We start from the raw sequence: 87386 nt of genomic DNA on the forward strand, positions 1-87386 counted from the left end.
GCTGGAGCTGACGACAAGGCTGAACGGTAATGAAATGAAGCTTGGCATCAAAAGCCAGGATGCCGAATTCAAAGGCGGGCTTCGCGCCTCGGTAACCGATGAAGCGCTGCAAACGAAAACGCTGCAGGTAACGCCGACCGCCCCGGGAGAATATGAGGCCGGCATGGATATCTCCAAGCCGGGCGTCTTTCTGACGAGGATTGACTTATTGGACGAGAGCGATCCGGACCGCACTTTAGGCAGCTTTACTACAGGCTTCGTGCTGTCTTACTCACCGGAATACCGTATCGGCTCCGGTGATCCGACGGCCAAACTGAAACAGCTGGCCGACATGACCGGCGGCAGAATGCTCAGCATGGAACGCCCCGAGGAAGTGTTCCAGGGGGATGTCACGGCGAAGAAGCAGCTGCACGATCTGACGCGTTGGCTGCTGACTTTGGCCGTGCTCCTGTGGGTGCTCGACATCGCCGTACGCCGTCTGTCGCTGCCTTGGGGGCGTCTGGCCGCACTGCCGGGTGCGCTGCTGCGCCGCGGACGCGGAACCGCAGCGCCGAAGGCGCCTGATGCGGAAGCCGCGATGGAGCGGCTGCGGGAACGCAAGCGCAAGGTCGGCGCATTCTATCGTGGGGCAGACGCGATTCAGGATGCTGCCGACAGGTCCAGGGACAGTTCCTCGCTGCTGGAGCGTGGAACTGAGGCTGCGCCTGCTGAAGTGCCGCAGCAGACCTCGACCGAACAACGGTCCAAACCAGGGACGACCGTTTCTAAACCCGCCGTTTCAGAGGCGACGGACAAAAGCGCGGAAACCATGAACCGGCTGCTCGCGGCCAAGAACCGCCGCCGAAGGTAAAACCCCTAAGGGAGCGGCAGAGACCGGTTATTCTCTTATGGTGACGCGCGTCCCGATTGGAACGAGCCTGGATAAAGCGAGAACGTCGGCATTATGCATGCGGATGCATCCTTTTGAGACGGATTGGCCGATGGACGCAGGATTGTCGGTGCCGTGAATGCCGTAATGGGGCCTTGATAAGCCCATCCAGAACGCGCCAAACGGACCGCCCGGGTTTGGGGCTTTGTTTACGATCGTATATTCTCCGACAGGAGTTTGCGTCAGCATTTTCCCGATTGCGATAGGATAGGAATGAATGACGGTATTGTCTTCCAACAGGTGCAGCCGACGGTCAGACAGGTCGACGATGATCCGGTAGGCCATAATCAAATTTCTCCTTTATCAAGCGGATGGAAACTGTATTACCTTATGCGTATCGGCCTTCTGATGCATTGGTCAAACACCTGAAAGCATACTGCCTTTTTACATGTAAATTCCTTATTTTGCTTTTAACTTTCCATAAACATCAACTATAATGTGTATGGAGGTAACTAGAGACAGGAGAGAGGGAGAGCATTGAGTGACATACTGATCGCCATCATTATGGGAATTGTGGAGGGCCTGACGGAATTTTTGCCTGTATCGTCTACCGGACATATGATTCTTACGGCACATTTGCTAGGATTTGAGGGTGAGAAGGCCAAAACGTTTGAAATCGTCATACAGCTTGGAGCGGTATTGGCCGTGTTTGTATTATACTGGCGCCGTTTTTTGGGTATGCTGCACTTCAAGCCGGGCTACATGCAGGAACGCCGTGCCAATATTGTTCATGTTGCCCTTGCGATGGCTCCGGCGGTTGTGATTGGTCTTGCTTTGCATAGCTTGATCAAGACATACTTGTTCGGACCGGAAACGGTATTGGTCGGTTTGGTGGCCGGAGGCATTCTGATGATTGTGGCTGAAAAATCCAGGAGAAAGGTAACGGCCGAAACCATGGACGACATTTCGTATAAACAAGCGTTCGGTATCGGAGTATTTCAATGCCTTGCCTTGTGGCCCGGATTCTCAAGGTCAGGCTCGACCATATCCGGAGGGATGCTGCTGGGTACGAGCCAGAAAGCCGCGGCGGAATTTACCTTTATCGTTTCTGTGCCGATCATGTTCGCGGCGACGATTCTTGACTTATACAAGAGCCGTGAGTACTTATCTGTGGAAGACATGGGATTGTTTATTACAGGTTTGGTATCCGCATTCGTCGTCGCTATGATTGCGGTAGTAACCTTTCTGAATCTGATCAAACGCCTTAAGCTGTCGTGGTTTGCTTATTATCGTTTTGTGTTAGCCGCTATTTTCATTTATGTCTTGTTTATGTAGAAAAAACAAACAAGCCGTAAGCTTTTGGGGCCGTGGATGAGCGGGGCCGGAAAGCTTGCGGCTTTTCTTTTAACTTACGATTGCAGATTCTGCAGGAATAAGGTAGCGTTCAAGAAGCGCCTGGCCAGCGATTGAAAATAGGTGGTTTGTACGGAAACCATGGCAATAAAGATCGTATTGCTCACGGCTTCCTTTTGTTCTTCGCTTAGCCCATCAAGCGAGTCCGTGAAATCGTCCGCCCTTTGCTTAATAAGCTGTTCCAGCATATGATCGTGGTTGCGTCTGCCGATGTCATGTCCGGAGAGATCCAATACCTGATCGTTGTTCTGATCCATTTCCTCAAAGATTGAGGAATACAAAGCATATAATTGGAGCGGGCTGATCAAATCGTCGGAGTCTTCATCCGGGCTTTGAAACAGCAGCGTCAACAGCTTGCGGATGGATTCGAAATCCAGAGTCGCTTTCAAATCATCAATAATGAACAGAACGGCGGTTTGCTTGATCGAATACTTTTTTCCTACCTGCGGAGAACCGATTAAATCTTTAAAATCCCGTTTCACCCAATTTTGTACCGTGGTGATAGAAAAATGAGTATATTCGATCTGATTGCCCAGCGAAACGATTTCCGTCAGAGAAAATCCGTCATTTTGAACTTTTGTTTTGATGATTTTTTCAAAAATCGGGGGGAGTGACGTGGAAATAAAGGCGCCGAACGATTTGCCGCCTTGAATTTCGGCCCTATGCGATTTGACCCATGCTTCCTGCAGGACGGCCAGAGGCGTCTTGCAGCTTATTCCTTGCAATGACATTAAGAGAGCGGCCATTTGTTTTCTCGTCAAATAGAACAGTTCCATCGGATTTCTTCCTTCTCGATTTTGAAGTTCATATGAACTCATCATATGATTATTTCGTAAAAAAGTCAAAGCCCCCAAGAAGAAAAGAATACCACATGCACAGGTGTCAATTAAGCATAAATTGCTTTAATTTAAGCAAAAATGATCAAATACGGACTTTGCAGTTTTCTTACGAAAAGGTCTATGATAAGTTCATAAGAACTTTATATGTTGGTGTTCATAAATCACAAAATCCTAATAAATAAGGAGAATCAGATGTACGCCTTAAATTTGTTTATGGTCGCAGTGCTCATTGTGGCTACGGCATTTTTTGTAGCTACGGAATTCGCCATCGTTAAACTCCGGCCCAGCCGGGTAGATCAGATGGTGATGGAGGGCCGCAAAAATGCGCTTGCTGTGAAACAGGTCACCAGCAATCTGGACGGCTATTTGTCCGCCTGTCAGCTGGGGATTACCATTACAGCTTTAGGACTGGGCTGGTTAGGAGAGCCGACAGTGGAGGAAATACTCCATCCGGTGTTTGAGCGGTTCCAGCTGCCGGGTGAGCTTGTCACTATTCTTTCTTTCGGAATTGCCTTCATATCCATCACTTATCTTCATGTGGTGCTCGGTGAGCTAGCCCCGAAATCGGTAGCCATTCAGAAGGCCGAATGGATTAGCATCATCACGGCAAAACCGATTATTTTCTTTTATAAAGTAATGTATCCGTTTATCTGGGTTTTAAATGGCTCGGCGAACGCATTGGTAAGACTTTTTGGTATGCGGCCCGCTAAAGAGCATGAGGAAGCACATACGGAAGAAGAACTGCGCATCATTTTGGCCGAAAGCTACACGAGCGGCAATATCAATATGACCGAGTACGGTTATGTGAACCGGATCTTTGCTTTTGATGAGCTGCTGGCCAAAGAAATTATGGTTCCCCGGACGGATATGGTATGTCTGTATCTAAACAACACGCCGGAAGAGAACCTCCGCATCATTAAAGAAGAAAAATACACCCGTTTTCCGGTAGTCAAAGAAAGCAAGGACCACGTGGTCGGGATGATCAACACAAAAGAATATTTTCTGCGTCGAGATGACGAACCTGGAATCGAGCTATCCGAACTGATTCATCCGGTGATGACGGTCTCGGAAGTGATGCCGGTCAAAACACTTTTGAAAAAGATGCAGCAGGAGCGCGCGCATATCGCCATCCTGGTAGACGAATTCGGCGGCACATCCGGCATGGTCACCATCGAAGACGTATTGGAGGAAATCGTCGGGGAGATCCGGGACGAGTTCGATGCAGAAGAGCAGTTGGAAGTGGAGAAGCTTGGCGAAGGCCACCTGATCGTAGACGGCAAGGTGACATTGACTCACCTGAACGATCTACTGAATACGGATATTACCAGCGAAGAACTGGATACGATCGGCGGTTGGTTATACCGGCAAAATCCGGATTTGGAAAAAGGCCGGGAGTGGAAATACGAGAATCTGACCTTTATCATTCGTGAAAAAGAAGAGCACCGGATTCGTAAATTGGAGGTTGTGAAGCACGGGCCGCAGGATGCGGAGGCAGATCCCAACGAAGGCCGTGAAGAACCGGTAAACATGTAAAGAAAGCTTTGGGCGAGAGGAGAAATCCAACCTTGTCCAAAGCTTTTTTATTCCATAGGTGCGGTGCTTTGCTTTGCTTTGTCGGACGGTTCTCTTGTTCCGTATGTTTAATAACTCCTTATGGCCACTATCCCCTCGGCTCAGATGATATTTCCGCCAGCCCAATTGCCGAATCGAAATGGATGGATTATCGACCTAATAGACGTACGGGGTGTGAATAGGAGGGAACTGCAGACGTGCTGCTCTCGAATCAAGAGTTTTCAACACCAAAGATACGACGTATCAACCCTGAGTTGGAAGGATGATCAGCATATAAGATGTACAAGATGCGGCAGCAGCATAGCTTCAGCCAAATATTATGTGCAAGGTGCCGGCAGCAGCATAGCTTCAGCCAAATTTGATTTCATGTCTGTCATTGCACACGAAGAATCCGGATTCACCGAATGAGAAATAATATAGCTATGGGGTTAATGGGTTGGTTCCAGTACGAGCCTTTGTGAAAAGTGCGGCAGACGTAAAGGATAAAGTTCATCTGGTTACGGTACCCTTTAACATCGAATAGGTAACTTTCTCTGATTTGGCGCATAGGTGCGTCAGGTGGTGGAATATCGGCGTTCTTTGAAGGGAGAGATTCAGACGATAACAAAATTCGTCCAGATAAGCTTGAAGATGTTTGGAGCCAAGTCCATGAAAGGTGGAGTTGATCCATTTGCTAGCCGCGGCGGAGACGCGCAGCAGCCGTTGGAAGCGTTTGTGACTCCAGCGGCTTGTGACGGTTTGGACATCTTTTGTCCGAGGTTCTATATGCTGTTCAATAAAATTCTGTTCAGCGGAACGAAGGATCAGCCGCTCCCTTCTGTATTCCTCGGAGACAAGCTTCATTTTGATGCAGATAGGCTCTCCTTGCTCGTCCATCGATGCGCCGATCAGCAGCGGATGTTCTTGTGGATGGTGATACCAGCTGGGATTGTGAGGTCGTCCGTAAACGGATCCGTTAACCCGAACGATGCCTGATAGAAGGGAGCGGCCATCGGCCTCACTGATGACATGACGGATCTTTCTTAGGATTAACCAGGCTGTTTTGTAAGTAACACCGATCACACGGCTTAGCTCGACGGCATTCGTGCCGGACTCGGTCTGTGAGATAAGAAAGAAGGCCATAAACCATTTGCGCAGATGAGTGCGGCTTCCTTCCATAATCGTTCCCGAGGTAAGAGATGATTGGTAGTGACAATGGAGGCACTCATAGAGCGGCAGCCTGCGGGTGACGATTGTAGAGGCAAGGTGATGTCCACAGCGGGCGCAGGAGAACCCGTTGGGCCACTTGAATTGATACAAGGCATCGGCGCAAGCCTCCTCCGTATTGAAATATTGACAAAATTCTTCCCAAGTCATGGCCCTATACTCCAAACGAAACCCACCCTTAACAGAAACGTATGTTCGTAATATAATATTACCAAACATATGTTCTGATTTCAAGTGTGAATTTTGCCGTTTCGATCCGAAATGTCATTTGAATACCATACTGAGCTTTGGGGATAGTGGCTATAAGCGTTCAAAAGGGACCACATATTTCCCAAAAAAGTTGACAATAAGACTGAGAACAATTATCATTAATAACATAGATGATATTGAGAATCATTATCATAAAACAACTTTGGTATACATAGAACAGCTAAGTTCATCCCCTAAAACTATTTGGTAAAGGAGAACGTTAACATGGCATCGATTTTGGTCGTAGGAGCCGATCATTTGGGCAATATGCCCGAGCATTTGGCCGGTCTTGGGTTTGATGAAGTCATGCATATGTCGGGTCGCAAGTGTCAAATGGTACGAAAGGGCATACCGGACAAGGTTGATGCAGTGCTGGTGCTCACCGATTACGTCAATCATAATTTGACAAAAGCGATTAAACAGCAGGCTAAAGAGCAGGAAGTGCCGATCTATTATGCCAAGCGGTCGTGGTGTTCGGTCAAAAAAGCATTGTGTGCATGTGCGGATACCTGCGAATGGTTGAATGACAGGAAGGACGTGCTTTCGTAAACATCCGGAATATACTCCGCTGGTGAAAGCGGCGGAGGATAGGAAGAGAAACGGAGACTTTCCCGTCTGGGGAGTCTTTTTTTGCCTTTGGTGATAAAACTTTCTATGATTCTCGGGCTCTAAACCTAGTATGATAGAGGAAGAGGATGAGGAGGATAGCACCCGAGGAGGTTTTTTTATGAAGAAATTTATCATGGGACTGGTTTGCGGGGCCGCTCTGGCTACTTCTGCTACCATTAACGCATCCAGTGAAATTCAGGCGCTGCTGTTTCCTGTCAAATTTCAATTTAACGGCGCGAGCAAGGAATTAGGCTCCCGTTTCTCTGCATTGAACTATGAAGGACATACGTATGTGCCGCTTAGGTTCGTAGCTGAAAATCTCGGCGCAGGGGCTGTCTATGATGCGAAAGCAGGTATGGTTTCTGTTGTTTCGGAGCCGAAGGACGCGGATGAAGCACAGCATAAAATCTGGGCGGTCAAGTATCGCCTGGAACGCGGAATGGATCAAAAAGAAGTAAAAGCGGTGCTTGGCGATCCGTCTTTTATGACTTTGATCGAAAGCTCGAAGCAGAGTGTGGCGTTATGATTTTGGAGCTCAAGCGGACTACCTGTACGGAGGATTGAACGCCGATGTAGAGGGAATACGCCGGGGGGACCTCGAAGCACAGCTGTTTATCAATTGGAATTCCAGCGGTCAAGTCGACCGGTATGAACTGTGGAGCATTGCTGTATCCGGCAACGGAACCGGCAGCGTGTCAAGCTATATCGTTTATCCTGACGGCTCTATTGGAGGCTCAGCGGCAGACTAAATAGTTTCCCCTGAAAAAGTCAGGGTGTTTTGAGCATAATTAAAAGGAATTCAGCACCTCAAAATGGAAATTGTTATTGTCGAGATAACAAAGTTCCACACCCCGAGGGAAGAATTCCTTTGCTATAGGAGTTCAACAGAAGCCCTCGGGAATCCTTCCAAGAGGTGAAGAAAATGTTGAAACTTCGAGACGAGCAATTGACCATCTGGGATGCCATTCTCCCGGAATCTGTTAGAAAGTTGCCGGTCGAGCTTGCAATCATAGATCAATTACTGGACGACGACCGTTTTCTTCAACCGTTTACTGAGTTGCACCCGAAAGGCAAGAAAAGCGGCCGTCCTACGCTTGCAATTGAAAAGTACATCCGTCTTATGGTCCTGAAGCATAAATACAATTTGGGCTACGAGTCACTCGTGAAGGAAGTCGGTGACAGCATCACATGGCGAATGTTCTGCCGGTTTGCCATCGACGAACCGATGCCCGACCCGTCTACGCTCATCTATGCCCGCAAACGCTACGGCGACAAGATCGTCGAAGACATCAATGCCGCACTCGTAAAGCAGTGTGAGGAAAAAGCCGTTCTGAAAACCCGCAAATTGCGCACGGATACGACGGTTGTGGAATCCGATATCCATCACCCGACAGACGCTACGCTGTTGCAAGATGGCGTAAAAGTCATCACTCGAACGATTCAGAAAATCCGGAAAGTCGCCTCCCACACTGTTCAAGGCTTTGAAGATCGTACGGCAGAAATCAAGGAAAAGATTCTGTCCATCGCGAAAGTTCTACGTCGCCGCACCCGTGAATCTTGGGAAGAAGTTGACCGGATCACTGGGAGCGTAATCGAAGTAGCCGAGAACGTTGTGAACAAGGCGCAAACCGTTATCGAGAAACTGCAAGACAAGGGCAAAGCTGCTCTTCGACAAAGTAAAACCAAACTGACCGAGGCGGTCACGCTAACCGGCAAGTTGTTGGAACAAGCCAAACAGGTCGTTTCCGGCAATCGAATCATCGCAGATCGGATCGTCAGTTTCTTTGACCCGGAAGCAAGACCGATTAAGAAAGGTAAGCTGGCCAAAGGAACTGAGTTCGGCTACAAGGTGCGAATCGACGAGACGGAAAGCGGCTTTGTGACCGGCTACGCTGTCTACGAGGGGAACCCCTCGGATGATGAACTGCTCGTTCCCGCTGTACAGGCGCATATCAAGCAATTCGGCAAAGCGCCGCAAGCTGTAGCGACCGACCGCGGTTTCTCAAGCAAGAAGAACGAAACGGCCATTACCGAACTTGGTGTGAAGCGAGCTAGCTTGCCGCGAAAGGGCAAAAAAGGCATTGCCCGATCCGAGTACGAAAACGAATTATGGTTCAAAGACTTGCAGCGTTACCGTGCAGCTGGAGAAGCGAAGATTAGTCTTCTCAAGCGGAAGTACGGTTTGAACCGCAGCAGGTATCGGGGCTTTGTCGGCTCAAAATGCTGGGTCGGCTTCGGGATTCTGACCCACAACCTGCAAAGAGCGGCAAAAATGCTCCAAAACTAACATGGAAACCGATCATTAGGGAAAGTTCCCCCTCACAACCCAGCCAGCAACCCGAAACTATTTTTGAAAATCGACTTTTTCAGGAGCAACTAAATAAACAGCCGGTATCCCTTCAAGGAGCCGGCCATTGTTTTATGAATTCCGGATATCGAAAATTTGGATATTCTGTGTATATTAAGTTCAAACCGCAACTTGTAAGCGCTTTTTTCGTATAAAAAGGTATTATTTTCTTTTTTTAGAAATGTAGGTGATGAGTTGAACTCCATATTTTTTCCCAAACCTCTTTTTATTGCCGTCGTTGTAACGCTAACTTTGTTTCTTATAGTCATTGGAGTAGGGTTCAGGAAGGACAGTACCCGAATCATGCATGCGGTCAGCTGGGATCGGGTCAAGGCTTATCAGTATGAAAAAACGCCCGGGCTTAAAAGGGCAGAGGAACTGGGTTTGACCAGAAGCTATCAGATTGAGATGCCTGTACCTGAAACGGACCTGATTTTATCCATTTACGAGGTTTGGTACAACAAAGAACACGTTTATTTTTTCTACAGCTTTGAGCGGACTAAAGGAAGCTTCGCCAAACATTTGAAGGACCGTGAAGCGCCTGTTTTGTCGTTTCGGGCGTTTTTACCCGACAGCACGGAGGATACCGATACCGCTGGCAATGCGTCTTACCCTTTGAACTGGCCATCATGGGAAGGAGCGCAGCATCAAGGGAAGTTCCATCAAAGGCTGGCGGTGGCCCCCTTTATTGAAGAGGATCAGGTTCTCGTATCCAGAATTGAGGAGATTGTGCTGAAGCAAGTCTTGGTTCAGTGGGGAGACCATACGTACCCGCTTGAAGATATACGGCTGCCGTTGCATATTGACCTTACCACCGGGCAGAACGAGACGGTACCGCTCTGGCATAGTGAATGAATTTGCTGAATGTGTATAACTTCCCCAAGCCCTGGAAAGGATAAATGCGATTTATCTCAGGACAATACCAAAAGGGGTTGGCCCACATGCCTTATGCCGACATCAACGGAACCAGGCTGTACTACCAGGTCAAAGGACAGGGTGTGCCTATTCTGTTCTTGCATCCGCCCTTGATGACGGGACTCACGTTTGCTTATCAACAACATCAGCTTGCGGATCAATTTTAGGTGATCACTTTCGACATCCGCGGCCACGGCAAAAGCCCTTATTCCAGGCAGTCCGTTACATACTCGCTTATAGCCGAGGATATACGGCAGCTGATGGATGAATTGGGGATTCCAAAAGCGCACCTTTGCGGATACTCCACCGGCGGTTCGATAGCGCTGGAGGCGATGCTGAACTACCCTGATCGCTTCCTTGGAGCCATTCTTGTCAGTACTATGTCAGAGGTTAGCACCCCTGTTCTCAAAATGCAAATTTGGCTGGCCTCCGCTCTTACGGCGGCAAGAGCTAAACGTTTGCTTGCGGCCGCCATTTCAGCCGGCAATGCCGACAGCCTGCAAACGTATAAACAGCTGTACGGATCCTCCATGCAAGGGGATATCCGGAACATGTATCAATATTACCGCTTCAGTGCGAAATACAATTGCACGAAACGCCTGAAAGAGGTCCGCGCACCCATCCTGCTCTTATTCGGGCAAAAGGACAAGAGATTCAAGCGTTATGTCCGCATTCTCCATAGGCAATTGCCGGTGAGCTCGCTTTATATGCTGGAAAATGCCAGGCATCAGCTCCCGACGAAAGAAGCGCAGCGCATGAATGACATCATTCGTACATGGGTTGCGCGCCAGCAGGAAGAAGCCAGCCAAAGCCGTGCTCTCTTCCCGGACGGGGGACTGCCGCACTTGGCAGAAGAGATGATGACGGTAACTGAACCGGAGGAAACACATATTTAGCCAAACGAGCGCGCTATGTGACTCTTCCTGTGGAATAAATGGCCATCGGACCGTTCGGAGACTGCCGAATGGTCTTTTTAGCTTTTCGTCCGTTTTTTCCTGAGTCCTCTTACCAAAATCGACTTCATAAGCTACAATACTTTGTACAAGCCCTTGTCAAGGAAGCTGCGAAGGCGAGGAGGTTAACAAGACGGTTATGAACCGACATCGCATAATCGAAGAGGCAAGAAGTTATGTAAAAAAAGAATTGGAGCGCGACAGCAGCGGCCACGACTGGTGGCATATCGTAAGGGTAGCTGGAACGGCCAAGCGGCTTGCCGCTTTGGAACAGGCGGATGTCTTTATCTGTGAGCTGTCAGCACTGCTGCATGATATTGCTGATGAGAAGCTGAATCCGGACAAGGAAGCGGGGCTTAGCAAGGTTGAGCAGTGGCTGGAAGAAGCCGGGGTGGATGTCCGTCATCGTCAACATGTGATGGAAATTATCTCCACGATGTCCTTCAGGGGAGGCCGTGGTCAGCCGATGTCCACGCTGGAAGGACGCATTGTTCAGGATGCCGACCGGCTCGATGCCATCGGCGCGATCGGGATTGCGAGGACGTTCGCCTACGCCGGATGGAAAGGTCATGCCTTGCATCACCCGGAGCTTCCTCCGCGGGAGCATATGACCAAAGAGCAGTACAGGAACGAACCAGGAACCGCAATCAACCATTTTCATGAAAAGCTGCTGAAGCTGAAATCGTTGATGAACACAGAGGCCGCACGCGCGTTGGCGGAAGAAAGGCACAGCTTCATGAATCTGTTTTTGGAGCGATTCGATCAGGAATGGTACCTGGGAGACGATGTATCTTCCCGGTTTTCGCCGTCCGTACAAGCTGGGGATTGGAGCGGATATAGGACACATGTGGTTTTCGGACCGTCAGCACGCGGGACGGTGAAGCTGGCGCTCCGCAGCCGCCCGCAGGAGTCGGTCATCAGCCTGGATGATGATTTGATGCATGGACCTCTGGAAGGCGTTGGAGGACCGTCACGTTTGGCATGGTGGAAGCAGTTTCTGAATGAAGAAGATCGAGCTGATATGATCCCGGCACTGCTCAAACATTTCATGTTGTGGCAGGGATGGCCGCGCCAGATCAAAGGCTCCGTCGTTTTGTGGGCGGGAAACTCGGCGACCGAGCAAATAGGGCTTCGCTATGCGCTGGCCGCTTTGCCTGAGGATATCCCCGTATCCGTCATCGATGTCACTTCCGAGCTGCATCGGCTCTACCCCGACAGGGATTATCGCAGCGCAGCTCAGGCTTCACCGGGTCAGCTGGCCGGGCTGGCGGACAACGCCGTCTCTTTATCCGGCCGGGATAGAGCGGATCTGATCGAGGATTGGAACTGGCTTGTCGCCGACGGAGGGCTGCTTCGCATCGTGGAGAATGGATCGGTACGTACTGTGGACGAGGGTTACTTTGATGCGCTGATCTTGGAAACTGCGCACCGGCTCCTTTCGAACAGAGACAGCGAGCTGAAAGCGGCCCGTCTGGTCGGTGAAATCATCGGCGTCTTGGATCAGCCCGTATCCGACACGTACATCGAATACCGCCTGCGGAAGCTGTTGGACCAGGGGCAGCTGGAGTATACCGGCTCTTTGCAAGCGATGAGGTATTACAGCGTAAAGCTGGCCACGTAACGGCATGCTGCAAGCCTTCCGGCCGGATGTACCGGAAGGCTTATTCCAAACGGAAGACGGATACCCGTATGTGAATCAGCCGGCTATCGCGCGGCCCGATTATTTCGGCGGTTGATCTCCGGAGGTCTTCTCATTGTTTCCGTTGAACAGGGTTTCCGTCAAAACCTTCAATTTATCCATCAGCTTGCCGTAGCCGAAGCCGACCAAAAAAGCGATGCCGATTTTCGCTTCCATCGAGGTGCCGGTTTGCAGCAGCATGATGCCGCTTTGGAACAGCACGATCGTCATTACCGCCGCTCCCGCGCATTTAATCGGCCTCAGCAAATACCATAAAATCCAACGATCCGATATTTGATCATAAAACGCGTGAAACAGTCTCATGGCGTACAGGGTGCCCCCGATCGCTCCGGCAAGCGCGTAGTATACGTATTCTTCCACCGCCCGCAGCTCGACGCCGAGCCAGTGGACGATTGCGCCGCTTTTTATCATTCCGCCCATCCAGAAGCTCCCCATAAACCAAACCAGCATATACAGAAGCAGGCCAAGCTTGAACCATTGATCTCTGGGAAACATCTTATCGCCCTCCCGCATAGATGTATATCAGCTTATTCCCAAATAAGCGAAAAGGTGCAGGCCGTTGTACATAGGCATTATTTTAAGCGTTATCCCATAGATCTAGAGAACTACAAGAGAGTAAAGTCAAGTTTTAACCATTATTTTATGTTTTTTTTTGCAGGAATTGCTCAGGTATTTGTGGAAGAGTAGGTAGCGCTCACTCTCATAAATTGCCTATTTTCGTTCTTATTTTACAAAAGGGATGTTGATTATTATGCTGGACAGTCAAAGTAACGAAGAAGCGGGAGGCTTGGGAAAAAGCGTAAAAAGGGAGAGGGACCAAAAACCGTCCAAGGCGCAATATATCATGGCATCCAAGCAAAGAAGCCGGGAGGCTCGCCTCAACCCTGACACCATTCCCGTTTTTAAAGAAAAGTTGTCGACGTCCGAGCTGAACCGCAAATTGAGCGAGTATGAGAACGTGCTGGCCGTCGTTCGATTCTTTGTGAAGAAACTGCTGCTGTCTTCCAAAGGAAATCCGATTTTAATCGTCATATCCGATGAAACGGGAGTCATTCTGGACATGGATGGGGATGAGACGATTAAACAGACGGTCAATCAGCTCGGGATTCAAATCGGTGTTCGGTTTACCGAGGAATCATGCGGGACGAATGTGATTAATCTGAGCCTCAAAGAACGCCACCCGGTAGAACTGATCGGCCAAGATCATTACCACACTTATTTTTTCACCCACGCTTGCTATGCGGTTCCTTTTCATTATAGAGATCGCAATGACCTGCTCGGAACGATCTCCATCATGACCTCGATTGATCTGGCCAACCCTTTTTATTTGACTCTGCTTGATTTGGCTGTCGATTCGATTGAACGCGAGCTGCTTCTGATTAAGCAGAACCAAAGGCTGAACATGTTGAACCAAATCATGATCAATTCCACCCGCAACGGCATCATCATGACGGACAAAGAAGGCACCATTGTGGAAATGAACGAAATCGCCGAACAATTAACGGGCTTAAGGAAAGGCTTGAACCGACATCAAGTTGTGCGTATGTTCAGTCCTATGGGACAATACATATCGGATGTTATCGAAAAAGGAAGCAAATACGAGAACATTCAGCTCATCCTCGAAAGAAACAGGACCAAATCGAAATTTGTCTGCTTGTTTGATGCGATCCCGATATATGACGAACATTACCAGATTATCGGAGCCATCGGCCAGTTCAGAGATGTGACAAGGCTATACGAAGCCGAAGAAAAATATAATCATTTGGCTTATCACGATGACTTGACGGGATTGCCGAACCGCAGAAATTTTTACAAGCAGCTTGGTGAAATGTTTGAGACGGCCAGACACAACGACAGCCGGTTCGCTGTCCTGTATATTGATCTCGACCGGTTCAAAATGGTCAATGATACGTTTGGCCATCAAAACGGAGATATGCTGTTGTGCGAAGCCGCCGACCGTCTGAAGAACGGACTCCGCACCGGCAGCTTCCTCTCTCGGATGGGCGGAGACGAATTTACGATTATCGTACCGCTAGGCTCCGAACCGGAGGCGGCCGTCCTTACGGCAAAGACCATCTTATGCAACTTTGAACGCAGCTTTATGATCCAGGGGCAGGAATTCCATATTTCTGCGAGCGTCGGCATTGCTTATTACCCGGATGACGGACAAGATGCGGAAACCTTAATGATTCACGCCGATACGGCTCTTTATAAAGCCAAGGAAGCAGGACGAAATACGTATGTGCTGTACGCACCTTCTATGGACCAGTCGTCCCATGAGAGATTGGCGCTGGAGAATGCATTGCGCAAAGCAGTGGAGAGGGAGGAATGGGTTCTTCACTACCAGCCGCAAATCGATATGAATACCGGCCAAATCGTCGGCGTGGAAGCGCTGATTCGTTGGAAGCATCCCGTGTATAAGCTGATTCCCCCAAGCGAATTTATACCTCTGGCCGAAGAAACGGGGTTGATTGTTCCGATCGGCGAGTGGGTCTTAAAGGAAGCTTGTTTGCAAAACAAGCGCTGGCAGGATTCGGGCTTTCCTAAGATACGGATCGCCGTCAACTTATCGACAGCACAATTTATGAAGAAAAATTTGTACAAAACAGTAGAAAAAGTACTTGAGGAAACCGGACTGGAGCCGCAGTATTTGGAACTGGAAATCACCGAAACGATGACCATGGATGTGGAAAAAGCGAGTGCGATATTGGATGAGCTAAGCGGGCTCGGCATCCAAATCAGCATCGACGATTTCGGTACGGGCTACAGCTCCCTGAATTATTTGAAGCAATTTTCGATCCACCGCCTGAAAATTGACAAATCTTTCATCAGGGATATCATAAGCGATGAGAGCAATGCGAGGATCGTAGGGGCCATTATTGCCATGGCCCATCACTTGGGCTTGCATGTGATCGCCGAGGGTGTCGAGACGCGGGAGCAGATGTCTTTTTTGAAAGAGCAGAAGTGTGATGAGATCCAGGGCTATTATTACAGTCCTCCCCTGCCTGCTGAGGAATTGAAGACAAAATACTTTAAAAGCGTCACAGTCTGATATAGGAAGGTGTAACCATGCGATTGTCGCAAGTATTGGCGAACAATGTGAAGGAATGGGGGATCAATCACGTATTTGGCATACCCGGAAAATCCATTTCCCCCTTGATGCTCGATTTTGACAGCGCGGGTGTGGAATTCGTACTGACCCGACACGAAGCGGGAGCGGGCTTTGCAGCGGCGGGCTACGCGTTGGGCAACAAAAAACTGGGAGTGGCCATAGGAACGTCCGGGCCGGGAGGGACCAATCTGCTGACTGCGGCCGGCCAAGCGAAGGCTTATAACCTGCCGCTGCTGATTATTACAGGTCAGCCTTCGGCCGCGGAATCGGGCAAAGCATTAGGACAGGATTCCAGCAGCTTCGGTACCGACTTGGTCAAGATGTTTGAACCGGTTACGCTGTTCAGTGCCAGAATCGAACGGCCGGACCTCGTCCCCCTTTATGTTCAACATGCTCTAGAGAAAGCCAAAACCGGCGTTAAAGGACCGGTGCACCTTTGCATTCCTTTTGATGTTCTGATGGCGCAGGTCGAGCCGTTCACGATTCATCTGCCCGATCATATTCCTCAGATGATCTCGGCTAATGTGGAAGAAGCCATCCCGCTGCTGAATGCCGCCAAAAGGCCTGTGCTGTTCATCGGCAAAGGCGTGATGGCTGCGGAAGCCTACGATGAAATCCGCATATTGGCCGAACACTGGAACATCCCGGTCATTATGACACCCGGCGGCAAAGGGGCCTTTCCTACAAATCATCCGCTCAGCCTTGGAAATTTTGGGCTTGGAGGTACGATACAGGCAAACGACTACATGAAATCAGGCGTTGATCTGTTAATTGCGGTAGGGACGAAGCTGAGCGATATGACCTTGTCCGGGTTTACGCCCCAAATGATGCCGAAGCAGGTTATTCATTTTGATTATGACGTGACCTTTGTATCCAAAGCGCTTCCGGTTCCAACCTGCGTCATTCTCGGGGACGCCAAGACGAATCTGGCCAGGCTGATTGATCTGGCTGCTGCAGAGGTACAGGTCTATGAAGCGGCCGCGACAGCGGAGCTGGATGTGCTGCCCAAGGAATTGGGGGAGACACACGTTCTCTCTGCGGAAACGGCGATTCTGGCCCTTCGCTCTTCTTTGCCGGACGATGCGATTATATTCGGAGATGACGGCAGTCATACCTTCTACGCGATTCGCCATTATGATATTCGCATCCCGGGCACATTTTATTTCGACGATGTCTTCGGCGCCATGGGTCACGCCATCGGCTACGCCGTCGGAGCCAAAGCGGCTCTGCCGGATCGTACGATCGTGTGCCTGACCGGGGACGGGTGCGCCATGATGCACGGAATGGAAATTGCCACTGCCGTTAACCACCGGCTCCCGGTCGTGTTTGTTGTCATGAATAACGGTAGACTGGACATGGTCGACAAAGGTATGTCCTATAATACCGGACGCAGTGTAGGCGCGGTATACGAAACGCCTCTGGATGCCGCCATGTTCGCCCGTTCCTTAGGGGCAACGGGCATATGCTGCCGAACCGCCCAGGAGATCCGGGATGCCGTAAGAACAGCGCTGCATTCGCATGGTCCTACCGTCATTGAGATCATAGTTGACCCCAATGAAATCCCGCCCATTTTAACCAGACTGTTAACCTTGGAATAACCTTGGCAAGAATCTTTTTACGGTTGAAAGGAGTATGATTATGGCAGACGAAAGGTATGAGCAAGGGTTGGAGGTTTTAAAAGAAATGACGGGGGGAAAGGAGTTCCCTCCGTTAGAGGCGATTCATAGCTTCTATCCGGGATTCGCTGAATTTATCGTCAGCAACGGCTTTGCGGATATTTACAGCCGTCCCGGACTGGATATCAAGCAGCGCGAGCTCATTACCCTGTCTTCGTTGATCACGCAAGGGGCCGTGGATCAGCTCGACTTTCATATTCACGCCGCTCTGAATGTGGGACTCAGTCCTAAGGAAATAGTGGAATTGGTCCTGCACTGCTCGGCATACGCGGGCTTTCCCAAAGCGATAGCCGCATTGGGCGTAGTGATGCGTATTTTCAAAGAAAGAGAAGTTCAAATCTAAAACCTCCCCAAGCAGTGCCTGCGGGAGGCTCGAGCCGGAGGACGCTCGAAGAAGCGTCCTCTTTATTGTTGTCAGGACTGCAGCAAGGGTAACGTAATCGTCATGGTGGTTCCCGCATATTTATCCGAGGTAATGTCAATCGTTCCCCCGTGATTCTCAATAATCCGATAGCTGACCGACAGCCCCAGCCCCAGCCCGTTTTCTTTGGTAGTGAAAAAAGGATTCAGAATTTGGCCAAGCTCGTCCTCATCCAGGCCGATGCCGTTATCCTCGATCCGGATTTTCACATAATTCAAATCGGATTCCAACGAAACCAGAATCATCCCTTTCTCATCAACGGCTTCTAACGCATTCTGCAGGATATTAATCAGCACTTGCTTGATTTGGAGAGGATCGGCATGCAGCATAATGGGGTTGTTCTCGTGGAGAAATTGTGCAGAAACATTCTTGATAATAAATTGGCTTTCCATAAAAAGCAGTGTTTCTTGAACCAGCTCCTGGATGTTGAATAGCTTACGGTCGGGAAAGCTTGGCTTGGCCATCAACACAAACTGGGAAACCAGCTTGTCCAACTGCAGCAGCTCATTATAAACGATTTCAATATATTTTTTTCCTTGGTGGCCGGGTTTTCACTGGTTTTGAGTATTTTGATAAAGCCGATTATGGAAGTCAACGGATTGCGGATTTCATGTGCCAGACCGGCAGCCAGCTTGCCGATCACGGAGAACTTCTCTGCCGTGATGACCTGCCGCTCCAACAGGAAGCGCTCCGTGATGTCACGAAACTGGGCGTAGGCGCCGATGACCCTGTTTTTATCGTCGTAGATCGCATAGCTGTCAAACTGGCATACGATGCCTCCGTTTTGAATATTACCAAAGGTTAATTCCACGTTCTCGTAAGATTGGCCGTATTCGAGCACTTTGTACATGTATTTTCCGAACGGTTGTATGTCAAATATAGAGCTTCCGATCAGGTCCTGTTTTTTGCAATTGGCAATTTGCTCGGCAAAGGGATTGCATTCGGAAACTCTTCCGTAAGGATCGGTGATAATGATTCCGTGCCGCATATTTTTAATGAGAATCCGGTTCAACAGATCGAGCTTTTGGTTGTTTCTTGAAAGCAGAAGCTCTCGTTCAATGGAGTCCACGATATTGGAAAGCAGGGCGATAAAAACCGGGTTTTGGTGGTCGATTGTCGTCAGCAGGGATATGGTGCCCGACAAATGATGGCTTCTGGTGAAGTGAAACGGGACGCTGTAGCAAGCCAAATGATGCAAAGCCTCGTGATAATGCTCTTGACCGACCAGAGAAACGGGTGATCGTTCCGTCAAGGCCATATGGACCGAATTGGTTCCCATGGATTCTTCCGTGTACTGGATGCCTTTGACGATTCCAAGGTCGGTTACGGTCTTCTTGATTAATTGATCGCCGTACATCTCCAATATATAACCACTTTCATCCGTAAGGACCAACAAAAGAGGCGTGTTGTTCAGCAGATGCATGATTCGACCGGCAAACAAGCTCATGACGGATAGGAGTTCGTCAAACCTGATCCTTCTGTTTGCAGCTCGGCCGGCGTCAATTTGCCGGAAGGCTTTGGAATCATGACGGGGTTCAATCCGAAGGTTTGGCATCTTTTTTTGGATGCCGATATACGTTCCGAAAGGTTAATCATAAGTTACCCTGGCTCCTAAAATTTGGAATTCTTTACAGATTGGAATCAACTCTTACATGATATATCAGGGAGTCTAAAAATGTTGTCTATTATTGTCGGCTGTATAACTTTTTTTGCTCCGCACCAAGGTCCATTTTTATGCTGCTAACAGCCTATAAAAGGGAATATCGGCATGCGAAAATGTTACTTGCTTCGGTAATATTTGAACGCTTGCTCCGCCTAGAGGCATGGTACCGTCCTATAAGGCGGTTTTCTTTATGTGGAAAAAATTTGGTGCCGCGGTGAGAAAAGGTTATACTGTAGAGAAAACAACTTTAATGATGGAGGATGCTCTATGGTTCCTACAAAAGAACAGTTGGAGAAGTACGCGGCGCTGGCTGTGCATGTGGGTGTGAACGTGCAGAAAGGGCAGACGCTGGTTGTGAACGCACCGCTTCAAGCGGTCGAACTGGTAAGGCTCATTGCCGTCAAAGCTTATGAAGCCGGAGCCAAACATGTGCATGTAGAGTGGAACGACGAGCAGCTCGCGCATATCAAATATAAGCTGGCTCCTGTGGAGGCTTTTCAGGAATATCCGATGTGGAAGGCTCAGGGATTGACGGAGATGGCGGAGAACGGAGCGGCGTTCCTTTCGATTTATTCACCCAGCCCGGATCTGATGAAGGATGTGGATCCCGACCGGATCTCAGCCGCCACGAAAACGAATGCTTCGGCCTTGAAAACGTACAAAAGTTATATCATGGCGCATAAGGTTGCGTGGTCGCTCATCTCGATCGCTACCGATCAATGGGCGCAAAAGGTATTTCCGGATCTGCCTACGGATGCCGCTGTGGAAGCGTTGTGGAACCGCATATTTGAGGCGACCCGTGTGAATTTGGAGGATCCGATCGAGGCGTGGAAAAAGCACAATGCGCACCTGGCACAAACCGTCGAGCTGTTAAATAACAAACGGTATAAGCAGTTGATCTACGAAGCGCCGGGCACGAATCTGACCGTCGATCTGCCGGAGAAACATGTATGGCTGGGGGGAGCCAAAGAGAATGCCAAGGGCGTTTGGTTCAACCCCAATATGCCGACGGAGGAAGTGTTTACCATGCCTCATAAGGATGGCGTAAACGGGGTGGTGCGCAGCACTAAGCCGCTGAATTACGCCGGACAAATCATCGACGGATTTTCCCTTACTTTTAAAGACGGCAAGGTCGTGGATTTTTCGGCCGAAACGGGTTACGATGCGCTAAAACGGCTTCTGGACACGGACGACGGAGCAGGCCGTTTGGGTGAAATTGCGCTGGTGCCGCATCAATCGCCCATCTTGAATGCCAATCTGATTTTCTATAATACGTTGTTTGATGAGAATGCCTCCAGCCATTTGGCTTTAGGGCAAGCCTACCAGGTGAATCTTCAAGGAGGCACCGGGATGTCCGAAAAGGAGCTCTCAGACAACGGCGCCAACACCAGCTTAGTCCATGTGGATTTTATGATCGGTTCCGGGGATATGAATGTAGACGGATTGACCCCGGACGGCCGCCGGGAACCCCTGATCCGAAACGGGAATTGGGCAGTGTAGGTTTAGCCCGCCGTTGATCAACCGCAAATGAAAAGGACGAAGCAAAGCCGCATGCGCTTCGCTTTCGTCCTTTGGTTAAGGGATATCCCTTATTACAGGATATGAGCTTGTTTCTTTTTTGATGAATAGCATTTGCGGCAGACCGGCAGATAGCTTTCGTTGCCGCCGATTTGAATTTGTTCGCCCTCGAATACCGGACGCCCGTCCTCAAGGCGCATATTCATGGTTGCCTTCCTGTCGCAGTACCAGCAGACCGTCTTGATCTCCTCAATTTTATCCGCCCACGCGAGCAAATGATAGCTGCCCTCGAACAGCTGGGCCATGAAATCCGCCCGAAGCCCGTAAGCAATTACGGGAATGCCCAGCGTATCGGTAATTTCCGTTAACTGGAGCACCTGCTGCTTGTTCAGAAACTGCGCTTCGTCAATCAGGATGCATTTGGGTCTTTCTTTGGCTGCCAGTGCCACCATGTCGAGTTGATCGTCAATCACAATCCCTTCTTTGCGCATGCCGATGCGGGAAGCTACGGTGCCCACGCCATCGCGGTAATCCACCGCTGGAGTAAAAAGCAGCACTTTCTTTCCCTGTTCCTCGTAATTATGCGCTACACGCAGCACTTCAATCGATTTTCCGCTGTTCATGGTCCCGTATCGAAAATATAGCTTGGCCACGTTGAACGCTCGTCCTCTCCACAAAAAATAACGAAGACTTATCATAGCACAAGATGACAGAGAGGTACAGGGCGACTCATAGAATTGTACGCGGGCATGGACGGGCACTTCGAAACCAATGCGGGGAAGGAAGGTTGGGAGCGGCCCGTGAGGCGGACCGCGATCTGATGGGTTCCACTTGCGATTTTTTTTCAGTACGGAGGCGCCGGCCTGCGCCCGCATGGGCGTTTGACCGGTGGTAAGGGGTTATTTCCGCTTGATGCGTTTGTGAATGCGACAGGAGCATACTTTGCTCAGGAGATAAGGGGTCGATGTCATCGTAACCGCATGGCCAAAGAAGCGCAGCGACTGTACAATCCGCGGTACATCCTGGTTGACCATTCTTTTGAGCAGCTCAATGGCGGCCCGGTATTTTTTGTAATCATAGTCTCCGGTTTTATTGTCGTAAAAAGCATGCGGCAGTTCTTCCGGCGTCAAATAGGCGAACACTCGGCCGTCCACTTCCGCAATAAACGAAAGCGGCGACTCCGCGTATCCCTGCTTTATCCATTCCTCCCGCGTCATTCGATACACCAGAATCGTAAAGATATCTTCGTATAATTTCCCCTTATACTTAAAGCGAAAATGCAGCTCATACTCGGAATCGCGATCCTGTCTTCTTGCACCGACAACGCAGTAATTTCTCCACCATGTGGGAAAACGCAGGGTAAATCCGTATCGGTCGTTACGGTATACGAATTGGTTCGGCTTCCTCACGTCTTACCGATCTCCTTTCGCTCTCTCCTTCCTTATACTTTATTCACAAGAAAGGCTGCTTATGGCTTGAACCAAATGTTTTTGAACTGCACCCAATCCAGAGAATCGAGCGCAATGCCCTGGACGGAGGAGTGGTAGAGCGTTTTGAGCCTTTTAAAATAAAGAAAGCAAAGCATTTGCCTGGCGGTCAAATGAGATTCGATGGCCTGCAGCCATTCAGCGCGCCGCCAAGCGGCCGGCTCCCGGAGAATCTTATCGGTCAATTTGGCGACATGCGCTTTGACGGAGGGCTCGAGATGTCGCTGCATGCTTTTGTATAAATCGATGATCCTCAGTTCCGCATCGTTGTCGAGCATGATGGAAAAAAGCAGCAGATCGGCGTGCAGCCGCTGCTCGCTCTTGAACTCCTGAGCCGTCAGGAGGTTGATTTCCACAGCAAATCCTGCCTCCCGCAGCAGTGCCTGGACATGCAGAGCGTCCCGTTCGTAATTGGTGATTGTGCACAGAGTAAGCGGCTGCCCTGCGTAGCCCGAGCGCTTGACCAGCATCCTCAGCTTTTCAGGAGAGTAAGGAACCGGTTCCGCATCGTGCGGAAGACCGTTCCGGTGCCGGATAAAGCTGTCCCCCGCGAAAATGGCGTCGCCGCCGAGCCTCTCGAGCAGCCTTCCGCGATGAAGGGCGGAACACACGAGGCCGCGCAATTCCGGATCGTTCATCGGTCCTTGTTTCAATAGATTGAAGGTGAGAAAGCGGCACGTTGTACCCTGCTGCTGCACCTGTTCCCACCGATGTTCCGCCTCGTCCGCCAGCCTGTAGTTATGAATGATCTGGAAGCTCTCCAGTGTCCGATCGCGATCCTGCTTCTCCATATCCGGGATATGCCATAGCTCGACACGGTCCAGATGCGCCTCGGCCGTATAGTGAATCGTGGCCGGATCCAGCGATTGCAGCGGCTGCGCAAGCGGAAAGCGAAGCGTATCCAGCCGCCGGCTGCCCTTGACCTCGCTGCGGTGACCGAAGTAGCTGTTCAGCCAATGATGAAAGCTGTCTTTGAACGTATCGGGTAAGGTCGATACGTTGATTTGCGCCAGTGCGCCCCGCAGATCCTTGCGCTCCACGAGCTCTTTGGCGGCGGAAAGAATCATATCGTCCGCATTCTGAATAAACAAGAGCCGGGAGCGGCGGCCGCGTCCCCGTTCGGCGGTCCAGGTCAGCCAACCCTCATCCTGCATTTTTCTCAGCAGCAGCTGGACGTTGCGGTGTGTGCAATCGAGCTGAACCGCCAGCTCGTCCAAGGTAACAAAAAACTCCTGATGTTCGGTGATATGCGGATATTGACGGCGAAGACGGATGTAGTGGCCCGATAATTTCATAACCGGCTTTCCTCCCGTAAAATACAAATCCAATATGATAAAATACGAAATTTTCAATTTAAAAGTTGCGCTTTTTGTTCGTATTTTTCAAGCTACACTATAAAGTAACGACGAAGAACATTTGAAGGAGGAATGATTGATGCAGTCCAATGTGCTGCCGGAAATGGAGTGCCGCCGCAGCGGCGGAGCGGCAATGCCGCTTACCGTAGGGTGGGAGGAACAGATCCTGCGGGAGGTTGAAAGGTCTGTGCAGCAGGCCCAGACGGAGGAACGGCTGCTGCAAGTCTTTGGGAGTATAGCCAAGCTTGCCTATGGCCGCCTGCATGGAATGGGCTGGGTGGAGACGCTTGTACTCGAGGAGGCCGAACTGTTCGTCTATTGGGCGGATAAGCTGCCGGATCACCGAAGCACTTTAGTGATGCTGAAGGACAGGCTTCCTTTTGGAGAAAGGATCAAAAGCCCGTCCGGTGAAGGGACAACAAAGGAAATGCGCAAGCTGATCCTGGACATGCTCCGATATATGCGCCGTCCGCGGGAAGAGGCTGCGATTCATTAAAGATCTAAGGAGGGGCCTTCATATGATCAAGTCTTCGGAGAGACTGCGAAGCGATGTTATGCTGCTGGCTGCCGCTTTCGGCTGCGGAGTGCTGCATCATTATTTATTTTACGCTAAAGCTTGGGGAGTATCGTATCCTTTATTCGTACTGGTGTTCTATCTGTATTTTTATCTCTACGTCCCGAGAACCGAATCGTTCCGATCCAGGCTTTCCGCTGTCTTGCTCGTGCCAGTGCTGTTTCTGTCGTTCACTTATGTATGGTATACGAACGTTCTGTTGCACGTTCTCAACTCCCTCGCCGTACCGCTGCTGATCATCGTACATACCGTGTGGGGCATAAGAGGAGAGCAGCGCAGCACTTCCGTCGTGCTCCTGCTGGAGCAAGTGATCCTTGGGACGTTAAAACGGCTGCCGCAGCCTGTAGTGATCCTGATCCAATCATTGACCGGGCAGATGAAAGCGGATAAGGCTAAAGGGATGCTCAAGGTGATGTTGGGGATCGCTCTGTCCGTTCCGCTGCTGATCGCTGTCATCGGGCTTCTGGCATCGGCCGATTCCGTGTTTGAACGAACCTTAGCCCAGCTACCTGACTTGATGGGGGACCTTTCTGTGGGCTTGCTTCGCTTCGCTTGGATTGCGGCTGTTACCTTCGTTCTCTTTGCCTATGTTCAGGCGGGTAGGGAAGTGAAGCGTTCGGGTCCGATTCCCGTTGAAGCCCAGGATCAAACGGCCTTATGGGAGCCATCCGACTCAGGGTCTGAATCGAACCGCCTGCTTTCCGTCTTACCACAGCTGGATGCGACAGTAGCCGCTACCATTCTGATGCTGCTGAATGCCGTTTATGTATGGTTTGCCGTTTTTCAGTTTTCCTATTTGTTCGGAGGAGGCGCCGCCGCCCTTCCGGAGGGTATCACTTATGCCTCCTATGCGAGAAAAGGCTTTGCCGAGCTGGTTCTGGTCACCCTGATCAATTTCTCCGTGCTGCTAACCGCTCTATACGGCGTAAAGCGTCCCGGCCGGAAGGCATGGCGCTTTCTTCGCATCCTTCTAGCGGTGCTCATCGGCTGTACCGGCGTGGTGCTCAGCTCCGCGTTTTTGCGCCTGACCATGTATGAGGAAGCATACGGTTATACGGTGACCAGGCTGCTGGTACACGCATTTATGATTTTGCTGCTGGTGCTGTTCATTATTGCTCTGCTTAAGCTGTGGAAAGAGAATTTGCCTCTGTTTCAATGGTATACGGCTGCTGTAATCACAGCTTATGTCGTCTTGAATTATATGAACATCGATGCGATGATCGCCTGCAATAACATTCAAAGGTATGAAGTTACAGGGGAGATCGATGCGGCTTATCTCGGCAGTCTAAGCTATGAGGCCGTACCCTATCTGCTAGAGCTGAAACGCCTGCATCCCGAAGTGCAAGGGGTAGATGACGCGTTGGAGCGCTTTCGGGTAAGACTTGAACACCGTCAACCGGAATCGTGGACGGAGTTCAACCTATCCGTCCGGAGGGCTGGCAAGGCGCTGAATGTAACACAGGCGGATTAATCCGGGCCCGTTTCTCTCACCCGCCATACTTCTTTTTGTAATTTGCGAGGGTCAGTAAGGGCCAAATGTAATTGTAGCTGTGGTAGCGGGTATAAAAATCACCGGGCAGTCCTGCGCCCGTCGGGTATTCGGCAGTCCATCCGGCATTGCCATGTAATACCATTTCAGACAAAGTAAGGATTCCTTTTTGGATGGAATCGGCAGGTACCTGATGGACGGCCACGAGCGCATCAAGCGCCCAAGCCGTTTGCGAAGGGGTGCTGGCATGCAGCGGGACATAGGCTTTCACCTGGTCGCTGCGGCACGATTCGCCCCAGCCGCCATCGGGATTTTGGATCGAGTCCAGCCATTGCACCGCTTTCAGGACAGAGACATGCTGCTTCGGCGCTCTGACGGCCATAAGTCCGGTTATAGCGGCCCATGTCCCGTATATATAGCAGATCCCCCAGCGGCCGTACCAGGAGCCATCCGGCTTCTGATGCCGGATCAGCCAGTCAGCGCCGCGGCGAACGAATGGATGAGCGATATCGAATCCCGCTTCACTGCCCAGATATTCCAGCGTGCGTCCTGTAAGGTCGGCGCTGGACGGATCGATGGCCGCTGCTTCGGCGCCGTCGACGGGCAGAAGCCGGGTAAGAAGGGCAGAGTCCTTGCCCTTCTCGAAAGCGGGCCAGCCGCCGTCCCTGTTTTGCATGGACAGCACCCAGTGCAGGCCGCGATCCCGCGCCTCCCGAAACTGCGGGCCAAAGCGGGCGGGGGTTGCGCGCAAAGCCCTCAGCGCTGCGGTCGTATCATCCACATCCGGTATGATCGTGTTCACATCGGAAAAACCCCAGCCGCCCGGCAGCGGATGATCCAATCCCAGGCTCCAGTCACCGAGCTTTGTGTGCTGGCGGGAGAGCAGGTATGCGTCCGCCCGCGCTATAGCCGGGTGCTCTGCGGAGTAACCGGCTGCCTGCAGAGCGTGGCTGATCAACGCGGTATCCCAAACCGTTGAAGAGGAATTCTGGATATGCTGCTGTCCGTCCGTCTCACCGGCCAACGATTTCAAGCCCTGGAGGGCATTGCGGATGACGGGATGATTAGCATCGTATCGAAGCGCGAGCAAGGCATAGATCATCAAAAAAGTGCTGGAGGCATAGCTGTACAGGGTCCCGTTCGGCTCAATCCGATCCAGCATGTAGGATTCCGCTCGCCGCAAGGCCTGCTGATGAAGCTCTTCGGGGAGCAGTGCGAGCTTCTGGATGCCCGCTTTGATTTGTTCGGCGAAGGGAAACCACCGCGACTCCTGCTCATGCTCTCGCAGCGCCGGATCCGGGTCAGCCGTCAACAGCTCGGACAGGTCGGGCGTTGCCTCGGTTCGTATTACAAATTTGAGGTCGGCGAGGATCAGAACGGGGGCAAGGTGTACCCTAGCATAGCTGGATAAATCATGGAAGCTGATCGGAAGGGAAGAAGGGAGCAGCATCATTTCAATCGGGATTTGGCGGAAACGGGGCCAGGGAACCTGTCCGGTGACAGCCAATATCACTTTGGTAAGCAATCCGCTGACGTTGTGAAGCCCGCCTTTGGCTATAATAAAACGTTTGGCTTTCTGTAGAGCCTCATCCGTTTGATCGACTGTACCTGAGTACAGAAGCGCGTAATAGGCCTCCACCGTAGCCGACAAATGCCCCTCATCGTCGTCATGGTACCATGTCCACGATCCCCCGGGCCTTTGTTTGTCCAGTATCCGGGAAGCCAAACGCCGTATAAGACGCTCGTCGCCGAGCTTTAATAACCTTAAGATAATGATCATATAGGCATCGGTCATTATTCCGCTCTCAAAGCAAAAACGCCATGATCCGTCCGGGGATTGCCGCTCCAGCAATCCCTCTGCCAAACGATTCATGGCGGCTTCAACCGTTCCGGTATTCCGATTCATTCGCCCATCTCCTCTCCCCAATCATTGTATGGGAGAGAACGGGGAATCATTCAAAGTACTTAAGAGCCCGATGCATACTTCGAGAGCGTGTACCCGTGGATCGTTTTCGGAATTTGGATTAATGATGTCAAGGTAAAATAAGCTCCGGACGGCTTGACGTCTACCTCCACCTGATTATACGCCCACTCCCGCTCCGCAGGCATGAATATGGCGTGAATCCCATTCTTCAGTGCAGGCAGAATATCGGTGCGCAAGGAATTGCCGATCATCCAAGTGTTCCTGCGGTCCAATCCGTATCCCCGGATCAACCCGTTCAGAAATTCGGCATTCTTGTGCCGGGTAATATGAATCCGGTCGCCAAAATAACGGTCAAGACCGGCCTCCGTAACTTTGCGCATCTGAATCGCCGGATCGCCCCCCGTGTACAGGTGGAGAGTGTGCCCGTTTTCCTGGAGCTCATTCAGCGTTTCTTCCATATGGGCGTAGGGCTCAATGCTGTGACTGTAAACGGAAGAGCCAAGTGCAAGCAAACGCCCGATTTCCTCCTGGCTCTTGGGGCGTCCCGTCAACTCCGAGTAATATTCGTAAGTATCCACGAACGACTGGGGAAAATGGTCCGGCGAAAATCCGTTTAACATTACCCGCTCCAGATCGATTTGAGCCTGTTTCCTCTTCAATTCCTCCACGGATAACGGATATCCTTGAAACCAGGTCTTCATCTGATCGGCAAACCGGTCGATCACCGAATCGAAAAATTTATTGCAATAAATGAGCGTATCGTCCATATCAAACAGTATCGTCTGTTTACTCATAAGCTACTCCTACTCTCTCTATTAGCTTTCTAATCATTATAGCATGGCGATAGCGATCGTCACATCCTCCTGCATGGACTCGCACATTTCGCTGTGGCCTTGGAAAACAGCGCCCTGTTCGATAATCAGCGAGGCCGCCTGCACCGTGCCGAGGAGGCGGCCGGTAGAGGTGATGCGAACAATGCCGGCCGCCTGCACCTGACCCTCCAAATGCCCGGCGACAACTACATCGCGGGCCCGAAGCGCGGTGGAGCGGACTTTGCCCTTCTCTCCGACGGCGACTTCTCCTGTCGTTTGAAGCACTCCTTTGAATTCCCCTTCAATACGAATATCCGCCTCTGAGCGCCAAACGCCTTCGAATACGCTTTCCGCTCCGATTAACGAAACTTCACCGCCCGATTTGCGGGAAGAGCCGCCATTACTGAATAAACGAATCCGCATAAACGCTTCTCCTTTCTATCATGAAGAGGGCAGGTAAGGCAGCGGGTCGGCGCTCTTATCCCCCATCAGCACCTCATAGTGCAGATGGGGGCCTGTACTGCGTCCTGTCGTCCCCAGCTTGCCAATGGTTTGGCCTTTATCGACAGCTACCCCCTTGCGCACATCGGCGCTGTTTAAATGCATATACCAGGTACGAAGCCCTTGGGTATGCTCTACGATAATATTGTGGCCGTGCAGCTTGTCGTAACCCACGGAATCCACGATACCTTCGGCCGCGGCATATACGGGATCGCCCAGTTGGCCGGCGATATCGATTCCGCGGTGAAAGCTGAGCTTCTTCGTGAACGGGTCTTTCCTGTACCCGTATGGCGAGGTCACAATTCTCGAAAGCGTAGGCCATATGTCGGGCGTGCGCCTCTGGTATTCCAGCTTTGCCTGCAGCAGCTGCTTCGAATGGGAAAAACGGGTATGCAGCTTATCCATCTCCGTTTGCAGCGCTGAATAGGCAGCTCCGGTGGCGCTTGCAAGCTTCCTGATTTCAGCGGTAGATACGGGCCATTCCGGCCCCCCTAGTCCATGGTAGGCGGCAGAGGAATCCGCCCCCGGCTCTGCTGAGGTAACGGCCGCTCCGCCGCTTCCGGCCGCATCGGCCGCGAGCTTTTGCAAATCCTGCTCAAGGCGCTTCATTTCTTCCATTTTGTGATGGATTTCCGCGGCCTGCTTGGAGAGGGCGAAAATGTCATTGTGCAGCTGCTCGATGGCTGCGTTTTTATTCTGCAAATCCTGCTCAAGTGCTATTGTTTTGCCGTGCAGCGCAGCTTTTTGCATATACATGGAAGCGGCGACGTGCAAATGGTGCAGGTAGATCCAACTGGCCGTGACAACCAGGAGCACTACAGCTGCGGTAGTACCCCATAGAGTACCGCGGGACAGCTTGACCCGAATTACGCTTTCATTCGCTTCGGGTATCATAACGAACGTCAGCTTGTTTTGAAACCACTTGAAATTCATGAAGACTCCTTTCAGTTTTTGCTCTTGTCATTGTTCCATACCGTCCGGATGAATGTAACGGAACGGGCGGCCTTGCATCGGCATGGGGATGGTATCTGGATGACTTTAAGAATCGGGTGCCTCCTTTGCCGAGTATTTAGAAACATATTTCATCTCCATATGCGAGGTCAGGACCATCCCGATTAAACAGATCCAATAGCCGGTCGCGCAGATCATGCCTGCGAAAGAGTAATCCCGGCTGACGGAAAGACCTAAGATAACAAATCCGAAACAAAGATAAATCAACAGGTTCCCTATCCGTACCCAGGATTGAAGGGGGATATGAGCCAACCGGTTCTGCATATGCTTGCCCGGGGGGCGATCCCGCTTGTCCTGAGGCTGTCCGGACTTTTGCTGCGTGCTGTCCTTATCCGGGCCGTGACGGTTCTTTTCTGTGCTGCGTATGGGAAAACGTCTCATCCGCAACCAGAGGGCGATCAACAGCACAGGCTGGTAGGCCAGCACAAGGACGGGTGAGCAGTAATTGCCAAAGCTGAACACCTCGGTCGTATTTTTGAAGGCGAGAAGTGTCGTCATGAGCAGAACGAGACTTAGCGGCGAGTTCAGAAGCGTATAATCTCTCTTCTTCAGCAGGCTGGTCACCCCGGTTAAAAAGGCCAGATAAATCAGGATCACCTTGCAGGCCGTCACCGGAAACCAGATGCTAAAGATAAACAAGTCGACCCTGTCGAGAAAGTCCGTAATATGAATTTGCTGCACCAGGCTGTAGCTCGGATAAATCATGTTGCCGGGAAGGTTCGGTCCAAAAACGATCACTTGCAGAAATTGTAAGATCGTCAGCAGCAGAACGGCCATCAGGGTCCCATGTCGAATACTGGACCGGAATTGCTTGATGCTCCACATCGTGTGCATAAAAGCGCCGATGACAAAGACATCGCCGAACCAACCGATGCCCAGAATATTGGAATACCATAAACGGATCGCTGGAACCGTCAAAATGGGTTGCAGCAATTCCAGGTCCAGCTCGTTGGACAGCATGAACGGCAGCAGAAGCACCAACAGGAAAAAAATCGGGAAAAACAAATCGTTCACTCTTGCGATCACTTCCACGCTGGTGCGTCCGTAGAACATCAGCAAAATCATAAACAGCAGGACGATAATTTCTTCCGGGGTTTGGGGAAGCAAGATCGTCCCTATAAATTTGCCGGATGACAGCAAATCCCGCATGAGGATCACCCAGAGGTGCACGACAAGCAGCAGGTTAACGACGGTGCCGATGATCCTGCCGAACAGCGCGAAAATGATCTCGAACAAATGCATATTGGGAAACCTCATGCTAAGCTGCACCAATACGTACCCAAACACCAGAACATACAGTGCAGGGAACAAATACGTAAACCAGGCGTCCATATGCGAGGTTCGGATCAGCTCATGCTGAAGGCTGAGCAGACCGCCTCCGGTTAATAATGATCCGAGCAACCAAGCTGCTTGACGTCCATTAATGATTTGTATAGATTTCATTGTCCGGTTCCTTCCTTTGGTTCATCACTGCGGATGAATTATCGAGAAGATCCAAGGCGATACCTTCTCAACCACATAATGTGTCGGCATCGGCGGTTTGTAGCCCAGCGTTATGGAAACGAAGAGACCCAACGCAACGGCGTAGAGTAAAATATACAACCGCTTCACATCATTGGGCTGCTGCGCCCAGTGTTTGATGTCAAGGAAGATATGGAGAAGCATCAGCAGCGCAAACCCGATCAAAAATTGCGTATTCAATATCCGTTCCCCGCCTTCGTCACATTCTCATAAATCAAACCGGTCTCCGAAAGCGTGTTTTCTACGTGAACATTGAAATCGGCGTCTTTGAACCCTTGCGGCCAGGCTTTCTCATAGGTTTCTTTCCATAACCGGGGATAAGCGATCCACAAGCGTGTCCCCAAGCTGATGGAGTCCGTTTCTTTATTCGCCATTTTTTTTAACGTTTCTTCAACAGAGCTTTTCATATAGGAGCCAATCCTTTGCTCCAGCTGCTTGATTTTGTTTATTTGACTAAGATCGTAGTAATCGTTGCTTTCAATAACCTTGGATTTCGAGTCAATGTATATGTCATAAGCGAGCTTGCCGCCTGCCAGCTTGGGCTGGATTTTGCTGCGGGGCTCATAGATGCTTGCGGTAATGAGCTTGTTCTTTTCTATAGGAACCGTGATTTTCAATGTAACCGGTTCGTTCTTCAGGAGCGCCAGTCCCAGAGCGGTGCGGCCTTCAAAGATCCCGACCATCTTGTCTTTCCGGAATTGGGCGTAGCCGAGAACCTCGATTTCCTTCGATGTTTTGGCGCCTTTCTCGGATTCTTTTACTCCGACATATACAACCACCGGATCGCTGCCGATGGTACTGAGAGATAAAGCAATATCCTTGATGTTTATATTCATCACCGTTCTTGCTTTCACAAGCTCCCGGATCGCCTCGGATGGAAATCTTTCAAACTGCGGGTTCGCTTGCAGAAGGTCATATGCCTTCCCTTTAGAGACGATTAAAAAAGTGGACATCCGGCTTTCCGCCGTACGTGCCGTAGCGTCAAAAATCTCCCGGATCCCTTTCTTGGCATATTCTTCTCCCACCACCAGCGTTCTGCGGTGAGCAAGGAACATCCGTCTGGACATTCTTTTCTGCAGCTTCGCTTGTGCGCTTCTGATTGTATCTCCGACCGCCGAATCGATGTAGTACGTTGTATTGCCGGCCGTACCTCCTCCTCCCCCGGTAGGACCGCCCATAGATCCGGGGAGCGGCAGAAGCACGCTGTAACGAATCGAGCCGTCTTCTTCCAGATCCACCGCCGTGGTGAGGATAAAAGCCAGGTCGTTGATTTCCGTCCGATCCCAGCAGCCCGTAAGGGAGACCAGGATGAGCAGAAGGAGCGGCAGGCGGGTTAGCGCGGGTCTCATTCCTTTTTCACCTCTGAAGACTCATGTTTGATTTTTTTTCCTTTCTGACCGGATTGTTCCATGATTTCCTGTGACAGCGATTCTCCCATTCTTTTTTCATCCTGCAGAGGGATATAAGTCGGCCGTGTCCTCATCAGCCACCAAGGGGATCGGATGATCACGTCCTTCAGGTCGCTCGATGACAACGGGCCAAAGGGCGACAAGTAAGGAATTCCGAAGGATCGCAAGCTTGCCATGTGCCCGATGATGAGCAGGATCGATATCAAGATGCCGTACATTCCGAGCAGCGCGGCGGCAACAATGATCGGAAACCGCAGCATCCGGATGGCGATCGCTCCGTTAAACCTCGGGATCGTGAAAGAGGCGATGCCCGTAAGGGAAACGACGATAACCATTGGAGCGGAAACGATTCCCGCTTCCACTGCGGCTTGACCGACAACCAACGCGCCCAAAATGCTGACAGCAGAGCCGACCGCCTTCGGCAAACGGATGCCCGCTTCCCGCAAAGCCTCGAAGGTGACCTCCATGATGAAGGCTTCGACTACAGCCGGGAAAGGAATCGATTCGCGGGCAGCGGCTACCGAAAGCAGCAGCGTCGTCGGCAGCAAGTCTTGGTGGAAAGTGGTGATGGCGACGTATAGGCCAGGGATGAGCAGGGAGAGCACCATGAAAAAATAGCGCAGCCATCTGATTAGCGTGGCGATCTGAAACCTTTCGTAGTAGTCCTCGCTGGCCTGCATAATTTCCGTGAACACAAAGGGAACGATAAGAACAAACGGTGTGCCGTCCACCATGATGCCTATCCGGCCTTGGAGCAGAGCCGCTGCTACCATGTCCGGCCTTTCCGTGTATTGCACCTGCGGAAACGGAGAATAGGCCGAGTCCTGAATAAACTCCTCGAGATAACCCGTCTCCAAGACGGCGTCAATATTGATTTTCTCCAATCGTCCGATGACCTCTTCTACGATTTTGGGATCTGCAAGGTCTTCTAAATAAGTGATGATTACGCTGGTGTTGCTTTCGCGGCCGATGGTCAAGGGCTTCATTTTGAGGTGCGGCGTTTTCAGCTTGCGGCGAATCATGGAGGTGTTGGTTCGTATATTTTCAACGAAGCCTTCCCTTGGTCCCCGGATAACGGTCTCCGTATCCGGTTCATTGATCGAACGCTTTTCCATGCCCCGAATCCCAAGCATTAAAGCTTTGTTGTTTCGATCGACGATCAGTCCCGTATCCCCGCCCAGCACCGAGAGCAGGAGATCCGCATAATTGTTCGCTTTCTGGATTTGCGAAACGGGGAGCACCGATTCCGATATGTTATCGATAAGCTGCTCTCCGCCCTCCAGAATCATAAGCGTCTTCATCGCTTCATTGACGAGCTCCGTATTGGTTAATCCATCAACAAAGAACAGGATGGCATCCTGGCTTTGCTCCAGCCTAAATTCGCGAATGACAAAATCGGAGCTGTCCTTGAACAGCTCTTTCAAATAATTTTTATTCTCCTCCAGACTAAGGAAAACCGGTACCGAACGGAGCTCGTCGATAAAGCGGTAATTCCGTTTTTGCAGCAGGCTTTCTTCATCTTCCTTTTGTTTCTTGCGGTTGATTCCCGTCATGATCCTGACGACCTCCTTCGCTCACTAGGTCAAATCCAAGCTTTGCCGAAGCATGTTCGGTATATTTTTCTCCAATTGCGAAAAATTATGACAATCTTGATTCATCTTGTTACAATCAGGGGGAATAGGTCCTTGCGCATATGTAAATGATAGACACCAGTTAAAGGGGGAAGGCTAGCGGTGCTGTGGCTCGTTATAGCGTTGTTATTATTCATTCTGCAGATATTGACCATTCTCATCGGAGAGTTCCGGCATCCGCCCAAAGCCATGGCCTGGCTTTTTATTCTGTTTATTATTCCGGTCGTCGGTTGTGTTATGTACTATTTTCTGGCCAAAGAATACAACCGCAGAAGAAAGGTGCGGCGCAGAGGGCTGTCTGCAAGAAGCGATATTCGTCTTGTGGGGTCAAAACTAAAGGCATCGGATCCCGAGTGGGATGACAATCAATTTAAAAACTGGCGGCACGAACAAAGGCTATTCGCCCTGCTCAACAATATTCCCGGTTCACAAGTTACCTACCGCAATGAGATCGAAGTGCTAACGAATGCCAGTGAGGCATACCCTGCCATGCTCGAGGCGATGGAGCAGGCGAAGGATCACATCCATTTTGAATTTTATACGATCCGCGATGACGGAGTGGGGAAGCAATTTCAAGATGTATTGATCCGTAAGGCGCGGGAAGGCGTGAAGGTTCGTTGTATTTTTGACGGGATCGGCAGCTATCAATTGAGCAGCAAGTTTACAGATGAGCTGAAGCAGGCCGGTTGTGAAGTCTATTTTTTTCTGCCCATCATGATCGCTTTTTTCAATCAGCGAATCAATTACCGGAATCATCGTAAAATCGTGGTGGTGGACGGGCTAAAGGGGTTTGTCGGCGGCATCAACATCGGAGATGAATATTTGGGCGGGAATCCGAAGCTCGGTTTTTGGCGGGATACGCATTTGAAGCTGGAGGGCGACGTGGTGTATTCCCTGCAGCATACGTTTTTGGTCGATTGGCTGTTTGTCAGCGGTAACCGCCTTACGGACACCAGCCTGTTTCCCGAACATGAGTGCCGCGGCCGGAAGCCGGCGCAGATCATAGACAGCGGACCTGATGCGCACTGGGATGCAATCCTGGAAATGTACTTCGGAGCCATTACGGCGGCAAAGAAACGACTCTATATAACAACGCCTTATTTTATCCCGGACGCCAGCATCTGCATGGGACTCAAAACGGCGGCAATCAGCGGTGTCGATGTGCGTATTATTTTCCCGCAGAAGTCGGATTCAAGCATTGTAAATTATGCATCCATGTCTTACTTTGAGGAATTGCTGCAGGCGGGAGTCCGGTTTTATGCCTACCAAAAAGGGTTTATTCACGCCAAGGTGATGCTGATCGACAATCTGCTGGGGACCGTTGGAACGGCGAATGTGGACATGCGCAGCTTTTACAGCAATTTTGAACTGAACGCCGTAGTGTACGATAGGGAGACGCTGCATCGGTTGGAAAGTGATTTCCTGCATGATTTGAAGGATTGCCGCGAGATCAAGCTGGAAGCGTTCGAAAAACGGTCCCGATGGCAGAAAATCAAGGAGGTTATGGGGCGCATTTTATCTCCGCTGTATTAAAGCTTCCTGCAGGATATGGATGGTATCCCGGCCCCTTACGAACACGATTCCCCTCGCTCCGCTGCACGTCATTCAGGAGTTAACGCGCAAGGTCCGAGGCGGAACCTGTATCCTGAATGTTATTTCCTGATGAACGACAGTACATGATCGAGATTTTGCGGGGGGAGCTGAGCAATCAGGTCTCCTTTTTGCTGCAGGCGTTCGATGATGTTGAGCAGGTGAAAGTCGCGCGGATCGCAGCGCAAAGACACTTCCTCCCAGGTCAGCGGCGTCGACACCGTGGCATCCTTGCGGGCACGGGGCGTATAGGGAGCGGAGAGCGTTTTGCCGTACCAATGCTGCAAATAGTCGATATAAATTAAAGTGCCGCGGTCTTTCTTCAGCCGCTCCACCGTAAACAGCTTCGGGTGCTTTTGTACCGCATAGGAGGCGACGAACTGCCCGATACCACGCAGCTCTTCGAAGGTATACCCGCGGTCAGCCGGAATCGGAACATAAATTTGTACGCCGGTTGCACCGGATGTCTTGGGCACGGACTTGATCTTCATGCCCTCAAGGATCTCTCCGATGATTTCCGCAGCCTCCATGATGCGCGGCTCTGGGTCGACACTCGGGTCGATGTCGATCAACCATTCGACCGGAAGCGTCTCCCCGATCCGATGGAAGGAGGGATGAAACTCCAGACAGGCCAAATTTCCCAACCACAGCAGCGTAGGCAGAGAGTCGAGGTGAACGTAATTAATCGACTCAAGCACAGCTGTTTTCACAAAATCGGGCGTGGGCTCCGGCGCATTTTTCTGGTAAAACGATTTATCGTTCCAGCCATGAGGAAACCGGATCGTCGTCAAATAACGGTTTTTGCAGTAAGTCAGCAAGTAGGGTGAAAGCTGGGCCAGCTTCTCCAAATACATCGCTTTGGTGATCCCCTTCTCAGGCCATAACGGCTTATCGGGATTTGTGATCGTCAGTTCATGACCATCAACCCTCAAGGCGCCCTTCGTTTTCTTATGTTTAGCGGTCACAGCCATTGGACAGCTTCACTTCCTTTTCTAAGTGCTATTCATAGCTTTTCGCCGAATGGGGAATCGTATCCCTTGAAGAAAGGCAGGCGGTGACCGGAATGTGTCCGATGAAGCCCGTCATTCCCTTCGAACCGGTGTCCGAAAGCTTAGTGCCTTCAGAGGACCGTTGGATTCACCAGGTCAAATGGGATGGCGTCCGTATGTTGACTTATTACGACGGCCGGCAGTGCCGTTTATTTAACCGCAAATTGAATGAAAGAACGTTCCAATACCCTGAGCTTACGGAGGTACAAAAGTATTGCCGGGCCGATTCCGTTATTCTTGACGGCGAAATTATAGCGCTGGGCAAGGACGGGAAGCCCTCGTTTCATGAGGTCATGAAGCGGGACGGCATCCGCAAGCTGGACAGGGTTCCACAGGCGATGAGGCAGGTGCCCGTTGCTTACATGCTCTTCGATCTGCTGTATTATGACGGCCAATGGGTATTGAATAATCCGCTCAGCGCCCGGTTGGAGCTGCTGAACCAAACGATTATTCCGGGCCCTGTCATTCAGATTGTTCCTTCGTATGATGACGGAGCAGCTTTATTTCAAATGACGCGACAGCAGGGCCTGGAGGGAATCGTCAGCAAGGAGCTTCACAGTACGTACAGCATTAACGGGAAAGACAGGCGATGGGTTAAAGTCAAAAATTACGGGGATATCGCAGCGGTCGTCGGGGGCTATACGCTAAACGGAGGCATTGTGAATGCGGTACTTGTCGGAGTCTACACCGCGGAAGGAAAGTTATGGTATATCGGCCATGTCGGAACCGGCAAGCTGAAAAAATCCGAATGGGTCGAGTTAACGGCCAAGCTGAAACCGGCGACCATCCGGGACAAGCCCTTCGACAATGAGCATCCGGAAATGAAAGGGGCTTATTGGGTCGAGCCCAGGCTTGTGGTCAAGCTTCAGTATACGGAATGGCGATGGCAGGAGGGGCGCACCTTGCGGCAGCCTTCCATTCAGGCCTTTATCGATGTGCCTCCTCGGGAATGTGTGTTTGACGGAGTGTTATGACGGCATAGTAGTGCCGCTTCGCCCGTTCATGAAGGGGATCAAGCCAATTTGTGCATCAAAAAGGTTACCCGCCGCGTTTGGATTCCGACAGGTAACCTGTATGAATGACCGATCAGGAGCCGACCGTTTCCTTCGCCTTCGTCTTTGCTTTTCCTTTTTTGCCTGCTGCTTTGGGCTTATCCGCCGCTGCAGCCGCAGGATCGGGTGTTACCGGCTTCACTGCTTCCAAGCTGGCCTGAAGCGCCGCCATCAGGTCGATGACGTTGGTTTTACGCTGTTCCGGCGCCACACGGATCTGTTGTCCGGAAATTTTTTGTTCGATGGCCTGCATTACGGCAGCACGATAATCATCCTTATACTTTTCAGGCTCGAATTCCGTCGAGAGCTGGTTTATCAGCATCTTGGCCATTTCGAGCTCTTTGTCGTTCACGTTGATTTGCTCCGGCAGCCCCGGCACCTGATCGACAGAGCGGATTTCATCGGGGTAAAAAATCGTCTCCATCGCAATACAGCGGTCGATGATGCGGATGGCGGCGAGGCTGCTCTTGGAACGAATCGACACCTTGGCGATGCCGATTTTACCCGTTTGTTTCATGGCTTCCAGCAGCAGATTATAAGCCCCGGCGCCGGTTTCATTAGGTGAAAGATAATACGTCTTCTGAAAATAAATAGGGTCAATGTCGGAGAGATCGACAAAATCGAGAATTTTAATTTCCTTCGTCGCTTCGCCGGCTAAACTTTCGAGCTCGTCCTTGTCAAAAAGCACGAAGGAACCAGGCTCATATTCATAGCCTCTGACAATCTCAGACCACTCGACCTCACGCTCGCAATGCTGGCATTTGCGCACGAAGTTAAGCGGGGTGCTGCATTCCTTATGAATCATCCGCATAGAGATATCCTTGTCTTCGGTGGCGGAAAACATTTTTACCGGTACGTGGACCAAGCCGAAGCTGATGGCGCCTTTCCAGACTGTATGCATGACGGGTTACCTCCCAGGGCTTACAGAAGCCCTCCTTTTTCCGTTAGTATGCACATCGGAAGCGGGATTCATGAAGTTTTATTCCTCGTTGTATGGAGTTCCGTGCGGTTGGGACATCCTAACAGGAGACGGCGGCGTTCAGGGAAAATGGAGCCGGTCTCATCTTCAGATCAAGGAGGGAACAACGTTGACGGAAGCCAATACGTCAGGCGGGAACAATACTGCGGATACGTCGAATGAAGGCCGGGATACCAGCTTTATGGATATCGACCGCATGATAAACGAAGGCTTGGGAGGCGGTACGGTCAGTATACATAACGGACTGATCGAGGAGAGTACGACCGATACGATGGATTATCCGGAGTCGGTGCTAAACGGCGGTGATGAACAATGAATCTGGCCCGCGCGCAGCAGATTTTGAATGCAGATGAGAAAATCGACGTGGAGCTGAACGGCGTATCCGTATGGATCGATAGCATCGATGCGGAGGAGAAAACCGCCAAGGTTCACGCGGAGCACCAACCGGCCGATACCCGTGTGGTTCCGGTTGAGGAACTTGAGGAAGTAAAGTAAAGCAAAGCAAGAGCTTTCCCTGAGCGTCTGCCGCCATTTCGAGGGCAGGAAGGCAAAGGGGAAGCTTTTTTGTTGCTACAAAAAGGCGGTAGGGCTATAATAGTGGTCAAAACATTAGCGGAGGCGGATAGCATTGAGCTCGATCGAGGAATTTGCCTTGATTCGGCTGCTGACCGGCGGCAAGCAATCGACTGCTTTTCAAAAGGCAAAGGGCGTGGAAACGGGAATCGGAGACGATGCGGCCGTTGTGCATGTCCCGCATGGAAGCCGTTTGATACTGACTTGCGATACGATGACGGAAGAAATCCATTTTAAGCGTGTGACCATGCGGGATACGGACGTCGGATACAAGGCTATGGCATCGTCCGTAAGCGATATTGCCGCCATGGGCGGGACGCCGCGGTTTGCGCTGGTCGCACTCAGCCTTCCGAAGGATGCGCCGGTAGAGCGGGTTCGCGCGATGTACGAGGGATTGTATGACTGCGCCTCCCGCTATGGCGTTGCGATTGTAGGCGGCGATACGACGGCAAGCGCCGGAGGCATTACCTTGACGGTTACGGTTATCGGTGAAACCGAAGCGGACAAAGCGCTGCTGCGTTCTGCGGCGCGGTCGGGCGACGTTGTCTTTGCCACCGGGCTATTGGGCCGCTCCGCGGCGGGATTGGAATACCTGCTCGGGCTTGCGCAGCCATCGGATGTTTGGGATACTGTACCCGAGATGGAAATGTACCGGCCGCTGATACGAGCGCACTGCCGGCCCGAGCCCCAGGTGCAAGCCGGAGAGCTGCTTCGTCAGTCGGGGTTTCGTCATGCGCTGAATGACGTGAGCGACGGGCTTGCCAGCGAAGCCTGGGAGATTGCCGAAGCTTCCGGGGTCGGTATCGATCTGAATGAGGATCAAATCCCTGTGGCGGAGGAGCTGCTTTCGTATGCCGCGCGGGTAAACAGGGATCCGTTAGATTATATCCTGTACGGCGGAGAAGACTATCAATTGGTTGGAACGGTGCCTGCCGAGCATGCCATGGAGCTGCAGGCCGCTTTTAAGACGGCGGGGCTCCCGCTTTATCTGATTGGCTGTGTGAATGCCGAGCATCAAGGCGTTCGGCTTGTGCGAAGCAGCGGCGGTACGCTGCCCCTCGGCAAGCGGGGTTACAATCATTTTGGCAGTTAAAAAGACGGAGGAATGGAAGAATGCCCTTATATGAATACAGGTCACGCAGTGTGGGGGACACGTCTCGGCTGGCAGAACGCTTAGCCTCGTTGTTTATTCCCGGCACCGTGCTGACGCTGGACGGGGAACTGGGCGCCGGTAAAACCACGTTCTCCCAGTCGGTTGCGAAGGCGATCGGGGTGAAGGAGATCGTAAACAGCCCTACCTTTACAATCATCAAAGAATATGAAGGAGAACGGTTTCCTTTTTACCATATGGATGTGTACCGCTTATCTGCCGAAGAGGCGGACGAACTTGGATTGGACGAATATTTTTACGGTCAGGGCGTGACTTTGATTGAATGGGCGTCCATTATCGAGGACCTGCTGCCGCCCGAGCGGCTGGCTGTGCGGATCGAGCATGATGGTGAGCAAGGACGGCGCTTCCAATTGATTCCCTATGGCGAACCTTACGAAGAATGGTGCCTGAAACTGAAGGAGAACGGATACTTATGATAACTGGAACGGGAACGGATCAAACCGGCCGGCACGGCGGCCTGATGCTTTCCGTGGATACGTCAACGGCATCCATGACGATTGCGCTCACCCGGGAAGACAAGCTGCTGGGAGAGATGACGTCGAAAGCGGAAAGAAACCATTCGCTGCACCTGATTCCCGCGATGAAGCGTCTTATGACGGAGGTGGACGTCAAGCCGGCGGAGCTTAACGGGTTTGCCATAGGCGTCGGCCCCGGATCGTATACGGGAGTACGTATAGGAGTAACGGCAGCAAAGACGTTTGCATGGACGCATAAACTGTCGCTGTTTGGCGTATCCACATTGGAAGCCATGGCGCTCGGAGGGGCGGAAACGGCTGTGACCGGAGCATCGTTTGGTATGACCGGGGAAATGTCGGAAGTCCGTGACGGTGAATTAGGCGCACTGGACCGCGTTCTGAAAGAGACGGAGAGAGCCCGCGAAACGGTATGGCTCATTCCTCTCATTGATGCGCGCAGGGATCAGGCATTCACGGCTTTATACGAGGCAGGTGCCTCCGGCTGGAAGTGTGCCGTCCCGGACGGCATCCGGCTTATGGCCGCCTGGACGGAGGAATTGGCATTGCATGCCGCTAAACACCAACCGGACCGGATCGTCTTTACCGGTGAGCTTGAGCAGCATTCGGAGTCGATTCGATCCTTTGCATCCCGCTGTGCCGGGCGTGTGGAGGAAATGGTTCACGGCGTGAGGGCCCGCCATGTCGCAGAGCTCGGCCGTATTCGATGGAAGCGGGGGGAAACCGAGGATGTTCACGGGTTGGTTCCGAATTATACGCAGCTGGCGGAGGCCGAAGCCAAGCTTCTCGCTCAACGATCATAGAGGAGGACGGTCCGCTATGGAACGTAAACAGGAAACGGAAGCGATTCCTGACAGTGATGTGCAATTCAGAGCGATGCGACGAGAGGACATACCTGTCATCTGTGAGATCGAGCGGGAGTCGTTTACTACGCCCTGGACCGCCGGGGCTTTTGAGAATGAGCTGTCAAACAATCAGTTCGCCCAATATATTGTGATTGAGCATGACGGCGAGATCGCCGGTTACGGCGGAATGTGGCTTATTATGGAAGAAGCGCATGTCACCAATATAGCGATCCGGGCAAAATACCGGGGTCGCAAGCTGGGAGAACGATTGCTGACGGAAATGCAGCGCACCGCCAGCTTTTATGGGGCGGTACGGATGACGCTTGAGGTGCGCCCATCCAACAAGATTGCCCAGCGGCTGTACGAGAAAAAGGGATTTCGGTCTGTAGGCGTTCGCCGGGGATATTATACGGATAATAAAGAAGATGCCATCATCATGTGGGCGGATCTTCCAAAACGAACCGTATAAGCAAATAACGGCGAGCAATTTCGCTTCTGCAAAACCAATGAAGTAAGGAAGTATGAGAATTGCGATCCTGAGATTTTGACATTCAGGAACACTGAGCAATTTCGTTTCTGCAAAACCAATGAAGTAAGGAAGTATGAGAATTGCGATCCTGAGATTTTAACATTCAGGAACAGGAAGCAGGTTTGCATATATGAATAGAGATCATATGATAAGCCATGGGAATGAAGGCGATTCGGCACCCGTTTATATTCTTGCGGTGGAGACGAGCTGCGACGAAACGTCTGCAGCGGTAGTCCGTGACGGACGGGAAATTCTTTCTAACGTGGTTTCAAGTCAGGTGGAGACTCATAAAAGATTCGGCGGTGTTGTTCCGGAGGTAGCTTCACGGAAGCATGTGGAATCGATCACGTGGATTCTGGAAGAGGCGCTGACGCAGGCCGGGGTGCAGCCGCAGCAGTTGGCGGCTGTTGCCGTTACCCAGGGCCCGGGCTTGGTCGGTTCGCTGCTGGTTGGCGTGGTGGCCGCAAAAGCTTTCGCTTGTGCCCTCGACCTGCCTCTTATTGGCGTACACCACATTGCCGGCCATATTTATGCCAACGAGCTGGTGCACAAGTTGGAATATCCTTTTATGGCTCTTGTGGTGTCGGGAGGACATACGGAGCTGGTGCATGTGGAATCCGAGGGGAGCTTCCGCATCATCGGTCAAACCAGAGACGATGCCGTTGGCGAAGCCTATGACAAAGTCGGACGGGCACTCAAGCTGCCGTATCCCGGCGGTCCTCATATTGATCGTCTGGCGCATGAGGCGACGGAAGCGGTGACGCTTCCCCGCGCATGGCTTGAGCCGGATTCTTACGACTTCAGCTTCAGCGGGCTGAAGTCGGCTGTGTTGGCTGTGTTGAATCAGGCCAACATGAAAGGGCAGCCTTTGGCCCCGGAGGCTGTGGCGCGAGGGTTCCAGGACTCAGTCATCGACGTCCTGGTGGAAAAGGCCATTCGCGCCGTGAGGAAGTTTGGCGCAAAGCAGCTGCTGCTTGCGGGCGGGGTAGCCGCCAACAAGGGTCTGAGAACGGCGCTCGAAACGCGCTGTAGGCATGAAGGCGTACCTTTGCTCGCGCCGCCGCTTAGCTTGTGCACCGACAATGCGGCGATGATCGGCGCCGCCGCGTTCTTGAAATACCGCCGCGGCCAGTTTGCGGCGCTTGATATGAAAGCTGAACCGCAGTTAAAACTCGAGGCCTGGTCGGTATAGACTGGAATAATCATGGAGCAGGTTGAATCGGACTGCTCCATGGAAAATTTTCAACAAATAAAACAGTTGCTTTCTATTTTCATTTTTGATATATTACTCTTTGTCGCTTCTGAGGCAGGCATTGAAACAGATTCAACTTGAAACTTGAATATGAAGGTTGGAAAAAATGCTTGCATGCTGAGGAGAAATGTGATAATATATAAGAGTTGATTCCGGAGGTCAATTGAGATTGATCGGATTTATCGGAAACTTTTAAGAGAATGAAATTGCCCTTTGAAAACTGAACAACGAGTGAGTGTAAAGATAGAGAATCGAGAGATTCTCGCCAGTAGTAGATGTATGAGCTAATCAGCTTTTCTTTCATGGAGAGTTTGATCCTGGCTCAGGACGAACGCTGGCGGCGTGCCTAATACATGCAAGTCGAGCGCTAGGGGTGCACCCTTACGGGAGCCCCCCTGGAGCGGCGGACGGGTGAGTAACACGTAGGCAACCTGCCTGTAAGACCGGGATAACTACCGGAAACGGTAGCTAAGACCGGATAGGTGGTTTCTCCGCATGGAGGGATCAAGAAACACGGTGCAAGCTGTGGCTTACAGATGGGCCTGCGGCGCATTAGCTAGTTGGTGGGGTAACGGCTCACCAAGGCGACGATGCGTAGCCGACCTGAGAGGGTGATCGGCCACACTGGGACTGAGACACGGCCCAGACTCCTACGGGAGGCAGCAGTAGGGAATCTTCCGCAATGGACGCAAGTCTGACGGAGCAACGCCGCGTGAGTGAAGAAGGTTTTCGGATCGTAAAGCTCTGTTGCCAAGGAAGAACGCCTTGGGGAGTCACTGCCCTGAGGGTGACGGTACTTGAGAAGAAAGCCCCGGCTAACTACGTGCCAGCAGCCGCGGTAATACGTAGGGGGCAAGCGTTGTCCGGAATTATTGGGCGTAAAGCGCGCGCAGGCGGCCGCTTAAGTTTGGTGTATAAGCCCGGGGCTCAACCCCGGATCGCACCGAAAACTGGGTGGCTTGAGTGCAGGAGAGGAAAGCGGAATTCCACGTGTAGCGGTGAAATGCGTAGAGATGTGGAGGAACACCAGTGGCGAAGGCGGCTTTCTGGACTGTAACTGACGCTGAGGCGCGAAAGCGTGGGGAGCAAACAGGATTAGATACCCTGGTAGTCCACGCCGTAAACGATGAGTGCTAGGTGTTAGGGGTTTCGATACCCTTGGTGCCGAAGTCAACACAATAAGCACTCCGCCTGGGGAGTACGCTCGCAAGAGTGAAACTCAAAGGAATTGACGGGGACCCGCACAAGCAGTGGAGTATGTGGTTTAATTCGAAGCAACGCGAAGAACCTTACCAGGTCTTGACATCCCTCTGACCGGTACAGAGATGTACCTTTCCTTCGGGACAGAGGAGACAGGTGGTGCATGGTTGTCGTCAGCTCGTGTCGTGAGATGTTGGGTTAAGTCCCGCAACGAGCGCAACCCTTGAGCTTAGTTGCCAGCATTAAGTTGGGCACTCTAAGTTGACTGCCGGTGACAAACCGGAGGAAGGTGGGGATGACGTCAAATCATCATGCCCCTTATGACCTGGGCTACACACGTACTACAATGGCCGGTACAACGGGAAGCGAAGGAGCGATCCGGAGCGAATCCTTATAAGCCGGTCTCAGTTCGGATTGCAGGCTGCAACTCGCCTGCATGAAGTCGGAATTGCTAGTAATCGCGGATCAGCATGCCGCGGTGAATACGTTCCCGGGTCTTGTACACACCGCCCGTCACACCACGAGAGTTTACAACACCCGAAGTCGGTGGGGTAACCGCAAGGAGCCAGCCGCCGAAGGTGGGGTAGATGATTGGGGTGAAGTCGTAACAAGGTAGCCGTATCGGAAGGTGCGGCTGGATCACCTCCTTTCTATGGAGTCCATGCTGACGGTAGGTCAGCGGACAAATCTGCAACGCAAGTTGCAACGGCACTCACTCGTGTTCAGTTTTGAAAGGTGCAATGCCTTTCAAAGCTTAGCGTGTTCTTGGCAAAAGTTGATGGTTGCATCGGCAAGCCGGAGCATGGTAAGATGCCTTTCCTGCCGGTAAAACGGCAGCGAAAATACGTTTGTTCCTTGAAAACTGGATATCGAAACGAAGCAAAATGCTGAATCATCCCGCTGCGATTTTCGTAAGAAAATCGTCAGCAGCCGATACGTAAGTGTCGGTACCGAATAACCAAATTGGTTAAGCTAATAAGAGCACACGGAGGATGCCTAGGCGCCAGGAGCCGATGAAGGACGTGGCGAACGACGAAATGCCTCGGGGAGCCGTAAGCAGGCTTTGATCCGGGGATGTCCGAATGGGGAAACCTGCGTATCGTAATAGATACGTACCATGCAGTGAATACATAGCTGCATAGGAGGCAGACGAGGGGAACTGAAACATCTAAGTACCCTCAGGAAAAGAAAACAAAAGTGATTCCGTCAGTAGCGGCGAGCGAAAGCGGATTAGCCCAAACCAGGGGGCTTGCCCCCTGGGGTTGTGGGACGTCAACGTGGGTTGAGCAGAGTAGGTGAAGCGGTCTGGAAAGGCCGGCCAGAGAAGGTAACAGCCCTGTAGCCGAAATTCTGCGAAAGCCCTAGACGGATCCCGAGTACCGCGAGACACGTGAAACCTCGTGGGAATCCGGCAGGACCATCTGCCAAGGCTAAATACTCCCTGGCGACCGATAGTGAAGCAGTACCGTGAGGGAAAGGTGAAAAGAACCGCGGGAGCGGAGTGAAAGAGAACCTGAAACCGTGTGCTTACAAGAAGTCAGAGCTCGTTAATGAGTGATGGCGTGCCTTTTGTAGAATGAACCGGCGAGTTACGTTTGCAAGCGAGGTTAAGGTGAGAAGCCGAAGCCGCAGCGAAAGCGAGTCTGAACAGGGCGAATGAGTTTGCAGGCGTAGACCCGAAACCGTGTGATCTACCCCTGTCCAGGGTGAAGGTGCGGTAACACGCACTGGAGGCCCGAACCCACGAATGTTGAAAAATTCGGGGATGAGGTGGGGGTAGCGGAGAAATTCCAATCGAACTCGGAGATAGCTGGTTCTCCCCGAAATAGCTTTAGGGCTAGCCTCGGGAGATGCGTCGTGGAGGTAAAGCACTGATTGGGTGCGGGGCCCGCCAAGGGTTACCAAGTCCAGTCAAACTCTGAATGCCACAGACGTTAACCCGGGAGTCAGACAGTGAGTGCTAAGATCCATTGTCAAGAGGGAAACAGCCCAGATCATCAGCTAAGGTCCCCAAGTGTGTGTTAAGTGGGAAAGGATGTGGAGTTGCGCAGACAACCAGGATGTTGGCTTAGAAGCAGCCACCATTCAAAGAGTGCGTAATAGCTCACTGGTCGAGTGACTCTGCGCCGAAAATGTAACGGGGCTAAACACACCACCGAAGCTATGGCTAGATATGAATATATCTGGGGTAGGGGAGCGTTGTAACAGCGTAGAAGGTTGATCGTGAGGACAGCTGGAGCGGTTACAAGTGAGAATGCCGGTATGAGTAACGAAAAGATCAGTGAGAATCTGATCCGCCGAAAGCCTAAGGGTTCCTGAGGAAGGTTCGTCCGCTCAGGGTAAGTCGGGACCTAAGGCGAGGCCGAAAGGCGTAGTCGAAGGACAACAGGTTGAAATTCCTGTACCACCGTGAACCGTTATGAGCGATGGGGTGACGCAGAAGGATAGTGACGCGAGCTGATGGATGCTCGTCCAAGCAGTGAGGCTGGTGTGCAGGCAAATCCGCACATCGAAAGGCTGGGCTGTGATGGGGAGGGAAAATTGGAGTACCGAAGGTCATGAGTTCAGGCTGCCAAGAAAAGCCTCTAGCCAGGGAGAAGGTGCCCGTACCGCAAACCGACACAGGTAGGCGAGCAGAGAATGCTAAGGCGCGCGGAAGAACTCTCGTTAAGGAACTCGGCAAAATGACCCCGTAACTTCGGGAGAAGGGGTGCCCCGGTAGGGTGAATAGCCCGAGGGGGCCGCAGTGAAAAGGCCCAAGCGACTGTTTAGCAAAAACACAGGTCTGTGCGAAGCCGCAAGGCGAAGTATACGGGCTGACGCCTGCCCGGTGCTGGAAGGTTAAGGGGAGCGGTTAGGGGCAACCCGAAGCTGTGAACCGAAGCCCCAGTAAACGGCGGCCGTAACTATAACGGTCCTAAGGTAGCGAAATTCCTTGTCAGGTAAATTCTGACCCGCACGAATGGCGTAACGACTTGGGCGCTGTCTCGACGAGAGATCCGGTGAAATTTTAATACCTGTGAAGATGCAGGTTACCCGCGACAAGACGGAAAGACCCCATGGAGCTTTACTGCAGCTTGATATTGGACTTTGGTACGATCTGTACAGGATAGGTGGGAGCCAGAGAAGCATGAGCGCCAGCTTGTGTGGAGGCGACGTTGGGATACCACCCTGATCGTATCGGAGTTCTAACCTGGTGCCCTAAGCGGGTATGGGGACAGTGTCAGGTGGGCAGTTTGACTGGGGCGGTCGCCTCCTAAAGCGTAACGGAGGCGCCCCAAGGTTCCCTCAGAATGGTTGGAAATCATTCGCAGAGTGCAAAGGCAAAAGGGAGCTTGACTGCGAGACAAACAGGTCGAGCAGGGACGAAAGTCGGGCTTAGTGATCCGGTGGTACCGAATGGAAGGGCCATCGCTCAACGGATAAAAGCTACCCTGGGGATAACAGGCTTATCTCCCCCAAGAGTCCACATCGACGGGGAGGTTTGGCACCTCGATGTCGGCTCATCGCATCCTGGGGCTGAAGTAGGTCCCAAGGGTTGGGCTGTTCGCCCATTAAAGCGGTACGCGAGCTGGGTTCAGAACGTCGTGAGACAGTTCGGTCCCTATCTGTCGCGGGCGCAGGAAATTTGAGAGGAGCTGTCCTTAGTACGAGAGGACCGGGATGGACGTACCGCTGGTGTACCAGTTGTCTCGCCAGAGGCACGGCTGGATAGCCAAGTACGGAAGGGATAAGCGCTGAAAGCATCTAAGCGTGAAGCCCCCCTCAAGATGAGATTTCCCAGTAAGTAAGACCCCTTGTAGACGACGAGGTAGATAGGTTCGGGGTGGAAGCACGGCAACGTGTGGAGCTGACGAATACTAATCGGTCGAGGGCTTATCCAAAAAGCACATGAAGATGATCAGCGGCTTGGTTTCGATCCAGTTTTCAGGGCGCAAGCCTTGAGAAATGAATACGTTTGGTGATGATGGCGGAAGGGAACCACGCGTACCCATACCGAACACGACCGTTAAGCCTTCCAGCGTCGATGGTACTTGGACCGCAGGGTCCTGGGAGAGTAGAACGTCGCCAAGCAAATGTATTCAAAAAGCCTGCAAGTCATATTAAATGACTTGCAGGCTTTTTGTACTTCAGGATAATATTACGCTTATACATGGAAGCCTCCCTCGATGTAAATTGGATTTTAACATACATAACATTCCGATATTCCCTTTATTGGTAAAGAGCGGTTGAATGAATCAGGGCAAACAGACTGCATACTAACTGAAGATTTACAACTTTAGAGCTGTAATGATATCCAGCAAGAAAGCTGATATATGGAGATGACGGATCTAGATTCGAATACTCCAAAAAGCTCGGAAGCTACGTCGAAGGAAAGCGTAAGTTCACAAACCACACCTCAAGGAGGAATGAGTTCATGGGCAAAGTGCAAAATAACAACGAAAATGAAGAACTGGCCGAATTAGGAACCCATGCCGCGGGAGCAACCGACCTGCATCATACGCGGACAACGAATGAGGCCGTACAAATCGATCCTCCTGTAGGTAATCAGCCGGGAGCCGTTGATAACCGAAGCGGGAAGTTTGATGTGAAGAAGAACGGAAAGCCAATCTGACCTCATGGATCGGTTACAGGCCATTAGAGAAAGAGCAGGGATCCGGCGGAAGCACAAGGATGCCTGCTCTTGCTATTGGTCTTTTATGATTATTCCACATCTGCGAACAATTCCTTCAGCATCCGTTCCCGGTTTAGCAGGAACTGTTTCATAATGATATAATGATCGGTTTCTTCCAGAGTTATCTGTTCAATGCCCTTGTCCGTAAGATTGTACATCAGAGCGTCGGGATATCCCATTAAAATGGGAGAATGAGTAGAAATAATAAACTGGGAGTTTCGGTTCACTAAAGCGTGAATACGGGCCAGCATGGACAGCTGCTTAAAAGGAGACAAGGCCGCCTCGGGCTCATCCAAAATGTAAAGGCCATTCCCTCCGAAACGGTGAAGGAAAGCCGCGAAGAACGATTCTCCATGGGATTGCTCGTGCAGTGATTTGTCGCCATATGACCGTATGATAGGGGGGGCCGAGGACTGCTCACGATCCATTTCATCAATGTTCGTTGCCAGGTTGTAATAGGTTTCGGCGCGGAAAAAGAAGCCGTCTTTCGGTTTACGGACTCCGCGTACCAAACGGATATAGCGGTGCAGCTCGGAATGCGATGAATGGGTAGAAAATGTAAAATGGAGACTGCCGCCCTCCGGATTAAATCCCCATGCGATAGCCGCCGCTTCAAGCAGTGTGGATTTTCCCATTCCGTTCTCGCCTATAATATAGGTTACTTTGGGGTGCAAAGGCAAAGAGGTGAGTTCGCGCAAGGAAGGAAGATTAAACGGGTATGCTGTAAATGAGGGAATCCGGTCCCTTAACAGCTCGATACTCCTCAAGTAAGCGTGTTGCTCTCTGAAAACCATGCGGCGCCGCTCCTTTCCCATGATCCTGAACAAGTATATGATACAAAAAACAAAGGCAAAGGCACCCCATCCCAACCAAGAGTGAGGTGCCTTGAACACCAAGCGTGGTCCAGAAACCCTAAGCGATAAAGCTACATACGTGAAAATCCTTCATCGTGTAGATATTTGATCGCCTCATCATAGGTGTCAAAAGCGGACTCCAGATGAAGTCCCGAGTACACATACCACATTTCGTCTTCTTCCAGCAGCACAAGCGTATGGTTATCCGGACCGATCCATCTTTCTTCTTTTGCATCTCCAATAATGGCCTGTTCCTCTGTTGTTCTCGGGGAGAGAGAGCGGATGGAGGCCTCTATGATCGCATGAAGCTGTTCCTTGGAGAAATCACGAATATTGACCAAGCCTTTGTCATCCTGATCGTAACCATACAGAAGACCGGCATAAACAAAACCGTTACCGTTCGGATGCAGATGATAAACCACAATCTTTTTGTCATGGGCGCTTTTTTCATAATGATAATTGATCCGGCCCAAGGATACATTTTTACGTTCCAACTCCGGGAACGATTCCACAACGGCACGTTTTTCTTCAAAAGAAAGCATGATATCCCTCATAACATAGCTTATTGAATTCCAATTGATTATATCATAGGACATCCCGACCGCACCATGATCACATCTTTTGAAGATAAACGGTTTATTTGCGTGTTTTGGCAATCAAATCCGATACGGTGACGAACTGATAACCCCGCCGTGTCAGCTCGGGTAAAATTTGTTTAAGAGCCTCTACGGTCTGGGTGCAGTCCCCTTGAAGATCGTGGAACAGCACAATATCGCCGTTGTGGGCATTGTCCAGAACCTGGCGGACAATTTTGTCTACGCCCGGCTTTTTCCAATCCTGCGTATCCTGATACCAAGACCACATCACGACCGTAAGTTGATCCTTTTTGACAGATTGAAGCAGGGCATCATTGTAAAAACCTCCAGGGGGACGGAAAACGTGCGGCATTTGTTCTGTGATATCGAATATAACCTCCTGGGTTTGGCGGATTTCTTCTATGAGACGTTCGGGGGGAAAGTTTTTCAAGTAATGATGATCGAACGTATGATTGGCGATTTCATGTCCCTCGTTTACCTCGCGGATGGCAATGGCAGGGTACATCTGCACGCGTTTGCCAATAACGAAAAAAGTGCCTTTAGCCCCGTATTGATTCAGCAAATCCAAAATCTGCGGCGTATACACCGGATTCGGTCCATCATCAAACGTAAGTGCGATCAGCTTCTGATCCGTCTCGACGTTCCATACGACCTCGCTGTTTGAGGGAGCGGCGCCAGTAAGAAACAGGACCACCAAAGCAATCATGAACCTACATATACGGCGATGCATAACGAATCGACCTCCGTTCTGACATGACCATCTTAGGTTTTGGACGTCAGAACAAAAGTATGCGGCAAGTCCGGCAGCCAAAAAAAAGCAGCCGCCTCGATGGAGAGACGGCCGCTTCGTGCTATGGATGAGAATCAAATAAGATCATGAACCGAGAATATATACTTTTACTTGTTGAATTCCGAACATTCTTGCTTTATTTTTGCTCTCAGGCAGGAAAATGTCTATGCGGTTGCCTTTCACCGCACCTCCTGTATCGGTTGCCGTGGCGTACATTCCGCCGGCAGGAAGACCATCATACGTATAACCCTCGACATACACTTTAGAGCCGAGCGGGATCACGGACGGATCTACGGCAATGGTACCCAGACGCAGCGGGTTGCCCATATAGTCGAGTCCCGCATAACCGCCGTTCTCATCGGCAGAAGCAGTATAGGCCGTAGCCTTGGCTACGATCACTTTGGAATAATTCGGTACCTTGCTAACCTTGTTCACCGGCCGGTACCATGCGGGAGCATGATATTGGCCGTCCGTGCTGAGAATCGCGATCCGGTTGATCTTGTCCCATTGGGTTTTGATTCCGAAAGTATCGGAAATCAGCCGAAAAGGGACATACACGCGTCCGTCTACAAACTTGGCCGGGTCCGTAATTTGAGTCGGTTTTCCGTTAACCGTCATGCTCCGGTCACCGGTCGACAGCGAAACGGTTTTGTCGCTGCTCTGTATTGTAATGGTGAATCGGGAACCGTCTTGTTCCCACTGAAGCTTGTACCCGAGCTTGTCCGTAACCGCTCTCGCGGGGACCTGAAGTTTGTGATTCTCATCCACAAAAGGCTGTGCATCCGGAAATGCCACGAGCTTTTTGTTTACCTGTACCTTGACGTCATCAGCCAGGCGTACAGGTTCCTGCGCATGTGCGGGTATAGATGCCGTTAAAACTGAAGGCACGGCAAATACACATGCCAGGAGCATGTTTTTGAAACGAAAATTCATGATGCGTCCCTCCTGTTTTTGCCTCCGAGGTTAGTTGTCGGGTTCGGGAAGAGGTTGTTCCCTAGCGCAGCCGTGCAGCCTGCAAGCATTCACCCCAAGTGCTTAGTCCCCCGTACGTACACATAATTAAGCTGTACGATTCGGCTTTTAAAAGCCTAACATAGGATAATGTTCCGGTTCAATGCACAAAATCAACCAATCATTCCCTCATAATGGAATTGCTTCTAGCGCCGGTTTTCCTCATGCTGCATAATCCTGTACAATAAAAAGAACGACACGGCCAGAATTGAAGGGAAGAGATCATGTACAGACGCGATTATCTCATGCGGTTGATTGAGCAGACGACGGAAGTGCTGCATAAAGTAATGTTCGCAAGGAAAAATCAACGTTTGCAGGAAGCCCTTGAACTGTTGAATCAGGCCATGCGTCAATTGTTAGGGCTGAATTCCAGGCTGATTCACGCTTTATCTACCAAGGATTTGCTCGCACTGCTTTCCAAGGACGGACATGTCGATCAAGGAAAAGTGCTGGCTTTAGGAGATATGCTGAACGCGCGGGGCGCTGCACAGAAAGAGAGCGGTCACGCGGCTGCTGCAATTAAGGATGGCTTAAAGGCGCTGGACTTGCTGCTCACCGCCAGGGAGATGGATCCCCGGGATGAATTGGGCGGGATGTTCAAAGAGCGGATCGATGCGGCGCTGGCTCTCGCGAACCGTGCGTCTATGCCGACGGATACCATGCATAAGCTTGTTTTTTATTATGAGGATTGCGGACAATATGCCAAAAGCGAGGATGTTTTATTTCATTTATTGGACGAGCTAAACGAGGATGAACATCTCCGTGAGGAGTGGATAACGGTGCTGGATGAAGGGATACGCATGTACGAACGCTGGCGTTCTGTCGAAGAAGAGCGGCTGGCTGCAGGCAATTTATCCAAGACAGAAGTCGAAGACGGCCTCGAGGAACTGAAGAATATAAAATAAAACATGCCACTATCAGGAAAAATCTGAATGAATAGGGTACGAAATGCGAACTATTATTTATGTCTTTTTAGTTAATGTTCGTCTTTTGTAGTTGACATCCGGTGTTAAAGCCTGTTAAACTGAAAACGTATCAGCGAATGGATAATCATTCGGAAAAAGTCGAATAATCTCTCGTATATCATCGGGAATAAGGCCCGAAAGTTTCTACCCGAAAACCTTAAATTTTTGGACTACGAGTGAGCGATAGTATAGAAGGTCTGCACTGCGGTGCAATGGCCTTAGCTTTCGCTTGTGGATATTTCTTGTCGTCCTGCCGATAGACTGTGCATTAGCGGTCCAGCGTCTATCAAAAGGACGTTTTTGTTTTTATATCAGCCAGATGATAAACGACATGGAGGTTTACGGATGTCAGTTCTTGTAGGAGTCATTATGGGCAGTCAATCGGACTGGGAGACGATGAAGCATGCATGCGGCGTGCTGGAGGAACTGGGTGTGCCCTATGAAAAAAAGTCGTTTCGGCACACAGAACGCCTGACCTGATGTTCGAATATGCAGCGTCGGCACAAGAGCGGGGGCTGAAGGTGATTATTGCGGGCGCGGGCGGAGCCGCGCATCTGCCGGGTATGGTAGCCTCCAAGACAGTGCTGCCTGTGATCGGCGTTCCGGTCAAAACGTCCACGTTGAACGGTCTGGATTCTCTGCTGTCCATCGTACAGATGCCAGGCGGCGTTCCCGTCGCTACGGTGGCCATCGGACATGCCGGGGCGACGAATGCCGGTCTTCTCGCAGCGCAGATGCTTGGGGCATTCGATCCGGAGCTGCAGCGGAAAATAACGCAACGGCGCGAGCGCATCGCAAAGACGGTAGTGGAAAAGAGCGTGCTGGAATGACGCAAGAGAATATGGCAAGCAAGGCGTACAATCCTGATCGGGTGCTTGCACCGGGGGCAACCATAGGCATCCTTGGAGGCGGGCAGCTTGGCCGGATGCTGGCTTTGGCCGGACGCGCGATGGGCTACCGCTTTGTTACGTTGGATCCGATGCCGGATGCGCCCTGCGGACAGGTGGCCGATCGCCAGATCGTTGCAGAATATTACGATGCGGCGGCGGCAAGGCAGTTAGCGGAACAGTCGGATGTCATTACGTATGAATTCGAGAACGTGGATGCGGGAGTGACTTCCCTGTTGATGGCCGAATCGTATGTGCCGCAGGGCAGCCGATTGCTTTACACCACGCAGCATCGGCTGCGCGAGAAACGGGCGATTGAAGCTGCCGGAGTCAAGGTAGCGCCTTATGCGGAGATCAAAAATGAAGAGGAGCTGCGTGAAGCGGTACGGCGGTTTGGAACCCCCTGCGTGCTCAAAACGGCAACGGGCGGCTATGACGGCAAGGGCCAATGGATCATCCGTTCGCTGGAAGAAGTGCATGAGGCTTATGACGCTTTGAGCAAGGCCAAAACGGAGCTGGTACTTGAGCAGTTTATCCGGTTTGAGAAAGAAATATCCGTGATTGCGGCCAGAAGCCCGCGGGGGGAAGTCAAGGTATTTCCGCCGGCCGAGAACGTGCATGTGAACAATATTTTGCATCTGTCCATTGTTCCGGCTCGTGCGCCGGAAGCCGTGTTGAAGAAGGCGGAAGCGATGGCGCGGCAAATTGCCGAAGAGCTCGATGTGATCGGTCTGATTGCAGTAGAGATGTTTCTGACGGCCGATGGAGAGCTGTACGTCAACGAGCTTGCGCCGCGTCCGCATAACTCCGGTCATTATACGATGGATGCGTGCCGGACATCGCAATTCGAGCAGCATATCCGGGCGATATGCAACCTTCCGCTGGGCGATACGGCGCTGCTCTCTTCTGTAGTGATGGTTAACGTATTGGGCGAGCACGTACAGCCGTTGCTGGATTGGATCGTGAATGCGGAATCGGAGCGGGTTGTGCCCGGCGTGACGGCGAAGCTCCACTTGTACGGCAAGCATGAAGCCAAAACAGGAAGGAAAATGGGACACGTCAATCTGCTGTCCGAAACGGTGGAAGCGGCATTTCATTGGATAGAGGCTTCACATATTTGGGAATCTATAGAAAAGAATTAAACGAAGGATGGGGAACCAATGATCAATCGCTATACAAGACCCGAAATGGGCGCTATTTGGACGGAAGAAAACAAATTCAAGGCTTGGCTGGAAGTGGAGCTGCTTTCTTGTGAAGCCTGGTCCGAGTTGGGCGTCATTCCGAAGGAAGATGTTGTCGAGCTGCGCAAAAAGGCAAGCTTTGATATTGAGCGCATCTACGAAATTGAACAGGAAACCCGCCACGACGTCATTGCGTTCACCCGTGCGGTATCCGAAACGTTGGGACCTGAACGCAAATGGGTGCATTACGGTCTGACCTCGACGGACGTGGTGGATACGGCTCTCGGTTATTTGCTCAAGCAAGCCAACGAAATTCTGGAACGGGACATCATAAACTTCATCGATATTGTTCGTGACAAAGCCATCGCTTATAAACATACGCCGATGATGGGACGGACGCATGGCGTACATGCCGAGCCTACGACCTTCGGCTTGAAAATGGCGCTCTGGTATGAGGAAATGAAACGCAATCTGGAGCGGTTCCGCTATGCTGCCGACGGCGTACAGTACGGTAAAATCTCCGGCGCCGTAGGCACATACGCCAACATCGACCCGTTCGTAGAGGAATACGTGTGCGGCAAGCTCGGCACGAAGCCCGCACCGATCTCGACGCAGACGCTGCAGCGCGACCGCCACGCTGAGTATATGGCTACGCTCGCTTTGATCGCGACTTCGCTGGACAAATTTGCGACGGAAATCCGCGCGCTGCAAAAGAGCGAGTTCCGCGAGGTGGAGGAGCCGTTCGCCAAGGGACAGAAGGGCTCGTCGGCTATGCCGCACAAACGCAATCCGATCGGCTGCGAAAGCATCTCCGGTTTGGCGCGTGTGATCCGCGGTCATATGGTGTCCGCATACGAGAACGTTACGCTGTGGCATGAGAGAGATATTTCCCATTCGTCCGTGGAACGTATTATTTTACCGGATGCGACGATTTTGCTTAACTATATGCTGAACCGTTTGGGCAACATCGTGAAAAACTTGACGGTGTTCCCGGAAAATATGAAGCGCAACATGCAAAGCACATACGGCGTACCTTTCTCCGGTCGCGTAATGACAAAGCTGATCGACAAGGGCTTCAGCCGCGAGCAGGCATACGATACGGTTCAGCCGCGAGCGATGCAGGCGTGGGAAGAGCAGCGCTCGTTCCGCGAAATTATTGAGAATACGCCGGCGGTACGGGAAGTTTTGAGCTTGGAAGAGATCGAGGATGCATTTGATCCGAGCTGGCATTTAAAGCATGTGGATACGATTTTCAAGCGTTTGGGCTTGAGCTGATAAAGGGGAGGCCAGGAGGACGATGAGCGCTGCGACAACGGCCATTTCAAGCGCGGAAGCCTATGTGAAGGCTCCGCTGCTGTATAAGGGCAAGGTGCGGGAACTGTACGATCTCGGCGAACACTATCTGATTGCGGTCACCGACCGGATCTCGGCATTCGACTGGGTGCTCAGCCCGGCGGTGCCGGACAAGGGCAACGTACTGAACAGCTTGAGCAAGTTCTGGTTTGAGCGGACGGCTTCGATACAGCCGAATCATATGGTTCATGGGGATGTGGATAAGCTCGGCGATCTGATTACGGACCGCGAGGTGATGAAGGACCGCTTTATGGTTACGCGCAAAGCAGAGCGGATCGATATCGAATGCGTGGTCCGCGGGTATATTACGGGCGGCGGCTGGCGCCAGTATCAGCAGACAGGCGAGGTGAACGGACATAAGCTTCCGGCAGGAATGCGGAAAAACGAGCGGTTTCCCCAACCGATTTTCACCCCTGCTGCAAAGAACGATGTCGGACATGACGAAGACATTTCCATAGAGCGGATGAAAGAGCTGGTTGGAGCGGAGCTCACGGAACAGCTGCAGGAAAAGAGCATCCGGCTGTACGAGTTTGCTCATGCGATTTGTGCCGAGCGCGGCATCATTTTGGCGGATACGAAATTTGAGTTTGGACTTATTGACGGCGAAATTATATTAATTGATGAAATTTTTACTCCGGACTCCTCCCGATTCTGGGCGCAGGAAAAGTACGAGCTCGATATTGAGATCGACGGTATGGATAAGGAGCCGGTACGTACGTATTTGGCAGGCACAGGCTGGGACAAGAACAGCGAGCCGGATCCTTTGCCGCTGCATGTAGTGGAAGAAACATCCAAGCGTTACCGCGATATTTATAACCGTTTGGTGCAAGGGTAATTGCCGCTCTGCGGTAGATCGAACGAACAAACATTTTGCAGGAGGTACTTATCCGATGTTTAAAGCGACCGTGTATGTAACGATCAAGCAAAGCGTACTAGATGTTCAGGGAACCGCCGTTCAAGGCGCGCTCCATTCAATGGGTTTTGACGAGGTGGAGAAAGTAAGAATCGGCAAGTATCTGGAAGTGGAATTGAACACCGATGACCGCGCGGCTGCGGAAGAGCGTTTGAAGGCCATGTGTGAAAAGTTGTTGGCCAACACGGTGATCGAGGACTACCGTTTCGAGCTGGTACAGGCCTAATAAAAGGAGGAGCACGAACAATGAATTTTGCGGTACTGGTATTTCCGGGCTCCAACTGCGATATCGACTGCTATAAAGCGGTGGAGGATACGATCGGACAGCCTGTGGATTATGTATGGCATACAGAGACGGATTTGTCGAAATATGACTGCATCATCCTTCCCGGGGGCTTTTCCTATGGCGATTATTTGCGTACAGGCGCTATCGCACGGTTTGCTCCTGTGATGAACGCTTTGGTTCAAGCCGCGGCGCTAGGCAAATATATACTCGGCATTTGCAACGGATTCCAAATCTTGCTCGAATCGGGGCTGCTTCCAGGCGCGATGCTGCGCAACCGGTCCTTGAAGTTCCGCTGCCACGCGGCACTTCTGCAAGTGGAAAACACGGATACCCCCTTCACCAAAGAATACAACAAGGGCGAACTGATCAACATTCCGATCGCTCACGGCGAAGGCAATTACTACTGCGACGAGGCGACGCTGGCTGAGCTGAAGGCCAATAACCAGATCGTTTTCCGATATGAAGCAGGCAGCAATCCGAACGGTTCGGTGGACGATATTGCAGGGATTTGCAACCGTGAGGGCAACGTGCTTGGCATGATGCCTCACCCGGAGCGTGCGGTGCATGAGATCTTGGGCTCGGCGGACGGACGGAGGATGTTTACATCGATATTGAGCACTTGGAGGGAGAAGCATGGCGCAGCAGCTATCGGCTAAGGAACCAACAGCGGAACAAATTGCAGAGCAGCAGATTTACAGGCAGTTCGGCGTTACGGACTCGGAGTATGAACAGATTTGCGGGTTCCTCGGACGGAAACCGAATTACGTAGAGATCGGCGTATTCAGCGTCATGTGGTCGGAGCACTGCTCCTACAAAAACTCCAAGGTGGTATTGAAAAAATTCCCGACCAGTGGACCAAAAGTCCTGATGGGACCTGGTGAAGGGGCCGGTATCGTGGATATCGGAGACAACCAGGCGGTGGTGTTTAAGATCGAAAGCCACAACCACCCGTCGGCCGTTGAGCCGTATCAAGGCGCGGCTACCGGCGTGGGCGGCATTATCCGCGATATTTTCTCGATGGGCGCGCGTCCGGTTGCTTTATTGAACAGCCTGCGTTTCGGCAAGCTGACCAACGATCGTGTGAAATATTTATTTGAGAACGTCGTATCGGGCATTGCGGGGTACGGTAACTGTATCGGAATTCCGACGGTGGGCGGCGAAGTGATGTTCGACGAGAGCTATGAGGGCAATCCGCTCGTCAACGCGATGTGTGTCGGTATCATTGAGCATGACAAAATTCAAAAAGGCGTGGCCAAAGGCGTCGGCAACCCGGTATTCTACGTGGGTCCGGCAACAGGACGCGACGGCATTCACGGGGCGACGTTCGCTTCCGAGGATTTGTCTGAAAAGTCGGAATCCAAGCGCTCGGCCGTTCAAGTCGGCGATCCGTTCATGGAGAAGCTGGTGCTCGAAGCCTGCCTTGAGCTGATCAACTCGGGAATCGTTGTCGGCATTCAAGATATGGGCGCCGCCGGGCTTACCTGTTCCAGCTCCGAGATGGCCAGCAAAGCGGGCAACGGCATGGAGCTTTACCTCGATGAGGTGCCGCAGCGCGAAGAAGGCATGACGCCTTACGAGATGATGCTGTCAGAATCCCAGGAACGGATGCTGTTCGTGGTGAAGCCCGAGCATGAAGCGCAGGCGAAAGCGATTTTTGAACGTTGGGGCTTACCTTGTCATAAGGTCGGTAAGGTGACGGACGACGGCAACCTGAAGCTTTACCATAAGGGCGAGCTGGTCGGCAATATGCCGGTTAAAGCGCTTGTGGACGATGTTCCGATGTACCATAAGCCTTCGGCTGTGCCTGCTTATTATGAGGAAAACGGCCGTATCGACACCCTTCGCTACCCTGAGGTTACCGATCTGAACGATGCGCTCATGAAGGTATTGGCATCGCCTACGGTAGCCAGCAAGGAATGGATATACAACCAATATGATTATATGGTGCGGACTTCAACCGCGGTTCAACCGGGCTCGGATGCGGCGGTGATCACGATTCGCGGCTCCCGTAAGGCGCTGTCAATGTCGACGGACTGCAACGGACGTTTTGTCTACCTGGATCCTGAGGTTGGCGGACGCATCGCCGTAGCTGAAGCGGCTCGGAACAACGTGTGCTCGGGAGCGGAGCCACTGGCCATTACGGATAACCTGAACTTCGGCAGTCCGGAGAAGCCGGAAATTTTCTGGCAGCTGGAGAAAGCGGTCGACGGGATGGCGGAAGCATGCCGCAAGCTGAATACGCCGGTAATCGGAGGAAATGTCAGCTTGTACAACGAGAACGCCAAAGGTGCGATTTACCCGACTCCGGTTGTCGGTATGGTCGGTCTGGTTCATGATATCGACCATATTACGACACAGAGCTTTAAACGCGAAGGCGATATCGTTCTCTTGCTTGGCGAGACGAAAGCGGAACTTGGCGGCAGCGAGTTCCAATACGTATTGCACGGCGTAACGGAAGGCCGTCCGCCGCAGATCGACCTCGATGTGGAGCAAACGCTGCTGAATGCCGTGCTGCGTGCGATTCAAAGCGGACTTGTAGCCTCCGCTCACGACTTGTCGGAAGGCGGTCTGGCCGTGGCATTGGCAGAGAGCTGTATTAGCGGGAAGATCGGTGCAAAGGTGAACTTTGTCAGCGAACTGCGCAATGACGTAGCGCTGTTTAGCGAAAGCCAGTCGCGCATTCTGCTCAGCGCCGCGCCGGACAAGGCGGAAGAACTGCAGAAGCTGCTGTCGGAAGCGGGCGTACCTGTGCAGGTATTGGGTACGGTTGGCGGACAGGAATTGAACGTTCAAGTCAATGGAAAATCGGTTATTGATGCATCTGTAACACAACTAGAAAAGGTTTGGAAGGATGCGATTCCATGTCTGATGAACTGAGAGTCGGCGGACAAGGACTAGGCAATATCAAGGGCAAAGGGGCGAGTTCCGTCAAGGTGCCGAAGCTGTGGACCGGAGATTATTATAATGAAGGGGTCGGCAGCAGCCATGACGGACTGTTCGATAAGCTGAGAGAAGAGTGCGGTGTCTTCGGAGTGTTCGGCCACTCCGAAGCGGCCTCGCTTTCCTACTACGGCTTGCATGCTCTCCAGCATCGCGGCCAGGAGAGTGCGGGAATCTGCGTAACCGGAGGAGATTCGTTCAACTATCATCGCGGCATGGGTCTCGTGAAGGAAGTGTTCAATAACGAAAACCTTGGAACGTTGGTTGGCACCAACGCGATCGCCCACGTGCGTTACTCTACGTCGGGCGAAAGCAAGCTGGCCAATGCGCAGCCGCTCGTATTCAAGTATCGGGAAGGGGATCTGGCGATTGCAACGAACGGCAACCTGACCAATGCCCCGGCCATCAAGCGCCAGTTGGAGAAGGAAGGCTCCATCTTCCAAACAACGAGCGATACGGAAGTCGTTGCGCACTTGATTGCGCGTTCCAAGCACGACGATATTGTCAGCGCCGTGAAAGAAACGCTTCTGAAGGTAGAGGGCGCCTATGCGTTCCTTTTCATGACCAAGGATAAGCTCATTGCCGCAAGGGACCCATATGGGCTGCGTCCCTTTGTCATGGGCCGTCTTGGAACCGCTAAGCTGTTCGCATCCGAGTCGTGCGCATTCGATACGGTCGGCGGCCAGTACTATCGGGACATTGAACCCGGCGAACTGTTGGTCATGGACCTTAAGACCGGCACATTGACGGAAGACCGTTTCTCACCGATTAAACAGCGCGCCATTTGCGCGATGGAATACATTTATTTTGCCCGGCCGGACAGCGACATCGATTCGACGAACATTCACTCCGCGCGCAAACGCATGGGGCGCCAGCTGGCGATCGAATCGTTCGTCGATGCGGATGTCGTCACCGGTGTGCCGGACTCCAGCATCTCTGCCGCCATCGGTTACGCCGAGCAGACAGGCATCCCCTATGAGCTGGGGCTGATCAAAAACCGCTATACCGGCCGGACGTTCATCCAGCCGAGCCAAGAGCTGCGCGAGCAGGGCGTGAAAATGAAGCTGTCTGCGGTACGCAGCATTGTGGAAGGCAAACGCGTCGTCATGATCGACGACTCGATCGTGCGCGGGACGACGTCCTTGCGCATCGTGAATCTGCTCCGCGAAGCGGGTGCTTCGGAGGTGCACGTGCGGATCAGTTCGCCGCCGTTCCAAAACCCGTGCTTCTACGGCATCGATACGCCCAGCCGCAAGGAGCTTATTGCCGCGGTGAAGTCGGTGGAAGAGATTCGCCAGGCGATCAACGCGGATTCTCTTCACTTCCTGAGCAAGGAAGGCTTGCTCACGGCCATTGGCCGTCCCGGCGGCGAATACAACCGCGGGCATTGCACCGCTTGCTTCGACAACCATTATCCGACGCCGGTCCCAGACGAAGCCGCGCTCAGCTGTGGCTGCGATTGAGGCGGACCGTGCTTGAAAAGTGACGGGGCAGGGACCGTGCAGCGGCCCTCAGTCTCGAAGCTGTAAGGGTGAAAAACAGCGCAGCAATCCGCGCGGCTAGCCTCGATTGGCGTTCAGATGGCTAGTAAAAACCACAAGGCGGCCAACTACTGCATTGCGCGGGCGGTGTAACGATGATTTAGGCGTCGCACAGCGGCGAAATTAGGGTCATATCGATTTGGGGAGGAAATACCAAGTGTCCGATGCATATAAAAAGGCCGGTGTTGACATCGCAGCCGGTAACGAAGCGGTGGAACGTATGAAGAAGCACGTCAAGACGACGTTCCGACCGGAAGTATTGACGGAGCTCGGCGGTTTCGGCGGACTGTTCGGCTTGAACAAAGATAAATATGAAGAGCCGGTGCTTGTCTCTGGAACCGACGGAGTCGGCACGAAGCTCAAAATCGCGTTCGCGATGGATAAACACGATACGATCGGCATCGATGCCGTGGCGATGTGTGTGAACGACATCGTGGTACAGGGAGCGGAGCCGCTCTTTTTCCTCGATTATCTCGCTTGCGACAAGGTCATTCCCGAGAAAATCGAAGCGATCGTCAAGGGCATCAGCGATGGCTGCGTGCAATCGGGATGTGCTTTGATCGGCGGCGAAACGGCGGAGATGCCGGGCATGTACAGCGAAGGCGAATACGATATCGCCGGCTTTACCGTCGGTGTCGTAGACAAAAAGAAGATCATCGACGGCAAGACGATTCGTCCGGGAGATGTTGTGCTTGGCCTGGCTTCAAGCGGCGTGCACAGCAACGGCTTCTCGCTTGTCCGCAAGCTTCTGCTGGAGGAGAAGGGTTACAGCCTGCACGATCACGTAGAGGCATTGGGCGGGAGTCTCGGCGATACGCTCCTGGCGCCGACGAAGATTTATGTCAAACCGGTGCTTGCCGTTCTGGAGCAGGTAGAGATCAAGGGCATGGCGCACATTACCGGTGGAGGCTTCCTGGAGAATATTCCGCGCGTGCTGCCTGAAGGCGTGAACGTGGAGATTGATTATGGTTCATGGCCGATTCTTCCGATTTTTGAACTGATGCAGCAAGAAGGCGAAATCAGCAATAACGATATGTTCCGTACGTTCAACATGGGGATCGGGATGGTCGTTATCGTAGCCGAAGACCAAGCGGCGAAAGCGGCGGAGCTATTCGAGCGTCACGGTGAAAAGGCCTATACGCTTGGACGTGTAACGGCAGGGGAGCGCATTGTCACATTTAACGGGGCAGCCGTATGAGAAGGGCTCCTCTCGGCATTGCCGTGTTCGCATCGGGGAACGGAAGCAATTTTCAAGCGATTGCGGATGCGGTGAAGGAAGGACGGCTCGATGCACGCATCGAGCTTTTGGTTTGTGACCGCCCCAAGGCCAAGGTAGTGGAGAGGGCGGAAGCGGCCGGTATCCCTGTATTTGCGTTTAACCCGAAAGAGTATGCCTCCCGAGAAGCGTATGAGCGTGAAATTTTACAACAGCTGCAGCTAAGGAACGTCGATCTTGTCGTTCTTGCGGGATATATGCGAATTATTACCAAGGTATTGGTGGATGCGTATTGGGGACGTATGATCAATATCCATCCCTCGCTGCTGCCGTCTTTTCCGGGGCTTGACGCGGTGGGACAAGCGCTCCGTCACGGCGTGAAGGTCACCGGAGTGACGGTGCATCTGGTCGATGGAGGGCTCGATAGCGGACCTATCCTGGCTCAACGCGCGATCGACGTTCAGCCCGGCGATACGGAGGCGTCGATCACCGAACGCATACACCAAATAGAGCACCGGCTGTATCCGGAAGTGATACAAGGCATTTGCGACGGCAGCATCCACCTGGAACAAGCTGCTGATCATAAACCAAAGGATGGGATAACACCATGAGCCAAACGACAAGCTCTAAGAACGTGTTGAATCTGCGGTACGGAATGAATCCGCATCAAAAACAAGCGAAGCTCATTAGTGAAGGAGCACTGCCGGTTAAGGTTCTGAACGGCGATCCCGGCTTCATCAATTTGCTGGATGCCCTCAACGGGTTTCAGCTGGCCCGCGAATTGCGCCGTGCTACCGGACTCCCTGCGGCCGCATCCTTCAAGCATGTAAGCCCGGCAGGGGCCGCCGTTGCCGCTCCGCTGTCACCCGAACTGAAGAAGGCTTACTTCGTTGAAGGCCTGGAGCTTTCTCCTCTGGCGACGGCCTATGCGCGTGCCCGCGGCGCCGACCGTATGTCCTCATTCGGCGACGCCGCCGCACTTAGCGATATCGTGGATGCTTCGACGGCTCAATTGTTGAAGCGGGAGGTATCCGATCTTGTTGTGGCGCCCGGCTACACGGACGAGGCGCTGGAAATACTCAAGGCTAAAAAGAACGGAGGCTATCTGATTCTTCAGATTGATCCTGACTATGTGCCGAATCCGATCGAAACCCGCACCCTGTTCGGTCTTACACTGCAGCAGGAACGCAACGACGCGGTCATTGATGAATCGGCTCTGGAAAAAATCGTTACGAAGAACAAAGAGCTGCCGGAACATGCGAAGCGGGATCTTTTAGTTGCCCTTGTCACCCTCAAATATACGCAATCCAATTCTATTTGCTATACGCTGGACGGCCAAACCATCGGCATCGGAGCCGGGCAGCAGTCGCGGATTCACTGTACGAGACTGGCGGGAGACAAAGCTGACCGTTGGTTTCTTCGCCAGCATCCAACGGCCCTGAACATGAAATTCCGTCAAGGCTTATCCCGTGCAGAGCAGAACAATGCGATCGACCTTTGGCTTGAAGAGGAGCTGACCTCGGTGGAGCAAGCCGCTTGGGAAGCTTGCTTCGAAGAGGTGCCGGCGCGCTTGTCGCGTGAAGAGAAGCGGGAGTGGCTGAACAAGCTGCAGGGCGTTTCTTACGGTTCGGATGCTTTCCTTCCGTTCCGCGATAATCTGGATCGCGCCAGCCGCAGCGGCGTGAAATACGTCGTACAGGCGGGAAGCTCGATGCGGGACGAGGAAGTCGTGCTGGCGGCCAACGATTACGGAATGGTCATGATGTATTCCGGCGTTCGTCTGTTCCACCACTAAGCAATCCATTAAACCGGGGAGGAAAACAACGTGTCGACGAATAGAGCCGCAAAAGCGAATCAATATCTAAATGGTTTGAAAGAGAATGCTTATCCCGGCCGCGGGATCGTGATCGGTTTAACGCCGGACGGCACGCGTCTGGTACAGGTTTACTGGATTATGGGACGCAGCGAAAACAGCCGTAACCGCGTGTTTGTTCAAGAAGAGAACGGGTTTGTCCGCACGGAAGCGAAAGATCCGGCGAAGCTGACGGATCCTTCATTGATTATCTATTACCCGGTCAAGCATGTGAACGGGGCGCATATTGTGACCAACGGCGACCAGACCAATACGATTCATGAAGCGCTGCAGGCGGGCGGATCTTTCGAGATTGCGCTGGCTACCCGGACGTACGAACCGGATGCGCCGAATTTCACTCCCCGCATCAGCGGTCTCGTAGATCTGAAGGACGGTCAGTTTGCCTACAAGCTGTCAATTTTGAAGTCCGGCGACAATACGGAAGAACAGACGCTTCGGCATACCTATACTTATGAGAAGGCACTTCCCGGCTTCGGTCACTGCATCCATACGTATGCGGGCGACGGAAACCCGCTGCCTTCCTTCCAAGGCGAGCCGGCGCTCGTTCCGCTTCAAAATGATGCGAAGCAAATCGCGGACACCTACTGGCACGTTTTGAACGACGAAAATAAAATTTCACTGCTGGTCAAAACGATTCGCCTCGGAAGCGGAGAGACCGAGCTGTTGATCGTAAACAAAGATTAAGGGGGGAGCCAAACGTGCGGATATTGGTAGTGGGCGGCGGCGGCCGCGAGCATGCGATTTGTTGGGCGCTCAAAAAAAGTCCGAAAGTGCAGGAGTTGTTCTGTGCGCCGGGCAACGGAGGCATCGCCGGTGTGGCTGAATGTGTGCCTATCCAGGTGAATCAATTTGAAGAGATCGCCCAATTTGCGATCGACCGTTCGATCGACCTCGTCGTGATCGGACCGGATGACCCGTTGTCCGAGGGCATTGTCGACCATCTGGAGGCCAAGCAAATTCCGGTTTTCGGTCCCCGAAAGAATGCGGCGATCATTGAAGGAAGCAAAGTGTTTACCAAGCAGCTGTTGAAAAAATACAACATTCCGACGGCGGCTTATGAATCCTTTGACAACTATGAGGATGCCGCGGCCTATCTTCGTAAGCAAAAGGCGCCGATAGTCATTAAGGCAGACGGTCTGGCCGCGGGCAAAGGCGTTGTGGTGGCTCAGACGCTGGAAGAAGCGGAGAAGGCGCTGCACGACATCATGGTTGCCAAAGTATTCGGCGAGTCCGGCAACCAGGTGGTGATCGAGGAATTTCTGACCGGACAAGAAATGTCCATCCTGTCGTTCGTAGACGGGGAAACGGTACGTCCGATGGTTCCGGCACAGGACCATAAGCCGGTTTTCGATAATGATAAAGGACCGAATACGGGCGGTATGGGCACGTATACACCGCTGCCGCACATTCCGCAGTCGATTATCGATGAGGCGATTGAAACGATCATCAAGCCTACGGCCAAGGCCATGGTAGCCGAAGGCCGACCGTTCTGCGGCGTGTTGTTCGCGGGACTGATGCTTACGCCGAATGGACCGAAGACGATTGAATTCAACGCACGCTTCGGCGACCCGGAGACACAGGTCGTGCTGCCTCGGCTAAAGACCGATCTGCTGGACATTTTCCTTGCTGCGATCAACGGATGTCTCGACCGGATGAACATCGAGTGGAGCGACGAAGCTGCGGTATGCGTCATTCTCGCTTCCGAGGGCTATCCGGGATCGTACTCGAAAGGGCTGCCGATCGAAGGGTTGGACGAGGTTCAAGATGCGCTCGTGTTTCATGCCGGGACCGCTGTGAAGGATGGAAGCATCGTCACCAGCGGCGGCAGGGTGCTTGGCGTAACCGCACTGGGCCGCGATATCGCGGAAGCTCGTGCCAAAGCCTATGCGGAAGCCGACCGCATCCGTTTCCAGGGAAAACACTATCGGACGGATATTGCAAAGAAAGCTTTAGTATAAAACAAATAACGCCGGATTTGAGGGCATAGCCTTCAAATCCGGCTTTTTTTAGTATGGTCTAAGGCATATCGAAAACAGCATGGCAAAAATATTACTAGAAAACTAGCATAAGGGGGAACCGCTGCGAGTATATATTTTAATAGATCCATTTCAGTGAAGATAAGGAAGTTGATACCGTATGCATGGATTCCGTAATAAAGAGGTACTTCATGATGTCATAAAGCTGATTTTATTTCAAGTGTATCTTTTTCTCTTTCATATGACAATGACGTATGATGAAGTTTCCAGAATGATGGTATATGCAGGCTGTTTACTTTTTTTAGGCCTGTTTTTCTTTTCTATTTCCTCTTTGAACAGGCAAAAAGAAAAGGCTCGAGGCATTTTCAATCAGTTATTTATTTCTCTGATCTGCTTCCATTTGCTAATCAGCTTCATCAGCGGTTCAAAGCAAAGAGAAAGCATTATGTTATTTGCATTGACGGCGATTTTTGTGCTGACCATGAACGGATATATGTCGGTGGAGGACAGGACGGATAGGCTCATGGTCAAGCTGTTCTACTGCCTGCTGATCGGATGTATTGCCGCGGCCGCCGTACATAAATTAGTTACCGGTGTGACTTCATTCGGATAAAGGGCTTATGGCCGGGGGCTATAAGCCCGGGAACTCCGGCGGCTCATTTTCTGCCGCTGCCCTTAATGACGATATGATCCCAGTATTTATACACGAACACGGCGGCAAGGACAATCCCGGTGATCAGCACAACCGATAGCCAGTGGTGCTGCATGAAATACATGAACGAATGCATTGCTTGGGACACGCTCCTTTCAAGATCTCCTTTTATTTTTCCCAACTGTGTCCAAGGTCATCAAGGATACGCAAAATAAAAAACGCTGAGACTCATCGCAGAGCTCAGCGTTTGAATTGTTATACCACTAATGCGGCAGGCGTCTCCGTATCTGAAGCGCCATGAAGCTGTCCTGGCTGTTTGCCGCTGCCGTAAGGAACCACCATCGGGGTGCCGAACAACGGATCTTCGATAATACGGCATTCCAGATCGAACACACTGTTAATCAGTTCTTCGGTGATCACGTCCTGCGGCTGTCCTTCCGCCCATACCTTCCGGTCCTTGATGGCCACAATATTATCCGCATACCGGCAAGCCAGATTGATATCGTGCAGTACCATGACAATGGTGCGCCGCTCCCGTACGTTCAGATCGAACAGCAGGTCGAGTACCTCAATCTGGTGAGCAAGGTCAAGGTACGTTGTTGGTTCGTCGAGTAAAATGGTCGGAGTCCCTTGAGCCAGTGTCATGGCGATCCATGCGCGCTGTCTTTGACCGCCGGACAGAGAGTCGACGGAACGTTCGGCAAGGTGCTTCATGTTGGTGAGCTCCAGCGCCCGTTGAACCATCGATTCGTCTTCTTTCGACCACTGCTGCAGCCAATTCTGATACGGATACCGTCCTTGCTTGACGAGCTGAAGCACAGTTAGTCCTTCCGGAGCCGACGGACCTTGCGGGAGCATAGCCATTCGCCGTGCGACTTCCTTCGTCTTCAAAGTAGCGATATCGCTGCCGTCCAGTACCACCTGGCCGCTTTTCGGCGTCAACAGCCGGGCGAGCGAACGCAACAGCGTCGATTTGCCGCAGCCGTTGCTGCCGATAAATACGGTAATTTTTCCTTTGGGCAGGCAGATGTTCAGGTCCTGGAAGATACAAGTTTCACCGTAGCTGAGACACAGGTCGTTCGATTGAATGGCGGTCATAGGAATCTTCTCCTTCATTCGCTTTTTTGGCAAAGAGATTGTGGATATTCAATTATCCGCGATTGCGGCTGTGATATAACAAATAAATAAAGAAAGGTGCACCGATGCAGGCGGTGAACACTCCGGCAGGAATGTCCAGCGGCGTAAATAGCGAACGTCCTGCAAGATCAGCCAGCAGCAGGATGAGCGCTCCGATCAGCGCCGACACCGGCAGCAAAGCGCCAAAAGCCGGTCCCACCAGTTTGCGTGCCATATGCGGCGCCATCAATCCGATGAAGCCGATGGCCCCGCCGAATGCAACGGCCGCACCGGCCAGCGCGACGCTGAGCAGAATCAGCAGCATACGCTGCCGCTGCACAGAACTGCCGACGCTGCGCGCCACATCCTCGCCGAGCTCTTGAATATTGACGTGCCGGGAGTAAATGAATACCGCCGGCAGCAGAATCGTTACCCAAGGCAGAAGCGGAAGCACGTCTCCGTCCCAAGAAACCCCGTAAATGCTCCCGGTCATGAACGTAAGTGATTGATTCGCCATCACGATGGGGGCGGAAATCATCAGCATGTAAGATAAGGAACTCATGGCCGCCGTGAACCCGATTCCGATGAGCACAAGGCGAAGCGGGGTGACTCCGCCGTTTTTCCACGAGAGTAAGTACACGACGACCGTTGCCAGAAACGCTCCGATGATCGCGGTTAAAGGAAGCCATTGAATACTTGCTCTCTCGGATAAAAAGAAAAAAAACGAAACGGCTCCGAACGTAGCTCCGCCGGTGATGCTGATCGTATCGGGGGAAGCCAGCGGATTGCGTACCACCCCTTGGAGGATAGCGCCCGATACTGCAAGCGAGGCCCCGATCAGGACGGCAATGACGACGCGAGGCAAACGCAAGGAGCGAATGATGGTGTCGTTAGTATCCGCTCCGATTCCGAGAACAGAACGGACGACATCCGCCGGCGTGACATATACGCTTCCGATGCCTGTGCTGAGAATCATCACCAAGATCGTAACGAGGAACAAGACCGATGTTACGAGCAGCGCTTTTTTGCTGACCAGAAAAGAATACGCCTTACTGCGCACGGAAATGTATTTGCTTTTGGTTTCGCTCATCTCCATTGACCTCCTTTGCGTGCAATATACACAAAGAAGGGAACGCCGATCAATGCAGTGGTTACCCCGACGTGTACTTCCTTCGGCATGACGATAAACCTCGCGCCGATATCCGCGCCGACCAGCAGCAAAGCCCCCAGCACCGCGCAATAAGGAAGGACCCAGCGGTAATCGATGCCAACGAGATAGCGGACGATATGCGGCACGATGATGCCGACAAACACAACAGGACCCGCTACTGCGACGGAACCACCGGCAAGCAAAACGATGACGACGGCCGCCGAGGCTTTGATGATCAGGGTATGCTGCCCCAAGCCTTTGGCGACGTCTTCGCCCATTGTCAGAACATTGATATGGGGAGACAGCAGCAGTGCGCCGACCAATGCGATGAGCATATAAGGAAGCACCGAAAGCAGCATTTCCATCGTCCGTCCGGCGACAGAGCCTACGAGCCAGAAGAGTACCTGATCGAATGCTTTGCCGTCCGCCAGCAGGATTCCCTGCGTAAGCGAGGAGAACAAAGCCGTAATGGCTGACCCGGCAAGCGTGATTTTGATCGGCGTCAAGCCATCCCTGCCTACGGAACCTAACAAATAAACGGCGCATGAACTGACGGCGGCCCCGAGAAAGGCGATCCAAGCAAATTGCGATAAGCCGGACACATCAAAAAAAGCGACCGATAGTACGATAGCAAAAGCGGCACCGGCATTCACGCCGAAGATGCTTGGAGAAGCGAGAGGATTGCGCGTGATCGCTTGCATAAGGGCTCCGGCCACCGCAAGACTCCCCCCGACGATGGCAGCAATCAGCGCCCGCGGAATCCTGGACGTTTGGATGATGAGATGATCATTCGAACCGTCAGGCTGCCTATAAGACGCTACGATGGTGTCCCATGAATAATGGTTCACGCCGAACATGACGCTTGCCAGCATAAATGCAGCGAGCAGCAGCAGGGCTGCAGCCAAACCGCCGATTTTGAAGGAAAGGTTAGTATGAAGTTTTTTGCGCATGAAAAATTAGCCTGCTCTCTGTTGTAAGGTTACCTTTTGATCCGTTTAGGAATGATGCAAGAATAATGAACTAAACTCATTGTATGAGAATCATTATCAGCTGTCAATGATTCTGAGAATCATTATCAAAAAAGATTGACAATATTTGAATACCCCATTATGATTTACTTTGTTATTGATAATCATTATCATCATTGTTCAATTTCCGGGAGGTCCAGTCAATGTTTAGTACACGCAAATCATTTCAATGGAAAACGGCGGTATTTCTCGCTGCAATGCTGCTCATGACCGTATGGTTAACCGCTTGCGGGGCGAAGCAGTCGGCCGAGCCCAAGCCTTCTGCGGATCAGGCGGGGACACAGGCGGGGACAACAGAAGGATCGCGTAAAATCAAGCATGCGATGGGCGAAACCGAGGTGCCGGCAAACCCGAAGAAGATCGTCATTCTCACAAATGAAGGAACCGAAGCTCTGCTGGCATTGGGAATCAAGCCGGTAGGCGCGGTGAAGTCTTTCACCGGAAAACCTTGGTATGATCATATTAAAGCCGACATGGAAGGCGTTCAAGTGGTCGGTGATGAAAGCCAGCCGAATCTGGAGATGATCGCCGCGCTTAAACCGGATCTGATCATCGGCAATAAAATGCGTCAGGAGAAAGTATACGAACAGCTGAAAGCGATCGCTCCGACGGTATTCTCTGAAACGCTGCGCGGCGAATGGAAAAACAATTTCAAGCTGTATGCTGAAACCGTGGGCAAGAAGGAAGAAGGCGATAAAATCATCGCAGCCTTCGACAAACGGATCGAGGACTTTAAATCGAAAGCCGGAGATAAGCTGAAGGAGAAAGTGTCTGTCGTTCGTTTTATGGCGGGGAAAACCAGAATTTACCTGAACGATACGTTTACGGGAATCATTTTCTCGCAGATTGGCATTGCACGTACTGAATTTAAGGATAAAGAAACGTTCGCAATTGAAATTAACAAAGAGCGTCTGCCGGAAGTGGACGCCGATCGATTGTTCTATTTCACTTATGAGACCGGAGACGGAAAGGGAAGCAACCAGGAACAGGAATGGACCAACGATCCGTTATGGAAAAATTTGAACGTAGTGAAGAACGGCAAAGCGTTTAAAGTAAACGACGTGACCTGGAACACCGCCGGCGGGGTGAAGGCCGCGAACATTTTGCTGGACGATTTGTATAAATTCTACGATATTCAACCATAAGCCAATGAAACCGGACCGGCTCTTACCGACAGGGAAGGAGCCGGTTTTTTTCTTTGGGCCTGCATAACCTTCGGGCGGTTAAAGCACAATAGGATGGGAATTTACAACAGCCCACTTTATAACCCAAGGAGGATGCAAAGATATGCACAATGTCATTAACCAATTGAACCAATGCCAGCACATCATCGGGCAGCTGATCCAGCAAACAGAACAAGCGAGCATGAATTACCAAAGACTGCTGCAGCAGGAGCAGCAGAACGCGCAGCAGCTGGAAATGCTTGCCCAGCGGGAGCGTCAGGCGGCTCAGCTGATTCAAACGGCGCTGCAGGGTCACCAAACGGCGGTTCAACAAATGCAGCAGATCTCGCAAATGTGTCATCAAGCAGAGCAATCGATCGCACAAATGAGCACAGTGAGCCTGCAGCCTCAGCAATCCAGCTTTGCCCGCGGCAGCATGTATCAATAAGCCGCTTTTCTGCCAAAGCCGTTTCCGCATCAAGCGGGAACGGCTATTTTCACGTTTGTTAAGCAGGGGAGGAGCCTGCTTGACAGGTTAATCTGTAATAATTATAATAACAGTAAGACGAAAGAGGAGGAGACCAGACGTGAACAGTGAATTTACGATTGCGGTACACAGTCTGGTGCTGCTTGCTTATCGGCTGGATCATATGGCCACCAGCGATATGATTGCGGCGAATGTCTGCACTCATCCCGCCCGCGTGCGGAAGGTGATGAGCTGTTTGAAGAAGCAAGGCTATGTAGCTACGAAGGAAGGCACCGGAGGCGGATATGCCTTAAACTGCAACCCGGCTGAGGTCACTTTGGCGCAAATCTATCGTGCTACTTCGATCGGTTCCCTCAAGCCTTCCTGGTGCTCGGGGAACGAGGAGGAGGATTGCATGATTGCATGCAATATGGCCGACGTGATGGACCAAATATTCTCTGAGGCTGAGGAGCAGATGCTGGCCTTTCTGTCCCGCGTTACGATCCATGATGTGCTGAACCGGATTCGGGAAGTGCAGAGCGGGAAAACGTAAGCGCGGCTTTATGTACAAACTGTTACTTAATTTGTAGCAGATTATCGATCATAGGAGGGATTGGTATGGCTTCAATCTATGATGTGAAAGTGAACGAAGGCGATTGGGTGAGCGGTACGACGCTGGAGGACGAACGCTTTATCGGGTATGTGGAGTCGGTGGAAGGTAATGGCCTGATTAAGGTTCGGATCACTCAATGCGACCGTCCGGAAATCATCGGAGATTGGGCCGAGGCCAAGCTTTCCAAGGTCGCCAAGATGTCCGAGTACGAGCCGTCCGGCGAGACTGCCCTGCGCTCGCTGATCGAAATCGCGCTGATGACCAGGGATCGGGAATGGTTCGCGGAGCTGAGCGGCAAGCTCACCGCAGCCGCCGCCGTTGAGGCGGAGAACCGGTCGGGACAGAACCGTATGGATACGGACTTTCTTTTGCAGCGCCCGTCCCGTTTGAATTAACAGCGAGTTGGGGAATATATGCTCTATAACTACGTTATTTATATTCAAAATTATAGAATAGGAGTGGATTCTCATGGCTATTGTTAATGTGAATGACGTACAATTTAAAGACACCATAAAAGAAGGCGTAGTATTGGTTGATTTCTGGGCGCCTTGGTGCGGACCCTGCAAAATGATCGCGCCGGTGCTTGAGGAGCTTGACGGAAAGCTTGGAGATGCGGTTACGATCGCCAAAGTGAATGTCGATGACAATCCTCAAACGGCCGGAAACTACGGAGTCATGAGCATTCCGACCTTGAAGCTGTTCAAAGACGGCGTCGAGGTTGGAACGAACATAGGCTTCAGACCGTTGGCCGAGCTGGAGGCTTGGGTACGGGAGCAGCTGTAAGAGGCTCAGCGGATGGACAACAAACCCGGCATTTCCATGTCATCATGGGAATGCCGGGTTTTTTCGTGGGAGCGGGGACCGGGTTACGTCAAGAACCGGCTTCATAAAAGAAAAAATATAGGAAACCAAGAGCCACATCATCCGATATGGAATATAAGGAAAATGTGGTTTTTGTCTTAATTTGAAAAAAAGGATTCTAAAAACAGGTTTAATAGAATATAGTTTACTAGAGGACAAGCAGATGAGGTGACGTTAATTGGAACCAAAGCAATGCAAACAAAAATGGAGCCGCATGGGACGGAAAGGAGGAATGGCGCTGCTGGCGGGCTGTTTGGCCTTGACAGCGGCGGGCTGCCAGACCTCCGGGAATCCGCCGGCAGAAACCGTCAAGCCAGTCGTCGTGGAGCCGAAAGTGCCGCCTCCAAAAGCGGAACCTGCCTTCCAGGCGCCTTTGACGGGGCTGCCGAGCGACAGGAAAATTGAGGACAGACCGATCATGGTCATGATCAACAACGCCCCTCAGGCGAGGCCTCAAAGCGGTCTGACGCAAGCGGATATGCTGCTTGAGGTGCTGGCCGAAGGGGAAATTACCCGGATCGTCGGCATTTTCCAAAGCAGCAGGTCTAAGGATCCCGTCGGACCGGTGCGAAGCATCCGTCCTTATTTTATCGAGATCGGAAAATCATTCGGCGCAATTCAAGTCCATGCGGGCGGAAGCCCTGACGGTTATTCGAAGCTGAAGAAAGAGCGCATCCACGCGCTGGATGAAATTACGAACGCAGGTGCCGCTTTTTGGAGGGAGCGTTCCCGAAAGGCCCCACATAATCTGTATACGGACCTGGAGAAAATACGGGAGACTGCTCAGGAACGAGGCTTTACCGCTAATGCCCTCGCCCAACCGGCGTACAGCTTTGTGAAGAAGGATGCGGATGCCGTCCCGGCCATGGCCAATGATGCGCAGGATGCGCCAAAGGTAGACATTACGTTTCTGATGCAAAGCTATAAGGTGACCTATGAATTTGACCAGACAAGCGGTTTGTACAAACGGTCGATCAACGGCAAGCAGCATATCGATCTGAACAACGAAGAACAATTGTCCGCGGCCAATGTGGTTGTCATGGGGACAAGACACCGGACACTGGACAGCGAGGGAAGACTCGACGTCAAACTGACCGGGACTGGCCCTGCGCTTCTGTTTGAACGGGGCAAGGTGAAGAAGGTGGAGTGGAAACGGGATAAAGAAAGCGACCTGATCCGTTTCTTGGATCAAGGCCGCGAGGCGGTTTTGCAGCAGGGACAGACGCATATCATGATCGTGCCCGATACGCCATCGTTTGAAAGTCATGTGAATTACGGGCAGCAGCCGTAGCCGCTGCCCTTTTGATTACGTTACGGCTCTAAAAAGGCTTTCACCTGCTGTTTCCAGGACTCGACATACCGGTCCGTCGCCCACTGCGCCATAACGACCGATTCATTCGGCTGGAGCGGGATCGTCATCAGCTGCGACGGAATCAGCTGGTCGATATAAGGGTATATAATGATGTTTCTGTCCGTGACGACTGCCACAAAATCGTGCTTTGGCGAAGTAAAGACGTCGACGGCCGAAGGCTGCAGCCGCTTGATTTCACTCCACGATACCGCCAGCTCGTCATGAGAGACGACAGATGCAGGCAGTTCCATCGGCACATCTTTCAAACGGTATCCGATCTTACCATCAAGATTCTCCGCCGAACCGTAATCGGCCAGCTGCGCGATCCACCGCCCTTGCTTGCGGACGATAGTCCAGCTTTCCCCCGAGAGATCCACGGCTCCGGCAGCTCTGCCGGATTCCCCTGGCTGAACGGGAAGCCTCGGCTTCAGCTCCTGAATGATCGGCTCGGCATAGGCGGCCAGCAGCCCGCGCAGCGACACGTGGGGCTCTTCCAGCGGAGTAAGCGATATTTCCTTCCTCGTAGGCGCGATTTGCAGCAGCTCCTTGACCCAAACGTATTCATACTGGACGGCCTTCCCGGAGGCAGGATCCCGGGATTGCACGGTTTGAGCTACGGTAATATACCGGTTCCCGGCAAAAAGGAGCTTCTCCGACAGCTTAACCGGTTTGGCGGAAACCAATGCGGAAACCTGCTCATCCTCGAATGCCGGATTGGCCGCCGCTTTGGATGCGGTAATGGTCCAGGCCTCTTTCTCCTCGTTGGCTATCCGCTGGCCCCCTATTTTCCAGAAGTCCATTTTGTAAGGCATAAGAATGCCTGCGCCTTCTGCGGTTTTTTGCAGCCGATTGTGCTCCGGGGCGATGAGTACGGTACGGTAAGTGCTGTATTCCCCCTGGCTCCCGGCCGCGGGAAGGTCCGTACGCAAACCGAGCAGCAGAGCGGAACGGATGGAAGCTTCCCAGCTTTCCTTAACGGGTGCTGCGGCATGCTGCGAATGCTCATCGTACGTCGATTGGTTTATGCGCAGCAGAGAGGACAGCCGTTCTCCGTCGACGAACAGGAGCATAACCGTGACCGCAAGCAGGGCACAGGCGGCGACGAACCCAGTCTTCCGCGGCTTCGGTCTGCTGCCTTCTTCTTCTATGCGTGCTTCGATACGCTGTCTTAAGCCGTCGGTAAAGCCCTCCCTCCCGAGCGGTCCCTCAGCCAGTTTTATCTTAAGCTCATTGTCCATCGGATCCAAGATTCCAATCCTCCTTCATCCGGGAAATTTTATTTCGTGCATGGAAAAGCCTCGATTTGACCGTTCCTTCACTGACGCCCAGCACCTCCGCTATTTCCTTCATGGACAGCTGATGATGGGCATAAAGAATCAGCACTTCTCTGTATTTGACGGGCAGCTTCAGCACCATTTCCCACATCTCGTTAATGGCCATACGCTCTACGACCTCTTTTTCCGGCTGAGAATCGGCTGCCTGTTCGCCGAAAGAAGTGAGGAAATCGACCAAAGTGACTTTACGGTAAAAGGCCGATCTCAGGTAATCGAGCGTCATATTGCGTGTAATGGCAAGCAGCCATGTTTTGACGGAGGATTCGCAGCGGAATGTGTAAAGATTGCGGTATACCTTAATAAACACCTCTTGGGTGATATCGTCTGCCTGGTCCCGCTTTCGGGTCATGCTGTAAGCATAGTTCCATACGTCTTTGCCGTAAGCCGTCATCAACTCATGCAGAATCGCCTTCGGATCCGAGCTTTCCGACAAATACTTCAAATATTCAAAATTTGCTTTCGAATCCAAAGCTGCCACCTCAAATGTTTGACGATCTTCCGGCGGTACCGGTTCAACAACGCATTCCAAAGACGTCGAGAGAGTACATCGGATTGCCTCTGTCTTTCCAGTTTACTTTGAACGACAGGGTTTATAAAGAGGAAGCAGGTTTTTGCTGCGAAAAAAATTGATCATCAGATGTTTTGGTAATATAATGATAAACATCAGATGAATATTGGAGGGATAAGGAATTGGGTTATGTCAAAAAAACTAACTTATGAAACCGTTTACGACGAAATTAAACGAAAAATTAAGAGCGGCGTCTGGAAGCCTGGACAGCAAATTCCACCGCTGGAGCAGTTGTCTGTAGAGCTCGGCGTCGGAGTCTCGTCTGTTCGGGAGGCCGTGCGGATTCTCGGTAAGCAGAAAATTTTACGAGTAGAGCAGGGGCGGGGCACTTACGTTGAGAATGATGTGACCGGGGCCGAAGGCGGAAGGACGCTAGATTTCCTGGAGAAGGCGACGATGCTGCAGCTGACGGAGGCCAGGTTGATCATTGAGCCGGAGCTTGCTGCGCTGGCCGCAGAGAAGGCGACGGATACCGAGGCGGACGAGATCGTGCGGACGGCCGAAACGATGCGGCAGAAAATACGCAAGAAGCAGGATTTTTTTAAAGAGGATTTGCTGTTTCACGAGCTGATTGCCAGAGCCTCACATAATGAAATCATGTTTCACATGCTCGAGCTGATCGGCGACCTGCTGACGGACAGCCGCCGGCGTTCGATGAAATGGGAGGGGATGGACGAGAAGGCGGCCTCCTATCACCATTTGATCGCGCAGGCTATTGCACAGCGCAATACTACCCAGGCGAGAACGCTGATGAAAAGCCATTTGGAAGATATGCTGACAGGGTTTCGCCAGGACGTTTGGACCGGATGACCGAATGCTGGACATTTTATGAACAGGGGAGAGGAGCTTTTTATGATCATCAAATCCATGGAGCTGTTTCAAGTACCGCCGAGATGGTTGTTTCTGAAGGTAACGACGGATGACGGAATTGTCGGATGGGGAGAGCCTATCGTGGAAGGGAAGGCCGATACGGTGCGCGCCGCAGTGGAGGAAATGAGCGATTATCTGATCGGCAAAGATCCGGGACATATCGAGGATCTGTGGCAGGTGCTGTACCGGGGCGGCTTTTACCGGGGAGGTCCGATTCTGACCAGTGCCATCTCCGGTATTGAACAGGCGCTGTGGGATATTAAGGGCAAACGGCTGGGTGTGCCGGTGTACGAGCTGCTTGGCGGTCCGGTCCGGGATAAAATGCGTGTCTATGCCTGGATCGGAGGCGATAAGCCTTCCGATGTGGCGGAGGAGGCCAGAAAGAAGATGGCCGAAGGGTATACCGCGGTCAAGATGAACGGTACGGCGGAGATGGAGTGGATCGATTCGCCGCTGAAGGTGCAGGAGGCAGTGGAACGGCTGGCCGCTGTACGTGAAGCCATCGGCTGGGACAAAGGCATCGGCGTCGATTTCCACGGCCGCGTACACAAAACGATGGCCAAAGTGCTGATCAAGGAAATGGAGCCTTTGAAGCCGATGTTCATCGAAGAGCCGGTGCTCCCCGAGAACAATGAGGTGATTCCCGAAATAACCAAGGGCGTCAGCATACCGATTGCAACAGGCGAGCGCATGTATACACGCTGGGATTTCAAACGGCTGCTCATGCAGGGAGGCGTCGATATCATCCAGCCGGATCTCAGTCATGCCGGCGGGATATGGGAGGTGCGCAAAATCGCGGCGATGGCGGAGGCCTTCGACGTTGCCGTTGCGCCGCACTGCCCGCTTGGTCCGATTGCGCTGGCTGCATCGCTGCAGTTGGATTTTTGCACGCCGAATGCGTTTATCCAGGAGCAGAGCTTGGGCATCCATTACAATCAAGGCTCCGACCTGCTGGATTATTTAACAGATCCGGCCGTGTTCCACTATCAGGACGGCTTCGTCCGACGGCTTGCCGCCCCCGGACTCGGTGTGGAGATTAACGAATCGAAGGTGCGTGAGATGGCGGCTGCCGGTCATCGTTGGCGCAATCCGGTTTGGAGGAACGAGGACGGCACAGTCACAGAATGGTAGGCGTGCTGCGGTATTAAACAGCTTTGGCAAGACTCGCGAGGCGTTGTGCCACGTTATTCAAAGAAATGCCGGAGGCTCCTTTGAACTGGAAGGTACGACGCTGCCGTTGCAGGCGGGCCGTTAAGAGAAGCGCTTGGCGGCCCTGATGGAGCATGATCGAGCCTGGAACGGGAGAACGGTCCGGAGGTTGAAAAAGGTGCGTCGTATGCCGGGACAATCCCGGAAATGCAGCACCTTTTCAGATTTTACTGTGCAGTATCGGTGGTCAGGGACTGATTCACACGGTTTTTGGCCACCTTTAGATAACCATACACATTTTGCAGCTCGCTGTCCTGCACAAAACGCAGCTTGATCGGTCCCGCGGCATCGATCAGATAGGGCTTGAGCGCGGCCGCACCGCCTCCAATGACATAGAAGCATTGAATATCAGGGCACTTTTTCCATCGTTTCTTGATTAAATCCACGATACGTTGGGCCGCACGGCTAAAATAAGTATCCACAATGGGTTTAATGCTGCTCTGCCCTTCCCCGATACGTTGAATGACATAATTCTGCTGCTTGATGCGTTGGGACAGCTTGGCGCGGCTCGGAAACGTATAGCCGAACTGGTCCTCGACCTCCCGGATGATCAGATCCAAATAACCCGCTAATCCCATCTGCTCCCCGTAGCTGAAATGGTTGTCGATGTTCATGCGCCGGATCACGGGCAAATCGGTGGTCAAGGCTCCTATTTCACATACCCCTATAACCCCGTTATAAATTTCTTCGTTCTGGATCTGGAGGTTTTCCTGAGTAGCCAGATTGAATAGCGCAGCCGCTCCTTCGATCGATATCACTGCTTTGCGTATGCGGATTTTCACCTTACGGCCTCGAAGCTGCGGAGTAGACATAAACATGACTTCGTGTTCTCCGACAAGCCGCTGCTCGAATTGCTCGCGAAACCTGGTGTATGTACGGACAGGCAGACCTGTGCCGATGACGTATTCCAGCTCATCCGTCTGCGAAAAGGAAGAGGTTTGGTAGGATGAATGGGTAATGCCGGTGAAAGCCAATGCGGTCAGAGCGACCACGAGCGATTGGTCGGACAACGCTTTGTTGTCCATATCCTCAAGCTCGATATTGTCTTCCAATTCCGAGGCCAGCAAACCAACTAACCAGCGGCGGTTGTTATGGGTCAGGGAAGGACTGTAGACGGTGACGTCCAACGCTTTTAACGGCGAATCCTCCTCCTGCAAAATATGTCTTTCGTACCCCGGTGTCACAATGTTCGGCACGATTACTGGTTCACGAGAACCATCATGAACGACTTTTATACTGTCATTGCCCAAATCAATTCCGGCTATCTTCACGGATCGAATTCCCCCCTTTAAAAATACTTTCAAATGATTACCACTTCCATATACCTACTAAATTTCGAGTTAAATCAATGAATTCCTCTGCAACTTTTTACCTATTTTTCGGATTTTCGACAAAAAATGAAGGTTTTTTACACCCGGTTGGAGAATAATTGCAGTAGTACTTTCGATGGAAAATAAACCCAAAGACTGAGAGGCTACTATGAAATTCAAGTGGGGTATGAAAAAACTGACATTCGTTATTATTCCGGAAAACGCCCAACGCGCTGTCGTCAAGCTGCGTTTCACCCATGCGGTGCTCTATGCTGCCGCACTGCTGTTGATAGGCTTGATTGGCTGGACTCTGGCGATGCAAAGCCTGCATCTGCGGTCTGAACTGGTTAATGAGCGGCTGAAAGCGGATTTAAACGATAAAATGCAGCATTACGACCAGATCGTGGCCGACAAAAACGAAATGATTGAGAAGCTGCAGAATGAAGTCGTACTTTTGTCCGAACAGGCCAAAGAAGTGAAGACACAGATGGAAGAAGTCATGAAGCTCGAAAAGGACCTGCGATCGATCACGGGCGGTGCTTCCGTACCAGTAAAGGAACCGGTTGCAGCAAAGGGGACGGACGATCAGGAAAGCGCTGTTGTTCAAGGGGAAACAGGGTTAGGAGGCATTATGATTCCTGTAGAGGCAACCGAGATTCTCAAGCTTTCAGATGATACTTCTGCCGAATTCGAAGGCTTATCGGAACAGGCCGGCGAGCTGAAAAATCATCTCGCTGCCGCACGTGAGGAGCTGCAGCGGAAGCAGCGGCTGTGGAGAATAACGCCAAACATATGGCCGGTGGAATCCCGAAATGTGACGTCGTCCTTCGGCTACCGCAAGGATCCGTTTAATAACCGGTTAAGCTTTCATTCGGGAATGGACATTGCCGCTCCCGTGAATACAGAGGTCGTGGTTACCGCGGACGGTACCGTGGTATCGGCCGGATATGACAGCGGCAAAGGCAATTTTATTATCGTCGACCATACCGGCGGTATCCGTACTTCATATATGCATTTGAATCAAATTCTGGTAAGCGAGGGTGACAAGGTGGCCAAGGGCGATCGGATCGGAAAGGTCGGTTCCACCGGTCGAAGCACGGGAGCCCACCTGCATTATGAAGTGATCAAGCAAGGCCAAAGCATAGATCCCCGGCCGTATTTGAAATAAATGGTATACACTTTTGAGAGGAGATCGTCAGATGTTTAAAGCAAAGAAGCAATCGCTTAATCCGGATACGATGGATACGCTTATCGGTGAGGGAACGATATTTGAAGGGAAAATCACTTCGGCCGCAGGCGTTCGAATCGAAGGCCAGCTAACGGGCGATATTTTGTCCGAGGGCGACGTCACGATAGGGGAAAAGGCGACTGTGAAATCGTCCATCTCTTCAAGAGATATTACGATTGCAGGGATCGTTCACGGGAATATAAAAGCAAAAGGAAAAATTACGATTACTTCAAAGGGAGAGCTGTACGGCAATATAAGCGCCCCTTCTTTTATCATTGAGGAAGGGGGAATATTCGAGGGCAACAGCATGATGAAGGAGCAAAACGGCAAGGCGGAGAATCAGACGGAGTCCAACGTGAAGCCGATTCAAGAGAAGTCCTCCGGATCTCCCGCAGCATCGGCAAGCATGGGGGGAAATCCATTCGCGTTGTAAGTGACCCCTTGAAGCCGGCGGCGTTTCAGGAATCGTTCTACCAGCTGGCTGTTCGGCAGACCAAGGCCGTGCTGGGCGGTAGGATTACGCTGGACGAAGCGCTGAAGCAGCTGCAGGAAGCGGGGCAGCGCGCATTGATCCAAGCCGGGGAATGAAGCGCCGCCCCTGCAGTTGGCAAGCAGCGTATTTCAGATCAGGCATAAAATCGGATTTTCCGGATACTGGTTCCAAGTATTCCTGCCTAATCAAGGGCTGTGTTGGTTAGGCAAGAGGAATATAGGGATCTGCGGAAGGACTTGCTGGAGAGAAAGCTTAAGAAGATGCAAAAGCAAGCCGCAGAGTATGATGCTTCCATGGATGAGCTATTCAGCATGATTGAAAAGCAAGCCAGGGAAAATGCAGGCAGGGTCAAAAAACGAAAATGGCCCGGTCCAGTTTGTTATTGCCATTTTTCGATCCAAATCAAGCAATACATATTTTTTGAACAAGGGACTTGCATGTTTTCATAGGTGAGAGGACGGGGGTTAGCCGCCCTCTCCTACTCGATTATCGAACGAACGGGGCTACGCCCGAGCGGGCACGGCGGTGCCGCCGAGGCCGGCGCCGCCGCGCATGCGCTGCCTGAACTCCTTCGGGGAGCAGTTGTTGTGGCGCTTGAACAGCTTGTAGAACTGCGCCATGTTCGGGATCCCGACCTCAAAGGCGACCTCCATGATGCTGAGATCGCGGGTAAGCAGCAGGCGCTCGGCTTTTTTGACGCGCTTGTAGTTGACGTAATCGACGAACGAAAGTCCCATCGCTTTTTTGAAATATTTAATGAAATAATGGTAGCTCAAATTCAGCAGGCTGCACACATCTTCAACGGCAATCCTCTCGCCGAGATGGCGGTCGACATAATCGAGCGCAGGCCGCAGACGCATCAGCCCGCTTTCATCGGAGCCGCGCAGCACGCCGCGGGTATCGCTGCGCATCATCAGGAGCATCAGCCGCTTAATGGCCGAGCTGATGGCCATCTCGTAGCCGCGCTGCCGGGTTTGGGATTCGCCGAAGATATCGGTAATTAAGGCGAACGCCTCTTGACGGGCCGCGGCATTCTCCCGGAAGATATAATTGAGCATCCCCAGCGGCTGCGTCAGTTCCGAGAAGCAGTGTAAATAAGGCATCGTGCTTTGATCGAAATGCTGGGACAAATCGACCTGGAATACGACATAACGAAGCCCTTCGGAGCTGTTCTTATGGGTGCGATGAAGCTGCGAAGAGCCGAGCAGCAGCACGTCTCCGGGGCCGAGAAGATAATAGTCGTGCTTGGTTTGAATGCCGAGATGCCCCTCCGTTACCGCAAGAAACTCCACCTCTTTATGATAGTGCCATGGCCACGTTTCCGGGATGCCGAAATAGGGGGAGCCGACTTGAATCTCCCATATTTTTAAGAACAGCAGGGGATTCTGGTATACGACTTCCTCGTTAATCGCATCGATGTTCATGGCTTCTCCATTTATGATTTCCTTGCTCAGTCCGACGGCAGTTTCCATAGTACGAATGTGCACCCCGCTTTTTTCCATTCATTGGATAAACCATTTTTGGATAGGCATAGATTTATGCCTTTAAGCCTTATCAGCATCTAGTATACCACGAATCAAGTTGTGATGACACTTTTGCATAACGATGAAACAAGATTGAGCATATCTTTTGAGCGGTTGATTCACTATACTGAATAGTAATGAAACCTATTATGCTTGGGGGGAACCACGATGGGTCAAAAGCTTAGAGTTACCGTTTGGAACGAATTCCGTCATGAATTGGAGAACGAAAAAGTCCGGGCGGTCTATCCGCAAGGTATTCATAAGGCGATCGGCGAAGGCCTGGGAACCGATTTTGAAGTCGCTTACGCGACGCTGGATGAGCCGGAGCACGGCTTGACCGAGGAGAAGCTGAACAATACCGATGTCCTGATTTGGTGGGGGCACAAAGCGCACGACGAGGTTCAAGACGCCATTGTCGACCGCGTTCATCAGCGGGTGCTGCACGGCATGGGGCTGATCGTTCTGCACTCCGGCCATTTCTCGAAAGTGTTCAAAAAGCTGATGGGCACTTCCTGCGACCTGAAGTGGCGCGAAGCCGGCGAGAAGGAGCGCATTTGGGTCGTTTCTCCGGGACACCCGATCGCAGAAGGCATCGGAGAATATTTTGAGCTGCCGCAGGAGGAAATGTACGGCGAACACTTCGACATACCGCAGCCTGACGAGCTGATCTTGGTGAGCTGGTTCGAGGGCGGCGAGGTATTCCGCAGCGGCTGCACGTATTCCCGCGGCCAAGGTAAAATTTTCTACTTCCGTCCGGGGCACGAAACGTATCCGACCTACTTCAACGAGCAGGTACGCCGAGTCATCCGCAACGGTGTGCAGTGGGCCGCGCCAACGACCCGGGAATATCCGAAATACGGCAACCACAAGCCTTTGGAAGCGATCAAAGAGAAATCCCCGGTTTAATATATCTCACTGGAGAGTACCTTACAGAGCTGCTTGGTGTTGTTATTGCGGATCGTTGAGGAACAAGTGCAGCCTCAATGATCCGCAGTATCAATATGGATCTGCATTAATATAAATCACACTAACTCAACTTTCGCAGCATGAAATGGGCAAACAAGCCTTAATGTAGTTGGGTAAAGCGGCAATCCATTGCTGGAGTTGACGTTGAATCAGAGCCGAAAGCTTTTTTCCTGCTTTCGTTGCGGTTTCGTTGATCAGATCGAGCAGTTGCTGCAAGGCGATCGCCCAGTCCAACGTGCCAACTTCGTCGCACAAAACATAAAACAAGCCGCCGAACGAGCGAGCATCTGTACTTTGCCGGTGCTGCCATGCCAGCAGAATATAGCGTGAAAACACAATGGTCGTATGGCTAATCAGCAAATCATAGGAGCGACCTTGAAACTCTTTCTGCAAACGAAGCAGCGACTTGGTGCACTTGAAGAAGACCTCGATGTCCCAGCGGATCCCGTAAATACGGATCACGTCCTCCACGGAGAGGGAAAGATCCGTCGACAGTACCGCGAGCCATTCATTCTTCTTCGTACGATGACGGACGAATACCACGCGAACCGGTATGCCGGGGGCAAGCTCGGTTTGAATCGAACGGAGGATGCCCCGTTTCTTACTCTGCACCGGAGACGCTGCCGCATATAGTTCTTTGAGCGACAGCTTCCGGCCTTGAACAAGGAAACGCTTATTGTCGTTCTTGACCATGCCGATCACGTCGAGCCCGCGAGAAACGATTTCGCCAATGAGGGGCGCGTGCGTGAACCAACTGTCCATCAAGACGTAGGAGGCCGTGGCTCCAGCGGTAAGCGCACGATCCAACATCGATACGATTACCTGCGGAGCCGGCAGGAGTGCTTCTTGACGTCGCTTATAGCCGTTCGTCCGTTTGTCGATCTTCTCGTTCATGCCGTTAATGGCAGATTTGCTGGAACTGAGCAGTGTGAAGTCCAGCG

The 87386-nt window shown here is 51.9% G+C and carries 86 protein-coding genes, 3 rRNA genes, 1 pseudogene and 2 riboswitches (1 of these 92 cut by a window edge); of the genes and pseudogenes, 57 read left to right on the forward strand and 33 right to left on the reverse strand.

The features are described 5' to 3' along the window. Nucleotides 1–850, forward strand: partial view of a VWA domain-containing protein gene (locus EXW96_RS22315; RefSeq protein WP_174351440.1) — the 3' end only. The gene continues 2051 nt to the left of window position 1, outside the view; only the last 850 of its 2901 coding nucleotides appear in the window; its start codon lies off the left edge, out of view; its stop codon occupies nt 848–850. 27 nt (nt 851–877) lie between these two features. On the opposite strand, the gene EXW96_RS22320 is transcribed toward EXW96_RS22315, so the two are convergent. Next, nucleotides 878–1213: a L,D-transpeptidase gene (locus EXW96_RS22320; protein WP_054820148.1), complete on the reverse strand. Its 336-nt coding sequence runs from the start codon at nt 1211–1213 to the stop codon at nt 878–880. 192 nt (nt 1214–1405) lie between these two features. Here EXW96_RS22320 and bacA point away from each other — a divergent pair, with 192 nt between their 5' ends. After that, on the forward strand, nt 1406–2203 hold the full coding sequence (gene bacA / locus EXW96_RS22325; RefSeq protein WP_054820149.1) for an undecaprenyl-diphosphate phosphatase: 798 nt from the start codon (nt 1406–1408) through the stop codon (nt 2201–2203). A 74-nt stretch (nt 2204–2277) separates the two neighbouring features. On the opposite strand, the gene EXW96_RS22330 is transcribed toward bacA, so the two are convergent. Further along, the gene (locus EXW96_RS22330; RefSeq protein WP_174351441.1) at nt 2278–3057 is read right to left on the reverse strand and encodes a DUF1836 domain-containing protein; all 780 of its coding nucleotides are present in this window, start codon (nt 3055–3057) and stop codon (nt 2278–2280) included. Between the two features lie 255 nt (nt 3058–3312). Here EXW96_RS22330 and EXW96_RS22335 point away from each other — a divergent pair, with 255 nt between their 5' ends. Then, a complete protein-coding gene (locus EXW96_RS22335) occupies nt 3313–4653 on the forward strand; it encodes a hemolysin family protein (protein WP_174351442.1) in 1341 nt (446 codons plus the stop codon). Nucleotides 4654–5181: 528 nt separating this feature from the next. Here EXW96_RS22335 and EXW96_RS22340 read toward each other — a convergent pair. Then, nucleotides 5182–6048 (reverse strand): transposase, encoded by an 867-nt coding sequence (locus EXW96_RS22340; RefSeq protein ID WP_174351443.1) that lies wholly within the window; start codon nt 6046–6048, stop codon nt 5182–5184. 324 nt (nt 6049–6372) lie between these two features. Here EXW96_RS22340 and EXW96_RS22345 point away from each other — a divergent pair, with 324 nt between their 5' ends. The 8 genes from EXW96_RS22345 to EXW96_RS22375 all read left to right on the forward strand — a co-directional run bounded on the left by EXW96_RS22345 (nt 6373) and on the right by EXW96_RS22375 (nt 12592). Then, nucleotides 6373–6696: a DUF2325 domain-containing protein gene (locus EXW96_RS22345; RefSeq protein WP_054820151.1), complete on the forward strand. Its 324-nt coding sequence runs from the start codon at nt 6373–6375 to the stop codon at nt 6694–6696. Between the two features lie 178 nt (nt 6697–6874). Next, on the forward strand, nt 6875–7282 hold the full coding sequence (locus tag EXW96_RS27840; RefSeq protein ID WP_254611508.1) for a stalk domain-containing protein: 408 nt from the start codon (nt 6875–6877) through the stop codon (nt 7280–7282). Continuing rightward, nucleotides 7269–7505 (forward strand): hypothetical protein, encoded by a 237-nt coding sequence (locus EXW96_RS27845; RefSeq protein WP_254611509.1) that lies wholly within the window; start codon nt 7269–7271, stop codon nt 7503–7505. The genes EXW96_RS27840 and EXW96_RS27845 overlap by 14 nt, the downstream gene beginning before the upstream one ends. Before the next feature lie 173 nt (nt 7506–7678). Then, complete coding sequence (locus EXW96_RS22355; protein ID WP_074730239.1) at nt 7679–9043, forward strand: ISNCY family transposase; 1365 nt, start codon at nt 7679–7681, stop codon at nt 9041–9043. 255 nt (nt 9044–9298) lie between these two features. After that, entirely contained in the window at nt 9299–9958 is a 660-nt protein-coding gene (locus tag EXW96_RS22360; RefSeq protein ID WP_174351444.1) for a hypothetical protein, read from the forward strand. An 86-nt stretch (nt 9959–10044) separates the two neighbouring features. Beyond that, nucleotides 10045–10185 (forward strand): hypothetical protein, encoded by a 141-nt coding sequence (locus EXW96_RS22365; RefSeq protein ID WP_174351445.1) that lies wholly within the window; start codon nt 10045–10047, stop codon nt 10183–10185. After that, nucleotides 10186–10914: an alpha/beta fold hydrolase gene (locus tag EXW96_RS22370; RefSeq protein ID WP_174351446.1), complete on the forward strand. Its 729-nt coding sequence runs from the start codon at nt 10186–10188 to the stop codon at nt 10912–10914. Nucleotides 10915–11110: 196 nt separating this feature from the next. Further along, nucleotides 11111–12592, forward strand: a complete 1482-nt coding sequence (locus EXW96_RS22375) for a DUF3658 domain-containing protein (protein ID WP_174351447.1) — start codon at nt 11111–11113, stop codon at nt 12590–12592. A gap of 99 nt (nt 12593–12691) precedes the next feature. On the opposite strand, the gene EXW96_RS22380 is transcribed toward EXW96_RS22375, so the two are convergent. Beyond that, nucleotides 12692–13165 (reverse strand): hypothetical protein, encoded by a 474-nt coding sequence (locus EXW96_RS22380; RefSeq protein WP_174351448.1) that lies wholly within the window; start codon nt 13163–13165, stop codon nt 12692–12694. A 256-nt stretch (nt 13166–13421) separates the two neighbouring features. Between EXW96_RS22380 and EXW96_RS22385 the strand changes: the two genes are divergently transcribed. Genes EXW96_RS22385 through EXW96_RS22395 form a run of 3 tightly spaced genes read left to right on the forward strand, consistent with a single transcriptional unit; the run spans nt 13422 to nt 17801 of the window. After that, entirely contained in the window at nt 13422–15722 is a 2301-nt protein-coding gene (locus EXW96_RS22385; protein WP_082660947.1) for a putative bifunctional diguanylate cyclase/phosphodiesterase, read from the forward strand. Between the two features lie 17 nt (nt 15723–15739). Then, nucleotides 15740–17380 carry a thiamine pyrophosphate-binding protein gene (locus tag EXW96_RS22390; RefSeq protein WP_137670776.1) on the forward strand — a complete coding sequence of 547 codons (1641 nt, stop codon included), beginning with the start codon at nt 15740–15742 and terminating at the stop codon, nt 17378–17380. A 40-nt stretch (nt 17381–17420) separates the two neighbouring features. After that, on the forward strand, nt 17421–17801 hold the full coding sequence (locus EXW96_RS22395) for a carboxymuconolactone decarboxylase family protein (RefSeq protein ID WP_235594216.1): 381 nt from the start codon (nt 17421–17423) through the stop codon (nt 17799–17801). A 71-nt stretch (nt 17802–17872) separates the two neighbouring features. Here EXW96_RS22395 and EXW96_RS22400 read toward each other — a convergent pair whose 3' ends face one another. Genes EXW96_RS22400 through EXW96_RS22410 form a run of 3 tightly spaced genes read right to left on the reverse strand, consistent with a single transcriptional unit; the run spans nt 17873 to nt 19475 of the window. Continuing rightward, a complete protein-coding gene (locus EXW96_RS22400) occupies nt 17873–18373 on the reverse strand; it encodes a sensor histidine kinase (RefSeq protein WP_174351449.1) in 501 nt (166 codons plus the stop codon). Next, a complete protein-coding gene (locus EXW96_RS22405) occupies nt 18343–19326 on the reverse strand; it encodes a histidine kinase dimerization/phospho-acceptor domain-containing protein (RefSeq protein WP_174351450.1) in 984 nt (327 codons plus the stop codon). The genes EXW96_RS22400 and EXW96_RS22405 overlap by 31 nt, the downstream gene beginning before the upstream one ends. Continuing rightward, nucleotides 19323–19475: a hypothetical protein gene (locus EXW96_RS22410; RefSeq protein ID WP_174351451.1), complete on the reverse strand. Its 153-nt coding sequence runs from the start codon at nt 19473–19475 to the stop codon at nt 19323–19325. Before EXW96_RS22410 ends, EXW96_RS22405 begins: the two co-directional genes overlap by 4 nt. A 334-nt stretch (nt 19476–19809) precedes the next feature. Between EXW96_RS22410 and EXW96_RS22415 the strand changes: the two genes are divergently transcribed. After that, the gene (locus EXW96_RS22415; protein ID WP_174351452.1) at nt 19810–21042 is read left to right on the forward strand and encodes an aminopeptidase; all 1233 of its coding nucleotides are present in this window, start codon (nt 19810–19812) and stop codon (nt 21040–21042) included. 92 nt (nt 21043–21134) lie between these two features. Here EXW96_RS22415 and EXW96_RS22420 read toward each other — a convergent pair whose 3' ends face one another. The 3 genes from EXW96_RS22420 to EXW96_RS22430 form a co-directional block, all read right to left on the reverse strand. Further along, nucleotides 21135–21713 (reverse strand): thymidine kinase, encoded by a 579-nt coding sequence (locus tag EXW96_RS22420; protein ID WP_062410671.1) that lies wholly within the window; start codon nt 21711–21713, stop codon nt 21135–21137. Nucleotides 21714–21959: 246 nt separating this feature from the next. After that, on the reverse strand, nt 21960–22469 hold the full coding sequence (locus EXW96_RS22425; RefSeq protein WP_062410672.1) for a hypothetical protein: 510 nt from the start codon (nt 22467–22469) through the stop codon (nt 21960–21962). 59 nt (nt 22470–22528) lie between these two features. Next, nucleotides 22529–23842: an SgrR family transcriptional regulator gene (locus tag EXW96_RS22430; protein WP_174351453.1), complete on the reverse strand. Its 1314-nt coding sequence runs from the start codon at nt 23840–23842 to the stop codon at nt 22529–22531. A 139-nt stretch (nt 23843–23981) separates the two neighbouring features. Between EXW96_RS22430 and EXW96_RS22435 the strand changes: the two genes are divergently transcribed. Continuing rightward, a complete protein-coding gene (locus EXW96_RS22435; RefSeq protein ID WP_062410674.1) occupies nt 23982–24398 on the forward strand; it encodes a hypothetical protein in 417 nt (138 codons plus the stop codon). Between the two features lie 22 nt (nt 24399–24420). Then, nucleotides 24421–25947 carry a DUF4153 domain-containing protein gene (locus EXW96_RS22440; RefSeq protein WP_062410675.1) on the forward strand — a complete coding sequence of 509 codons (1527 nt, stop codon included), beginning with the start codon at nt 24421–24423 and terminating at the stop codon, nt 25945–25947. Between the two features lie 16 nt (nt 25948–25963). Here EXW96_RS22440 and shc read toward each other — a convergent pair whose 3' ends face one another. The 8 genes from shc to EXW96_RS22480 form a co-directional block, all read right to left on the reverse strand. Beyond that, a complete protein-coding gene (shc, locus tag EXW96_RS22445; RefSeq protein WP_174351454.1) occupies nt 25964–27871 on the reverse strand; it encodes a squalene--hopene cyclase in 1908 nt (635 codons plus the stop codon). A gap of 59 nt (nt 27872–27930) precedes the next feature. Continuing rightward, complete coding sequence (locus tag EXW96_RS22450; RefSeq protein ID WP_174351455.1) at nt 27931–28683, reverse strand: HAD family hydrolase; 753 nt, start codon at nt 28681–28683, stop codon at nt 27931–27933. A gap of 36 nt (nt 28684–28719) precedes the next feature. Then, entirely contained in the window at nt 28720–29124 is a 405-nt protein-coding gene (locus EXW96_RS22455) for a bactofilin family protein (RefSeq protein WP_174351456.1), read from the reverse strand. 18 nt (nt 29125–29142) lie between these two features. Continuing rightward, nucleotides 29143–30135, reverse strand: coding sequence for a M23 family metallopeptidase (locus tag EXW96_RS22460; protein WP_174351457.1), 993 nt, complete (start codon nt 30133–30135; stop codon nt 29143–29145). Nucleotides 30136–30240: 105 nt separating this feature from the next. Then, nucleotides 30241–31656: a GerAB/ArcD/ProY family transporter gene (locus EXW96_RS22465; RefSeq protein WP_174351458.1), complete on the reverse strand. Its 1416-nt coding sequence runs from the start codon at nt 31654–31656 to the stop codon at nt 30241–30243. A gap of 24 nt (nt 31657–31680) precedes the next feature. Next, nucleotides 31681–31914 (reverse strand): hypothetical protein, encoded by a 234-nt coding sequence (locus tag EXW96_RS22470; protein WP_174351459.1) that lies wholly within the window; start codon nt 31912–31914, stop codon nt 31681–31683. Further along, nucleotides 31911–33083, reverse strand: coding sequence for a Ger(x)C family spore germination protein (locus EXW96_RS22475; RefSeq protein WP_174351460.1), 1173 nt, complete (start codon nt 33081–33083; stop codon nt 31911–31913). Before EXW96_RS22475 ends, EXW96_RS22470 begins: the two co-directional genes overlap by 4 nt. Beyond that, nucleotides 33080–34696, reverse strand: coding sequence for a spore germination protein (locus tag EXW96_RS22480; RefSeq protein WP_174351461.1), 1617 nt, complete (start codon nt 34694–34696; stop codon nt 33080–33082). Before EXW96_RS22480 ends, EXW96_RS22475 begins: the two co-directional genes overlap by 4 nt. A gap of 180 nt (nt 34697–34876) precedes the next feature. Here EXW96_RS22480 and cls point away from each other — a divergent pair, with 180 nt between their 5' ends. Further along, a complete protein-coding gene (cls, locus tag EXW96_RS22485; RefSeq protein WP_054819619.1) occupies nt 34877–36307 on the forward strand; it encodes a cardiolipin synthase in 1431 nt (476 codons plus the stop codon). A 119-nt stretch (nt 36308–36426) separates the two neighbouring features. Here the strand turns inward: cls and ligD are convergent, their stop codons facing one another. After that, nucleotides 36427–37335 (reverse strand): non-homologous end-joining DNA ligase, encoded by a 909-nt coding sequence (ligD, locus tag EXW96_RS22490; protein ID WP_062410683.1) that lies wholly within the window; start codon nt 37333–37335, stop codon nt 36427–36429. Nucleotides 37336–37436: 101 nt separating this feature from the next. On the opposite strand from ligD, the gene EXW96_RS22495 reads away from it, so the two are divergent. After that, nucleotides 37437–38387 (forward strand): ATP-dependent DNA ligase, encoded by a 951-nt coding sequence (locus EXW96_RS22495; protein WP_174351489.1) that lies wholly within the window; start codon nt 37437–37439, stop codon nt 38385–38387. Nucleotides 38388–38499: 112 nt separating this feature from the next. On the opposite strand, the gene ku is transcribed toward EXW96_RS22495, so the two are convergent. After that, nucleotides 38500–39366 carry a non-homologous end joining protein Ku gene (ku, locus tag EXW96_RS22500; protein WP_174351462.1) on the reverse strand — a complete coding sequence of 289 codons (867 nt, stop codon included), beginning with the start codon at nt 39364–39366 and terminating at the stop codon, nt 38500–38502. Between the two features lie 187 nt (nt 39367–39553). On the opposite strand from ku, the gene EXW96_RS27850 reads away from it, so the two are divergent. The 11 genes from EXW96_RS27850 to EXW96_RS22555 all read left to right on the forward strand — a co-directional run bounded on the left by EXW96_RS27850 (nt 39554) and on the right by EXW96_RS22555 (nt 50102). Continuing rightward, nucleotides 39554–39760, forward strand: a complete 207-nt coding sequence (locus tag EXW96_RS27850) for a hypothetical protein (protein WP_054819625.1) — start codon at nt 39554–39556, stop codon at nt 39758–39760. Continuing rightward, a complete protein-coding gene (locus EXW96_RS22510; RefSeq protein ID WP_062410685.1) occupies nt 39757–39939 on the forward strand; it encodes an H-type small acid-soluble spore protein in 183 nt (60 codons plus the stop codon). Before EXW96_RS27850 ends, EXW96_RS22510 begins: the two co-directional genes overlap by 4 nt. 133 nt (nt 39940–40072) lie before the next feature. After that, nucleotides 40073–41110 carry a thiamine-phosphate kinase gene (gene thiL / locus EXW96_RS22515; RefSeq protein WP_217437468.1) on the forward strand — a complete coding sequence of 346 codons (1038 nt, stop codon included), beginning with the start codon at nt 40073–40075 and terminating at the stop codon, nt 41108–41110. A gap of 20 nt (nt 41111–41130) precedes the next feature. Then, a complete protein-coding gene (gene tsaE / locus EXW96_RS22520) occupies nt 41131–41604 on the forward strand; it encodes a tRNA (adenosine(37)-N6)-threonylcarbamoyltransferase complex ATPase subunit type 1 TsaE (RefSeq protein WP_054819623.1) in 474 nt (157 codons plus the stop codon). Next, complete coding sequence (gene tsaB / locus EXW96_RS22525) at nt 41601–42464, forward strand: tRNA (adenosine(37)-N6)-threonylcarbamoyltransferase complex dimerization subunit type 1 TsaB (protein ID WP_174351463.1); 864 nt, start codon at nt 41601–41603, stop codon at nt 42462–42464. The genes tsaE and tsaB overlap by 4 nt, the downstream gene beginning before the upstream one ends. 16 nt (nt 42465–42480) lie before the next feature. Then, complete coding sequence (rimI, locus tag EXW96_RS22530) at nt 42481–42975, forward strand: ribosomal protein S18-alanine N-acetyltransferase (protein WP_074727350.1); 495 nt, start codon at nt 42481–42483, stop codon at nt 42973–42975. Nucleotides 42976–43165: 190 nt separating this feature from the next. Next, nucleotides 43166–44227 carry a tRNA (adenosine(37)-N6)-threonylcarbamoyltransferase complex transferase subunit TsaD gene (tsaD, locus tag EXW96_RS22535; RefSeq protein WP_083351216.1) on the forward strand — a complete coding sequence of 354 codons (1062 nt, stop codon included), beginning with the start codon at nt 43166–43168 and terminating at the stop codon, nt 44225–44227. Between the two features lie 359 nt (nt 44228–44586). Continuing rightward, nucleotides 44587–46137 (forward strand): 16S ribosomal RNA (locus tag EXW96_RS22540). Nucleotides 46138–46452: 315 nt separating this feature from the next. Next, nucleotides 46453–49371, forward strand: a 23S ribosomal RNA gene (locus EXW96_RS22545). Nucleotides 49372–49444: 73 nt separating this feature from the next. Next, nucleotides 49445–49561: ribosomal RNA gene (rrf, locus tag EXW96_RS22550) — 5S ribosomal RNA — on the forward strand. Together the 16S, 23S and 5S rRNA genes form the textbook arrangement of a ribosomal RNA operon. A 343-nt stretch (nt 49562–49904) precedes the next feature. After that, nucleotides 49905–50102 (forward strand): hypothetical protein, encoded by a 198-nt coding sequence (locus EXW96_RS22555; protein WP_174351464.1) that lies wholly within the window; start codon nt 49905–49907, stop codon nt 50100–50102. Between the two features lie 89 nt (nt 50103–50191). On the opposite strand, the gene EXW96_RS22560 is transcribed toward EXW96_RS22555, so the two are convergent. The 4 genes from EXW96_RS22560 to EXW96_RS22575 form a co-directional block, all read right to left on the reverse strand. Beyond that, complete coding sequence (locus tag EXW96_RS22560; RefSeq protein WP_174351465.1) at nt 50192–50956, reverse strand: AAA family ATPase; 765 nt, start codon at nt 50954–50956, stop codon at nt 50192–50194. A 131-nt stretch (nt 50957–51087) separates the two neighbouring features. Next, the gene (locus EXW96_RS22565) at nt 51088–51558 is read right to left on the reverse strand and encodes a hypothetical protein (RefSeq protein WP_174351466.1); all 471 of its coding nucleotides are present in this window, start codon (nt 51556–51558) and stop codon (nt 51088–51090) included. A 94-nt stretch (nt 51559–51652) separates the two neighbouring features. Beyond that, complete coding sequence (locus EXW96_RS22570) at nt 51653–52342, reverse strand: polysaccharide deacetylase family protein (protein WP_174351467.1); 690 nt, start codon at nt 52340–52342, stop codon at nt 51653–51655. A 144-nt stretch (nt 52343–52486) separates the two neighbouring features. Then, nucleotides 52487–53335, reverse strand: coding sequence for a stalk domain-containing protein (locus tag EXW96_RS22575; protein WP_054819439.1), 849 nt, complete (start codon nt 53333–53335; stop codon nt 52487–52489). 4 nt (nt 53336–53339) lie between these two features. Next, nucleotides 53340–53491: riboswitch (cyclic di-AMP (ydaO/yuaA leader) on the reverse strand. Between the two features lie 146 nt (nt 53492–53637). Here EXW96_RS22575 and EXW96_RS22580 point away from each other — a divergent pair. The 15 genes and pseudogenes from EXW96_RS22580 to EXW96_RS22650 all read left to right on the forward strand — a co-directional run bounded on the left by EXW96_RS22580 (nt 53638) and on the right by EXW96_RS22650 (nt 69157). Then, a complete protein-coding gene (locus tag EXW96_RS22580; protein ID WP_174351468.1) occupies nt 53638–54318 on the forward strand; it encodes a DUF6483 family protein in 681 nt (226 codons plus the stop codon). 151 nt (nt 54319–54469) lie between these two features. After that, nucleotides 54470–54571, forward strand: a riboswitch (purine riboswitch). A 152-nt stretch (nt 54572–54723) separates the two neighbouring features. Further along, nucleotides 54724–55208: pseudogene (gene purE, locus EXW96_RS22585) on the forward strand (5-(carboxyamino)imidazole ribonucleotide mutase). After that, complete coding sequence (gene purK / locus EXW96_RS22590) at nt 55205–56407, forward strand: 5-(carboxyamino)imidazole ribonucleotide synthase (RefSeq protein ID WP_174351469.1); 1203 nt, start codon at nt 55205–55207, stop codon at nt 56405–56407. Before purE ends, purK begins: the two are co-directional and overlap by 4 nt. A gap of 18 nt (nt 56408–56425) precedes the next feature. Further along, nucleotides 56426–57721, forward strand: a complete 1296-nt coding sequence (gene purB / locus EXW96_RS22595; protein WP_174351470.1) for an adenylosuccinate lyase — start codon at nt 56426–56428, stop codon at nt 57719–57721. Between the two features lie 22 nt (nt 57722–57743). After that, nucleotides 57744–58634 (forward strand): phosphoribosylaminoimidazolesuccinocarboxamide synthase, encoded by an 891-nt coding sequence (locus tag EXW96_RS22600; RefSeq protein ID WP_062410696.1) that lies wholly within the window; start codon nt 57744–57746, stop codon nt 58632–58634. A 55-nt stretch (nt 58635–58689) separates the two neighbouring features. Beyond that, the gene (gene purS, locus EXW96_RS22605; protein WP_054819443.1) at nt 58690–58938 is read left to right on the forward strand and encodes a phosphoribosylformylglycinamidine synthase subunit PurS; all 249 of its coding nucleotides are present in this window, start codon (nt 58690–58692) and stop codon (nt 58936–58938) included. A 20-nt stretch (nt 58939–58958) separates the two neighbouring features. After that, nucleotides 58959–59654 (forward strand): phosphoribosylformylglycinamidine synthase subunit PurQ, encoded by a 696-nt coding sequence (gene purQ, locus EXW96_RS22610; protein ID WP_062410697.1) that lies wholly within the window; start codon nt 58959–58961, stop codon nt 59652–59654. Continuing rightward, nucleotides 59632–61875 carry a phosphoribosylformylglycinamidine synthase subunit PurL gene (gene purL / locus EXW96_RS22615; protein ID WP_062410698.1) on the forward strand — a complete coding sequence of 748 codons (2244 nt, stop codon included), beginning with the start codon at nt 59632–59634 and terminating at the stop codon, nt 61873–61875. The genes purQ and purL overlap by 23 nt, the downstream gene beginning before the upstream one ends. Continuing rightward, nucleotides 61860–63401, forward strand: a complete 1542-nt coding sequence (gene purF, locus EXW96_RS22620) for an amidophosphoribosyltransferase (RefSeq protein WP_174351471.1) — start codon at nt 61860–61862, stop codon at nt 63399–63401. The genes purL and purF overlap by 16 nt, the downstream gene beginning before the upstream one ends. 235 nt (nt 63402–63636) lie before the next feature. Further along, a complete protein-coding gene (gene purM, locus EXW96_RS22625; RefSeq protein ID WP_062410699.1) occupies nt 63637–64677 on the forward strand; it encodes a phosphoribosylformylglycinamidine cyclo-ligase in 1041 nt (346 codons plus the stop codon). Next, nucleotides 64674–65306, forward strand: coding sequence for a phosphoribosylglycinamide formyltransferase (gene purN, locus EXW96_RS22630; protein WP_054819445.1), 633 nt, complete (start codon nt 64674–64676; stop codon nt 65304–65306). The genes purM and purN overlap by 4 nt, the downstream gene beginning before the upstream one ends. Next, the gene (locus EXW96_RS22635; RefSeq protein ID WP_174351472.1) at nt 65303–66490 is read left to right on the forward strand and encodes a phosphoribosylaminoimidazolecarboxamide formyltransferase; all 1188 of its coding nucleotides are present in this window, start codon (nt 65303–65305) and stop codon (nt 66488–66490) included. The genes purN and EXW96_RS22635 overlap by 4 nt, the downstream gene beginning before the upstream one ends. 30 nt (nt 66491–66520) lie before the next feature. Further along, nucleotides 66521–67252 (forward strand): IMP cyclohydrolase, encoded by a 732-nt coding sequence (locus tag EXW96_RS22640; RefSeq protein WP_174351473.1) that lies wholly within the window; start codon nt 66521–66523, stop codon nt 67250–67252. Nucleotides 67253–67266: 14 nt separating this feature from the next. Next, nucleotides 67267–68526, forward strand: coding sequence for a phosphoribosylamine--glycine ligase (purD, locus tag EXW96_RS22645; RefSeq protein ID WP_137671232.1), 1260 nt, complete (start codon nt 67267–67269; stop codon nt 68524–68526). A gap of 463 nt (nt 68527–68989) precedes the next feature. Beyond that, nucleotides 68990–69157, forward strand: a complete 168-nt coding sequence (locus tag EXW96_RS22650; protein WP_160327410.1) for a hypothetical protein — start codon at nt 68990–68992, stop codon at nt 69155–69157. 43 nt (nt 69158–69200) lie between these two features. Here the strand turns inward: EXW96_RS22650 and EXW96_RS22655 are convergent, their stop codons facing one another. The 4 genes from EXW96_RS22655 to EXW96_RS22670 form a co-directional block, all read right to left on the reverse strand. Next, complete coding sequence (locus EXW96_RS22655; protein ID WP_160327411.1) at nt 69201–69344, reverse strand: hypothetical protein; 144 nt, start codon at nt 69342–69344, stop codon at nt 69201–69203. A 107-nt stretch (nt 69345–69451) separates the two neighbouring features. Beyond that, entirely contained in the window at nt 69452–70294 is an 843-nt protein-coding gene (locus EXW96_RS22660) for an ABC transporter ATP-binding protein (RefSeq protein ID WP_054819448.1), read from the reverse strand. A 52-nt stretch (nt 70295–70346) separates the two neighbouring features. Beyond that, nucleotides 70347–71402, reverse strand: a complete 1056-nt coding sequence (locus tag EXW96_RS22665; RefSeq protein ID WP_062410703.1) for a FecCD family ABC transporter permease — start codon at nt 71400–71402, stop codon at nt 70347–70349. Then, nucleotides 71399–72412, reverse strand: a complete 1014-nt coding sequence (locus EXW96_RS22670; protein WP_174351474.1) for a FecCD family ABC transporter permease — start codon at nt 72410–72412, stop codon at nt 71399–71401. Before EXW96_RS22670 ends, EXW96_RS22665 begins: the two co-directional genes overlap by 4 nt. A gap of 221 nt (nt 72413–72633) precedes the next feature. On the opposite strand from EXW96_RS22670, the gene EXW96_RS22675 reads away from it, so the two are divergent. From EXW96_RS22675 to EXW96_RS22700, 6 genes are all read left to right on the forward strand, one after another. Further along, nucleotides 72634–73635, forward strand: coding sequence for an ABC transporter substrate-binding protein (locus EXW96_RS22675; protein ID WP_174351475.1), 1002 nt, complete (start codon nt 72634–72636; stop codon nt 73633–73635). Nucleotides 73636–73777: 142 nt separating this feature from the next. Further along, nucleotides 73778–74101 (forward strand): hypothetical protein, encoded by a 324-nt coding sequence (locus EXW96_RS22680; protein WP_062410706.1) that lies wholly within the window; start codon nt 73778–73780, stop codon nt 74099–74101. Between the two features lie 139 nt (nt 74102–74240). Further along, complete coding sequence (locus tag EXW96_RS22685) at nt 74241–74672, forward strand: RrF2 family transcriptional regulator (protein WP_062410707.1); 432 nt, start codon at nt 74241–74243, stop codon at nt 74670–74672. A gap of 65 nt (nt 74673–74737) precedes the next feature. Beyond that, nucleotides 74738–75127 carry a hypothetical protein gene (locus tag EXW96_RS22690; protein WP_174351476.1) on the forward strand — a complete coding sequence of 130 codons (390 nt, stop codon included), beginning with the start codon at nt 74738–74740 and terminating at the stop codon, nt 75125–75127. Nucleotides 75128–75200: 73 nt separating this feature from the next. After that, nucleotides 75201–75515 (forward strand): thioredoxin, encoded by a 315-nt coding sequence (gene trxA, locus EXW96_RS22695; RefSeq protein WP_062410709.1) that lies wholly within the window; start codon nt 75201–75203, stop codon nt 75513–75515. 256 nt (nt 75516–75771) lie between these two features. Further along, nucleotides 75772–76884, forward strand: coding sequence for a DUF3048 domain-containing protein (locus EXW96_RS22700; RefSeq protein ID WP_254611510.1), 1113 nt, complete (start codon nt 75772–75774; stop codon nt 76882–76884). A gap of 20 nt (nt 76885–76904) precedes the next feature. Here EXW96_RS22700 and EXW96_RS22705 read toward each other — a convergent pair whose 3' ends face one another. Further along, nucleotides 76905–78191, reverse strand: a complete 1287-nt coding sequence (locus EXW96_RS22705; RefSeq protein ID WP_062410710.1) for a hypothetical protein — start codon at nt 78189–78191, stop codon at nt 76905–76907. Then, nucleotides 78172–78747 carry an RNA polymerase sigma factor gene (locus EXW96_RS22710; protein ID WP_174351477.1) on the reverse strand — a complete coding sequence of 192 codons (576 nt, stop codon included), beginning with the start codon at nt 78745–78747 and terminating at the stop codon, nt 78172–78174. The genes EXW96_RS22705 and EXW96_RS22710 overlap by 20 nt, the downstream gene beginning before the upstream one ends. A 228-nt stretch (nt 78748–78975) precedes the next feature. On the opposite strand from EXW96_RS22710, the gene EXW96_RS22715 reads away from it, so the two are divergent. Together EXW96_RS22715 and dgoD are read left to right on the forward strand one after the other, a co-directional pair. Continuing rightward, the gene (locus tag EXW96_RS22715; RefSeq protein WP_062410711.1) at nt 78976–79656 is read left to right on the forward strand and encodes a FadR/GntR family transcriptional regulator; all 681 of its coding nucleotides are present in this window, start codon (nt 78976–78978) and stop codon (nt 79654–79656) included. 42 nt (nt 79657–79698) lie between these two features. After that, nucleotides 79699–80847 carry a galactonate dehydratase gene (dgoD, locus tag EXW96_RS22720; protein WP_062410712.1) on the forward strand — a complete coding sequence of 383 codons (1149 nt, stop codon included), beginning with the start codon at nt 79699–79701 and terminating at the stop codon, nt 80845–80847. Nucleotides 80848–81092: 245 nt separating this feature from the next. On the opposite strand, the gene EXW96_RS22725 is transcribed toward dgoD, so the two are convergent. Next, nucleotides 81093–82196 (reverse strand): ParM/StbA family protein, encoded by a 1104-nt coding sequence (locus tag EXW96_RS22725; protein ID WP_309225194.1) that lies wholly within the window; start codon nt 82194–82196, stop codon nt 81093–81095. Nucleotides 82197–82404: 208 nt separating this feature from the next. Between EXW96_RS22725 and EXW96_RS22730 the strand changes: the two genes are divergently transcribed. The 3 genes from EXW96_RS22730 to EXW96_RS22740 are packed head-to-tail and all read left to right on the forward strand — an operon-like array spanning nt 82405 to nt 84051. Beyond that, the gene (locus tag EXW96_RS22730) at nt 82405–83403 is read left to right on the forward strand and encodes a M23 family metallopeptidase (RefSeq protein WP_174351479.1); all 999 of its coding nucleotides are present in this window, start codon (nt 82405–82407) and stop codon (nt 83401–83403) included. A gap of 31 nt (nt 83404–83434) precedes the next feature. Further along, nucleotides 83435–83896: a bactofilin family protein gene (locus tag EXW96_RS22735; RefSeq protein WP_054819458.1), complete on the forward strand. Its 462-nt coding sequence runs from the start codon at nt 83435–83437 to the stop codon at nt 83894–83896. A gap of 8 nt (nt 83897–83904) precedes the next feature. Next, a complete protein-coding gene (locus EXW96_RS22740; protein WP_171006043.1) occupies nt 83905–84051 on the forward strand; it encodes a hypothetical protein in 147 nt (48 codons plus the stop codon). Nucleotides 84052–84459: 408 nt separating this feature from the next. Here EXW96_RS22740 and EXW96_RS22745 read toward each other — a convergent pair whose 3' ends face one another. Then, a complete protein-coding gene (locus EXW96_RS22745; RefSeq protein WP_375256472.1) occupies nt 84460–85428 on the reverse strand; it encodes a helix-turn-helix domain-containing protein in 969 nt (322 codons plus the stop codon). 219 nt (nt 85429–85647) lie between these two features. On the opposite strand from EXW96_RS22745, the gene EXW96_RS22750 reads away from it, so the two are divergent. Beyond that, the gene (locus EXW96_RS22750; protein ID WP_054820251.1) at nt 85648–86385 is read left to right on the forward strand and encodes a ThuA domain-containing protein; all 738 of its coding nucleotides are present in this window, start codon (nt 85648–85650) and stop codon (nt 86383–86385) included. Between the two features lie 126 nt (nt 86386–86511). Here EXW96_RS22750 and EXW96_RS22755 read toward each other — a convergent pair. Beyond that, a partial coding sequence (locus EXW96_RS22755; RefSeq protein WP_174350049.1) for an IS4 family transposase occupies nt 86512–87386 on the reverse strand: 875 nt, incomplete at its 5' end.

Source organism: Paenibacillus sp. JMULE4, assembly GCF_013337105.1.
In the GTDB taxonomy this organism is placed as follows: Bacteria; Bacillota; Bacilli; order Paenibacillales; family NBRC-103111; genus Paenibacillus_G; species Paenibacillus_G naphthalenovorans.

Coding starts and splice junctions, on each gene's coding strand:
- EXW96_RS22320 (WP_054820148.1), bottom strand. CDS start 1,213: ATGGCCTACCGGATCATCGTCGACCTGTCTGACCGTCGGCTGCACCTG.
- EXW96_RS22330 (WP_174351441.1), bottom strand. CDS start 3,057: ATGGAACTGTTCTATTTGACGAGAAAACAAATGGCCGCTCTCTTAATG.
- EXW96_RS22335 (WP_174351442.1), top strand. CDS start 3,313: ATGTACGCCTTAAATTTGTTTATGGTCGCAGTGCTCATTGTGGCTACG.
- EXW96_RS22340 (WP_174351443.1), bottom strand. CDS start 6,048: ATGACTTGGGAAGAATTTTGTCAATATTTCAATACGGAGGAGGCTTGC.
- EXW96_RS22345 (WP_054820151.1), top strand. CDS start 6,373: ATGGCATCGATTTTGGTCGTAGGAGCCGATCATTTGGGCAATATGCCC.
- EXW96_RS27840 (WP_254611508.1), top strand. CDS start 6,875: ATGAAGAAATTTATCATGGGACTGGTTTGCGGGGCCGCTCTGGCTACT.
- EXW96_RS22355 (WP_074730239.1), top strand. CDS start 7,679: ATGTTGAAACTTCGAGACGAGCAATTGACCATCTGGGATGCCATTCTC.
- EXW96_RS22365 (WP_174351445.1), top strand. CDS start 10,045: ATGCCTTATGCCGACATCAACGGAACCAGGCTGTACTACCAGGTCAAA.
- EXW96_RS22375 (WP_174351447.1), top strand. CDS start 11,111: ATGAACCGACATCGCATAATCGAAGAGGCAAGAAGTTATGTAAAAAAA.
- EXW96_RS22380 (WP_174351448.1), bottom strand. CDS start 13,165: ATGTTTCCCAGAGATCAATGGTTCAAGCTTGGCCTGCTTCTGTATATG.
- EXW96_RS22385 (WP_082660947.1), top strand. CDS start 13,422: ATGCTGGACAGTCAAAGTAACGAAGAAGCGGGAGGCTTGGGAAAAAGC.
- EXW96_RS22390 (WP_137670776.1), top strand. CDS start 15,740: ATGCGATTGTCGCAAGTATTGGCGAACAATGTGAAGGAATGGGGGATC.
- EXW96_RS22395 (WP_235594216.1), top strand. CDS start 17,421: ATGGCAGACGAAAGGTATGAGCAAGGGTTGGAGGTTTTAAAAGAAATG.
- EXW96_RS22405 (WP_174351450.1), bottom strand. CDS start 19,326: ATGAGCTTGTTTGCCGGTCGAATCATGCATCTGCTGAACAACACGCCT.
- EXW96_RS22410 (WP_174351451.1), bottom strand. CDS start 19,475: ATGATTAACCTTTCGGAACGTATATCGGCATCCAAAAAAAGATGCCAA.
- EXW96_RS22415 (WP_174351452.1), top strand. CDS start 19,810: ATGGTTCCTACAAAAGAACAGTTGGAGAAGTACGCGGCGCTGGCTGTG.
- EXW96_RS22430 (WP_174351453.1), bottom strand. CDS start 23,842: ATGAAATTATCGGGCCACTACATCCGTCTTCGCCGTCAATATCCGCAT.
- EXW96_RS22435 (WP_062410674.1), top strand. CDS start 23,982: ATGCAGTCCAATGTGCTGCCGGAAATGGAGTGCCGCCGCAGCGGCGGA.
- EXW96_RS22440 (WP_062410675.1), top strand. CDS start 24,421: ATGATCAAGTCTTCGGAGAGACTGCGAAGCGATGTTATGCTGCTGGCT.
- shc (WP_174351454.1), bottom strand. CDS start 27,871: ATGAATCGGAATACCGGAACGGTTGAAGCCGCCATGAATCGTTTGGCA.
- EXW96_RS22450 (WP_174351455.1), bottom strand. CDS start 28,683: ATGAGTAAACAGACGATACTGTTTGATATGGACGATACGCTCATTTAT.
- EXW96_RS22455 (WP_174351456.1), bottom strand. CDS start 29,124: ATGCGGATTCGTTTATTCAGTAATGGCGGCTCTTCCCGCAAATCGGGC.
- EXW96_RS22460 (WP_174351457.1), bottom strand. CDS start 30,135: ATGAATTTCAAGTGGTTTCAAAACAAGCTGACGTTCGTTATGATACCC.
- EXW96_RS22465 (WP_174351458.1), bottom strand. CDS start 31,656: ATGAAATCTATACAAATCATTAATGGACGTCAAGCAGCTTGGTTGCTC.
- EXW96_RS22475 (WP_174351460.1), bottom strand. CDS start 33,083: ATGAGACCCGCGCTAACCCGCCTGCCGCTCCTTCTGCTCATCCTGGTC.
- EXW96_RS22480 (WP_174351461.1), bottom strand. CDS start 34,696: ATGACGGGAATCAACCGCAAGAAACAAAAGGAAGATGAAGAAAGCCTG.
- ligD (WP_062410683.1), bottom strand. CDS start 37,335: ATGGCTGTGACCGCTAAACATAAGAAAACGAAGGGCGCCTTGAGGGTT.
- EXW96_RS22495 (WP_174351489.1), top strand. CDS start 37,437: ATGAAGCCCGTCATTCCCTTCGAACCGGTGTCCGAAAGCTTAGTGCCT.
- ku (WP_174351462.1), bottom strand. CDS start 39,366: ATGCATACAGTCTGGAAAGGCGCCATCAGCTTCGGCTTGGTCCACGTA.
- EXW96_RS22510 (WP_062410685.1), top strand. CDS start 39,757: ATGAATCTGGCCCGCGCGCAGCAGATTTTGAATGCAGATGAGAAAATC.
- tsaE (WP_054819623.1), top strand. CDS start 41,131: ATGCCCTTATATGAATACAGGTCACGCAGTGTGGGGGACACGTCTCGG.
- tsaB (WP_174351463.1), top strand. CDS start 41,601: ATGATAACTGGAACGGGAACGGATCAAACCGGCCGGCACGGCGGCCTG.
- rimI (WP_074727350.1), top strand. CDS start 42,481: ATGGAACGTAAACAGGAAACGGAAGCGATTCCTGACAGTGATGTGCAA.
- tsaD (WP_083351216.1), top strand. CDS start 43,166: ATGAATAGAGATCATATGATAAGCCATGGGAATGAAGGCGATTCGGCA.
- EXW96_RS22555 (WP_174351464.1), top strand. CDS start 49,905: ATGGGCAAAGTGCAAAATAACAACGAAAATGAAGAACTGGCCGAATTA.
- EXW96_RS22560 (WP_174351465.1), bottom strand. CDS start 50,956: ATGGTTTTCAGAGAGCAACACGCTTACTTGAGGAGTATCGAGCTGTTA.
- EXW96_RS22565 (WP_174351466.1), bottom strand. CDS start 51,558: ATGCTTTCTTTTGAAGAAAAACGTGCCGTTGTGGAATCGTTCCCGGAG.
- EXW96_RS22570 (WP_174351467.1), bottom strand. CDS start 52,342: ATGCATCGCCGTATATGTAGGTTCATGATTGCTTTGGTGGTCCTGTTT.
- EXW96_RS22575 (WP_054819439.1), bottom strand. CDS start 53,335: ATGAATTTTCGTTTCAAAAACATGCTCCTGGCATGTGTATTTGCCGTG.
- EXW96_RS22580 (WP_174351468.1), top strand. CDS start 53,638: ATGTACAGACGCGATTATCTCATGCGGTTGATTGAGCAGACGACGGAA.
- purK (WP_174351469.1), top strand. CDS start 55,205: ATGACGCAAGAGAATATGGCAAGCAAGGCGTACAATCCTGATCGGGTG.
- purB (WP_174351470.1), top strand. CDS start 56,426: ATGATCAATCGCTATACAAGACCCGAAATGGGCGCTATTTGGACGGAA.
- EXW96_RS22600 (WP_062410696.1), top strand. CDS start 57,744: ATGAGCGCTGCGACAACGGCCATTTCAAGCGCGGAAGCCTATGTGAAG.
- purS (WP_054819443.1), top strand. CDS start 58,690: ATGTTTAAAGCGACCGTGTATGTAACGATCAAGCAAAGCGTACTAGAT.
- purQ (WP_062410697.1), top strand. CDS start 58,959: ATGAATTTTGCGGTACTGGTATTTCCGGGCTCCAACTGCGATATCGAC.
- purL (WP_062410698.1), top strand. CDS start 59,632: ATGGCGCAGCAGCTATCGGCTAAGGAACCAACAGCGGAACAAATTGCA.
- purF (WP_174351471.1), top strand. CDS start 61,860: ATGTCTGATGAACTGAGAGTCGGCGGACAAGGACTAGGCAATATCAAG.
- purN (WP_054819445.1), top strand. CDS start 64,674: ATGAGAAGGGCTCCTCTCGGCATTGCCGTGTTCGCATCGGGGAACGGA.
- EXW96_RS22635 (WP_174351472.1), top strand. CDS start 65,303: ATGAGCCAAACGACAAGCTCTAAGAACGTGTTGAATCTGCGGTACGGA.
- EXW96_RS22650 (WP_160327410.1), top strand. CDS start 68,990: ATGTTATTTGCATTGACGGCGATTTTTGTGCTGACCATGAACGGATAT.
- EXW96_RS22660 (WP_054819448.1), bottom strand. CDS start 70,294: ATGACCGCCATTCAATCGAACGACCTGTGTCTCAGCTACGGTGAAACT.
- EXW96_RS22665 (WP_062410703.1), bottom strand. CDS start 71,402: ATGAGCGAAACCAAAAGCAAATACATTTCCGTGCGCAGTAAGGCGTAT.
- EXW96_RS22670 (WP_174351474.1), bottom strand. CDS start 72,412: ATGCGCAAAAAACTTCATACTAACCTTTCCTTCAAAATCGGCGGTTTG.
- EXW96_RS22675 (WP_174351475.1), top strand. CDS start 72,634: ATGTTTAGTACACGCAAATCATTTCAATGGAAAACGGCGGTATTTCTC.
- EXW96_RS22680 (WP_062410706.1), top strand. CDS start 73,778: ATGCACAATGTCATTAACCAATTGAACCAATGCCAGCACATCATCGGG.
- EXW96_RS22690 (WP_174351476.1), top strand. CDS start 74,738: ATGGCTTCAATCTATGATGTGAAAGTGAACGAAGGCGATTGGGTGAGC.
- trxA (WP_062410709.1), top strand. CDS start 75,201: ATGGCTATTGTTAATGTGAATGACGTACAATTTAAAGACACCATAAAA.
- EXW96_RS22715 (WP_062410711.1), top strand. CDS start 78,976: ATGTCAAAAAAACTAACTTATGAAACCGTTTACGACGAAATTAAACGA.
- dgoD (WP_062410712.1), top strand. CDS start 79,699: ATGATCATCAAATCCATGGAGCTGTTTCAAGTACCGCCGAGATGGTTG.
- EXW96_RS22730 (WP_174351479.1), top strand. CDS start 82,405: ATGAAATTCAAGTGGGGTATGAAAAAACTGACATTCGTTATTATTCCG.
- EXW96_RS22735 (WP_054819458.1), top strand. CDS start 83,435: ATGTTTAAAGCAAAGAAGCAATCGCTTAATCCGGATACGATGGATACG.
- EXW96_RS22745 (WP_375256472.1), bottom strand. CDS start 85,428: ATGGAAACTGCCGTCGGACTGAGCAAGGAAATCATAAATGGAGAAGCC.
- EXW96_RS22750 (WP_054820251.1), top strand. CDS start 85,648: ATGGGTCAAAAGCTTAGAGTTACCGTTTGGAACGAATTCCGTCATGAA.